113 protein-coding genes, 1 tRNA gene, 2 riboswitches and 2 other annotated features (1 of these 118 running past the window's edge) are annotated in these 115,343 nt (G+C 38.5%); of the genes, 32 read left to right on the top strand and 82 right to left on the bottom strand.

Annotation, left to right across the window (positions count from 1 at the left end):
- From AC4NPH_RS24045 to AC4NPH_RS24025, 5 genes are all read right to left on the bottom strand, one after another.
- Positions 1-481 carry the 5' portion of a metal-dependent hydrolase gene (locus tag AC4NPH_RS24045; RefSeq protein ID WP_013059461.1) on the bottom strand. 197 nt of this gene lie to the left of the window's left edge, so the window shows 481 of its 678 coding nt (coding positions 1-481); it begins with the start codon at positions 479-481; the stop codon falls past the left edge of the window.
- Positions 482-594: 113 nt separating this feature from the next.
- Positions 595-1,716 (bottom strand): alanine dehydrogenase, encoded by a 1,122-nt coding sequence (gene ald, locus AC4NPH_RS24040; protein ID WP_013059462.1) that lies wholly within the window; start codon positions 1,714-1,716, stop codon positions 595-597.
- Between the two features lie 150 nt (positions 1,717-1,866).
- Positions 1,867-2,034, bottom strand: coding sequence for a hypothetical protein (locus tag AC4NPH_RS24035; RefSeq protein ID WP_013059463.1), 168 nt, complete (start codon positions 2,032-2,034; stop codon positions 1,867-1,869).
- Between the two features lie 164 nt (positions 2,035-2,198).
- Complete coding sequence (gene argH, locus AC4NPH_RS24030; protein ID WP_491939026.1) at positions 2,199-3,587, bottom strand: argininosuccinate lyase; 1,389 nt, start codon at positions 3,585-3,587, stop codon at positions 2,199-2,201.
- The gene (locus tag AC4NPH_RS24025) at positions 3,584-4,792 is read right to left on the bottom strand and encodes an argininosuccinate synthase (protein ID WP_013059465.1); all 1,209 of its coding nucleotides are present in this window, start codon (positions 4,790-4,792) and stop codon (positions 3,584-3,586) included. Before AC4NPH_RS24025 ends, argH begins: the two co-directional genes overlap by 4 nt.
- Before the next feature lie 314 nt (positions 4,793-5,106).
- On the opposite strand from AC4NPH_RS24025, the gene AC4NPH_RS24020 reads away from it, so the two are divergent.
- Positions 5,107-5,421, top strand: a complete 315-nt coding sequence (locus tag AC4NPH_RS24020; RefSeq protein WP_098534664.1) for a hypothetical protein — start codon at positions 5,107-5,109, stop codon at positions 5,419-5,421.
- Positions 5,422-5,446: 25 nt separating this feature from the next.
- Here AC4NPH_RS24020 and AC4NPH_RS24015 read toward each other — a convergent pair whose 3' ends face one another.
- From AC4NPH_RS24015 to sppA, 8 genes are all read right to left on the bottom strand, one after another.
- Positions 5,447-6,292 carry an EcsC family protein gene (locus AC4NPH_RS24015; protein ID WP_234419918.1) on the bottom strand — a complete coding sequence of 282 codons (846 nt, stop codon included), beginning with the start codon at positions 6,290-6,292 and terminating at the stop codon, positions 5,447-5,449.
- Between the two features lie 228 nt (positions 6,293-6,520).
- On the bottom strand, positions 6,521-7,711 hold the full coding sequence (locus AC4NPH_RS24010; RefSeq protein WP_013059468.1) for an acetate kinase: 1,191 nt from the start codon (positions 7,709-7,711) through the stop codon (positions 6,521-6,523).
- A 196-nt stretch (positions 7,712-7,907) separates the two neighbouring features.
- Positions 7,908-8,900 carry a class I SAM-dependent methyltransferase gene (locus tag AC4NPH_RS24005; protein ID WP_029319991.1) on the bottom strand — a complete coding sequence of 331 codons (993 nt, stop codon included), beginning with the start codon at positions 8,898-8,900 and terminating at the stop codon, positions 7,908-7,910.
- A 147-nt stretch (positions 8,901-9,047) separates the two neighbouring features.
- Positions 9,048-9,581 (bottom strand): thiol peroxidase, encoded by a 534-nt coding sequence (tpx, locus tag AC4NPH_RS24000; RefSeq protein ID WP_042452765.1) that lies wholly within the window; start codon positions 9,579-9,581, stop codon positions 9,048-9,050.
- 137 nt (positions 9,582-9,718) lie between these two features.
- Positions 9,719-10,186 (bottom strand): GerW family sporulation protein, encoded by a 468-nt coding sequence (gene ytfJ / locus AC4NPH_RS23995; protein WP_013059471.1) that lies wholly within the window; start codon positions 10,184-10,186, stop codon positions 9,719-9,721.
- Between the two features lie 13 nt (positions 10,187-10,199).
- Positions 10,200-10,898: a DUF2953 domain-containing protein gene (locus AC4NPH_RS23990; protein WP_013059472.1), complete on the bottom strand. Its 699-nt coding sequence runs from the start codon at positions 10,896-10,898 to the stop codon at positions 10,200-10,202.
- A 328-nt stretch (positions 10,899-11,226) separates the two neighbouring features.
- Positions 11,227-11,730 (bottom strand): RDD family protein, encoded by a 504-nt coding sequence (locus AC4NPH_RS23985; protein WP_013059473.1) that lies wholly within the window; start codon positions 11,728-11,730, stop codon positions 11,227-11,229.
- 10 nt (positions 11,731-11,740) lie between these two features.
- A complete protein-coding gene (gene sppA, locus AC4NPH_RS23980) occupies positions 11,741-12,751 on the bottom strand; it encodes a signal peptide peptidase SppA (RefSeq protein ID WP_013059474.1) in 1,011 nt (336 codons plus the stop codon).
- A 149-nt stretch (positions 12,752-12,900) separates the two neighbouring features.
- Here sppA and AC4NPH_RS23975 point away from each other — a divergent pair, with 149 nt between their 5' ends.
- On the top strand, positions 12,901-13,701 hold the full coding sequence (locus AC4NPH_RS23975) for an NAD kinase (protein ID WP_013059475.1): 801 nt from the start codon (positions 12,901-12,903) through the stop codon (positions 13,699-13,701).
- Between the two features lie 23 nt (positions 13,702-13,724).
- Here AC4NPH_RS23975 and AC4NPH_RS23970 read toward each other — a convergent pair whose 3' ends face one another.
- The 5 genes from AC4NPH_RS23970 to ezrA all read right to left on the bottom strand — a co-directional run bounded on the left by AC4NPH_RS23970 (position 13,725) and on the right by ezrA (position 20,041).
- Positions 13,725-15,317 carry an amidohydrolase gene (locus AC4NPH_RS23970; RefSeq protein WP_063672769.1) on the bottom strand — a complete coding sequence of 531 codons (1,593 nt, stop codon included), beginning with the start codon at positions 15,315-15,317 and terminating at the stop codon, positions 13,725-13,727.
- Positions 15,318-15,440: 123 nt separating this feature from the next.
- Positions 15,441-15,629: an alpha/beta-type small acid-soluble spore protein gene (locus AC4NPH_RS23965; protein ID WP_013059477.1), complete on the bottom strand. Its 189-nt coding sequence runs from the start codon at positions 15,627-15,629 to the stop codon at positions 15,441-15,443.
- Positions 15,630-15,717: 88 nt separating this feature from the next.
- Positions 15,718-16,929: a tRNA uracil 4-sulfurtransferase ThiI gene (gene thiI / locus AC4NPH_RS23960; RefSeq protein ID WP_308334088.1), complete on the bottom strand. Its 1,212-nt coding sequence runs from the start codon at positions 16,927-16,929 to the stop codon at positions 15,718-15,720.
- 6 nt (positions 16,930-16,935) lie between these two features.
- Positions 16,936-18,078, bottom strand: coding sequence for a cysteine desulfurase family protein (locus tag AC4NPH_RS23955; RefSeq protein WP_029319982.1), 1,143 nt, complete (start codon positions 18,076-18,078; stop codon positions 16,936-16,938).
- Positions 18,079-18,349: 271 nt separating this feature from the next.
- Positions 18,350-20,041: a septation ring formation regulator EzrA gene (ezrA, locus tag AC4NPH_RS23950; protein WP_013059480.1), complete on the bottom strand. Its 1,692-nt coding sequence runs from the start codon at positions 20,039-20,041 to the stop codon at positions 18,350-18,352.
- A 213-nt stretch (positions 20,042-20,254) separates the two neighbouring features.
- On the opposite strand from ezrA, the gene hisJ reads away from it, so the two are divergent.
- Complete coding sequence (hisJ, locus tag AC4NPH_RS23945) at positions 20,255-21,049, top strand: histidinol-phosphatase HisJ (RefSeq protein WP_013059481.1); 795 nt, start codon at positions 20,255-20,257, stop codon at positions 21,047-21,049.
- On the opposite strand, the gene refZ is transcribed toward hisJ, so the two are convergent.
- Positions 21,041-21,688, bottom strand: a complete 648-nt coding sequence (gene refZ, locus AC4NPH_RS23940; protein WP_013059482.1) for a forespore capture DNA-binding protein RefZ — start codon at positions 21,686-21,688, stop codon at positions 21,041-21,043. The two genes, hisJ and refZ, sit on opposite strands and share 9 nt — an antisense overlap.
- 217 nt (positions 21,689-21,905) lie before the next feature.
- On the opposite strand from refZ, the gene AC4NPH_RS23935 reads away from it, so the two are divergent.
- A complete protein-coding gene (locus tag AC4NPH_RS23935; RefSeq protein WP_013059483.1) occupies positions 21,906-22,385 on the top strand; it encodes a GAF domain-containing protein in 480 nt (159 codons plus the stop codon).
- A gap of 416 nt (positions 22,386-22,801) precedes the next feature.
- Complete coding sequence (gene rpsD, locus AC4NPH_RS23930; protein WP_013059485.1) at positions 22,802-23,404, top strand: 30S ribosomal protein S4; 603 nt, start codon at positions 22,802-22,804, stop codon at positions 23,402-23,404.
- Between the two features lie 74 nt (positions 23,405-23,478).
- Here rpsD and tyrS read toward each other — a convergent pair whose 3' ends face one another.
- On the bottom strand, positions 23,479-24,738 hold the full coding sequence (tyrS, locus tag AC4NPH_RS23925) for a tyrosine--tRNA ligase (RefSeq protein WP_013059486.1): 1,260 nt from the start codon (positions 24,736-24,738) through the stop codon (positions 23,479-23,481).
- A gap of 75 nt (positions 24,739-24,813) precedes the next feature.
- Positions 24,814-25,024, bottom strand: a binding site (T-box leader).
- A 139-nt stretch (positions 25,025-25,163) separates the two neighbouring features.
- Positions 25,164-26,879 carry an acetate--CoA ligase gene (gene acsA, locus AC4NPH_RS23920; RefSeq protein WP_013059487.1) on the bottom strand — a complete coding sequence of 572 codons (1,716 nt, stop codon included), beginning with the start codon at positions 26,877-26,879 and terminating at the stop codon, positions 25,164-25,166.
- 284 nt (positions 26,880-27,163) lie between these two features.
- Between acsA and AC4NPH_RS23915 the strand changes: the two genes are divergently transcribed.
- The 3 genes from AC4NPH_RS23915 to AC4NPH_RS23905 are packed head-to-tail and all read left to right on the top strand — an operon-like array spanning position 27,164 to position 29,631.
- A complete protein-coding gene (locus AC4NPH_RS23915) occupies positions 27,164-27,796 on the top strand; it encodes a hypothetical protein (protein ID WP_013059488.1) in 633 nt (210 codons plus the stop codon).
- 30 nt (positions 27,797-27,826) lie between these two features.
- Positions 27,827-28,468 (top strand): acetoin utilization AcuB family protein, encoded by a 642-nt coding sequence (locus AC4NPH_RS23910; RefSeq protein WP_013059489.1) that lies wholly within the window; start codon positions 27,827-27,829, stop codon positions 28,466-28,468.
- A complete protein-coding gene (locus tag AC4NPH_RS23905; protein WP_098197312.1) occupies positions 28,468-29,631 on the top strand; it encodes an acetoin utilization protein AcuC in 1,164 nt (387 codons plus the stop codon). The genes AC4NPH_RS23910 and AC4NPH_RS23905 overlap by 1 nt, the downstream gene beginning before the upstream one ends.
- Positions 29,632-29,660: 29 nt before the next feature.
- On the opposite strand, the gene motS is transcribed toward AC4NPH_RS23905, so the two are convergent.
- From motS to AC4NPH_RS23870, 7 genes are all read right to left on the bottom strand, one after another.
- Positions 29,661-30,317: a flagellar motor protein MotS gene (gene motS / locus AC4NPH_RS23900; protein WP_029319972.1), complete on the bottom strand. Its 657-nt coding sequence runs from the start codon at positions 30,315-30,317 to the stop codon at positions 29,661-29,663.
- Entirely contained in the window at positions 30,307-31,110 is an 804-nt protein-coding gene (motP, locus tag AC4NPH_RS23895; protein ID WP_053487780.1) for a flagellar motor protein MotP, read from the bottom strand. The genes motS and motP overlap by 11 nt, the downstream gene beginning before the upstream one ends.
- Positions 31,111-31,150: 40 nt before the next feature.
- Positions 31,151-32,161 (bottom strand): catabolite control protein A, encoded by a 1,011-nt coding sequence (gene ccpA / locus AC4NPH_RS23890; protein ID WP_429582119.1) that lies wholly within the window; start codon positions 32,159-32,161, stop codon positions 31,151-31,153.
- Positions 32,162-32,719: 558 nt separating this feature from the next.
- Positions 32,720-33,796 carry a bifunctional 3-deoxy-7-phosphoheptulonate synthase/chorismate mutase gene (locus AC4NPH_RS23885; RefSeq protein WP_013059494.1) on the bottom strand — a complete coding sequence of 359 codons (1,077 nt, stop codon included), beginning with the start codon at positions 33,794-33,796 and terminating at the stop codon, positions 32,720-32,722.
- 478 nt (positions 33,797-34,274) lie between these two features.
- On the bottom strand, positions 34,275-34,598 hold the full coding sequence (gene ytxJ, locus AC4NPH_RS23880) for a bacillithiol system redox-active protein YtxJ (protein WP_013059495.1): 324 nt from the start codon (positions 34,596-34,598) through the stop codon (positions 34,275-34,277).
- Positions 34,599-34,811: 213 nt separating this feature from the next.
- Positions 34,812-35,267, bottom strand: coding sequence for a YtxH domain-containing protein (locus AC4NPH_RS23875; protein WP_013059496.1), 456 nt, complete (start codon positions 35,265-35,267; stop codon positions 34,812-34,814).
- Between the two features lie 27 nt (positions 35,268-35,294).
- Positions 35,295-35,780, bottom strand: a complete 486-nt coding sequence (locus AC4NPH_RS23870) for a DUF948 domain-containing protein (protein WP_013059497.1) — start codon at positions 35,778-35,780, stop codon at positions 35,295-35,297.
- Between the two features lie 282 nt (positions 35,781-36,062).
- Between AC4NPH_RS23870 and AC4NPH_RS23865 the strand changes: the two genes are divergently transcribed.
- Entirely contained in the window at positions 36,063-37,178 is a 1,116-nt protein-coding gene (locus AC4NPH_RS23865; protein ID WP_013085232.1) for an aminopeptidase, read from the top strand.
- 41 nt (positions 37,179-37,219) lie between these two features.
- Here AC4NPH_RS23865 and murC read toward each other — a convergent pair whose 3' ends face one another.
- The 8 genes from murC to AC4NPH_RS23825 form a co-directional block, all read right to left on the bottom strand.
- On the bottom strand, positions 37,220-38,521 hold the full coding sequence (murC, locus tag AC4NPH_RS23860; protein ID WP_013059499.1) for a UDP-N-acetylmuramate--L-alanine ligase: 1,302 nt from the start codon (positions 38,519-38,521) through the stop codon (positions 37,220-37,222).
- 185 nt (positions 38,522-38,706) lie between these two features.
- The gene (locus tag AC4NPH_RS23855) at positions 38,707-39,360 is read right to left on the bottom strand and encodes a hypothetical protein (protein WP_013059500.1); all 654 of its coding nucleotides are present in this window, start codon (positions 39,358-39,360) and stop codon (positions 38,707-38,709) included.
- Positions 39,361-39,699: 339 nt separating this feature from the next.
- Complete coding sequence (locus AC4NPH_RS23850; protein ID WP_098197314.1) at positions 39,700-42,810, bottom strand: DNA translocase FtsK; 3,111 nt, start codon at positions 42,808-42,810, stop codon at positions 39,700-39,702.
- 429 nt (positions 42,811-43,239) lie between these two features.
- Positions 43,240-43,845, bottom strand: coding sequence for a YtpR family tRNA-binding protein (gene ytpR / locus AC4NPH_RS23845; protein WP_013059502.1), 606 nt, complete (start codon positions 43,843-43,845; stop codon positions 43,240-43,242).
- 2 nt (positions 43,846-43,847) lie between these two features.
- Positions 43,848-44,651, bottom strand: a complete 804-nt coding sequence (locus tag AC4NPH_RS23840) for a DUF1444 domain-containing protein (RefSeq protein ID WP_013059503.1) — start codon at positions 44,649-44,651, stop codon at positions 43,848-43,850.
- 81 nt (positions 44,652-44,732) lie between these two features.
- Positions 44,733-45,050 carry a thioredoxin family protein gene (locus tag AC4NPH_RS23835; RefSeq protein WP_013059504.1) on the bottom strand — a complete coding sequence of 106 codons (318 nt, stop codon included), beginning with the start codon at positions 45,048-45,050 and terminating at the stop codon, positions 44,733-44,735.
- 152 nt (positions 45,051-45,202) lie between these two features.
- Positions 45,203-45,727: a DUF84 family protein gene (locus tag AC4NPH_RS23830; RefSeq protein WP_098197316.1), complete on the bottom strand. Its 525-nt coding sequence runs from the start codon at positions 45,725-45,727 to the stop codon at positions 45,203-45,205.
- 58 nt (positions 45,728-45,785) lie between these two features.
- Positions 45,786-46,859 (bottom strand): M42 family metallopeptidase, encoded by a 1,074-nt coding sequence (locus AC4NPH_RS23825; RefSeq protein WP_013059506.1) that lies wholly within the window; start codon positions 46,857-46,859, stop codon positions 45,786-45,788.
- Positions 46,860-47,011: 152 nt separating this feature from the next.
- Here AC4NPH_RS23825 and AC4NPH_RS23820 point away from each other — a divergent pair, with 152 nt between their 5' ends.
- A complete protein-coding gene (locus AC4NPH_RS23820) occupies positions 47,012-47,323 on the top strand; it encodes a PepSY domain-containing protein (RefSeq protein ID WP_013059507.1) in 312 nt (103 codons plus the stop codon).
- Here the strand turns inward: AC4NPH_RS23820 and AC4NPH_RS23815 are convergent.
- Both AC4NPH_RS23815 and trmB read right to left on the bottom strand, forming a co-directional pair.
- Positions 47,292-48,149 carry a YtnP family quorum-quenching lactonase gene (locus AC4NPH_RS23815; RefSeq protein WP_013059508.1) on the bottom strand — a complete coding sequence of 286 codons (858 nt, stop codon included), beginning with the start codon at positions 48,147-48,149 and terminating at the stop codon, positions 47,292-47,294. The genes AC4NPH_RS23820 and AC4NPH_RS23815 overlap by 32 nt on opposite strands.
- 75 nt (positions 48,150-48,224) lie before the next feature.
- The gene (gene trmB, locus AC4NPH_RS23810) at positions 48,225-48,875 is read right to left on the bottom strand and encodes a tRNA (guanosine(46)-N7)-methyltransferase TrmB (RefSeq protein ID WP_013059509.1); all 651 of its coding nucleotides are present in this window, start codon (positions 48,873-48,875) and stop codon (positions 48,225-48,227) included.
- 127 nt (positions 48,876-49,002) lie between these two features.
- Between trmB and AC4NPH_RS23805 the strand changes: the two genes are divergently transcribed.
- Complete coding sequence (locus tag AC4NPH_RS23805; RefSeq protein ID WP_013059510.1) at positions 49,003-49,281, top strand: YtzH-like family protein; 279 nt, start codon at positions 49,003-49,005, stop codon at positions 49,279-49,281.
- Between the two features lie 6 nt (positions 49,282-49,287).
- Here the strand turns inward: AC4NPH_RS23805 and AC4NPH_RS23800 are convergent, their stop codons facing one another.
- From AC4NPH_RS23800 to thpR, 4 genes are all read right to left on the bottom strand, one after another.
- Positions 49,288-50,112 (bottom strand): phosphotransferase family protein, encoded by an 825-nt coding sequence (locus AC4NPH_RS23800; RefSeq protein WP_223269002.1) that lies wholly within the window; start codon positions 50,110-50,112, stop codon positions 49,288-49,290.
- A 161-nt stretch (positions 50,113-50,273) separates the two neighbouring features.
- Positions 50,274-52,415, bottom strand: coding sequence for a type I pullulanase (gene pulA / locus AC4NPH_RS23795; protein ID WP_098197318.1), 2,142 nt, complete (start codon positions 52,413-52,415; stop codon positions 50,274-50,276).
- 92 nt (positions 52,416-52,507) lie between these two features.
- On the bottom strand, positions 52,508-53,434 hold the full coding sequence (locus tag AC4NPH_RS23790; protein WP_055992431.1) for a hypothetical protein: 927 nt from the start codon (positions 53,432-53,434) through the stop codon (positions 52,508-52,510).
- 135 nt (positions 53,435-53,569) lie between these two features.
- The gene (gene thpR / locus AC4NPH_RS23785) at positions 53,570-54,124 is read right to left on the bottom strand and encodes an RNA 2',3'-cyclic phosphodiesterase (protein WP_029319955.1); all 555 of its coding nucleotides are present in this window, start codon (positions 54,122-54,124) and stop codon (positions 53,570-53,572) included.
- A gap of 190 nt (positions 54,125-54,314) precedes the next feature.
- Between thpR and cysK the strand changes: the two genes are divergently transcribed.
- On the top strand, positions 54,315-55,247 hold the full coding sequence (cysK, locus tag AC4NPH_RS23780) for a cysteine synthase A (protein WP_013059515.1): 933 nt from the start codon (positions 54,315-54,317) through the stop codon (positions 55,245-55,247).
- Between the two features lie 32 nt (positions 55,248-55,279).
- Here cysK and pepV read toward each other — a convergent pair whose 3' ends face one another.
- Positions 55,280-56,683 (bottom strand): dipeptidase PepV, encoded by a 1,404-nt coding sequence (gene pepV, locus AC4NPH_RS23775; RefSeq protein WP_013059516.1) that lies wholly within the window; start codon positions 56,681-56,683, stop codon positions 55,280-55,282.
- 408 nt (positions 56,684-57,091) lie between these two features.
- Between pepV and AC4NPH_RS23770 the strand changes: the two genes are divergently transcribed.
- A complete protein-coding gene (locus AC4NPH_RS23770; protein ID WP_013059517.1) occupies positions 57,092-57,313 on the top strand; it encodes a DeoR family transcriptional regulator in 222 nt (73 codons plus the stop codon).
- Positions 57,314-57,535: 222 nt separating this feature from the next.
- On the opposite strand, the gene AC4NPH_RS23765 is transcribed toward AC4NPH_RS23770, so the two are convergent.
- A complete protein-coding gene (locus AC4NPH_RS23765; RefSeq protein ID WP_013059518.1) occupies positions 57,536-58,252 on the bottom strand; it encodes a pseudouridine synthase in 717 nt (238 codons plus the stop codon).
- 51 nt (positions 58,253-58,303) lie between these two features.
- The gene (locus AC4NPH_RS23760; protein WP_013059519.1) at positions 58,304-59,947 is read right to left on the bottom strand and encodes a putative polysaccharide biosynthesis protein; all 1,644 of its coding nucleotides are present in this window, start codon (positions 59,945-59,947) and stop codon (positions 58,304-58,306) included.
- Positions 59,948-60,157: 210 nt separating this feature from the next.
- On the opposite strand from AC4NPH_RS23760, the gene AC4NPH_RS23755 reads away from it, so the two are divergent.
- The gene (locus AC4NPH_RS23755) at positions 60,158-61,429 is read left to right on the top strand and encodes a BaiN/RdsA family NAD(P)/FAD-dependent oxidoreductase (RefSeq protein WP_013059520.1); all 1,272 of its coding nucleotides are present in this window, start codon (positions 60,158-60,160) and stop codon (positions 61,427-61,429) included.
- A gap of 4 nt (positions 61,430-61,433) precedes the next feature.
- Here the strand turns inward: AC4NPH_RS23755 and AC4NPH_RS23750 are convergent, their stop codons facing one another.
- The 8 genes from AC4NPH_RS23750 to AC4NPH_RS23715 form a co-directional block, all read right to left on the bottom strand.
- Positions 61,434-61,613 carry a sporulation protein Cse60 gene (locus tag AC4NPH_RS23750; protein ID WP_013059521.1) on the bottom strand — a complete coding sequence of 60 codons (180 nt, stop codon included), beginning with the start codon at positions 61,611-61,613 and terminating at the stop codon, positions 61,434-61,436.
- Between the two features lie 517 nt (positions 61,614-62,130).
- Positions 62,131-62,442, bottom strand: coding sequence for a rhodanese-like domain-containing protein (locus AC4NPH_RS23745; protein WP_013059522.1), 312 nt, complete (start codon positions 62,440-62,442; stop codon positions 62,131-62,133).
- 239 nt (positions 62,443-62,681) lie between these two features.
- On the bottom strand, positions 62,682-65,096 hold the full coding sequence (gene leuS / locus AC4NPH_RS23740) for a leucine--tRNA ligase (RefSeq protein ID WP_013059523.1): 2,415 nt from the start codon (positions 65,094-65,096) through the stop codon (positions 62,682-62,684).
- Between the two features lie 64 nt (positions 65,097-65,160).
- Positions 65,161-65,379: a binding site (T-box leader), on the bottom strand.
- 242 nt (positions 65,380-65,621) lie between these two features.
- Positions 65,622-65,813: a hypothetical protein gene (locus tag AC4NPH_RS23735; protein ID WP_491939028.1), complete on the bottom strand. Its 192-nt coding sequence runs from the start codon at positions 65,811-65,813 to the stop codon at positions 65,622-65,624.
- A gap of 64 nt (positions 65,814-65,877) precedes the next feature.
- Positions 65,878-67,200 (bottom strand): GntP family permease, encoded by a 1,323-nt coding sequence (locus AC4NPH_RS23730; protein WP_491939025.1) that lies wholly within the window; start codon positions 67,198-67,200, stop codon positions 65,878-65,880.
- Between the two features lie 157 nt (positions 67,201-67,357).
- On the bottom strand, positions 67,358-68,545 hold the full coding sequence (locus AC4NPH_RS23725; RefSeq protein ID WP_013059526.1) for an MDR family MFS transporter: 1,188 nt from the start codon (positions 68,543-68,545) through the stop codon (positions 67,358-67,360).
- 158 nt (positions 68,546-68,703) lie between these two features.
- On the bottom strand, positions 68,704-68,859 hold the full coding sequence (locus AC4NPH_RS23720) for a hypothetical protein (RefSeq protein ID WP_013059527.1): 156 nt from the start codon (positions 68,857-68,859) through the stop codon (positions 68,704-68,706).
- Between the two features lie 12 nt (positions 68,860-68,871).
- Entirely contained in the window at positions 68,872-69,135 is a 264-nt protein-coding gene (locus tag AC4NPH_RS23715; protein ID WP_013059528.1) for a YtzC family protein, read from the bottom strand.
- Between the two features lie 169 nt (positions 69,136-69,304).
- On the opposite strand from AC4NPH_RS23715, the gene mnmL reads away from it, so the two are divergent.
- A complete protein-coding gene (gene mnmL, locus AC4NPH_RS23710) occupies positions 69,305-70,267 on the top strand; it encodes a tRNA modification radical SAM protein MnmL/YtqA (protein WP_013059529.1) in 963 nt (320 codons plus the stop codon).
- The gene (gene mnmM / locus AC4NPH_RS23705) at positions 70,264-70,833 is read left to right on the top strand and encodes a tRNA 5-(aminomethyl)-2-thiouridylate-methyltransferase MnmM (protein ID WP_013059530.1); all 570 of its coding nucleotides are present in this window, start codon (positions 70,264-70,266) and stop codon (positions 70,831-70,833) included. Before mnmL ends, mnmM begins: the two co-directional genes overlap by 4 nt.
- Before the next feature lie 12 nt (positions 70,834-70,845).
- Here mnmM and AC4NPH_RS23700 read toward each other — a convergent pair whose 3' ends face one another.
- Together AC4NPH_RS23700 and AC4NPH_RS23695 are read right to left on the bottom strand one after the other, a co-directional pair.
- Complete coding sequence (locus tag AC4NPH_RS23700; protein ID WP_013059531.1) at positions 70,846-71,904, bottom strand: tetraprenyl-beta-curcumene synthase family protein; 1,059 nt, start codon at positions 71,902-71,904, stop codon at positions 70,846-70,848.
- A gap of 31 nt (positions 71,905-71,935) precedes the next feature.
- Positions 71,936-72,712: an alpha/beta fold hydrolase gene (locus AC4NPH_RS23695; RefSeq protein WP_013059532.1), complete on the bottom strand. Its 777-nt coding sequence runs from the start codon at positions 72,710-72,712 to the stop codon at positions 71,936-71,938.
- A 107-nt stretch (positions 72,713-72,819) separates the two neighbouring features.
- Between AC4NPH_RS23695 and AC4NPH_RS23690 the strand changes: the two genes are divergently transcribed.
- The 3 genes from AC4NPH_RS23690 to AC4NPH_RS23680 all read left to right on the top strand — a co-directional run bounded on the left by AC4NPH_RS23690 (position 72,820) and on the right by AC4NPH_RS23680 (position 75,227).
- On the top strand, positions 72,820-73,347 hold the full coding sequence (locus AC4NPH_RS23690; protein WP_013059533.1) for a gamma carbonic anhydrase: 528 nt from the start codon (positions 72,820-72,822) through the stop codon (positions 73,345-73,347).
- Positions 73,348-73,538: 191 nt separating this feature from the next.
- A complete protein-coding gene (locus AC4NPH_RS23685; RefSeq protein WP_025601494.1) occupies positions 73,539-74,063 on the top strand; it encodes a phosphatase PAP2 family protein in 525 nt (174 codons plus the stop codon).
- Positions 74,064-74,081: 18 nt separating this feature from the next.
- Positions 74,082-75,227, top strand: a complete 1,146-nt coding sequence (locus tag AC4NPH_RS23680) for a glycosyltransferase family 4 protein (protein WP_013059535.1) — start codon at positions 74,082-74,084, stop codon at positions 75,225-75,227.
- Between the two features lie 31 nt (positions 75,228-75,258).
- Here the strand turns inward: AC4NPH_RS23680 and metK are convergent, their stop codons facing one another.
- Positions 75,259-76,461 (bottom strand): methionine adenosyltransferase, encoded by a 1,203-nt coding sequence (gene metK / locus AC4NPH_RS23675; RefSeq protein ID WP_013059536.1) that lies wholly within the window; start codon positions 76,459-76,461, stop codon positions 75,259-75,261.
- A 132-nt stretch (positions 76,462-76,593) separates the two neighbouring features.
- A riboswitch (SAM riboswitch) is annotated at positions 76,594-76,711 on the bottom strand.
- A gap of 374 nt (positions 76,712-77,085) precedes the next feature.
- On the opposite strand from metK, the gene pckA reads away from it, so the two are divergent.
- On the top strand, positions 77,086-78,675 hold the full coding sequence (gene pckA / locus AC4NPH_RS23670) for a phosphoenolpyruvate carboxykinase (ATP) (RefSeq protein WP_063672782.1): 1,590 nt from the start codon (positions 77,086-77,088) through the stop codon (positions 78,673-78,675).
- 34 nt (positions 78,676-78,709) lie between these two features.
- Here the strand turns inward: pckA and AC4NPH_RS23665 are convergent, their stop codons facing one another.
- Both AC4NPH_RS23665 and AC4NPH_RS23660 read right to left on the bottom strand, forming a co-directional pair.
- A complete protein-coding gene (locus AC4NPH_RS23665; RefSeq protein ID WP_013059538.1) occupies positions 78,710-78,952 on the bottom strand; it encodes a DUF2584 domain-containing protein in 243 nt (80 codons plus the stop codon).
- Between the two features lie 54 nt (positions 78,953-79,006).
- Complete coding sequence (locus AC4NPH_RS23660) at positions 79,007-79,789, bottom strand: alpha/beta hydrolase family protein (RefSeq protein ID WP_013059539.1); 783 nt, start codon at positions 79,787-79,789, stop codon at positions 79,007-79,009.
- A 172-nt stretch (positions 79,790-79,961) separates the two neighbouring features.
- On the opposite strand from AC4NPH_RS23660, the gene AC4NPH_RS23655 reads away from it, so the two are divergent.
- The 3 genes from AC4NPH_RS23655 to AC4NPH_RS23645 are packed head-to-tail and all read left to right on the top strand — an operon-like array spanning position 79,962 to position 82,525.
- A complete protein-coding gene (locus AC4NPH_RS23655) occupies positions 79,962-80,960 on the top strand; it encodes an ABC transporter substrate-binding protein (RefSeq protein WP_053487788.1) in 999 nt (332 codons plus the stop codon).
- A gap of 1 nt (position 80,961) precedes the next feature.
- Positions 80,962-81,732 carry an ABC transporter ATP-binding protein gene (locus AC4NPH_RS23650; RefSeq protein WP_025601484.1) on the top strand — a complete coding sequence of 257 codons (771 nt, stop codon included), beginning with the start codon at positions 80,962-80,964 and terminating at the stop codon, positions 81,730-81,732.
- A complete protein-coding gene (locus tag AC4NPH_RS23645) occupies positions 81,719-82,525 on the top strand; it encodes an ABC transporter permease (RefSeq protein WP_053487789.1) in 807 nt (268 codons plus the stop codon). The genes AC4NPH_RS23650 and AC4NPH_RS23645 overlap by 14 nt, the downstream gene beginning before the upstream one ends.
- A gap of 46 nt (positions 82,526-82,571) precedes the next feature.
- Here the strand turns inward: AC4NPH_RS23645 and ytkD are convergent, their stop codons facing one another.
- The 5 genes from ytkD to AC4NPH_RS23620 all read right to left on the bottom strand — a co-directional run bounded on the left by ytkD (position 82,572) and on the right by AC4NPH_RS23620 (position 85,136).
- The gene (gene ytkD, locus AC4NPH_RS23640) at positions 82,572-83,042 is read right to left on the bottom strand and encodes an RNA deprotection pyrophosphohydrolase (protein ID WP_013059543.1); all 471 of its coding nucleotides are present in this window, start codon (positions 83,040-83,042) and stop codon (positions 82,572-82,574) included.
- Positions 83,043-83,146: 104 nt separating this feature from the next.
- Entirely contained in the window at positions 83,147-83,467 is a 321-nt protein-coding gene (locus tag AC4NPH_RS23635) for a hypothetical protein (protein WP_013059544.1), read from the bottom strand.
- Between the two features lie 74 nt (positions 83,468-83,541).
- Positions 83,542-83,967, bottom strand: a complete 426-nt coding sequence (locus AC4NPH_RS23630) for a phage holin family protein (RefSeq protein WP_013059545.1) — start codon at positions 83,965-83,967, stop codon at positions 83,542-83,544.
- A 91-nt stretch (positions 83,968-84,058) separates the two neighbouring features.
- Positions 84,059-84,499: a Dps family protein gene (locus AC4NPH_RS23625; RefSeq protein WP_013059546.1), complete on the bottom strand. Its 441-nt coding sequence runs from the start codon at positions 84,497-84,499 to the stop codon at positions 84,059-84,061.
- Between the two features lie 163 nt (positions 84,500-84,662).
- The gene (locus AC4NPH_RS23620; protein WP_013059547.1) at positions 84,663-85,136 is read right to left on the bottom strand and encodes an S-ribosylhomocysteine lyase; all 474 of its coding nucleotides are present in this window, start codon (positions 85,134-85,136) and stop codon (positions 84,663-84,665) included.
- 150 nt (positions 85,137-85,286) lie between these two features.
- On the opposite strand from AC4NPH_RS23620, the gene yidD reads away from it, so the two are divergent.
- Complete coding sequence (gene yidD, locus AC4NPH_RS23615; protein ID WP_013059548.1) at positions 85,287-85,514, top strand: membrane protein insertion efficiency factor YidD; 228 nt, start codon at positions 85,287-85,289, stop codon at positions 85,512-85,514.
- Between the two features lie 3 nt (positions 85,515-85,517).
- Here yidD and AC4NPH_RS23610 read toward each other — a convergent pair whose 3' ends face one another.
- Positions 85,518-86,090 (bottom strand): beta-class carbonic anhydrase, encoded by a 573-nt coding sequence (locus AC4NPH_RS23610; RefSeq protein WP_014457956.1) that lies wholly within the window; start codon positions 86,088-86,090, stop codon positions 85,518-85,520.
- Positions 86,091-86,209: 119 nt separating this feature from the next.
- On the opposite strand from AC4NPH_RS23610, the gene AC4NPH_RS23605 reads away from it, so the two are divergent.
- Entirely contained in the window at positions 86,210-87,397 is a 1,188-nt protein-coding gene (locus AC4NPH_RS23605) for a GTP-binding protein (RefSeq protein ID WP_025601462.1), read from the top strand.
- Between the two features lie 83 nt (positions 87,398-87,480).
- Complete coding sequence (locus tag AC4NPH_RS23600) at positions 87,481-88,440, top strand: metal ABC transporter substrate-binding protein (protein WP_013059551.1); 960 nt, start codon at positions 87,481-87,483, stop codon at positions 88,438-88,440.
- A 29-nt stretch (positions 88,441-88,469) separates the two neighbouring features.
- Here the strand turns inward: AC4NPH_RS23600 and AC4NPH_RS23595 are convergent, their stop codons facing one another.
- Positions 88,470-88,715, bottom strand: coding sequence for a type B 50S ribosomal protein L31 (locus tag AC4NPH_RS23595; protein ID WP_013059552.1), 246 nt, complete (start codon positions 88,713-88,715; stop codon positions 88,470-88,472).
- 152 nt (positions 88,716-88,867) lie between these two features.
- On the opposite strand from AC4NPH_RS23595, the gene AC4NPH_RS23590 reads away from it, so the two are divergent.
- Together AC4NPH_RS23590 and AC4NPH_RS23585 are read left to right on the top strand one after the other, a co-directional pair.
- Positions 88,868-90,202, top strand: coding sequence for a cytochrome ubiquinol oxidase subunit I (locus AC4NPH_RS23590; RefSeq protein ID WP_013059553.1), 1,335 nt, complete (start codon positions 88,868-88,870; stop codon positions 90,200-90,202).
- Positions 90,203-90,217: 15 nt separating this feature from the next.
- A complete protein-coding gene (locus AC4NPH_RS23585) occupies positions 90,218-91,255 on the top strand; it encodes a cytochrome d ubiquinol oxidase subunit II (RefSeq protein ID WP_013059554.1) in 1,038 nt (345 codons plus the stop codon).
- Between the two features lie 30 nt (positions 91,256-91,285).
- Here the strand turns inward: AC4NPH_RS23585 and AC4NPH_RS23580 are convergent, their stop codons facing one another.
- From AC4NPH_RS23580 to AC4NPH_RS23570, 3 genes are read right to left on the bottom strand one after another with little or no spacing between them, the layout of a single operon-like run.
- The gene (locus AC4NPH_RS23580) at positions 91,286-91,744 is read right to left on the bottom strand and encodes a flavodoxin (RefSeq protein ID WP_013059555.1); all 459 of its coding nucleotides are present in this window, start codon (positions 91,742-91,744) and stop codon (positions 91,286-91,288) included.
- Positions 91,745-91,759: 15 nt separating this feature from the next.
- The gene (locus AC4NPH_RS23575) at positions 91,760-92,515 is read right to left on the bottom strand and encodes a hypothetical protein (RefSeq protein WP_231101793.1); all 756 of its coding nucleotides are present in this window, start codon (positions 92,513-92,515) and stop codon (positions 91,760-91,762) included.
- A 54-nt stretch (positions 92,516-92,569) separates the two neighbouring features.
- Positions 92,570-92,851 (bottom strand): DUF2325 domain-containing protein, encoded by a 282-nt coding sequence (locus AC4NPH_RS23570; RefSeq protein ID WP_013059557.1) that lies wholly within the window; start codon positions 92,849-92,851, stop codon positions 92,570-92,572.
- A 207-nt stretch (positions 92,852-93,058) separates the two neighbouring features.
- On the opposite strand from AC4NPH_RS23570, the gene AC4NPH_RS23565 reads away from it, so the two are divergent.
- Together AC4NPH_RS23565 and AC4NPH_RS23560 are read left to right on the top strand one after the other, a co-directional pair.
- Positions 93,059-93,217, top strand: a complete 159-nt coding sequence (locus AC4NPH_RS23565) for a DUF1540 domain-containing protein (protein WP_013059558.1) — start codon at positions 93,059-93,061, stop codon at positions 93,215-93,217.
- A 66-nt stretch (positions 93,218-93,283) separates the two neighbouring features.
- Positions 93,284-93,487, top strand: coding sequence for a hypothetical protein (locus AC4NPH_RS23560; RefSeq protein ID WP_013059559.1), 204 nt, complete (start codon positions 93,284-93,286; stop codon positions 93,485-93,487).
- Positions 93,488-93,516: 29 nt separating this feature from the next.
- Here AC4NPH_RS23560 and AC4NPH_RS23555 read toward each other — a convergent pair whose 3' ends face one another.
- The 8 genes from AC4NPH_RS23555 to AC4NPH_RS23520 all read right to left on the bottom strand — a co-directional run bounded on the left by AC4NPH_RS23555 (position 93,517) and on the right by AC4NPH_RS23520 (position 104,883).
- A complete protein-coding gene (locus AC4NPH_RS23555) occupies positions 93,517-94,560 on the bottom strand; it encodes a ribonucleotide-diphosphate reductase subunit beta (RefSeq protein ID WP_013059560.1) in 1,044 nt (347 codons plus the stop codon).
- A gap of 16 nt (positions 94,561-94,576) precedes the next feature.
- Complete coding sequence (locus tag AC4NPH_RS23550; protein ID WP_013059561.1) at positions 94,577-96,820, bottom strand: ribonucleoside-diphosphate reductase subunit alpha; 2,244 nt, start codon at positions 96,818-96,820, stop codon at positions 94,577-94,579.
- A gap of 133 nt (positions 96,821-96,953) precedes the next feature.
- A riboswitch (cobalamin riboswitch) is annotated at positions 96,954-97,139 on the bottom strand.
- A 280-nt stretch (positions 97,140-97,419) separates the two neighbouring features.
- Positions 97,420-98,523 carry an o-succinylbenzoate synthase gene (menC, locus tag AC4NPH_RS23545; protein ID WP_013059562.1) on the bottom strand — a complete coding sequence of 368 codons (1,104 nt, stop codon included), beginning with the start codon at positions 98,521-98,523 and terminating at the stop codon, positions 97,420-97,422.
- A 3-nt stretch (positions 98,524-98,526) separates the two neighbouring features.
- Positions 98,527-99,990: an o-succinylbenzoate--CoA ligase gene (locus tag AC4NPH_RS23540; protein ID WP_053487792.1), complete on the bottom strand. Its 1,464-nt coding sequence runs from the start codon at positions 99,988-99,990 to the stop codon at positions 98,527-98,529.
- 82 nt (positions 99,991-100,072) lie between these two features.
- Positions 100,073-100,891, bottom strand: a complete 819-nt coding sequence (gene menB, locus AC4NPH_RS23535) for a 1,4-dihydroxy-2-naphthoyl-CoA synthase (protein WP_013059564.1) — start codon at positions 100,889-100,891, stop codon at positions 100,073-100,075.
- 16 nt (positions 100,892-100,907) lie between these two features.
- Positions 100,908-101,717, bottom strand: coding sequence for a 2-succinyl-6-hydroxy-2,4-cyclohexadiene-1-carboxylate synthase (menH, locus tag AC4NPH_RS23530; protein WP_013059565.1), 810 nt, complete (start codon positions 101,715-101,717; stop codon positions 100,908-100,910).
- A 3-nt stretch (positions 101,718-101,720) separates the two neighbouring features.
- Positions 101,721-103,475 carry a 2-succinyl-5-enolpyruvyl-6-hydroxy-3-cyclohexene-1-carboxylic-acid synthase gene (gene menD, locus AC4NPH_RS23525; protein WP_029319905.1) on the bottom strand — a complete coding sequence of 585 codons (1,755 nt, stop codon included), beginning with the start codon at positions 103,473-103,475 and terminating at the stop codon, positions 101,721-101,723.
- Positions 103,462-104,883: an isochorismate synthase gene (locus tag AC4NPH_RS23520; RefSeq protein WP_098793898.1), complete on the bottom strand. Its 1,422-nt coding sequence runs from the start codon at positions 104,881-104,883 to the stop codon at positions 103,462-103,464. Before AC4NPH_RS23520 ends, menD begins: the two co-directional genes overlap by 14 nt.
- Before the next feature lie 351 nt (positions 104,884-105,234).
- On the opposite strand from AC4NPH_RS23520, the gene AC4NPH_RS23515 reads away from it, so the two are divergent.
- The gene (locus AC4NPH_RS23515; RefSeq protein ID WP_013059568.1) at positions 105,235-105,987 is read left to right on the top strand and encodes a TraR/DksA C4-type zinc finger protein; all 753 of its coding nucleotides are present in this window, start codon (positions 105,235-105,237) and stop codon (positions 105,985-105,987) included.
- Positions 105,988-106,081: 94 nt separating this feature from the next.
- Positions 106,082-106,879: a TIGR00266 family protein gene (locus tag AC4NPH_RS23510; RefSeq protein ID WP_013059569.1), complete on the top strand. Its 798-nt coding sequence runs from the start codon at positions 106,082-106,084 to the stop codon at positions 106,877-106,879.
- A 38-nt stretch (positions 106,880-106,917) separates the two neighbouring features.
- Here AC4NPH_RS23510 and AC4NPH_RS23505 read toward each other — a convergent pair whose 3' ends face one another.
- The 6 genes from AC4NPH_RS23505 to AC4NPH_RS23480 all read right to left on the bottom strand — a co-directional run bounded on the left by AC4NPH_RS23505 (position 106,918) and on the right by AC4NPH_RS23480 (position 115,246).
- Positions 106,918-109,329, bottom strand: coding sequence for a glycogen/starch/alpha-glucan phosphorylase (locus AC4NPH_RS23505; RefSeq protein ID WP_491939024.1), 2,412 nt, complete (start codon positions 109,327-109,329; stop codon positions 106,918-106,920).
- A 13-nt stretch (positions 109,330-109,342) separates the two neighbouring features.
- Positions 109,343-110,773 carry a glycogen synthase GlgA gene (gene glgA / locus AC4NPH_RS23500; protein ID WP_013059571.1) on the bottom strand — a complete coding sequence of 477 codons (1,431 nt, stop codon included), beginning with the start codon at positions 110,771-110,773 and terminating at the stop codon, positions 109,343-109,345.
- On the bottom strand, positions 110,770-111,795 hold the full coding sequence (locus AC4NPH_RS23495) for a GlgC family sugar phosphate nucleotidyltransferase (protein WP_053487795.1): 1,026 nt from the start codon (positions 111,793-111,795) through the stop codon (positions 110,770-110,772). The genes glgA and AC4NPH_RS23495 overlap by 4 nt, the downstream gene beginning before the upstream one ends.
- A 22-nt stretch (positions 111,796-111,817) precedes the next feature.
- Complete coding sequence (locus tag AC4NPH_RS23490) at positions 111,818-112,969, bottom strand: glucose-1-phosphate adenylyltransferase (RefSeq protein WP_013059573.1); 1,152 nt, start codon at positions 112,967-112,969, stop codon at positions 111,818-111,820.
- The gene (gene glgB / locus AC4NPH_RS23485) at positions 112,920-114,881 is read right to left on the bottom strand and encodes a 1,4-alpha-glucan branching protein GlgB (RefSeq protein ID WP_035438693.1); all 1,962 of its coding nucleotides are present in this window, start codon (positions 114,879-114,881) and stop codon (positions 112,920-112,922) included. Before glgB ends, AC4NPH_RS23490 begins: the two co-directional genes overlap by 50 nt.
- Before the next feature lie 293 nt (positions 114,882-115,174).
- Positions 115,175-115,246 (bottom strand) — tRNA-Glu (locus tag AC4NPH_RS23480).
- Positions 115,247-115,343 lie beyond the last annotated feature (97 nt).

The raw sequence follows: 115,343 nt of genomic DNA, 5'->3' as shown, positions 1-115,343 counted from the left end.
ATGCTACGTCAGGCTCATGGCGACCAATTAACTTTAAATCAGAAAATAAAGCCGTATCTCCAGCATGATAAATTGTCTTTCCTTCAATCGTTAAAAGCAAACCAGCCGGCATTCCTGTATAAATAATTTTCTCATTATTTTCTGTATAACTTGAACCGTGGAAAGCTTGCGTCAATTTTACCGTGCCAAAATCAAATGTATAGGCTCCGCCTATGCTCATTGGATGTACGTTTAAGCCTTGCCAGCTAAGATATGTAGCTAATTCTGCTACTGCCACAACAAGTGCACCGCTGCGCTTAGCAATTTCAACCGTGTCGCCTACATGATCATTATGGCCATGAGTCAGTAAAATCACATCTGCTTTTACATCTTCAGCATTTAAATCTGTTAATTCATTTCCAGTGATAAACGGGTCAATTAAAATTGTTTTTCCTTTTGTTTCAATTTTAACAATAGAATGTCCATGGTAAGAAACGTGCATCATTTATTCTCTCCTTTTACACTAACCTTTTCTATATTCTACCCGTCCGTTTTGGTTACAAAACAAGTGAATACGCGGCTATCATATCACAAACTGCGCAAAAACATGCCTTATTATGCTTGCTCTAATAAAGTTGTTGCATCAGCGTAAGTGAGACCGTGTGCATCTGCTACAGCCGCGTAAGTGACAAACCCATTTAGGGTGTTGATGCCTTGAAGAAGGGAAGGGTTTTTTAAGCATGCTTTTTTATATCCCTGACTTGCTATTTGCAGAGCATAAGGCACCGTTACGTTGGTCAGTGCTAAGGTCGACGTGCGGGGAACAGCTCCTGGCATATTAGCAACAGCATAATGCAAGACCTCATGCTTCGAATAAGTCGGGTTATCGTGAGTGGTAATGCGATCAGTTGTTTCGAAAATCCCCCCTTGATCAATAGCAATATCAACTACAACGGACCCTTTTGACATCGTTTGAACCATTTCCTCGGTGACAAGCTTTGGCGCTTTAGCTCCCGGTATGAGAACCGCTCCTATCACTAAATCTGACTCTTTTACAGATTGTGCGATATTGTAGTGATTTGACATTAATGTCGTCACTTCTTTACCAAATAAATCATCAAGCTGGCGAAGGCGATCAGCGTTTAAATCAATTATTGTAACATCAGCCCCTAATCCGACCGCAATTTTAGCAGCATTGGTTCCTGCTACTCCTCCTCCAATAATTGTTACTTTTCCTCTTTGCACGCCTGGAACTCCACTTAATAAAATCCCTTTGCCACCTTTGGTTTTCTCCAAAAATTGAGCTCCAATCTGAGAAGACATTCTTCCTGCAACTTCGCTCATTGGCGTTAACAGAGGCAAGCTTTTGTTTGGAAGCTGTACAGTTTCATAAGCAATGCCTACCACCTTTTTATCAATCAATGCTTTCGTTAATGCTTCTTCAGCTGCCAAATGTAAATACGTAAACAAAATCAGTCCTTCACGAAAATATCCGTATTCTTCTGAAATCGGTTCTTTTACTTTCATAACCATTTCAGCATCCCATGCTTCTTTTGCAGTATTTACGATAGAAGCTCCTGCATTTGTGTAATCTTCATCATGGAATCCAGAGCCTTCTCCTGCCTGTGTTTCAATATATACATCATGCCCACCGTTAACTAAAGCTGTAACACCAGCTGGAGTAATAGCCACGCGATTTTCATTGTTTTTTACTTCTTTCGGCACTCCAATTTTCACCTTTATCCCTCTTTTCTTATATCAGTGATTAACTGAAAAAAGAACGCCACACCAAATCCTTTAGAAAACCGGATTTACTATGACGTTACCTTTCGATAGAACTCAGCATAATCCTGCTTTTCTTAGTCTATATACAGTATATGCATCTAGTTATTCATATAGTTCGTTATCACTCTGTGCTTCTGGATTTTCGACTACAGAAGCCATAGCATCGCCAATGACGCCGCTTGAATAAGAATCCATCAGCTGTCTTGATGTCTCTTTTTCTCCTTCAAAATCATATTCATATACATGCTGCGGATGTTTTTTGTCTTTCATATGTCACTTCTCCTTTTTCACTCTATTTTCTTTACGAATGTGAACTTCACTTCATAATCCCTTACATGATCTTTTCTATTTTCTTCTTAAATGCTCTAGTTATACCATTTATCTCACATCAAAAAACGCCCGCAGATTTTTCTGCGGACGTTTTGATAACTTTTTTATATCGATGTTTTTTCGTGCAATTCATCTTTAGCTAGCTGAATTGCTTTTTTTACTTGTTCAAATCCTGTTCCTCCCGCGCTATTACGGCGATTAACAGCTGTTTTTGGACTTAATACATGATAGATGTCTTCCTCGAATAAATCTGACGCTTCCTTATATTGCTCAAGCGGCAAATCCATTAGGTAGATATTTTTCTGAATACAAACGAGAACCAGTTTCCCAACCACTTCATGTGCTTCACGAAACGGCATACCTTTTGAAGCAAGATAGTCAGCTAACTCCGTTGCATTTGAAAAATCTTGTTTCGTAGCTTTTTCCATAACATTTGTTTTTACTGTCATTGTTTCGATCATGCCAGCAAAAATGGTCAAACATCCTTCAATCGTTGTAACCGTATCGAACATGCCTTCTTTATCTTCTTGCAAGTCTTTGTTGTATGTTAAAGGCGTGCCTTTTAACACAGTCAATAGACTAAATAAATGACCATATACTCGTCCTGTTTTACCACGAATTAACTCCGCCATATCAGGATTTTTCTTTTGAGGCATAATACTGCTGCCCGTTGCGTACGTATCATCCATTTCAATAAATTGAAATTCTTGACTAGACCATAAAATTAACTCTTCACAAAAACGAGATAAATGCATCATTAAAATAGAACTGTTGCTTAAAAACTCTAAAATAAAGTCACGATCGCTGACAGCATCCATACTGTTTTGATAAATCCCATTAAAGCCTAGAAGCTCAGCGCTATAATGACGATCAATTGGGAATGTTGTACCAGCTAAAGCTCCTGCTCCTAAAGGAGATAAATCAATACGCTTCAGCGATTCCGCATAACGTTCAGCATCGCGCTTGAACATTGAAACATATGCCATTAAATGATGAGCAAAAGAAACCGGCTGCGCGCGCTGCAAATGTGTGTAGCCTGGAAAAATGGTTTCAACATGCTGATCTGCTTTTGTAAGCAATACATCTTCTAGATTTTCAATCAGCCCTACAATTTGCTGAACATGCTTTTTTAAATATAAGTGCATATCTGTAGCAACTTGATCATTACGGCTTCGACCCGTATGAAGCTTTCCTCCAACCGGACCAATTTCATCAATTAATAACTTTTCTAAATTTAAATGAATATCTTCATATTGAGCAGAAAATGTTAATTCTTTCTTCTTAGCTTTTTCAAGCAGTGTTTGAAGGCCTTTTTTAATTTGTGACGCTTCATCTCCAGAAAGAATACTGCATTTCTCAAGCATTGTTATATGTGCTAAACTGCCTTCAATATCTTCTTCTACAAGATGCTGATCAAATGAAATCGACGCACCGAACTCGTCAATCCATTGTTCAGGGCGTTTCGTAAAACGCCCTCCCCAAAGTTTGGTCATACCGTTGTCACCTTCTTTTGATTTACCATGCTGCTCACTTGTGTTGGAAGTCCCCATAATGAGATAAAACCAACTGCTGCATTGTGATCAAATTCATCTTCTTTTGTATATGTTGCAAGTTTTTCATTGTATAAAGAATTAGGAGATTTACGTCCCTCTACGATAGCATGCCCTTTAAATAGTTTTACTCTCACTGTTCCATTCACATATTGCTGCGTATCTTTTAAGAATGCAAGCAGTGAATTTGTTAATGGAGAGAACCATAAACCTTCATAGATAACTTCTGTTAATTTTTTCTCAATCACTGGTTTAAAGTGCGCTACTTCTTTCACTAATGTTAAATCTTCAAGCTCTTTGTGTGCTTTAATTAATGTCATAGCAGCTGGACACTCATATACTTCACGTGATTTAATTCCCACAAGACGGTTTTCTACATGATCAATACGTCCGACTCCGTGCTTACCTGCAATTTCATTCAATTCTAGAATTAACTGAGCTAGCGTGTAAGATTGACCGTTTAATGATACTGGAACACCTTCCACGAATTCAATTTCTACTACATCCGCTGTGTCCGGAGTGTTTTCAAGAGAAGCCGTTAGGTCATATGCTTCTTCAGGTGGAGCTGCCCAAGGATCTTCAAGAACGCCACACTCGTTACTTCTTCCCCACAAGTTTTGGTCAATTGAAAATGGGCTGTCTAAGTTAATTGGAATTGGAATATTCTTTTCTTTTGCATACTCGATTTCTTCTTCACGAGACCATTTCCAGTCACGAACAGGAGCTAAAACTTCCAAGTGTGGATTTAATGCTTTAATTGATACTTCGAAACGCACTTGGTCATTTCCTTTTCCCGTACATCCATGTGCGACAGCTACTGCATTTTCTTGTTCTGCTACTTCTACAAGCTTTTTAGCGATTAGCGGTCTAGATAGTGCAGATACTAATGGATATTTCCCTTCATATAATGTGTGTGCTTGAAGTGCTGCTAACGCAAATGTATTGGCATATTCTTCTTTTGCATCAATCACATATGATGATACCGCTCCAACTGTTAAGGCTTTTTCTTTAACGAATTTCAAATCTTTTCCTTCGCCTACATCTAAACAGCAAGCTACTACATCGTACCCTTTTTCCTGTAACCATTTAATTGCAACTGATGTATCTAAACCTCCGGAATATGCTAAAACAACTTTTGGATTACTCATTATCTATTCCTCCCACAAATTATATATATATTAATACAACCGTTTTAATTTTTATTCATTTAATCTACTATTACTTTAACAACTTTTTAATCTATTTTCAATAGTTATTCAAAAAAAAGTATATAAATTCACATTTATTTTAATTTAATAGGGTAAAATCTCTTAAAATACTGTAAAAATAGACATGAATGAATATTTCTTTCTTACACACTGTGTATATTTATATGCATAAATCAAGTATAAATGATTTATTTTTCATTTACAGTAGCTGTGGCTTTTGTCATTGTATAAAATGGAAGGGAAGAGGTGAAAAAATGGAGCGCTTTTTTACTTATGACAACAGACTCGGTATAAAAATTCCTGCTCTTGAAAGAGAATGGACATTCTATTCTGAAAAAGTTCAGCAGGATATCCTCCTAACATGGGAATCCATTCGGGGACAGATTCCAGACAAAATTCAATCTTTAGAAAAGAGTATTAATCAAAAACAAACGGCGTTAGAAGATGAGACTAATTTTATCCGCTCTTGTGAATTAAATAGCGAGATAGGAGAACTTGCTTCTATTATTAATGATTTGTGGATTTGGTATCGAACAAATGAGGAAATATCAAAAAAAGTTCACGGATAGACAAAAAAACGAGTCTCATGAAAAATTAATGAGACTCGTTTTTCTTATCCAGCAAATAGCGGTATTGGTAAAAGCGCTTTGCATAATCTGTCACTTGTTTGGCCATTCGATAATTCATCCCTCCGCCAACCATCATACTCACAATTGGCAAACGATTATAAACTTTTCGCTTCGCAGCGAATATAGCTAGCGTTTTCCCGATTTGCACAACGATTTTTTGCAGCCACGTTTTATCTACAATTTGATCAACACCTTCATAAAAATACGGGTCAAATTCTTGGCTTAACTCACTCTTTAATTGATGCCACCCCTGAGCCTGAAGGTGTCTAGGTAACGTTGCTGCATGGAAAACTTTTAGCGTTAGCATAAGCTCTGAAGGAGTCTGGATATGATAGCCGTAGCTCATTGCTGCCTGTTGCACCGCTTGAATATTCATGCATAAAACAGCAGGTATATCAATACCGACTAGCAGCGATTGTCCGGTTCCTGAAAGTGCTCCTTGACTCAGCGCATACAATCGAAGCTTGGCCATTTGCTGTTCGCATATATAAGAAAGCTGATCTACTTGAAGGGAATTCATTTCTGACAGATCTGTGATATCCTCTTTGAATACACGGGCGGTTTCAATAATTCGTTTTGTCGCTTGAGTTTGCATTTCCGTACCTTGAATTAATGCAGTTAACTGAAAGAGTCCCTCATCAATTTTATGTAAATAGGTCTCACGAACAGAAGCTGGAATTAAGTTAAGCCCTTTTTCTAACCACTCTTCGTACAATAACTCCATCTCAGTTGCTTCTACACTCTGTAAGCTCTCTTCCCATTTATAGATTTCTTCTAAAAGCTGTTCTTCGCGATTCGTTAGTATCATCATGTCACCCTTTCAAGAAATAAGTAGTTTTATTTTTATTATAACAAATAATGCATCCGTTACATTTTGCTTCCTATATTATTTCTTTCTTCTATACGTTGTAAACCTTCTTTCAACCGTCGGCTACTTACGCTATATAAAAAAGCTGATTTCCTAACAAGGAAATCAGCTTTTCGTTAGTTTGCCTGACAATTTATGAGAATTCATGCATTGAAGAGGCAGTTTATGAACTTAAATATTCGCTAAACGAGTAACGTCACGTGCAATCATAACTTCTTCGTCTGTAGGAATAACCATAACTTTAACTGGAGAATGAGGGTAGCTAATAAATGCTTCTTCTCCTTGTACACTATTTAAAGCTGGATCCCAATAAACGCCCATAAACTCTAAACCGCGAAGAACGCGAGCACGTACAACATCACTGTTTTCTCCAATACCTGCTGTGAAGATGATTGCATCTACACCAGACATACGAGCAGCATAAGAACCGATATATTTATGAATACGGCTAGCAAATACTTCAAGTGCTGTTTCAGCGCGTTCATTGCCTTCAGCGCTTGCTTTGATTAGATCGCGTAGGTCACTAGAAATACCAGATACACCTAAAAGACCACTTTCTTTATTTAATACATTTAATACTTCGTCAGCAGTTTTTCCTGTTTTCTCCATAATAAATGGAATTAATGCAGGGTCAATGTTACCTGAACGAGTTCCCATTGCTACACCAGCTAATGGTGTGAAGCCCATTGATGTATCAATTGACTTGCCGCCTTCAATTGCAGCGATACTTGCACCGTTACCTAAGTGACAAGAAATTAAGCGTAATTGTTCGATTGGACGGCCAAGAAGCTCAGCTGCACGCTCAGAAACATATTTATGAGATGTGCCGTGGAAACCGTATTTACGAACGCCATACTTTTCATAGTACTCGTACGGTAAGCTGTACAAGAATGATTTTTCTGGCATTGTTTGATGGAATGCTGTATCGAAGACTGCTACAGCTGGAACATTTGGAAGAATATCTTGGAACGCTTTAATTCCCACAATGTTTGCTGGGTTGTGAAGCGGTGCTAAATCAGATAAAGCTTCAATTTCCGCTAGTGTTTCATCTGTGATTAAAACAGAATCAGCAAATTTCTCTCCGCCGTGTACTACACGGTGACCTACACCAGTGATTTCATCGTATGATTGAATGATGTTTTGAGAAAGTAACTTTTCAACTAAAATTTTAACTGCAACAGCATGGTCAGGGATTTCTGTAATATCCGTTTGTTTTTCACCATTTACCGAGATCGTGAAAACAGCGTTATCTAAACCAATTCGTTCTACTAAACCTTTTGTTAATACCGTCTCACTTGGCATTTCAAATAATTGAAACTTAAGTGAAGAACTGCCGGCGTTGATTGCCATGATTTTTGACATAAAAAAACAGCTCCTTCTTTATTATACGTGCATCATAAACATAACGAACAGAACATAAAAGTGTAATCTCTACAATATTCTATGCATTTCGACACGATTTCTATCCTTATTCATTTAATCATTCACGACAATAGATTTCAAGAGCTATACATCATGAAAACGCTACCGGAAAATATTCATTATTTTCGAAAAAGACTTACTTTTTATTAACGCTGAACCATTGGTCCATTTGAGCCATAATATCACTCATTGCTTCTCGATTACTGAACTTCGGCAAATTCACAAGCAGCGCTTGATCAGGCGCTGTTACCCCTTCTCCCTGCTTTTGAAGAATGATAATACTCTTAGCAGCCTGCTCTTGTTTGAACATTGAAAGCGGCAGCTGAACGATTCCTTGAACGATTGCTTCCTCTTTTAGCAACGGCTGTAATAAATGAGACTGTTCAGATTCGAACAAGTTATTTGGAATAAGGGCTACTACGTATCCTCCATCTTTTACATGACGCAAGCTTTGTTCAATAAATAAGTGATGAGCATAGGTGTGACCTTCTTCAGCTCTTACCTTATACTCTTTTGCCCCTTCGTCGTTTGGATAATAACCAACAGGAAGGTCACAGACAACTAAATCAACAGGATCAATAAAAAGCGGCTGTAAGCTGTCTTGGTTGAATAATTGAACGCCATGCTTCTGTAAATTTGCATTTACATATGTCAATTGAAGTAATAAATCATCCACGTCTACACCGTATACGTGTTCAATTGACGCAGCGTGTGTATTTAAAATTGTTGTTAATAAGTTCCCTGCTCCTACTGCTGGATCTAAAAGCGTATATTTATCTTTTCCTGCCATGAACTTTCCAACTAGGTAGCTGACAAATAGTCCTACAGCATCAGGCGTCATTTGATGGTTAGGCTGAACTGCTTCTTTCATGCCTTTTAAAATAGCCAGCTGATACGCTTTTCGAATCGTTTCTTTTTCAAAATGATCAAGCGTGATTGAATCGTACTCTTTTTTCAAACGTTTTTTAGTTACCTCATCTAGCTCTTCTTGTAAAATAGTTCCTTGAAACAAATTTTCTCCCGTTTCAGCTACTGCTTCTAAATATACGCAGTTTAGTTCTTTTCTTAAAATAATAGCTGTTTGATCAATTACACCAAATAGCTTTTCCATACTAGCTAACTGACTCATGTTCTGCCTCCTGTGTAATGAAATAATATCTATATAAATGAGTAAACGTCCTATTTGGAACAACATATTTTATCATAAAAACTTCTTAAAACACAAAGAAGGCGAAAAACATTGTTTTCCGCCTTCTGCCGAACGCCACTGACAATCTTACTTAGCTGTTTTAGCTGCTTCGATTGCTGCTTCGTAGTTCGGATGCTCAGTTACTTCTGGTAAGTACTCAACATACGTTACGTTGTCATTTGAGTCTACCACAAAGATTGAACGAGCTAATAAGCGTAATTCTTGAATAGCTACACCATATGCTTCTCCGAAAGATAAGTCGCGGTGGTCAGATAAAGTTTGAACATTATCAATGCCATTAGCACCACACCAGCGCTTTTGAGCAAACGGTAAATCTACGCTTACTGTTAATACTTTTACGTTATCTAATTTAGCTGCTTCTTCGTTGAAGCGGCGAGTTTGCGCATCACAAACTCCAGTATCAATAGAAGGAACTACACTGATTAGGCGAACAGAACCCTTTGTACTGTCAAGCGTTACTTCTGATAAATCATTTGCTAAAACGGTAAAGTTTGGAGCCTTGTCTCCAACCTTCACTTGATTTCCTAATAATGTTACATCGTTACCTTTAAATTTAGTCACGAATAATTCCTCCTTTAAATAAGTATGTACACTGTTCATATTAGCTTGTCTGTCTCTATATTGCAATTAAATGACATACAAAACATGGCACTCCAAGCTAGAAAACAAACCAAACAAAATAAGCTTTGCTTGCTTCTTTTACTATTCAAAGAAGCAAGCAAAGCTTTATTTTATACCTACAAATTAAAATCGTTTGCACTATCATGATGCTGATTTTGTTGATTATGATGATCCTGCTGATGATTGTTTCGTTTAAACATTTGCTGCACGCGTTCAATTGCTTGAGGGGCTGTATCTAAAATCTTTTCATATAAATGTGTACTTTCGTTAAGGTGAAGCATTTTAATTCCGCTTCCACTCACAATTAAAAAGGCAATTGGCGTAATTGATACACCGCCACCGCTACCTCCGCCAAATGGATGACCTGATTCTTGCTGATGCTGTCCAGGAGAAGATGATGCATGCCCTTCTACTCCAAACTCGCTTCCGCCCGCTGCAAAACCAAAACCGACTTTTGAGACAGTTAAAATAACACTTCCATCAGGTGTTTCTACAGGATCCCCAATGATTGTATTAACATCAATCATTTCCTTTAAATTTTCCATAGCTGTCGACATTAAACTTTTAATTGGATGTTCTGCCATTAAGATAACCTCCTTATGTTTTCACAGAGTGTGTCTTGTTCTTATTTGACGACTTCCATCTTTTGCGACGCTTTTTGGACGTATGCCGCCAGTATCTCAAGGTCCGTAAACCTACTAGAATAGCTTGACCAACTCGAAAAGAAATTATGCACTCAAATACCGTTTCTGACCAAAGATGTTGAAATACAGGAGTAACGCTCATTACAGGCATATCTTTTAGTTTCATATAACGGCTGATTATACCAACTATGCCCCCCTTTGCAGACCATACAGCCCCGGTAAGTACGCCTGTTAACGCAGCGTCACCTAAGCCGAAACGGCTGTGCCATCTAATATCACTTACCGTCACTTTCTGTAAGAAACGACGAAAAATTTTATGAAAACCGACTACCTGTTCAAGGAATTGCTTCGCATTTTCTAACATGCTTAGCCCGTCTTCTACAGAATAATCACTCCATGAATTCTCGTCTTCTTTTCCTTGATCACCCATTCCTTTCTTCTTTTCAACAAGCAAACGAGGAGAATCTTTTTTCACTTTCACTACCGGAATTTCGTATGTATAGCGAATAAGACCAAACCAAGCCCTGAGTCTCACTCTGTAATAATCGTTATCTCGGACATGGTGAAGATCTACAAACAGCGTGATTTTTGTCCATACAATAAGTACAATAACAATTAAAAGTGCTAGCAATATCCATAAAAGCCATAGCACATCCTTCACTCCTTCTTAGCTTCACATTATCTCCAAAACACAGAATATTAAACCTTATGGAAACAATACAAAGAGGTTGAGATATGATATAACGAAATGAATCCAATCTCAAGACGAACAAATGGGATACATGAGCTGAACCGCTTGTGACACCGCAGTTGATTGGAGGGGAAGGCGAAGTCTTGCACGGAAATCAACTGATAGAAGAATCTAAACAAATGAAACCTGCGTTTACCATAACAAAAAAAAACGAACCACTAATCAAAAGTCTTGATCAGTGGTTCGTTTTTCACTTCGTCTAAAATCCTTTTATTCCAGCCCCTTTTTATTATCTGCTGATTGTACCTTCGTGTATGACGGTTGTATCTGCGTAGTAATCGTGTGCTCCTTGCTTCTTAGGTAAAAACGCCACTAATAAATAGCCTAGTAAAAAAACCGTTTTAGAAATATAACGTCCAACTCCTTCACGAAACAGCACAACAGGCCAAGTTAACGTGGAGTCTTTCAGCGATACTACTTTAAGCCCAAACACCATCTTTCCAAGCGTTTGTCCAAAATACTTGGTCATTAAAACAAAATAACCATAAAAGATAATAACCGTTACAATCGTATAGGGAGAAAAAAATCCATCTCCTCGAGAAATACCTGCTAAATGGAAAATGGGCTTGATCAGCAGGGAGTTCAAGCTAGCTACCACAGCTAGATCTAAAAGATATGCCCAAAAGCGCATCCAAAAGCCTGCATAATGGAATTCACTACCTATTGGCGTACTTACCGCTGGCTCATGTTTTATATTGTCGTTTGATTCGGTTGAATGAGACTGATTTTCCATGTTCCCACCTCTATTCTGCATATAAATACATCAGACGCGGAGAGCTTGGCTGCGCAAATGTTTTTAACATTGCAGTGACTTGTTCATCTCCACCTATTACTTTTTGCATGCTCATTGAAAGCCAAGAAGGCAGTCCGAATCCTTGATTGTATTGAATTACTTGTGCACCTTTTAACTTATAATCTTTCTCCATTCCTGTTACCGCATCTTCAAAATAGCCTAGTTGATCGACCAGCTTCAGCTCTTTAGCCTGACGTCCATCGTACACTCGTCCATCTGCGATAGAGCGCACTTTTTCTTTAGACAAGTGACGTCCCTCAGAGATAACATTGACGAAACCATCGTACGAGTTGTCTACAAGTGTTTGCATAATTTCTTTTTCTTCTCCGGTCATTTCTCTTGTTGGAGACATAATATCTTTATGAGCCCCGCTTTTGATAACAACAGATTCTACTCCTAGTTTATCAGCCAGCTTGCCGTAGTTAACGCTTTGCATAATTACACCTAGTGAACCTGTTAAAGTATCCGGAATTGCATAGATTTTATTAGCAGCTGTTGAAATGTAATAGCCTCCTGAAGCAGCCATTGATCCCATTGAAATATACACTGGCTTTTTCGTTTCTTTCTTCAGCTCTTCAATTTTTTTATGTATTTCAGCACTTTCAACGACGCCGCCGCCCGGTGAATTCACCTTAATAATGACTCCTTTAACTGCCTTATCATTTTTTGCAGCCTCTAGCTGCTTTAAAAATGCTTGGTGGTTATAACCATTTTGGGACATAAGCGGAGAGGAACCACTTCCTGTATCTTGAATCGTTCCATTGACCTCTAGCACTGCAATTTTCTTAGCTGCATTCCCTTTTTCGATAACTGTTTCTGATAGTTCACTGTCGTCTCCTCCAAATATGCCTGCCAGACCGTCATCTTTTTCTTCTTTGACTGAAAAACCAATATTAACAATCGCAGAAAAAATGAATAAGCAGGCCGCAATTAAAAGAGCAATCCACCTTTTTTTGTTCATGAAAATCCTCCTTTTTAGGTGTCAGAATTAAAAGATTATTCTTTTAATTCCTAAAGCAATAATGCTATAATTATTGTAACAAACTTTTTTTAAAAAGTTTACTTTATCGCTAATATTTTACATATCAGACAAACAAGGGGGAACTATCTATGCCAAATCGTCGCAACGTTTATTTCTTTCATCCAAAAAACCAGGAAACAAAGGCGCTCGTAAGTCCACTTATTGAACTTGCAAAACAATATGACTTTCAAGTAGTAGACCATTTCGACAGCGCTAACATCATTGTAAGTATTGGCGGTGACGGAGCTTTCTTGCAGGCTGTCCGTCAATCTGGCTTTCGAGATGACTGCTTATATGCTGGTGTCACAACTTCAGATCAACTAAGCTTTTACTGCGATTTTCATATCGATGAAACGGATAAAATGATTGAAGCTATTACGACAGAAAATATAGAAGTACGTCGATTTCCCGTTTTACAAACTCAAATTGATCAAGGAACTTCTTTTTATTGCTTAAATGAATGTTCGATTCGATCAGGAGTTATAAAAACACTCAGTCTAGATGTTTTTATTAATGAAAATCACTTTGAAACATTCCGTGGGGATGGGATGATTATTTCAACACCAACAGGCAGTACGGCTTATAATAAATCGGTAAGTGGAGCCGTAGTTGATCCGTTAATTCCTTGTATGCAAGTCAGCGAATTGGCATCGTTAAATAATAATAACTATCGTACATTAGGATCTTCATTCATCCTAAGCGCTGAGCATACGCTCACTTTAAAACTATCCAATGACAACAACCACAGTCCAATTATTGGAATAGATAACGAAGCATTAAATGCACGTCAAGTTGATCAAGTTCAAATTCGTTTAAGCGACCGTCAAATTAAAACGGTTAAGCTGAAAGATAACTCTTTCTGGCAACGAGTTAAGCGTACATTTCTATAATAAAAAGCGCCTTTGGGCGCTTTTTATTTTTGATATACAATTTCTCCATTAATAGCAGTCATCTGCACCTGTACCCCTGGAATATCATCTGCAGGTATCTCAAACAGATCTCTTTCTAATATGGTAAAATCAGCTACATAGTCCTTTTGAATATATCCTTTTTTATGCTCTTGATGAATGGCCTGTGCGCTTCCTAATGTAAACAGCCGAACAGCTTCAAATACAGTGAGTCGCTCAGAAGGTATGTAAACGACCGAGCTGTTCGGAGAAGTTTTTCTAGAAACTGCTGCATGAATCGTTAACATGGGATTGATAGGTTCAATAGGCGCATCCGATCCGCCTGCACACATTACGCCCTCGTCCAATAACGTTTTCCACGCATAGCAATAGTCCAAATGCTCTTCTCCAATTTTTTCAATAACCCATGGAAAATCACTGGCTAAAAACCGAGGCTGGATATCCAGCACAACCGGGAGCTTTTTTACACGATGAACTAAATCTTTTCGTAGAATTTGCGCATGAATAATACGATCTCTTTGCCCTGCTTGAGGAGGATATTGTTCGATGCTTTCTACTACATATTGAAACGCTAAATCACCAATTGCATGAATTGCAACCGTCATGCCCAATTCTCTTGCTTTTCTCACTAGCTGTTTTAATTCATCTAGTGATTGAATAGCTACACCTCTTGTAGAAGGGTCGCTTTTGTATGGAAAGCTTAAAAGAGCAGATTGACTGCCGAGAGAACCATCAGCAAAAATCTTCATTGGTCCTATTTCAATAAAAGCGGATGTGTCTTTCTTTTCTTCAACGTATGTATACATATCATCTACAGCTTCATGATGAACAAGTAAATGAGCACGAAACAGCTGCTTTTCTTTATGAATAACGTCTTGAAATGCTTGATATGCACGTAAAAAGCCTCCATAATAATTTAAATCTTCCGTATGTCCACCCGTCAATCCGTGCTGAACACAATCTTTAATGGCTACTGAAAGAGCTTGTCGAATGTATGCTTCTGATACTTGAGGAATATGAGCCGTTACTAATTCTTGCGCTTGATCAGCCAAAAAACCGGTAGGATTTCCCGCTTCATCCCTCTGGATAATACCTCCTTCCGGGTCACGTGTTTCAGCTGTAATCCCGGCTATTTTAAGAGCAGTCCCGTTTACTACTAATCCGTGACGACAGACTCGCTTCAACATAATAGGATGTTCTGTTGAAAGTTGATCAAGATCTTGATACTGAATCAAAGAGGAATCTTCCCACTGATTTTCATCCCAACCTTCTCCAATTACCCATTCTCCTTTTGGTGTACTCTCTACTTTTTGCCGAACGCGCATCAGCACGTCTTCCCTAGAAGTAGCTTGAGACAAATCAAGCCTAAGGAGCTTTTCACCGTGACCAATTAAGTGAAGATGGCTATCTACAAAGCCCGGATACATTGGATATCCTTTGAGGTGTACTTCTTTGTTAATCTCAGCACCCCATTTGATTCTTAGATCTTCTTCTGCGCCTATATCTTCAATGAATCCTTTTTCAACATATACGCTTTCTACATGCTCACCTTCTTTTAGCATCGTATATATTTTGCCGCCGTAAAATAAAGTCCCCATCGCCAACATCTCCTTTACTTTATAAAGCTTGATCTTGTCTCTATTATACGTGACAAAACAAACAAGACAAAAGAGTGAGGTTTCCCCCACTCTTTTTAGCCATCATTATTTAGTTAATATGACTTATTTACCACCAAGTTGTTGCTCAGCCATTTGAACTAAGCGTTTAGTGATTTCTCCACCAACAGATCCGTTAGCGCGAGCTGTTGCTTCTGGTCCAAGATTTACACCGAATTCAGAAGCGATTTCGTATTTCATTTGGTCGATAGCAGCTGCTGAACCAGGAGCTACTAATTTGTTTGTGTTTGCCATGTGTTTTCACCTCCTTGTTGAATATAGATTGTGTCAAAACACATGGCATCATACATTATTTTTTTGGTAATTTTATGAAATTTACCTTTTAAAACAAATCTTCTACGCTGTCTGCGGTATTTGTAGCCGAAGAAGCTTTCATCTCAAGCGTTTCTACATTATTTACCGCTTCTTGAATTAATGTTTCAAAATCATAAAATTGTTCGTATCGATTTATTTTTTCACGCTTTGGCTTCGTTTTTGGTGAGCTTGGCGTAAAAATTGTACAGCAGTCTTCATACGGTCGATTCGAAATTTCATGTGTATCAATTTTGCGGGCAATTTCAACAATCTCCGTTTTATCCATTGTTACAAGCGGACGCAAAATTGGCGTATTAGTCACTTCATTAATCGCATACATGCTCTCAACCGTTTGACTAGCTACTTGCCCTAAGCTGTCGCCAGTTACGATAGCTAACGATTCATTTTTTTCACGAATAAGGTCCGTAATTCGAAGCATCATACGGCGTGTAGAGGTCATGGTATAATTCTCTGGAATTTGCTTTTGAATCGCTTGCTGTACAGCTGTAAACGGTACAATGTGAAGCTTTACTTTTTCGTGATAAGCCGTTAATTTTTGCGTTAAATCGATGACTTTTTGCTTAGAACGTTCACTTGTAAAAGGCGGACTGTAAAAATGAACCGCCTCTATTTCTAAACCGCGCTTCATGGCTAAGTATCCTGCAACCGGGCTGTCAATTCCTCCAGAAAGCATCAGCATCGCTTTTCCACTCGTACCAACTGGAAGACCTCCTGCTCCGCGATAATCAAAACATGTAATATACGTTGCTTCACTTCTCACTTCTACTCGTACATTTACGCTTGGTTCTTTTACGTTTACCTTTAGATGCTCTGTATTTCGTAGAATATGACTTCCTACTGCATAATTTAATTCGTTTGTATCAAGAGGAAATTGTTTATACGCTCTCCGAGTAGATACTTTGAATGTTTTTCCTTCTATATCAAATTCTTTCATTGCTTCTAACGCTGCTTCTTGAATCGCTTCAAGCTCATTTTCAACTTTTAATGCTAAACTAAAGCTCTGAATACCAAAGATTTGCTGAAGACGTTCGATGATAGGCTCGTGATTTTCACCGTTTAAGTGAATATACATGCGGTCTCTTGTGTATTTTACGTGAATATTTTGGAATGCACTAAGAGCCGTTACGATATTTTTTCTTAGCTGGGCAACAAATTTTTTTCTATTTTGTCCTTTGGTTGAGATTTCTCCGTACCGAATTAAAATATGGTTATATATCATAATCATTTACCTCATTACTTTCTTTAGATCTTCAATTACTGTGAAAATAGCATTTACAATGGGCGTTACTTCATTATAATCATTTAAGCCTGACAAGCTTAATCGAATGGATTGATCGGCTTCTTCGTAATTTTTACCGATAGCTAAAAGCGTTTTGCTTGGCTTTTTTCGCTTTGATGAGCAAGCAGATGTAGTGGATACAAACACTCCTTTTTCTTCAAGAGCGTGAACAAAAACCTCACCTTTAATACCTTGTGCTGTAAAATTTATAATATGAGGTGCCGAATGCTCATTCGGCGTATTAATCGTGATTCTTTCGTGAGCAGAAAGTTTGTCCATCAGTTCTGCTTTTATTTTCCGCATTTTTTGCTGATTTTGAGCAGCATGTTCAAGTGTTAAACGGAGTGCTTTAGCAAATGCTACGATTCCCGGCACATTTTCCGTGCCTGATCGATGCTGCATTTCCTGAGAGCCTCCGCTAAGCAGCGGATGAAGCTGAACTCCATTTCGTTTATATAAAATTCCCGTCCCTTTTAAACCGTGAATTTTGTGTCCTGATAATGTGCATAAATCAATTTTATGATCCGCTAAAGAAAGCGGAACTTTTCCAATCCCCTGCACATGATCGACGTGAAAAAGCACCTTGGAATAGTTCGTCAGCATCTGTCCAATTTCTTCAATTGGCTGAATGGTGCCAATCTCATTATTTACATGCATAACAGATACTAAAATGGTTTCATCCGTAATAGCTGATTCAATAGCCGCAGGTGATACAAAACCACTGGAATCTACCGGAACATACGTAACGTTAAATCCTAGGGATTCTAACTGCTTGAATGGTTCATGAACAGAATCATGTTCAATATTTGTCGTAATGATATGCTGACCTCGGCTTTTATATTGCATCGCTACGCCTTTAATAGCCAAATTATTCCCTTCCGTTCCTCCAGATGTAAAGATAATTTCATTTGACGATACGTGCAGCAATTCTGCTACTTGCTCACGCGAACGGCTCAACAAATTCTCTGCCTGTACGCCAAATTGATGGAGGGAGGATGGATTGCCATAATAAGTTGTAGCTACTTTGGTAAAAGATTGTATGACTTCATTATAGGGTTTTGTTGTAGCGCTATTATCTAAATAAATCAAGGATGCGCGCCCCCTTCTTCATTTTTTCGGAACAACGTATTATCATAACATACCTTGATACTTTTTTAAATTAGGTTTTGCCTTAGTAATCATAACAAGGATAGACGATCTTTTCAAAGCTATTTGCCACTTTATAAGCAAGGTCTCCCCTTGCTTATCCTAACAGTTGCTGCCGTATTTATAGACTATACCATTAGCATTGAAAGAGATACGAGATAGTATGTAAAGAAAAGCATCATAAAAAAGCTCGTGTCCTTTGGACACGAGCTTTTTAACTCTGTGAAGATACAATACGCTGTATACGATCCAGCGCACCAGGATCTACTTGCTCAATAGCTGCAGATGCCTGTTTTAATGCTTCTTTGTATTCATAATGACGAAATGCTTCTTCTGCTTCTTCTAAAGACTGTGCAATTGAGTGATGAGTACTTCTATAACGGTTACCGTATTGAATCACTCTTTCAACGAGTCGCGCTTCTTCTAACATTGCCTCTGTTTCATCAAATGTATCCTGAACAAAACCAACAGCATCTTCAAGTAAAGATTGAACAGCTTGAATATTAAGCGGTTTTTCTTTCAGCTTAGCGGTTACTTCATTTAAGATATGAACCGTTTTTTCAAGCTGCACTTTATATTCTTCAGGAACACCAGGAAGGTTGCTTTTTTGAATAAGGCGTCGTGCTTCAATCAACTGAGATTTCAGTTCTTCTATTTTGTCCTTAGCTGAGAGCTCATCTTTGCGAAGAGCTTGTAGCATATCGCTATAGGATTCCTGAGATTCTTTTAATTGGTTAAGCTGTTTGGAAACGTCTTCGAGTTCTTCTTGGATCACACTGTAGGCTAAATTGTGCTCCGCCACCTTGTCCGAAATATTATAGTACAAGTTAGTCAATCGTTTTAGTTCGCGGTCCATTTTATAATATACGTCTAAATCGCGCTCTTTAAAATGATAGCTTTGCTGTACAAATAGCGTTTCTTCACGAAGTTCACGGTTTCGTTCTTGAAGCATACGAAGGAAGTTAGATACCGTATGAGATTCACGGTTCATTTTATGATAGGAGAAAACCTCATGCTCAAGTGAGTCATATAACTGCTCTAAGCGTTCGTTCACATCATCTAGTTTTGTAATCGCTTCTTCCACATATAATTCTTCAATATCTGCAATAATTTCAGCAGTTTCTTGTTTTAAAAGCTCTACCGTTTCTTCTACTTGCAGATGATCTAACACATAGCCCTGCTCACTCATTTCGCGGAACCCGTCAAGCAGTTCATTGAACTGAACAGGAAGAGTGGTCTGACACTCAACTAACACTTTTGGAATTTGTTCTAAATACGAATCAATAGCTGTTAAATCAGTTTTTAATTGAAGAACAATCTCACGTGCTTGAAGATAATTTCCGTTAATCGTCTCTTCCTCGTATTTTTTAAACTGCTCTTTAGATGTATTAATTGCGTATTCTAACGTTTTTTCAGCATTTCCATAGGAATACCGATGTGCGAGCAATTTTTTCTTCACATGGCGGTGAAGCTGATTTAATTCCTCAATATCATATCGATTATCTTGTTCGCTACCAATTAAATTTTGAAGTTCAGTAAGTATGTTTTCAATATCTATCTTGGTTTGTTCTAAGGCTTGATCAATATGTATAGATAACTGCTTCGCTTTTTTAAATCGGTATTTATCCGCTGCTTCTTCCGTTTCAAACAGTTCTTTATCAATTTTCGGGAGATTAGTTGATATAATTTCATCCCACTGCTCACGCCAACGTTCAAATAGCTCTTCAGTTTGACCTGTCATGTTCAATTCTTTTACTTTTGAAATTTCCTCTGCAACTGGCGTATTTGCTAATTCGACTTTGATCGTTTCCAGGCGATCAATTTCTTGATAAATCTTTTTACGTGAAAACATTCCGTACACAACTAATCCGATAATAAGTATGATTAGTGCTATAATGAATTCCATACTAAGCCCCCTTACAGTGCGTTCTACATGACAAGTTTCTTATTTATAAAAAGGGTGAATTTAATCCTTTAAATTTTTTTGCGTCAATGTTTTTATGATACCATGTAAAGTCCAACTTTTGAGCAAAAAATTAAATTTTTTTATACAAAATATTGGCATGGAGTCACTTTGTGTCGTTACAATGGAAAAAGAAGAAAAAAGGAGGCATTTTTTATGAAAGTTGACAAACATATTCATACTCCATTTTGCCCACACGGTTCACCTGATTCATTGCAACAATATGTTGAACAGGCGATTTCCCTGAACTTTGGGGAGATTTCGTTTACAGAGCATGCTCCATTACCAAAAAGCTTCAGTGATCCGACGCCTGATCGCGACAGCGGAATGGATCCTGACAAACTTGATCGCTACATTCAAAACGTACAGCAAGTTAAAAAAGAATTTGAGCGCGATATTCGTATTAATATCGGATTGGAAGTTGACTTTATTGAAGGATTTGAACACGAAACAACAGATTTCTTAAACGAATATGGTCCTTATCTCGATGACAGCATACTTTCTGTCCACTTCTTAAAACATGAAGAAGGATATGACTGCCTAGATTTTAGCGCTGACGTATTTGCACATATTGTACAGAAGTTTGGCAGCGTAAGCAAAGTATATGATAAGTATTACAACACGGTATTACGCTCTGTACAGGCCAATTTAGGCGTTTATAAGCCTAAGCGCATTGGTCATATGACACTCGTACATAAATTTCAAACTCGCTTTCCATATGAAGACACACTTTCCCCTATTATTTTATCAATACTCGATGAAATAAAAATGAAAGATCTGGCTTTGGATTATAATGGTGCAGGGTTGTTTAAGCCTTTGTGCAAGGAAGCGTATCCAGCTCCCTTTGTCGTAAAAGCAGCCCAACAGAAAAAAATCCCTCTCGTATATGGGTCAGACGCCCACTGTGCGAAGGATTTAGGCCAAGGCTATGGAGAGCTCCATTTAGGATAATTGAACGCGCAGTTTGTTTGTCCGTTCATATGGCAAACATACCGTTGTGTGCACCCATTGCTCAAGCTCAATCGCATATTGCTGAACAAAATACGGTTCGTGAGGCAATATATGAAGAACTTCACTTAGGTACTGAGGATGAAGATAAGGCATAGACAGCATGCCCTTAAGCTCAATGATTGTAAAGGAAACGTGCAGCTTTCGAAATTCCTTTTCTTTCATCCCTCTTTCAAGGATTGTTTTTAAGTAGTATTTTTCTTTGGTTAAATACGTAGTCATAACTTCTCGAATTAAAATCGTGTCAAGAGAGATTTCTCTATATACGAGCCGGGCAATATGCCTATTTTCGTGCTGGTAATGTAAGATAGCTCGAATCATCACGATCATACTTTCTGTTGAAGACAGCTTTTTCATTTCTTGGAATGCTTGCTCCAGTACCCCAATATAACCTTCAAAATAAGAAATCACTAAACTTTCAAGCAATCCTTCTTTGCTATGAAAATAATATGAAATATTCGCTACGTTCACTTTCGCTTTTCCTGCAATCTCGCGCACCGACGTACCATCAAAACCTTTTACGTTAAAAAGAGAAACAGCCGCATCAATAATTTTCTCTTTCGTTTTTGACTGTACAGCCATCTATCTACACCTCATTTCGATTTATTTTTACAAAACACATATGATTGCAAAATTGTGTAGAAATCGTTACAGTATTTAAAAAGGATTTTAGTAGCCTCTCTACATAATTCGTGATAGGCTTTTTAGTTCCTGTAATCTTTTATCGACAAAGTAGCGTTAAAACTGACGTTTCCTGATAAAAACTCATTAAATCTTATGTTGAATGGAGGAGAATACATTGTTTAATGTCGAAAACTACAGCGGCTCAAAACAAAAGGATTATGAATTAGTAATTAAGCAATTACGCGCCTTATCAGAAGGAGAAAGCAATACAATTGCTAATCTAGCAAATGCTTCAGCTTTACTAAATCAATTTTTAAATGAAGTAAACTGGGTAGGCTTTTATTTAATGGAAGACGGCGAGTTAGTACTCGGCCCTTTTCAGGGGCTGCCGGCTTGTGTTCGCATTCCACTTGGAAAAGGCGTATGCGGTACAGCAGCTCAAAATCAAAGAACAGAGCGAATTGAAGATGTTCATGCATTCCCTGGCCACATTGCATGTGATGCTGCTTCTCAATCTGAAATCGTTGTACCAATGGTGAAAGATGGTAAACTTTTAGGTGTTCTTGATATTGACAGTCCAATCAAAAATCGCTTTGATGAGATCGATCAACAGTATCTTGAAGAATTCGTCAAAGAACTCACTTCCTTTCTTTGAATATGAATAAGCAAAAAAACCGCTGCAAATCAGCGGTTTTTGCTTATTAAACAAACGTTTGATTAGCCCATCACCACCGTTTTCTTACGTTCTTTCTTCTTCTTTCATACTTCAAAAGAATATATCCTTTCTTTTACATTCTTTTAATCTTCAATCTCCCTTGACTTTATACGAGGAAACACCTATAATACTCGTTGTGTGAAATATTGCAGCTTATACAATCTTCTTTATGTTTTTTCATTTTGTTCCTCATTAAAAGATTGTTTTACAGAAGTAGCAATTCTTTTAACAAGATGGTGTATCGTGTAACTCTCTGCTGCTAGAGCGATGGTACATGAAAACAAAATGAGCATATCGCTAGAATGTGTCTGTTTTTGTTTTGCATAAAATAAAAACACAAACAAGGAGGAGTCATCATGGCTCGTTATACAGGTCCAAGTTGGAAAATCTCTCGTCGCTTAGGTCTTTCTCTAAGTGGTACAGGTAAAGAATTAGAAAAACGCCCTTACGCTCCAGGTCCACACGGCCCAGGTCAACGTAAGAAAATTTCTGAGTACGGTTTACAATTACAAGAAAAGCAAAAATTACGCCACATGTATGGTGTAACTGAGCGTCAATTCCGTAACTTATTCGTTGCTGCTGGTAAATTAACTGGTAAGCACGGTGAGAACTTCATGATTCTTTTAGAAGCTCGTCTTGATAACTTAGTATACCGTATGGGTCTTGCACGCACTCGTCGTCAAGCTCGTCAATTAGTTAACCACGGTCACGTTTTAGTTGACGGTAAACGCGTTGACATCCCATCTTACCGTGTACAACCTGGTCAAGTGATCGGTGTTCGCGAAAAATCTCGCAACCTTTCAATCGTGAAAGAAGCGCTTGAAGTTAACAACTTCGTACCAGACTACTTAACAGTAGACGCTGAGAAATTAGAAGGTACATTCACTCGCTTACCAGAGCGTTCTGAATTATCTGCTGAAATCAACGAAGCACTAATCGTAGAGTTCTACTCTCGTTAATAGTAAAAAGCCGTTCCTTATGGAGCGGCTTTTTTGCTGTCTATATATAAAAAAAGGCCTTTCGGCCTTTTTTTTTATGCGTATTGAATAAGGGTATATTTTTTCTTGCCTCGACGAATCACTGTGAATTGACCTTCAATACGGTCTTCTGCACCTACTGTTTTTTGTAAATCTTGTTCACGCTCACCGTTTAAGTAAATCGCACCGTTTGAAATATCTTCACGTGCTTGACGTTTAGAAGGAGAAATTTTACTTTCTACAAGTAAATCAATTAAACCAATATTTTCACCTGTATGCGTGTAAGAAGGAACATCCTTGAATCCTTGCTTAATTTCTTCTGCTGTTAACTCTGAAATACTTCCGCTAAATAAAGCTTGCGAAATACGAATTGCTTGCTCAAGAGCTTCTTCACCGTGTACAAGCGTAGTCATCGCTGCCGCTAGTGCTTTTTGTGCTTCGCGTTTTTCAGGAGCTTCTTTTGCAGAAGCTGCTAATTCATTAATTTCTTCGTGTGATAAGAATGTAAAGTATTTTAAATATTTTATAACATCACGATCATCTGTATTAATCCAGAATTGGTAGAATTCATACGGACTTGTTTTTTCAGGGTCTAACCAAATTGCTCCGCCTTCTGTTTTACCGAACTTCGTCCCGTCCGCTTTTGTTACAAGCGGAACTGTTAATCCAAATGCTTTTGCATCTTCTTCTGATTTACGAATTAATTCTAAGCCAGCCGTAATATTTCCCCATTGGTCGCTGCCGCCAATTTGAAGCTTACAGTTATATGTTTGGTATAAATTCAAGAAATCGTATGACTGTAAAATCATGTAGCTAAATTCCGTAAATGAAATGCCTGATTCGATACGAGATTGAACAGAATCCTTTGCCATCATATAGTTAATACCAAAGTTTTTACCGATATCTCGTAGGAATGTAATAACATCTAATGAGCCAATCCAGTCATAGTTATTTGCAATAACTGCTGCATTTTCACCTTCTTCGAAATCTAAGAAGCGTGAAAGCTGACCTTTAATACGCTCACTAAACATGGCAACCGTTTCTTTTTCATTTAACGTACGCTCTGCTTTTTTACCGCTTGGATCTCCAATAAGACCCGTACCTCCACCAACTAATGCAATTGGTTGGTGTCCAGCTTGTTGAAAGCGACGTAAAATTAAAACAGGAAGCATGTGGCCGATGTGAAGGCTGTCGGCTGTCGGATCGAATCCGCAGTACAAACGAACAGACTCTTTACTCAAAAGTTCACTTAAACCTTTTTCATCCGTTTGTTGGTTAATGAGCCCTCGAAACTCAAGATCTTGTAAAATATCCATGTTATATATTCTCTCCTTTATCTAATTGCTCGTTACAATTTGTTGAACAACATAAAAAACGCCCCTTCTTAAAAAAGAAGGGACGAAAATATCGCGGTACCACCCTATTTGGAAATAAATTATTTCCCACTTAAATGATGTAACGGTCTACCCGTCTTTTGCTACTGTAAGTTCACAAAAGATGCTCAAGGACGTATTTCATATTTGTCTATGTACTGATTTTCAGCAACCATCAGCTCTCTTAAACAGGGAGACAAGTATTACTTCTTCCTATCACTGCAGTTTATTTTATTTAAAAGTTTACACCCCACAATTATGAATGATTTCATTTTAAAATTCAAGTCCAAAAAAAAGTTCAAACAGCTGGCTGTTTGAACTTTATAAAAATCACTTATTTTCCCTACAAAGATTGAAACATTTACTCCTTAGTCTTCCATCGTTGACAAATCGCCCGTTGGCAAATCTAATTCCCACGCTTTTAAAACGCGACGCATAATTTTACCACTTCGTGTTTTAGGTAGCTTATCTTTAAACTCGATTTCACGCGGGGCTGCATGAGCAGCTAACCCTTTTTTCACAAATTGACGAATATCTTCAATCAGTTCATCTGAAGATTCATACCCATCTCTAAGTGCGATAAATGCTTTAATAATTTCCCCGCGCACAGGGTCAGGCTTACCAATAACACCCGCTTCTGCTACAGCAGGGTGTTCAACAAGCTTACTTTCTACTTCAAATGGACCCACGCGTTCTCCTGCCGTCATAATAACATCATCGATTCGGCCTTGGAACCAAAAATAACCGTCTTCATCCATATACGCCGAATCACCTGATACGTACCAATCACCTGGCATAAAATATGACTCATACTTTTCTTTGTTGTTCCAAATCGTATGCATCATAGATGGCCAGCCTTTTTTAATTGCTAAGTTACCCATTCGATAAGGTGGAAGCTCTTGTCCTTGATCGTCAACGATTGCTGCTTGTATACCTGGAATTGGTTTCCCCATAGATCCTGGCTTAATTTTCATAGACGGATAATTACAAATCGTCTGACCGCCAGTTTCAGTCATCCACCACGTATCATGAATACGTTTTTGGAACACCTTCATTCCCCAGCGTACCACTTCAGGATTTAACGGTTCTCCCACACTTAATACATGTCTGAGATTGCTTAAATCATAGCGTTTAACTAAGTCATCACCAGCACCCATTAGCATTCGAAAAGCTGTAGGTGCACTGTACCAAACCGTTACGCCAAAATCTTCAAGTGCTTGATACCATGCATCTGGACTAAATCGTCCTCCTACAATCACATTGGTTGCTCCAGCAAGCCAAGGACCAAAAATCCCATAAGAAGTCCCCGTTACCCAACCGGGATCTGCTGTACACCAATACACATCGTCATCTTTTAAGTCGAGTACCCACTTTGCAGTTTGATAGTGCTGAAGCATTGCGTTGTGAACATGAAGTACGCCTTTTGGTTTGCCAGTTGAACCTGATGTATAATGAAGCAGCATACCATCTGTTCTATCTACCCACTCAATTTCCACCTCTTTATTCGCCGCTTCTAATCGCTTCAGAAAATCTAGTTGAATGCCTTCTTCTTCTACATTTTCCCCTACAAGGAGAATGTGTTTTAAAGCTGGCAAATCTTTCACCGGAACGCGGCTCAGCAATTCAGGCGTTGTAATTAACACTTTTGCATCACTGTCTTGCAAACGATCTTTTACTGCACCTTCCATGAACGCTTCAAATAAAGGCCCAACAATAGCGCCAAGCTTTACCGCGCCTAACAGCGCAAAATAAAGTTCCGGAGAGCGAGGCATAAAGATAAACACGCGATCTCCTTTTTCTACGTCTGTTTGTTTTAGCACGTTTGCGGCTTTGTTTGACCATTCTTTCATTTCTTTGAATGTATATTTTTCATTGCGCTGCGCATCTCGATAATAAAGCGCAACTTTATTTTTACGCGTAGAGTTTGCGTGCTTATCAATTGCTTCATAAGCTGCATTTAGTTTACCTGTTTCATGCCATGAAAATTCCTTCTCCACTTGTGACCAGTCAAAGGTTTGATACGTTTTATCATAGTCCTGTAAGTTGTATACCCCTTCAATTACAGGAAGCGCTTCCACCTTCATCACAAACTCCCCCTTATGTATAAAATTTACAAACCTATTATATAACAAAAATAGACTTTTCACAATTTTATAAAAATTATTTGTCGGAATTGGGATAATAGTCTCCCTTGTTATATGACAACCTTTGTTATAGAAGTGTCGAATTAACAAGAATCTCTTTTAATTTTCTATTCTATATATTTTAAAAAACTCCTTTTCTTTTATTTAATTTTTTGAAAACGCTTTAATATAAAGTTTTTTTTGTATTATAATACAGATAAGACTGCTTGAAGGTGGTGATTCATGTGAAACATTCCCAAACATACAATATGAAAGAACTAAAAACCGCTGTCGGAGCAATTGTTATTGAAGGACCTGTCTCCTCCAAGACCTTGCAACAACTTGATTTTCATGAGCAACTAACGGCCTTTCGTCCACCTGAACAGCAAAAAGAAGCATTGATCGAGATTGCCAACTTGCCTGAAGGTAGAATCATTATTGCTCGCCATCATCATACAATCATTGGTTATGTAACCTTTTTATATCCCGATCCTCTAGAACGATGGTCGGAAGGAAATATGGAGAATTTAATCGAATTAGGAGCTATAGAGGTAGCCGCTCCATTTCGCAGCTACGCTGTTGGTAAAAACTTGCTTATCGTATCTATGATGGATGATGCAATGGAAGATTATATTGTCATTACGACAGAATACTACTGGCATTGGGATTTAAAAGGAACAGGGCTAAATGTGTGGGATTACCGCAAAATTATGGAGAAAATGATGAATAAAGGCGGACTGACGTGGTTTGCCACAGATGATCCGGAGATTAGCTCCCACCCTGCTAATTGTTTGATGGTAAGAATCGGGAGCAGAGTACCTCAAGAAAGCATACAAGAATTTGATAGCCTGCGCTTTCGAAATCGCTTTATGTATTAAGCTGACCTTTAAGAAAAGGAGCTGTGTCTGATGATTGTTGAAGAGATGATGAAAACTGATCTCGTTACCTTAACCCCCGACCATACGATTGCTGAAGCTATGAAACTTTTAGATACACATAAGATTAGACATATTCCTATCGTTAATGACCTTCATCACGTAGTTGGCATCATTTCTGATCGAGACGTAAGAGATGCAAGTCCATCTATTTTAGATAATACTTATACATCTGCTCTTCTATCCGAACCCGTGCGGATGATTATGCAAAAAGAAGTCATTACAGCTCACCCTCTTGATTTTGTTGAAGAAATTGCAAGTATTTTTTATGAACATCAAATCGGTTGTATTCCCGTCACAAAAAACAAGCGGTTAGTAGGCGTTGTTACCGAAAGAGATCTATTACATACGTTTATTCAGCTTACCGGCACCAATAAGCCAGGTTCACAAATTGAAATAAAAGTAGAAAATAAGGCTGGCGTGCTCGCTGAAGTTACATCCCTTTTTGGTTCAAAGAAAACAAACATCTTAAGCGTACTCGTCTACCCTGATGTAGATGAACGATATAAAATCCTTGTGCTTCGCATTCAAGCTATTAATCCATTGATTAGTATAAATACATTAAAAGAAAACGGCTATGAGGTGTTGTGGCCTAAATTACCGGAGATGACGTAATGACTAGTAATGCTGTATTTATTTATTCAGATGATATTCTTTCGTACAAATTCAGCAATAATCATCCGTTTAACCAGCTTCGTGTTCAACTAACATATGAACTGTTACGGGAATTTGGCGCTTTAGGCAATCAAGATGTTGTATTACCGCGGATGGCATCTGATGAAGAACTTCAGCTTGTCCATGATACTAGCTATATTCAAGCGGTAAAATTAGCAGGAAGCGGCGAGCTTTCTGTTGAAAAAGCAGCAGATTTTGGTCTTGGAACAGAAGATACACCTATGTTTCCCAACATGCATGAAGCTAGTGCATTTTTAGTTGGGGGTACACTTACTGCTGTAGATTATGTGATGACTGGAAAAGCTAAGCATGCTCTAAATTTAGGAGGAGGATTGCACCACGGCTTTCGAGGAAAAGCTTCCGGCTTCTGTATTTATAACGATAGCGCGGTAGCCATCAAATATATGCAGCAAAAGTACAACGCGCGTGTTCTCTATGTCGATACAGATGCTCACCACGGTGACGGAGTGCAATGGACATTTTATGACGACCCTTCCGTTTGCACTCTTTCCATTCATGAAACGGGACGCTACTTGTTTCCAGGCACGGGAAACGTTAACGAACGCGGGCACGGTGAAGGCTATGGTTATTCATTTAATGTGCCTGTTGATGCTTATACGGAAGATGAGTCTTGGCTCGACGTTTATAAGACCTCTTTAAAAGAAGTAGCTGCTTTTTTTAAACCAGATGTTATCTTGACACAAAATGGAGCCGATTCTCATTATTACGATCCGCTCACTCATTTATGCGGCACCACGAAAATATACCGTGAAATTCCTAAAATTGCTCATGAAATTGCCCATGAATACTGTCAGGGAAGATGGATTGCGGTTGGCGGAGGAGGTTATGATATTTGGCGGGTTGTTCCTCGGGCTTGGTCATTTATTTGGCTTGAAATGATTGAACGAAAGGCAGAAGGCATGCTTCCTCTGTCATGGCTTGAAAAATGGACAAAAATATCGCCTCACCCCGTTTGCACAAAGTGGGATGATGAACCTAATATCTATCAGCCAATTCCAAGAAAACCAGAAATAACAGAAAAAAACGCTCAAACTCTTGAGCGCGCTCTTTATCCTATTCGTTCTCATACATCTCATTCTTAAAAAAAGGCTATACAAGTGTATGGCCTTTTTCACTGTGCTTCGGGATCTGAAATAATAATTTCGACGCGCCTATTTTTTTGTAGATTGCCATTAGACGTGTTCGGAACAAGCGGCTTTGTATCTCCGTATCCAAGTGCTTCAAAGCGGTTAGCAGAAAGAGAAAAATGGTTCGTTAAATAACGTATGACGCCGCTAGCACGCGCTGCCGATAGTTCCCAATTAGATGGATAACGATAGGTGTGAATGGGTCGATTGTCGGTATGACCTTCTACTTTAATATCATTTGGAATAGTACTGAATAACCTTCCTAATTCATCCAGAAAAGGGGTACCTTTTTTCAAAATGTCGGCTTGTCCTGTTTCAAACAGCACCTGTTCTTGTAAAATAAGCACAACCCCGCGTTCATCTCGCTTAGCAGTAATGACATTCTGAAGCTTATTTTCCTTCAGGTAGTCCTGCACTTTCGCTAAAATGCTATCCAGCTTTTGAGACTGCTGGCTCTTTTCTACAGAAGCTAATGATCCACCGCTTGTAAGCGAATTGACAACGGTCTGAAACTTTTGATTATCCACGCTAGACATTGAAAATAGTAAAATAAAAAAAACTAATATTAACGTCACCAAATCAGCAAATGTTACCATCCATTTTGGCGACTGTGCCGAATACCTTTTTCTTCTACGCTTCACGAACGTGTTCTCTCTTTTCTTCCAGCTTTCGTTTTTCAACAGGGGCAAATACTTTTAGCTTTGCTTGCACAAAGCGAGAATTTTGACCCGCCTGCAAGCCGATGACACCTTCAATAATCACTTCTTTAACAAAAAGCTCATGCTCCGTTTTACCAACTAATTTAGCTGCGATTGGCTGAAAAAACAAGTTTGAAAGCAGCGCCCCGTAGAAAGTCGTTAAAAGAGCAATTGCCATGTTAGGCCCAAGCGATGAAGGGGTATTAAGGCTTTTAAGCATTAGCACTAGCCCAACGAGCGTCCCAATCATTCCCCAAGCGGGGGCATAATCGCCTGCTTTTTCAAACATACTTCGACCTCTCGCATGTCTTTCTTCCAATGCAGCTATTTCAGCTTCAAGCAGCTCTCGAATCATTTCCGGTTCTACTCCATCAATGGCTAGCAAAATACCTTTTTTCACAAATAAATCATCGATTTGTTCAAGCTCTGCTTCTAACGATAGAAGTCCTTCTCGACGCGCTTTTTCCGATAAATGTACAAATGTTCCTACAATTTCTTCTACGTTTATTTCTTTAGATTGAAACGCTTGTTTCCCTACTTTTCCCATATTTTTCAATTGTTTTAAAGGAAAGCTCACGCACAGCGTACCAAAAACGCCTCCCAGTACAATTAAAATCGATGGTACATCAATAAAAGCTAAAAAACCGCTCATTCCTCCACTTGAAATAACCCCAAACACAACCATAGAGATACCAATTAGTATCCCTATAGGTGTGAGCATATCAATTTTTTTCATATTCTATCTCCCCGTGTCTGAACTTTGGATTCGTTCTTATTCATTCACAGGTATATTTTGTTGATTGTCTGAACTCGATGCGGTGAGGAAGCTGTACAATGCTGCTGTCTACCGTTTCTTTGTTCATGTATTTTGTTAAGAGACGCATCGCTACTGCACCAATATCATACATTGGCTGTACAACAGATGTTAACTGAGGACGAACCATTGTTGAAAGTCTTGTGTTATCAAAACCGATAACTTCTAGATCGTTTGGTACATTCAACCCGCGATCTTGTGCCCCGTGAATAACGCCTAATGCCATTTCATCCGTTCCAACGAAAATAGCAGTTGGCTTTTCATCTTCTTCTAATAGTTTTTCAACCGCTTCAATACCTGAATCGTACGTGTAGTCTCCTTCTACAATATAAGAATCACGTACAGGCAATCCGCTTTCAGTAAGAGCACGCTTGTACCCTTTTACTTTTTTCGCATGATTGATTGGTTCTTCTAACGTACCTGAAACGAATGCAATATTTTTATGACCGCTGTCAATTAGTGATTGCACTGCATCAAAAGCTGCTTGTTCATAATCAATAGTTACAGATGGGATTTGGTTAGTTGATTCGATTGATGCTGCAAGTACAACTGGAACCGGTGATTTTTTTAGCTCTTCTACGTGTTCTTCCGTTACATTCCCACTCATGAAGATGATTCCGTCTACTTGTTTACCAAGCATGTTATTTAAAAGGTGAAGTTCTTTATCTTGATTTTGATCGGAGTTACTTAAGATGATATTATATTTGTACATCGTTGCAATATCTTCGATTCCACGCGCTAATTCTGCATAGAAAATATTTGAAATATCAGGAATGATAACTCCTACTGTCGTTGTTTTTTTACTTGCTAATCCACGCGCTACTGCGTTCGGACGATAGCCTAGTCTTTCAATTGTTTCTAATACTTTTTTTCTAGTTGATGGTTTTACATTTGGATTTCCGTTTACCACACGAGAAACCGTTGCCATCGACACGCTTGCTTCCCTTGCTACATCATAAATTGTTACGTTCACAACAAACACTCCTTATCGAAAAACATTTCGTTTATTTTATCCTTATTTCATTTCTTGTATTTACGTATATAAATCCATCTTCCTTTATAGAATGGCTATTTCTAGCTCCTTCACTCTTACATACAGCTTAGATACCCTGTATGCATCTAAATCATTCCTGTTATGCCCTTATTATTACGTGGCAAAGACAATTTTACCAGTTTATATGTAACAATGTAAAAGACGGTGTATATTAAGTAAATAAAAAAAGTGAATCGCGAATTTATATCATATGCAATCACAGAATGATAGCGAATATCTGTAACTACTATACGATACTATGTGCTTCATCGCAACGTATTTACCGCCTTTTTCCGACAAGTTTCACGAGAATTTCATAAATTCTTGTTTTTTGGATTTGCACTTATTCTTTCCTATTTTGACAAAAGTTATCGACTGTTTTCAAAATACGTGATAATTTCGCTTATCTTTATTATAACGAAAGGCAAACAAGCTTGAAACCATTAAGTGCCTCAAACTTGTCATAAAAGTATACGAATTTTTCATTTTTACGTTTTTTTATAAATTTAAGTTACATATAGGTTTTAGCTGCTTCATAAATTCTGTAAATTGCGGGATATCCATTTGCTGAGCTGAATCAGAAAGTGCTACCGCAGGATCTGGATGAACTTCTGCCATAATTCCATCTGCCCCAATGGCAAGAGCTGCTTTAGCCGTTGGAACAAGTAAATCTCGTCTTCCCGTTGAATGCGTGACGTCGACTAAAACAGGTAAATGAGTTTCTTGTTTTAAAATGGGAACAGCTGAAATATCCAGCGTATTTCGCGTTGCTCGCTCATACGTACGAATTCCTCGTTCACACAAAATCAGCTGATCATTTCCTTTTGAAACAATGTATTCAGCAGCATTAATAAACTCATCAATCGTAGCGGCTAAGCCTCGCTTTAATAAGACAGGCTTCTTCACCGCACCCGCTTCTTTTAACAGCTCAAAATTTTGCATATTACGAGCACCAATTTGAATCACATCTACGTATTCTACAGCTGTTTCAATATCAGCCGGGTCGACAATTTCACTAATAACGGCTAAATCGTATTCGTCAGCTACTCTTTTTAAAATTTGCAATCCTTCTAAGCCAAGGCCTTGAAAATCATAAGGAGATGTTCTTGGCTTGTAGGCTCCGCCTCTAAGCATCCGCACGCCCTGCTGCTTTACGGCTTTTGCTACGGCTGCTACTTGCTCATAGCTTTCAACGGAACAAGGTCCTGCTACAAAACGCTGAAGTCCGTCACCAATTGTTTCTCCTTTTACCGTAACAATTGTATTTTCCCGCTTCTTTTTACGGGATACAAGAAGTGCTTTACGATGATCATCTTCTTGAAGCTCTAAATGAGCTTTAAAAATCTCTTTGAAAATATGTTGAAGCGTAGACGTTTGAAACGGTCCTTCATTCTTGCTTAAAATCGCATCAAGCATTGCTCGTTCACGAACGGGATCAAAACGTTTGGTTGACTGCATTCCTTTTAACTTTCCTATTTCTTGAACAAGCTCGCCTCGCTCATTAATAAGCTTTAACAGTTTCATATTTACTTCGTCAATTTGAGATCGCAAATGCTGAAGATCTGAATTCGTCATGTACGTCCACCCTTTCACTGATTTTAAAAAATCCGTTTAGCAGGGTTACTACATAAGATGATAGATGATGGAGGATATATGTAAGGGGCTTCTCTGCTTTTATGTGCTAAACTACATCTATTGTACGAAAAAGCGGATGAAACCGCAATCAGCTTATAAAAAAAAGAGGTTGAGGCATAGCTAAATCGCTCCAATCTAAAGGCGAACAAATGGGATAAACAATCTATTATGGATTGCGTGTCATACCGCTGTTGATTTCTGTGCAAGACTTCGCTTTTCGCGGGCGGCCGCTGAGCCTCCTCGTCGCTTACGCTCCTGTGGGGTCTCACCTGTTTCGCTTTTCCCGCAGGAGTCTTCGTCTTGCCCTCCAATCTACCGCTAGAAGCAGCTCCATACAGTAAACCTACGTTCACCCCGCCAATGAAAAAATCCGAACGATTAATGTTCGGATTTTTCTTTTACTAAAATACTTTTTCGATTAGTGAGCTACGTTTTTCGCTAATTCGTCTTCGTTAATGTTCCAGTGAGAAGCATGCCACTTTACTTTTCCATCTTCAAACAGAAGCGCTTGAGGTGATTCATGCTTCACTTCATACGTCTCAGCAATATAGTTAGATACATCACGTGAATCTTGGACATGAAGATAATAAGAAGGAATGTCTTCATGACTAGAAGCAAATGCTGAAAATGCCTCATGACCAGCTGCACTAATTGGACACGTTGTACTGTGTTTTAAAAATAAAAAGCGATTGTTTTCCTTTACAACTTGTTCGAACTCTTCAACTGTTGAAATTTTTTTCATTTTTTTCACCCTTTCTGTACTTACTCTTAAGTTTACATGGTTTGACCGTTTCCATACAAAAAGAGTGCTCAGCTTTATGTATGATGCTCATAAATTCATTTATAAGGTGGGGGGGTTTCCTGCAATGAAACGATTATTTACTTGTTGTTATCCAACCTAAATTACATACAAAAAAAGCGTTCACCCTGTAGGGTAAACGCTTTTGATTCTTTATTATGGTCGTGGCACTGTGCTTTCCACTTCATCTAGTGCTTTTTGAGCTTCTGTTAGCTTTTGCTGAACGTCTTCGTTGCTTTGAGACTCAACTTCATCAGCAAGCACTTCTAAGCTTGTTGGCGGTAATGCTTCGTGTTCAGGATCTACTTTACGGAAGTTTTTCACCTTGTCCACTACTTGTGAAGATTGCTCAGACAGTGTTTGTGATAGACCAGCCGTTTTTTCTTTAGCCGTTTGAGCAAACCCTTGTCCTTTTTCAACAGCGCTGTTTTTCGCTTGCTCTGTTTTTAAACGAACGTAAGCTGCCTGCTCATTTAAATCAGAACGGAACTCTTTACCTGATTTTGGAGCAAGTAGTAATGCCGTTGCAGCTCCTACAACTCCTCCAATCACTGTTCCTACTAAAAAGCCTTTATTTGAAGTGTTGTTTGGTTTATTTGGTTTGTTTGACATATGCGTCTCCTCCTTTAAAGTTCATCCTTATGAAAATGAGCGTGAGCGTTGAACCGCTTTTTCTTTTACTTCAACAGGTACAGGCTCTGCGTCAACTTTTTTCTGTTTTCTTAATTTTATACGTTCCCATACGTCTAATGCAACATTGCTCCATTGAACAACTTGAGCAACAGTTTCTTTATTTTCTTCTACTTTCTCTGAAACGCTTGATGATACGCTTTTAATAGACTTATTTAGGTCTTGGATTGAGTCACCTACGCCTTTAACAGAATCCACCACTGTGTTCAGCGCTTCGGATTTACGCTGAATATCTTCAGCTAACAGATTAGTCTTATGTAAAAGTGCAGTTGTTTCGGCTGTGATTCCTGTCATTTGCTTTTCTACACCGTCTAAAGTACCTGCCACTGAATTTAATGTGTGCTGAACGGATTTCAATGTTTTGGACACGGAAACCACCAGGTAAAAAATCGCAATGGCAACAATAGCAGCGCTTAAATAAAGAATAATAACCATCTGTGCAAGGCACCTCCTATTTTCTTCTCTCTTGTTATAACTACTTTCCCAATTTTATAAACAATTAAACCTTCTACTCCCTATAGACTCTTTAACTTTACCATATTCTCTCTGCCTTTATTCAGAAAAAGGGAAGATTGTTACATTATTTCGCGATATATGAGTTATTTCCCTTCCTAAAGAAAAAAAGGATTTTAAAGCATAAAAACAAACAAAATAAGCTCAGTGGGGTACAATAGAAAGTGAATCACCAATCATTGTTATTTTAAGGAGGCACTATTTATGAAAGACCCTAGAATTGCGACATTAGCTAAAAATTTAATTAATTATTCTGTTCGCCTTCAAAAAGGAGAAAAAGTATTAATCGAAAACTTTGGACTTCAGCGCGAACTTGTGACAGCACTTGTAGATGAAGCGTACAAGGCGGGTGGCTATCCATTTGTACTGCTAAAAGATCATTCGGTAGACCGCGCTCTTTTAAACGGTGCACAAGAAGAGCAGTTCAATATGATGGCAGACTTTGAAGCAAATGTGATGAAAGAAATGAATGCTTATATTGGCTTGCGTTCTGGTTCAAACATTTTTGAACAATCAGATGTTCCGGCAGATAAAATGAAAATCCAAGGAAATACGATCGGTAAAAAAGTACATAGAGAAATTCGCGTTCCAAAAACAAAATGGGTTGTTCTTCGCTATCCAAACGATTCAATGGCGCAGCTTGCTAAAATGAGTACAGAAGCATTTGAAGATTTTTATTTTGATGTATGTAACTTAGACTATGGCAAAATGAGCAAAGCGATGGATGCTCTAGTTGAGCTCATGAACCGTACGGACAAAGTGCGTTTAACAGGTGAGAATACAGACTTAACGTTCTCTATTAAAGATATTCCTGCAGTGAAGTGTGCCGGAGAAATGAATATTCCGGACGGTGAAGTATACACGGCTCCTGTACGTGATTCTGTAAACGGAACAATTTCTTACAACACTCCTTCTAACTATCAAGGCTTTACGTTTGAGAATGTATCCTTAACATTTAAAAACGGTAAGATTGTTGAAGCAACCGCTAATGATACAGAACGCATCAACGGCATTTTTGATACGGATGAAGGCGCACGTTTTGTTGGCGAATTTGCGATTGGCGTAAATCCATATATTCAACATCCAATGCAAGACATTTTATTTGATGAAAAAATTGACGGAAGTTTCCACTTCACTCCTGGCGAGTGCTACGAAGATGCGTATAATGGAAATAAGTCAAATATCCACTGGGATATGGTGATGATTCAGCGCCCAGAATACGGCGGCGGTGAGATTTATTTCGATGACGTGTTAATTCGTAAAGACGGGCTATTTGTCATTGAGGAATTAAAAGCGTTAAATCCTGAAAATTTAAAATGAGTTTTGAAATAAAAAAAGGCACTCTCCTGAGTGCCTTTTTTTTATGATACGGTTTGCTGATATAGTTTTTCAAACTTTTGAATGTCTCCAGCACCCATAAATACTAATACAGCTTCATTATGGTCTTTTAACGATTCAATTGTTTCTTCATTAATTAATTCAGCTCCGCTGATTTTGCTTCGTAAATCTTCAATTGATAATTTACCTTGATGCTCACGAGCTGATCCAAAAATGTCACATAGATATACTTTATCAGCGTGCTGTAAGCTTGCTGCAAAATCCTCTAAGAACGTTTGTGTACGCGTAAAAGTATGCGGTTGGAAAACAGCCACAACTTCACGGTTTGGATACTTTTGACGAGCAGCTGAAATCGTTGCATTAATTTCCGTTGGATGGTGTGCATAATCATCGATTAGCACTTGTTTGCCAACGTTCTTTTCACTGAAACGACGCTTTACACCTTGATATGTTTTAAAACGCTCTTGCAGCACAGCAACGTCAATTTCTTCATAATGACAAAGTGCAATAACAGAAAGTGCATTTAAGATGTTATGGTCGCCATACCCTGGAATTTCAAATGATGCGTGGAATGTATTACGAACGAACACATCAAATGTTGTGCCTGTTGTGCTTTTTACGATATTACGTGCTTGGAAATCATTTTCTTCGCCTAATCCGTAATAAAGAACAGGTACCTTCGCTTGAATTTGCTGCAGATGTTCATCGTCACCACAGGCAATAATTCCTTTTTTGACTTGAAGTGCCATCTCTTGGAACGCGCTGAATACATCGTCGATATTGGCAAAATAATCAGGGTGATCAAAATCAATATTCGTCATAATTGCATAGTCTGGCGTATAAGATAAGAAGTGGCGGCGATATTCACATGCCTCAAACGCAAAATACTTGCTGTCTTTTACACCTTTACCCGTACCGTCTCCGATTAAATATGAAGTAGGTTCAGCTCCTTGAATCACATGCGCTAACATACCCGTTGTGGATGTTTTTCCGTGTGCTCCTGTTACGGCTACACTCGTATACTGTTTCATAAAGTCACCTAAGAAACGGTGATAGCGTACAAGCTTGACTCCTTCTTTTGAAGCTGCTTCTGCAATTTCTTCATGCGTATCAGGAAAAGCATTTCCTGCGATTACAGTCATGCCGTCTTTAATATTATTTTTATCAAATGGTAAAACAGGAATTCCCTGCTGTTCTAGTGCTTTTTGCGTAAAAATTTCTTTTTCAATATCCGATCCTTGAACTTGAAAGCCCATATCGTTTAGGATTTGCGCAAGCGCACTCATTCCTGTTCCTTTAATACCTACAAAATGGTAAACTGTCATATAAAGAACCTCCAACATTCGTCTATCTGTAAGACAGTATATGACGGTTATCTAGAATTGCTCTTACAAACGTATATAAATGTCGTTTGATTACTGATTTCACGATAACATTCGTACATTATATCACTTCTTATAACATAACTCCATGACTCCATTTCTACTCTCTTGCCTTGCGAAACGGCCTTTTATTTTGGCTTCATCACATAGTATATAGCCTGCTGTTTTAAAAACGAGCGCCATGTCATTGCATTTTTTTTGTCATTATATTGCGTTACTAACTGTTCAATGCGTTGTTTATGTCCTAAAAAGAAAGAGTCAATTAACACGTCATATCCGATTGATTTTATTTTTCGAATCCAAATTACTTGTTGTTCCTCTAAATTTGCAAATCTTCCTCTTACATCTTTGATGATAACCTGCTCATTTGTCAATGGGGTATATCCTTTTAAGAAAAACGAATTAGGTACTTTAGACACAATAATTGGCTCTAGTACACTCGTCAAAAAAAAGGCTCCTTGAATCAAAAACGACTCTGTTTTCTGCTTCGCCTGATCAGCTAAAAAAAGCTGCAGCAGGGTTTTCCCCTGAATGGTTACATATTCAAATGCAAACCACTGAAAAAATAATTGTTCATGGGAATCAGACAGAGGCGCCTCATGAGGCAAGTTTACTAACTCTTTAAATAAATGTGAAGCCCGCACTTTTTCTCGTATATTCGTATAGCGGTTCACAAAAAAGAAATATTGATTGTAAAAGTCGCAAATAGCATTATCAGACTGAAGCTGCTTTTGTTCACGAATTTCATTAAAGTTAATCAGTTCATGATTTTCTTCTGTCATTACTCTTCACTCGTACTCTAATTATTTTAGTTTGTCCTCTTTATACGCCTTCAGCTCATATGTTTCTGCTGGTGAGAAATGATAGCAAACTATCACATGCTAAAAAAGCAAAACACACATTATCCTTACATATAGTAAATCATTTTACTAGTTCTGACAAACCTTTTCCTTTTTTTCTTGATGGATTTCTTCCAAAATCTCTACTCAAATTCTGTATAAACGAACTTAAAGCAGAAAAACAAGAGGCCACGGATACAGTGACAGAGCGTTAGCTCACACAATGCTGTATTCTGCTGATTTTGCATAGCCTCTTTTTTAACCTACATGTAGAAAAACAGCTTAAAATGTAGAAGTGGCTGTTTGACTTTCCATTTCCTGAAGCTCGTTTTCGGTAATGAGCACATCTCTCGGCTTGCTTCCTCTTGCTTCTGAAATAATTCCTTGCTGCTCCATCATATCAATTAGGCGCGCTGCGCGATTGTACCCCATTCTGAAGCGTCTTTGCAGACTGGAAGTAGATGCACCGCCTTGATCTAGCACAAACTCGCATGCTTCATAGAAAAGCTCATCTTCTTCATTTGAAGCAAAGCTTTGCTGCTTTTTCAACAAATCTTCTTGATCAAATAAGTATGTTGGCTTCATTTGTTTTTTGACATGATCTACAACGCGGTCAATTTCTTCATCTGAAACAAAGTTCCCTTGAATTCGAACGCTTTTAGAAGAGCCGTTTTCAAGAAGCAGCATATCACCTTTACCTAGTAGCTTCTCTGCTCCCCCTGTGTCGATAATTGTACGTGAATCAACTTGCGAAGAAACAGAAAATGCAATACGCGTTGGCACATTCGCTTTAATTAAGCCTGTAATCACATCTACGGAAGGACGCTGCGTTGCAAGCAATAAGTGAATGCCACATGCTCTTGCCTTTTGTGCAATACGGCAAATAGCTTCCTCTACTTCCCCAGGAGATACCATCATTAAGTCGGCAAGTTCATCAATAATAATAACTAGATATGGCAGCTCCCCGCTTTTTTCATTATGTTCTTTTACACGTTCGTTGTATTTTGTAATATCACGTACGCCCGCATGTGCAAACAATTCATAACGGCGCTCCATTTCCTCTACTGCCCATTTTAAAGCTGTAGTAGCTGCTTTAGCATCCGTGATAACCGGGCTGACTAAATGCGGAATACCGTTGTAAGGAGCTAGCTCAACCATTTTAGGGTCAATTAACATAAGCTTGACTTCGTGCGGCGCAGCTTTATAAAGCAAGCTGACGATAATAGTATTAATACACACGCTTTTACCAGACCCTGTCGCTCCGGCAATCAAACCGTGAGGCATTTTATTCAAGTCAGTCACAACCGGCGTTCCTGAAATATCTAACCCTAACGCCACCGTTAAAGGAGAGTTATCTTTTCTAAAAGAAGGATGCCTCAAAATTTCACGAATTAACACCGGCTTACTTTGACGATTTGGCACTTCAATTCCAATCGTATTTTTCCCTGGAATTGGCGCTTCAATTCGGATATCACGCGCGGCTAGGCTCAGTTTAATATCATCTGTTAAATTCGTAATTTTGTTCACTTTCACACCGGGTTCAGGATGTACTTCAAATCTGGTCACGGTAGGACCTTGCGTGACGTTTACGACCTTAGCTCGAACGTTAAAGTTTTTTAATGTCATATCCAAAAGCTCACGCTGCTCATCCGCCCATTGATTATCTTCTTCAATAGCAGCTGGAGGAATGTTAAGCAAGTTCATTCCAGGAAATGCATAAGGAGAAGAAGCCTTTACATTTACAGGTTCTTCAGCTTTTAACGAAGCCTGTGGAACCGCTTCTTTGGTTTTTTCACCGTGAACTTCTTCTTGCCTACTTACTTCCGTTTTTTTTTGCAGAGCTTCTGCCTCCTGCCTTTGGTATGAACCTTGAGACGGCTGACTTTTTTCTCGAGCGCTGTTATCCATCTTTGTGCGGTCTTTTTTCAGCATCATCACGTTAAAAGGCACTAATCGCTTACCGCGAGCTCGTTCAGCATTTCCTGGCTGTTCTGCAGGTACAAGAGGTTCTACAGCTGACTCTTGCTGTACTTGTTCTTGTAACTCTTGACTTTCCTGCATACTGCTCTCTTCCTCTTTTATCACCGAATTTTCAAGCTCTTGGTGAACAACAGCCGATGCCGCTTCTGGTTGCCATTCATCAGCTGCGGGTTGCGATGAATTTAAACTTTCAGAATTCAGCTCATGTTCTGCTTCCATATGAACACTGTTTGCTGGCTCTTCTAGAATGACGTCACTTTCTTTCTCAGCAGCTGGAGCTTCTTCTTTCTTTCTAGGCTTTAGTGCTTCTACTTCTACTTCTTCTGCTGCTTGTAAAAACACTGCGCTTCCGTCCATCAACGTTTCTGCTTCTACTTCTTCAGTCTCATTTCCTATCTCTTGTTGGAGAGAAACTGATGATTCAGACGGGCGCGGTTCCTCTGAAATTGTAACTTCTTCGGCCGCTGTCATACCTTTCGCTAAATCCCAGTCAAGAGTTCTCTCTTGTCCCACTAACGGTTCGACCGCGTGTGATTCTTCAAAAGTTGGCACCTCTTCCTGTTCTTTTACGGCTACTGAAGAACTTGGCTTTTCTTCAGGAAATGATAGCTTCTCTTTTTGATTTTCCTCATATTGCTTCCACTGAGCAAAACGCTGAGAAGACAGTTGCATCATTTCTTCTGTTTCTTGAATCGGTGCTTCTTCGGCTATAGGCTTAGAAACTGGTTTTCTTAACGGCTCTACAACAGCTGTATTCATCGCTCGTCGGTAAATTTCATCTTCAAACGCTGCTTTTGATAACTGTGTACTCGGAAGCTCATATTCTACTACTTCCTCACTTCCATTTTGTACAACATTAGAAGGCCGCTTATTAAACCCATAGACAGGTGAAGGAATTTCAGTCGGACGAAACGGACGTTTTCTTACTTGCGGAACCGCTTCTTTCTTTTCAGATACCGTTTTTAACGGCTGAGATACTGACTTAGGCTGTGTTAGCGCCGACTTGCGAGCAGGCTCTTGATAAAACGGAGCCGGTGCCTTTTTTGCTACAGGCCTTGGTTCATTTTTAGGAACTGCTGCCTTTTTTGCTTCTCCCGTATCATCAATTAAAGGAAAACGAAACGTTCCTTTTGGATATTGATAAGCTACTTTTGTATGAACATCTTGCTGCTCTTCACTGTAACTCCGCTTTTGCGTTCTGGCCGAGTGTGGAACAGAAGGTTTTGGCGCTACTTTCATCACTGGCTTTTGATGAACTGACTGCATTTGTTTAGGCTTAGGAGCCTTCTTTTTAGGAATTGTTTTTTCTCTATTTAAAGGGTATTCTTCCGTTGTATTTCCATGTTCGTCTACAACGATTTCTTTCACTTCGTATCCTAGTAAATAATCCATTACTTTTCGTACAAAACCCATTTTTATCACTCTTTCTATCAGACTATCTTACTTCGTTTAGCCTCTTATACCGCAGTGCTGCGATATCTACAAAAAGCTATCCATGCATCCTTTATTTACCTTTGGCCTCAAAGTATTCTCTGAGATGGATATATATACTATCTTTTCATTTATCATTCTATCACGTATGCTTGAACTCTTACTATAAAATCTACTATTTTGCTTCCCTTATTTATACAGTAAAATTCCTCTTTGCAAAAATATTTTTTCGCGTCTAGTTAGCACTCATAATTAAACGCGAAAAAAGCCACTAGTATATACTAGTGGCTTTTAATTTTATCAAACCTTTTTAAGAATTGACAATTGCTTTTCAGCAACTGTAACGCTTTGAAATATACGTGTAAAAAAACATCATGCTTTTGCCCTATAAATCAGTATGGCACTCTGCTTTTATGCTTGAAAAGGTTGACCTACTTCATATTTATCTTCAAGTACTAAAATCCCTTTTTCTTGAGGAGCGTTCGGAAGCGCCAGCTCTTTAGCAGAGCAAATCATACCTGAAGAAGGTACACCGCGCAGCTCTGCATCTTTAATGATCATACCACTTGGCATAACCGCTCCTACTTTTGCTACCACGACTTTTTGACCTGCGTCTACATTTGGTGCTCCACACACAATTTGAAGTGTTTCCGTGCCAACATCTACTTTACAGATGTTCAGCTTATCTGCATTTGGATGCTTTTCTTTTTCTTGAACATATCCCACTACAAATTTAGGAGATAAATCCACTTCAAGTTTACCTTCAAAACCGCTTTCGCTAAGTACATGATTTACTTCTTCCACCATTTCTTCTGTTAATTCAAGAGAACCATTTCCCTCTACTTTTAACTTAGAAGAAGCATGAAAGATGTTATAGCCAGCTGTTGTATTTGATTTTTGATCAAATATACGCACAACGTCGCCTTTTGTTTCAAACGTACGATTTTCAATTGCGATATCTTCTAGCTTGACGATTAACGTATCGCCGATACCTTCTTTATTATAAAAAAGATTCATAATTAGTCCCGTCCTTTACTTCGATTTTTTCCTAGAATAAAAATAGGTTCTAGCTCACCGTTTTCGTATAAAAATGAAAGAGCTGTGATGGGTACACGTCCACTTGCAAAAAAGCTCATGGTCATTTGCGCAAGAATATCATAACCCGTTTCGTTTTGGATATCAGCTAGAATCAGCACATCTTGATGAGGTACTGCTACAGCCATTGTGCCCGAAACACTAGAAGCAAAATCTTGCAAAAATGCCTCGTTAAGAATTCGGCTTGCATCGTATCCATCGTTCTGATTTACAAAATAAAAGTCATTGCCTGCTACCGTATCTTTTTTATGTGAAATCGGCAAAGAGCGAAGATTAAATTTAGCCATTTCCCGCACTGCGGATAGATCTAAATCTTCCTTACGAATTAGTTTCTCATCTAATAGACGATATGTATTGCCTAAATCAAGCGCATAATAAATGCGTGTTTCAGCTGTATGTTCATCATAAATCAACGGCACGTCTTCATTCGATTTATCTGGAAAAGACGTTGAGCGAATAACTGGATAAATGCGCTTTTCTTTTCCCGTTACCTGCTGTTCATCGTTCATAACACGAAGAGCTTCTTTTATATAATATACCATTTCATCTAGAGCCGCTTCCTTTTTTTCTTCCCATTTTGCAATTAGCCCAGGTAAAGAAATGGTTACACCTTTTTTCGTTTCCTGATGTTCAACGCGCAGCGTATCTTTTTCACGATCAAATAAAAATGACCAATCCGCACCCGTTAATCGCTCTTCTAGTAGTTTTCTCATCTTTTGACTATTCATTTTCGCCATATTTACGCCTCCTTTTCTCATTTTTATGTATGAAGACTGATAGCTGTAAATCGCTATCAGTCTTCACTTGATTTATGCATTTAAGCCGTTAATAAACTCTTCAATTTCTTCTTTTGTTTTACGATCTTTGCTGACAAAACGCCCTGTTTCTTCTCCGTTGCTGTAACCAACAAAGCTTGGAATTCCAAAGATGCTTAATTCTGCACAAAGATCAATAAAGTCGTCACGATCGACATAGTGAAATGTATACTCGCTATGATTGGCCTCAATTTCTGGAAGCACAGGCTCGATTACTCGGCAATCTGGGCACCAGTCTGCTGAAAACATCATGATATGTTTTCCTTCTTTAATGATTTCTTTGTATTGTTCAATTGTTTGCATTTTTTCCATTTTTCTTCCTCCACTTTTTCTTTGACTTTCGTATTTAAACGGCTAAAGCCCTATACATTATTTAATCCTTCTACATCAAAACATAGTATATGAGTTGTTGCAACTATCATACACTGATGCTTTTCTATTATAAAGGGTTACAAAGAAATTTCCTATTGAACAGCTTGATTTGTCCTAAAATCCAGCTGTCCTTTTAGCATTAAAACAACCTGATAAAACATAGCGGTCCGATCTAAATTTCCATTGGTGAAAATACCGATTGCTCCTTCTTTTTTTCGAATATTCTTTTGGTTTGTATACACTTCCATAGCTTCGGCTAATTCTTTTTTATCATGACGAAGCATACCGGCTACCGCTTCAGGAAGCCGAATACGAGCTCCTCCACCTAAAATCGGTTCAAGGTCCTTAGAGGTAACAAGACTTCCCCAATTGCAAAGGAATAAGCCATGAGGTGTTTCCTGCACCCCTCCTTCAAGCCCAATACCAATATCAGCACCTGCCTTTTTGACAGCAGCACGCGCGCGGTTAACCGCTCCTTGGATGGTTTCTTCGTCAGAAAAAGGCTGTGGCGACACCCCAGACTGCACGGCTACCTCTACATATGTAAAAGTATCTCCAAATACTTTTTTTACTGCATTTACTTTTGTTGGATTTTTCGTTCCGATTGCAATTTTCATTTTTTTCTCCTGTCATTATGAAACAAAGCAACCGCAAAAGCAGCTGCTTTGTTCTTTTTTATCCGTTTTGCTTAATCGTATCGAGCGTTGTTTGGTCTGTAGAACGTACAAGTTTGACTAGTAATTCTTTTGCGGCTGCATAGTCATCTACATGAATCATAGACGCATGAGTATGAATATAACGTGAACATACGCCGATTACCGCAGAAGGAACTCCATTATTAGAAGTATGAACGCGCCCTGCATCCGTACCTCCTGGAGAAACAAAGTATTGATAAGGGATGCTGTTTGTCTCAGCTGTATCTAAAATAAATTCTCTCATTCCTCTATGTGTGACCATCGTACGGTCAAAGATACGAAGTAATACGCCTTTTCCTAATTGTCCAAACGCATTTTTATCGCCTGATGTATCGTTAGCTGGACTAGCATCTAGTGCATAAAACAAATCCGGTTTAATCATATTCGCAGCTGATTGAGCACCGCGAAGCCCTACTTCTTCTTGCACAGTAGCTCCAGAATATAAGATATTTGGCAATTTTTCATTTTTTACTTCTTTTAATAATTCAATCGCAAGTCCGCACCCATAGCGGTTATCCCATGCTTTTGCCAGTATTTTCTTTTCATTTGCCATTGGCGTAAACGGACAAATCGGTACAATTTGATCGCCAGGACGAATGCCCATTTCTGCTACTTCCTGCTTGCTATCTGCGCCCACATCAATCATCATATTTTTAATGGCCATTGGCTTGTTGCGCTGTGATTCGTCTAATAAATGGGGAGGGATAGAAGCAATTACGCCGGTGATAGGACCTTTTTTAGTAACAACATGGACGCGTTGAGCTAGCAGTACTTGACTCCACCATCCTCCTAGAGTTTGAAAACGAAGCATTCCTTTATCTGTTACAGACGTAACCATAAATCCTACTTCGTCCATATGCCCTGCTACCATTACTTTAGGACCTTTTTCTTCATTATAGCGCACGCCGAATAAACTTCCTAACCCATCTTGAATGACTTCATCTACAAGGGGTTCAATTTGCGAGCGCATAAATGAACGTACTTGATGTTCGTTTCCAGCGGCACCTGGTAACTCCGTTAATGTTTTAAATAGAGATAGCGTTTCATTGTTCATATATACTCTCCTTTATGTATCATTTTCTTTATTGTATCGAAAACCGGAAATAGTTGCTAGTTCTGTCCTTCTCTTCTATAACTCAACTTAACAAAGCATTCGACAATTTGATATAATGATGAAAACATATCCTTAAAAAGCAGGTGAATAACGTGAAATGGACTCAACTAATAGCAGGAGCTGCAGTCGGATTTGCAAGCGCTTATATTCTTCAAAAAAGAAAGTCGTCAATTTCCTCATCGGAAGCCCTTACGATTGTTAAAAGCGCTTTTAAACAAAATGGGGCAATCGACGGCTCATGGATTGAAACAACGACTAAAGTCATTCAAAAACATGGTCTCTCTTTTTATGGTTATACAGGTGGAATTATCAGAACACGTGATGCAAAACAGGAACATTACGAGTTTTTCATTGATAAAAAAAGCGGTTCTATTATTGAATTGACGCTGAATGCATCCGTTTAATTTCGTCAACTATTTCTCCTTTATTATCCCATTTTACAGCTCGATAAAAAGCATCATGATAAAAACTTAGCCAAGCTTGATTCTCATAGGCATAAGCTAGCCACTGCTGCTTTTGTTCAATCGAAGTCATTGGATAATCATCATATGCCATTACCCATAAGACATTTTGATGTGCATGTGTTGGCAAAAGATCGCCCATATGCACTAAGATGTCATTGTTTCCTTTTAATACAACTACAGCATGACCATCGCTGTGACCGCCGGTATGATGAGCCGTTACTCCAGGCACAATTTCATCTTTGTCGCTAAATGTTATTACTTGATGCTGAATAAATTCCCAATTTTGTTTCCAATACGTATTTTTAGAACGTATATTAGGATTTCTCATTTCATTCCACTCGATTTCACTAACAAAGATTCTTGCATTTGGAAAAGCAGAGGAAAAATGTCCGTTGCTACATTTTGTTAAGCCTGACACATGATCAAAGTGAAGATGCGTCATAATGACGTGAGTAATATCTTCGCACGTAAACCCTAACTTTTGTAAATCTTCAGCAATAAATGATTCTTCTGTTACACCAAAATGACGCTTTTTTTTCTCATCCAACATACCATTCCCTATGCCTGCATCAATTAACATGAGGTGTTTTTCAGTTTGAACGAGCAAAGGATCCGTCCTCATTGGAATTCGATTTCCTTCTGAGATAGGATACTTTTTTGTCCAAAGCTCTTTTGGAACAACACCGAACATTGCTCCCCCGTCTAAATGATTATTCCCTCCACGAAGCCATGTCACTTTTAATTCGCCTATTGTTAACGTTTCCATTTTACACCTCCATTATATTCCTTTTTATTTTATCACTATCTCCTTCTCTTTTTGAACAAAAAAAGACTGAGGAACTCAGTCTTTTTCGTTCAGGTATTTTACTTCACAGCGGTAAATGCGGCTGCCTTTTTGTGAAAATTTCTCTTCATATTCCGTCATAACATTGCCTTCAAAATCGCTTTTATGCAAATCTAAGCTAATGTATTTGAGTAAAAGCCCATATTCTGAAAAGCTTGTCAATGAATATTCAAATAGCCCTTGATTATCTGTTTTAAAGTGAATTTCTCCACCATCAACCAGCAGGTTTTCATACATGCTTAAGAACGTTTTGTATGTTAAACGGCGTTTGGCATGTCTCTTTTTTGGCCATGGATCAGAGAAATTGAGATAAACGCGATCCACGTCATTTTTTGCAAAAAACTCACTAAGATGGTTAGCATCTACATTCAACAGCTTTAAATTTGGAAGCTCTTCTTCAATCAAACGTTCTAGAGCACTTAAGATGACACTTTCATACATTTCAATTCCAATATAGTTGATATGCGGATTTTGTTTAGCCATCCCTACTAAAAATTGGCCTTTTCCTGTTCCTACTTCAATATGAAGAGGATTTTCGTTCCCAAAAACCTCTTTCCAGTTCCCTTTATACTCTGCTGGGTTTGGAACCACGTATTGGGGATTTTCAGCAATTTTATCTTTTGCCCAAGGTTTGTTTCGTAATCTCATGTTGCACCTCTTTAATGTATTTTGACGCATTGAAAATGTCGGTTATTCGAAACAACCGACATTCTCATGCATAATTGTGTTTAGATAGAAAAAAATAAGAGCATCATACGAGAAAGGATGATGCTTAATGCCTTTAAATGCCGAACACCAAATGAATATATTAAAAGATATTTTATCTAATCATCAAAGTGATTGCTGCGGAACGGTTGCGGAATGTGAACAGGTTGAACGTTTAATTCAATCAATGTTAGCAAAAGGATACGCTAGCACAGACGTACAAGCAACACTACAAAACGTGTATAAATACACGCAAGATGCAAAAAGTGCTGCTCATTTAGACGAACATATTCAAACCAATCAACAAAATTTATCACAATGGGTCCAAGAACTATCTACCTTGTCATAATCTTTGCTACTGTGCTTGAATGTCGTTGACGAGCAACATCCGAAGATATTCAAGCCAGTAATTCATTTCAGAACGTTCATTTTTCGAACGATGCCATTCAATGAATAAAATGGTTTGACTTATCACATACCACTTCATTCTCTTTTTCAAGTTCTCGGTTAGTTCAACCCCATAATGCTCAAGCCATTCTTCCCACTGAGATGGATTGATGTACCAATAAAGCAATAAACCTAAATCAATAGCAGGATCTGCAATCATCGCTCCGTCCCAGTCGATTAAATATAGCTGCGTATTCTCCCCAAGCATCCAGTTATTGTGGTTCACATCACAGTGACACACAACATATTTATCTGTCTGAACGGACGGAAGCTCTGCTTGTAAATAACTGATTCCCTGCTCTACAATACTTTCTTTTTGAAGTCGCTCGTCCACATTCTCTACAATATCGGCTAGCACGTCTTCGGGAAGAAGCGGTGTTTTCCCCAACCTTTTCAACATATCTAATAACTCGTTTGAATGATGAATTTTACTAAGCAATTCTGTCACTCGACTCGAATTCATATCTTTTGGTTTTAATTCTCGACCATCTAGCCAGTGCTGAGCTGTGATCACATCTCCATTTTCCATTCGTCTTGTCCACACGAGCTTCGGTACAATTCCTTCAGCTGACAATACTGCTAAAAAAGGTGATGAATTACGCTTTAAAAAAAGCTTTCGGTCTTGAAATTTTGCAAAATAAGCTTCTCCTGTCGCTCCGCCAGCAGGAGTAATTTCCCATTCGCTTCCTAATATATCTTCCAACCAATTCACCTTCAATTTCAACACACACATTTCGTTTAAAAATTTCACTCAATAAAGCAATCTATTAAGACATCATGACGTTATTTTCTTAGTAAATAAAAAAGACGGCTATTGAGGATATGTATCAATAGCCATCCTTTATAAATATTATCTCCATCACACTTTTTTCGTCAAGTGGTTGAAGACAATAATTACGTTTGAAATAAAATAAGAACGCTAAGCTTTGAAACGTTTATAGCATTATCCTCTATAGTAGGATACCCATTTTTATATACTTTACAATGATCAAGTGCTATTTTCCATGGTCCTTCTGGCAAAACTACTTTTTCTTCCATTAGGCCTTGATTAAAAAACACAATAATATTCTTCCACGGACCGTAAGCCAATACGTTTGATAAGCAATAGCCAATAACGGATTGCGGCGTGTTTAGGAAAGAGACATGCTGCCTAATCGCTGAAGCATCTCCCAAGCGAAATGCACCGTGCTGTTTGCGAATACGAATCAGCTCTTGAACCCAATTCACATCAGGAGAAAATTTGATCCGTCGATTCCAATCAAGTGCATTAATATCATCGGGTGAATTATAGCTGTTCTCTACGCCTTGTTTAGTGCGGTAAAACTCTTGGCCACTATGAAGAAACGGTATGCCTTGCGAAAGAAGTACAATAGCAGTAGCAAGGCGGTGACGACTTCTACGATTGTCTTCGTCTTCTTCTCCGTTTGAATTCGTTAACTTATCCCACAGCGTATGATTATCATGTGATTCAACGTAATTAACTGATTGTGTTGGATTTATAAATAAAGCCCGGCTGTCTTCTTTATCCAGAATGCTCCCCGCTATCACAGATTGCACGGTCTCTTTTTGATGAATATTTCCGCTGATAAAACCTTTTTCATATACATCAAACGTGCTTCCTTTTACAGAATCTCGAAAGCGATCATTAAAATAGCCGATTTGAGGCGTTTGGCGGGCATTCGCCATAATTGCTTTTTGATTATAGGGGAGAGGAGTATTTAAATCCCAGCCTTCGCCAAACACCAAAATAGTAGAATCAATTTCATTTATTTTTTCCCGGATGATGTTCATCGTTTCTATATCTAAAATCCCCATGAGGTCAAAGCGAAACCCATCAACGTCGTACTCTTTTATCCAAAATAATACTGAATCGATAATAAACTTTTGCGCCATTTTCCGTTCAGAAGCAAAATCATTTCCTACTCCCGTACCGTTCGAAGGCATCCCAAACTCATCATGTCGAAAATAATAGCCCGGAACAATTTTTTCAAAAGATGATTCCTCTCGTACAAATACGTGATTATAAACTACATCTATAATAACACGGAATCCCTGTTGATGAAGTGTTGATATTAATTGTTTCACTTCAGCAATACGAGTGGCGGGATTTGAAGGGTCAGCGGAGTAGCTTCCTTCTGGTACATTAAACAACAATGGATTATACCCCCAATTATAAGAAGCATGAGGATTTAATTCATCTACTCCGCCAAAGTCGTTAATAGGAAGAAATTCAAGGTGGGTCACTCCTAGCTCTTTTAAATAATGAAGACCTGTTGTTTTGCCTGGCTGCCCGCTTGATTCAGTAACAGCTAGGTACGTACCTTTTTTTTCTATCCCGCTTGAAGGATGAATAGAAAAATCGCGAACGTGCATTTCGTAAATAACGGCATCCGTTTGCTGAAGGAAAGGTGGCTTTTCATGGAGATGAACATAGGCTGTATGAAGATTTATCAGAACTCCGTATTCACTATTTGCTGTAGCTGCAACAGCATAAGGATCCACCGCTTCATTTGTCCCGCCGTTTACATCTATTAAAAATCGATAATAATACCCTTCTTTATCTAAGGGAAGTTTCTTTTCCCATACGCCTTTTCTTTGACGAGCCATGACGTACAGTTCTTCTTTCCCGCTGTTTGCATGTATTAATTTTAAAACCACTGCTGATGCAGTCGGGGCCCAAATTTTTATCATAATATGATCTGAATAAAATGCTGCACCCAAATCATTTTGATTATAATAAAATCTCTCATCAAACTCTTTGGTTCGTATAACAGCTCCTACCTGCAGCGGAACTTTCTCCCCGTAATTATCACAGATAACGTACGACTGTCCAATTTCTATGCTACCTTCAACCTTGCCTTCATATTTGATAAAACCTTCTAATTCATGTACGTTTTCAATAGAGATGGTCTCATACATTTGTGTACTTTTAATCACAAAAAAATCAATTTGACCTTCATGATAAGAAGTTGGAACTAAAAGAGTAATACGATCTATTTGATCTAAATAAGCTTGAAACTTATTATCACCAGTCATCCTTTTCTCCTCCTTATGCCAATTACCTCTTTAGTAGCATTATATGTAGCAAACGCAAAAACGAAAGCACTTTCATAGCGTGAATGTTCGTATTATTCACCTGCTTCGAGTTCCCGGTCAAAATAAATACTCTGGCTGTGTTCGAGCAATACTTGAGCTGCTTTCATCTGCTTAAACTTTAAAGGTGCTTTAGATTTCCTAAGTTCATAAAACCACTCTTCGTACTTTCTAGCATCTACAAATTCAACCTGATAAGGCTCCGCAGCGTAATCAATGTATCCATTTCTGCTCAGCAATATTTTCTTTACGTTATGTTCAATATCGTGAGTACGATAGATGCTTCGGACAATTTGCTCCGTTCGATTTAACCCAATTAAAGGATTTAATATCTTTTTTTGATCTCTTCCTCTTAACTCTGCCCAAAAATTTTCTTTTGAATACTGAAAAACAGCGCTTTTATATGTTTCTATTAAACAAATACAGAGGGTTTCCGTTGGAGTAACAATAATGATATCTCCTTCTACCGGAGCTTTATTAATCATGAAAACAGGCTTGTACATCACGAGACACGTATCAGGAAAGCGCTGAATAAAATAACGGAGAGCTTCATCATGGTAATATTTACGATCTGCTTGTGAGAACTCAAATAAAGTGGATGTAGCCCATTTCATTTGAAGATCAAATACATTTTCTAAAAACAATATTTTCAAGTCTTCCGCTGTTTGTGGAAGAGTTGTAAACCTCAATAGCTCTTGATTTTCCACGCTATCGCTAGAGAACGCTTCTTCCACTTCACACGTTTCTTTTTTTCTTGTAAACCGCTCTTTTGCTTTTTGCAAAAATGAACGTTGAGCTTTTGTTTCTTCTTGTACAGGCGGTTCATGTAATAGCCCTTCTTCAAATAATTGCTTTACTTTCTTCCAATTATGCTTTTTTAAGTGATTAAACTGAGACGTGTAGTGATAAACGTCTTTTTCATAACGGGAAATATAATCTTGCACCTTAAGTAGCTGCGCCACGTTTACATCAATCCCCTAATTAAAATTCCTCTAAAACTTTGTTCGCCGATGATTTCTCTATTATCATCGGCGTTTTCTTTCCTTTGATAAGAGTGATATTTAAATAACCTCTCTCCATGCTTGTATGTTCATATGCTACTGTGACTGCAAGGAAAAAGATAGTATTTTTTTATATTTAGGTTTGCTAGCAGGATGAACTTCAAAAAGGGCAAACGAACTTACTTGAAACTGTTCTTCAATCGACGTTTGCTTTAACTGTTCTTCCAAAAGTCCGGCTTCCCCTCCCCACTTCTTTGCAATCGTAATATGAGGACGATAAGGACGTTTTTCGTATAAGGCGCTCAGTTCTTCCCATACGGCCTGTATATCCCTTTGCAGATTCATAAGCTTATCATTTGGCCTAAGGCTTACATAAAGTACTCTAGGCTTGTTATACGCACCGAACACATCGTACTGACCTGTCTGCAGCGAAAAACTTGAATGACGGGAGGCTACTTCTTTTAAGCGCGTAATCAGCTTTTCCTTTTTGTCATCTAAAAACCCTAAAAATTGTAGTGTTATATGATAATCGTCAGGGTATGTCCATTGTTTGAAAGGAAAAGGTATTAATTCCTTTGCCCAATTTTCTGCCTGATGTGCAATGGATACAGGCACGTTGATTCCAATAAAATAATGTTTATCGCCTTTCATCAAATCGCTCCTTTTCTTTTTATTATCTTTCCCCAATTGGTTATGTTCAAAAAGAGCTAGATCTATTTTAAAGGCCTTTTCGGATGAAATAGAGAGGTTTTTCTGAAAATTTGTCATGTGCTTAAAAAATAAGAATTTGTGTTATCATAGAAACAATACAGAGAATTTTTATAAGAAAAGGATGAGAAAAATGAAAGTTGTTAACAATATGGCTGATTTGATTGGCGAGACACCCCTTGTTAAGTTGAATCGTCTTCAACCTGCAGATGGAGCATCCGTTTACTTAAAACTAGAGTTTTTTAATCCAAGCCGTAGTGTAAAAGACCGTGCTGCTTTTAATATGATCGTGGAAGCTGAAAAAGCAGGCTTGCTCAATGAAAATTCTACTATTATTGAACCAACGAGCGGAAATACAGGTATTGGCTTAGCTATGAATGCAGCGGCAAGAGGTTATCGTTCTATTTTAGTCATGCCAGATACCATGACTCAAGAACGAATTAACTTGTTAAAAGCATATGGTGCTGAAGTTGTTCTAACACCGGGTGATGAGAAAATGCCTGGAGCAATCCGCAAAGCACAAGAACTTACAAAAGAAATTCCAAATGCATTTATGCCCATGCAGTTTGAAAATAATGCAAACCCTGACGCACATCGAAAAACGACTGCTAAAGAAATTATTGAGGCAATGAACGAGTTAGGCAAAGACCTATCTGCTTTTGTTGCTACTGCTGGAACAGGGGGAACGATTACAGGAACTGGTGAAGTCCTAAGAGAAAACTACCCAAATATGACCGTTCATGTTGTGGAACCAGCTGGGTCTCCTGTATTATCTGGAGGAAGACCTGGGAAGCACAAGCTTGTAGGAACAAGCCCTGGGTTTATTCCTGATACGCTTAATGTAGATGTTTACGATGAAATTTTAAAAATTAAAGATGAACAAGCCTACGATATTACGCGACGCTTGGCTTCTGAAGAAGGAATTTTAGTCGGTCCTTCATCTGGCGCTGCGTGCTATGCTGCTATCGAGGTAGCCAAAAAATTATCTCCTGATCAAGTGGTCGTATGTATTGCTTGCGATACAGGTGAACGTTACTTATCAAGCGACCTGTTCTCATTTGAATAATAAAAAAGCGAACGCAAAGGCGTTCGCTTTTTTTATTTAGCTAATTCGTAAATAGCCTGTGCATAAATAGCTGTTGCACGAAGTAAATCTTCAATTACCATGTACTCGTCTTTTTCGTGCGCTACTTCTTCACGGCCTGGGAAAAGAGGTCCAAATGCCACACCCGCTTCTAATGCTCTGGCATATGTTCCTCCTCCAATTGAAATAAGTGTAGGTTCTTCATTTGTTTGTTCTTGGTAAACCTTTTGAAGCGTTTGAATAAGCTCATGTTTTTGATCGACGTGATGCGGTTTAGAATCTGTAAAATGTTTGATGGTCATTTGATAAGATTCACTTTTTTCTTTAATCGTATCAATAATATCGTCAATATGAGCTGATACAGGATAGCGAATGTTTAAACCAAAGTGCCCCGCTTCTTCTTGATTGTAAGACATGATTCCAACATTTATCGTTAAATCACCCGTGACCTCATCTTTGCGATTTAAGCCCATTTTTTCTCCTAGTGCACCTTGGACTAAATACGCATTTGCATAACCTACAAACTGATTAGCTTGTTCATCAAGTTCTAATGTGTGTAAAAAGCGAAGAAGCGTAAGGCCAGCATTTTTCCCTTTATCAGGCACACTTCCATGTGCTGAAACGCCTTCTAAAGTAAGTGTGTATACACCGCTCTTGTCTGTTATTGAACCTTTTAAAGACTGATCCTTTAAAAATTGATCATATTTATTTTCAATATCCGTTTCACTATGGAATTCAAGAACAGCTGTTGCAAGATCAGGAACCATATTGTAGCGTCGCCCAGAGACAAATGATGTAAGCTGAACGCTTCCCTTTGTTCCTTCAATTGGCTGCTGGCGAATTTCTACGTCTGTAATGCCTTTTTCAGCAAAAATGATAGGAAAATCCGCATCCGGCGCAAATCCCATAGTTGGCATCTCTTCATGGTTGAAGTAGTGGTCCACACATCTCCAGTCACTTTCTTCATCCGTTCCAATAATTATTCGCACCCGTTTAGATAGAGGAAGCCCTAAATCTTTCACAATTTTCATCGCATAATAAGCAGCCATCGTCGGGCCTTTATCATCGATTGCTCCTCTAGCAAAAATTTTCCCGTCTTTTATTTCACCGCCGTATGGATCAACCGACCACCCGTCTCCTTCAGGAACAACGTCTACGTGACAAAGAATACCAAGAAGGTCTTTCCCTTCTCCTGCCTCAATATGACCAGCATATCCGTCTACGTTCTTGACGGAAAACCCGTCATTTTTTCCTTTATTTAAAAGAAAGTGAAGCGCTTGAGCAATTCCAGGTCCGAATGGCTCTTCTTGTTTTTCTGTGCTTGTCAAAACACTTTTAATTTGTAGAAAACGCTGCGTCTCAGCTAGAATTTCAGCTTCTCTTTTTTGAACTTCCTCTTTCCAATTAATTGCCGTCATCTGTTTGTCTCCTTTTCCTGCTTTTACAGATTGTATCTATCATTACTATTGGTAAATTTAACTTTATCATACCTTTATATAGAAAGAAATAATTGTCTCTTTCCTTTCATATCAAAGGTTTACAGAGTCAAAATTCCGGGAAATAATTTGTAGGCACAATCGATAAAAACGGATTCTATTTGTTTATTGTTTACATATACTATAAAAAATGTGCAAATAGAGGAAGGAGATGTTACGAAAGGATTACATATTTATATCATTTTTTGTAAATATTGTGTTAATTTGCGTTTTCTCTTTTATTTTTCTGTCGATTTTGTGTACAATAAGGATAAGGACTGAAATAGTGCTTGACATCTCAGAGTTATAAAGAAGTTGTGCCTTACGAAAAACGAATAAGGAAGTGGTTTTTTGAAACCTTCAACTAATCGAATGCTAACTCGTATCAAATCGGTCTATATGTTCATTTGTAAAAATGGAACAGTTACAACGCAAGAGCTCGTAGACGAATTTGGTATTACACCAAGAACCATTCAGCGTGACTTGAATGTGTTAGCATATAATGATTTAGTTCGCAGCCCAAGTCGCGGTACATGGACGACTACGCAAAAGAAGGTCAAGATGTCATCCTAGTAAGTTTATTTCAAGGGTAGTAAGTGATTTATATATAGAGATAAAATTCTACGCAGTAGAAAGTCCAGACTTGGACGAGTGCATAGTCCCCCGCTCCATTTGCACGTCAAGCAGAGTTGGTACTCGTTTAAGTGCTTTAACGTGAAATGTTTCACTTGTCTAACAAAGTGGACAAAAAAAGGAACCATTTTAGACTTAGGTTCCTTTTTCTTTCGCCTCTTCTTAGGCATTTGATTGTTGTAATAAAGCTAGTTCCTCTTCCGTCAACTCCCTATACTCTCCTAAATCTAACGACTCGTCTAATAGCAAAGCTCCCATAGATAAACGTTTTAAATACGTTACTTTTTTTCCTCTTGCTTCAAACATACGCTTCACTTGATGAAATTTCCCTTCAACGATCGTTAATTCAATTTCTGATTCCACACCGCTTGTTAGTATCTTTAACTCTGCTGATTTTGTTACATATCCATCATCAAGAGTGACACCTTGTCTAAATGCTTCAGCATCTTCTTCAGTCACCGGTGCATTAATTTTTGCAAAATATGTTTTAGGAACGTGTTTTTTAGGAGATAGCAGCTGATGTGCAAGCTGACCGTCATTCGTCAGCAGCAAGAGCCCTTCTGTATCTTTATCTAAACGCCCTACCGGAAATGGGTCATACACAGCATCGTCAAGTTCAAGTAAGTCCAAAACTGTTTCATGAAGAGAATCTTCTGTTGCTGATATGACGCCTTGCGGCTTATGAAGCATAAAGTAAACAAATTCTCGGTAAGAAACGGCTTCGCCATGCACAGTTATTTCTTGTTCATCTGGATTAACGTGGACCTTAGCATCTTTAACTGCTGTACCGTCTACCTTAACAGCTCCAGTCTTTAAAAGACCTTTAACTTCTTTTCGGCTTCCGTACCCAATGGTAGAAAGCAATTTATCCAAACGCATGTAATATCCTCCTCTTTTTTGAAAAGAAGATGACTCTAACGAGTCATCTTCTTAGGCACTGCGCTGTTTATTTCGGCGCAGTATCTTTCGTTCAATTGCACCTGTTACCCTCGCTCCCATTACTTTTTCAAGCAGGCTTGAACGATAGGTAATAATAAAGTAAATAATGCCGCCTACTGCTGCTCCTATAATCGTAATAACAGTGGCAGAGAATCGTCCTGGCGTTGTAAACAGACCAATCACTGTTGCGACAATTTTTACGCTGATTCCCATAATCGCAACAAAAATGAGAATAAGCACAGAGCGTTTTATAAACTCACTGTAGTTATATTTTGCGTGTTTTTGAATAAGCGCAAACATATAAACAAGAGATACGATATAGCCTAGTGCTGTCGCTAAAACTGAACCAATCTCGTGGAACATAAGAATAAATGGAACGTTCACGACAATTTTCACAATCAATCCAAATAATAGACTTAAAACAGCATATTTTTGTTTGTTGATTCCTTGTAAAATAGCTCCATTAACCGTAAAAAATGAGAACAATAAAGCTACCGGTGCATAGTAAAGCAAGACATTTCCACCCGCATCCGATGCATCTGTTCCAAAGAAAAACGTATAGGCTGGGCCAGCTAAAGCCATTAATCCTACAGATGCTGGCAGCACAAGAAACATAATCGTTTGATATGTTTGATCAATTTGCTTTTGCAGTACATTATAATCTTTATTCACAAAGGAACGTGTAATCGTTGGTACAAGAGTCAAACCGAACGCAGTAGCTAATGAAACGGGAATCATCACAAGCTTTGGAACATAAGACTGAACAATTCCGTTCATTGACTCTGCTATTTCTTTTTGTCCAGCCGCTACCATCGCACGGTTAAATGTGAATTGGTCCACATACTGATAAAGCGGAATAGCCAAGCTGACAAAGACATATGGCAATGAATACGTAAGCAGCTCTTTAAAAATGGATACGGTAGAAATACGCGTAGGCGTTACCGTCTGCTCGTTCACCATTTTATCAAGATAAGGCTTTCGTTTTTTCCAATACCAAATTAATACAGCCAGTCCAGCAAGAGCTCCTACAAAAGCCCCCATCGTAGCAAATCCAACGGCTAATGCAAGACTTCCATGGACAACTTTGATGACGATATAGGTAGATGCCAATAAAAAGACAACCCGCACAAGCTGTTCAACTACTTGTGAAACAGCTGTTGGTCCCATAGACTGGTGACCTTGGAAAAATCCTCGCATTAAACTCATCATCGGTACTACAATTAACGCAACACTAACCATTCGCATAACCATTACTACATCTTCTAAGGAGTTATTTAAATCAGAACCTCCCAGTGTAATTCTAGACATAACAGGAGCTAACGAATATAAAAGTAAAAATGCAAGTATTCCTGTGACAAGCATTAATTTCATGCCGGCCCGGTACATTCTTCTACTCGTATAGTAATCACCGAGTGCATTATATTTTGATACAAATTTCGATACGGCCATTGGCATACCGGCTGTAGCAATACTTAAATAAATAGCATATTGGTTATATCCGTAACCAAACAGTGCTCCCCCTACGGTTCCAACAAGGATCGCAAATGGAAATAAATAAATCATTCCCAAGATTCGGGATACATAGGTGCCAAGCGTTAGCACAAAGGTCCCTCTTAACAATTTTGAATCAGACATACGTTTGCCTCCGATACTTAATGTTACATAATGATAATAATGATAGAATTGAAAAGAAGCAAGTGACAGTATACACTAAGAAAGGTCTTATACTCACTCGCACTCGTCAACAAACTAAAAAACAAAGACTATAGCCCATTTTATCCAATGTTGAGAGATTTGTCAGTGAACAAACTAAAATTTTTTAAGAATAGACAGGTTGGTGAAAGTATGATATATGATGTAGTCGTAATCGGAGGAGGACCTTCTGGTTTGATGGCATCGATTGCAGCTGGTGAGTCAGGTGCAAACGTATTATTAATTGATAAAGGCAATAAACTTGGACGAAAGCTTGCCATTTCTGGAGGCGGACGCTGTAATGTGACAAACCGTCTTCCCATTGATGAACTTATTAAACACATTCCAGGAAACGGACGCTTTTTATACAGTGCGTTTTCTGTTTTTAATAACGAAGATATCATCTCTTATTTTGAAGGCCTTGGAATTAAATTAAAAGAAGAAGATCACGGTCGTATGTTTCCGGTCAGCAATAAAGCGCAATCTGTTGTTGACGCATTAATTAGCGAACTTCACCGTCTTCGTGTGACGATTCGCACAAACACAGCCGTTAAACGCGTAAACTATGAGAATAACACGGTAAAAGAAGTTGTGCTTCAAAACGGGGAAGCAATCCAAACGAAAAGCGTTGTGATTGCAGTAGGTGGAAAATCAGTACCTCATACAGGTTCGACAGGAGACGGTTATCAATGGGCAAAAGATGCGGGGCATAAAATTACTGAACTTTACCCAACAGAAGTTCCTATTACATCTAGCGAACACTTTATTAAAACCAAAACGCTTCAAGGTCTATCGCTTCGCAATGTAGGACTAAGCGTGCTTAATAAAAAAGGCAAACCTGTCATTACTCATCAAATGGATATGATTTTCACTCACTTTGGCATCTCTGGCCCTGCCGCTCTTCGCTGCAGCCAATATGTTGTTAAAGAGTTAAAGAAACAAAAAAGCAACACTGTTCAAATGTCTCTTGATTTATTTCCTAGCCAAAACGAAGAAGATATTTTCCAACAATTAGTCAGAACAACAAAAGAAGAGCCGAAAAAAGCAATTAAAAATGTCTTAAAAGGTTTTGTATCTGAACGCTATCTATTGTTTTTACTCGAGCAAGCAGGCATTGATAGCCAAGCGCTAGCAGGACAGCTTCAGCATGAGAAACTGAGAGAATTTGCAAGACTGTGCAAACGATTTGAATTTGCTGTAAACGGCACGCTTTCTTTAGAAAAAGCATTCGTAACAGGAGGCGGCGTATCCGTTAAAGAAATTCACCCAAAAGAAATGTCTTCGAAATTTATGCAAGGCCTTTACTTCTGCGGGGAAATTCTTGATATCCACGGATATACTGGAGGATACAATATCACTTCTGCTCTTGTAACAGGCCGTTTGGCTGGCAGTAATGCAGGAGAATTTGCAACAAGCCTAGCATAATATGCTAGGCTTTATACATAACCATGGCTGAAAAACAGTACACCTGCTCATCACGATCAACATCCACTGTCACTTGGTATTTAATATCAACGACGTCTTCATCCTCTAGTTTCCGTAAAAATCGATTCACCGCAAATTCTAAATCTTTTTCATGCTCTTTATCAAACATTTTTACTTGTATCACAGCTTCTACCACCTTGTCCTATCAAATTTGTTTCAATCAGAATGGACTGTTTCTCTTGATGATGGTTTTTGTACGGATTTTCAATCTCTTACTACCTCTATTTTTATGAGGGCTTTTATAGATTTAGTCATCATTTGTTTTCCTGCTATCATTTTAGTCGGATGGCAGAAGTTTCATTCAAAAAAGAGGTTGAGACATAACTAAATTAATTCAATCTAAAGACGAACAAATGGGATACATGAGCTGAACCGCTTGTAACACGGCAGTCGATTTCCTTGCAAGAATTCGCTTTCCGCGGGCGGCCGGTGAGCCTCCTCCTCGCTTGCGCTCCTGGGGGGCTCACCTGTTCCGCTTTTCTCGCAGGAGTCGTCGCCTTGCCTTCCAATCAACTGCTAGAAGAAACGAAACAAATAAAACCTATGTTCACCATAACAAAAAAAATGAACCACTAATCAAACATGTTGATCAATGGTTCATTTTTCACTTCAGCTAAGATACTTTTGTCTCAGCCTCTTTTTTATTTATTAACCGTTTTTCCTTCCCACTCTAACATACCGCCAGCCATATTTGTTACTTTATATCCTTGTTCTTGAAGGTAGTAACATACGTTTTCACTGCGGCGGCCCGAACGGCAAATGAAAATATATTCTTTGTCTTTATCGAAATAATCCACATTAGCTGGAATATCATTCATACGAATGTGTTTAGCAGTTGGAATCATTCCTTCTGCTACTTCTTCATCTTCGCGCACATCAACTAAATGAAGTTCTTCTCCATTTTCAACACGTTTTTGAAGTTCTTCAGGCGTAATTACTTTTACTTCTTCCATCTTCGTCATTCCTCTCTATTCTTTCATTCAGCTTGCTATCGCTATTGTAGCAAATTCAAATACCTTTATGCCACAAAATAAGAAAAGCTTAAGCAGCAAGCCTGCCTAAGCTTTTCCAATCGTAGTTAAAGATTTAACTAAGCGCCTGATGTTAACCCGAAAGGCGGACATCAGGCGCTTAGGTCTAGTACAGAACCCCTGACAGCTCTTTAGTCAGGAGTTCTGTTCTACATCAATACTTAATTAGCTACGATGTTTACTAATTTACCAGGCACAGCAATCACTTTGCGCACTGTCTTACCTTCAATGAACTCTTTAACATCTTCATTAGCCATTGCAATATCTTGAAGCTCTTCACGAGATGCCTCAGCAGGTACGTTTACTTTCGCACGTACTTTACCGTTAATTTGAACGACAATTTCCACTTCATCATCTACAAGTTTCGCTTCGTCAAACGCAGGCCAAGCCTCATACGAAATTGTATCTTCGTGACCTAGTTTGCTCCATAATTCCTCAGTCGTATGAGGACAAATTGGTGCTAATAGCTTCACAAATCCTTCTACGTATTGCTTTGGCAGCACGTCAACTTTGTATGCATCATTGATGAATACCATAAGCTGAGAGATACCTGTATTAAAACGGAGGCCTTCGTAATCTTCCGTTACTTTTTTCACCGTTTGGTGATACACGCGTTCAAGCGTAGTGTCATTGCTTTCTTGAACCTTGCTGCTTAATTCACCGTTATCGTCAACAAGTAAGCGCCATACACGATCTAAGAAACGGCGTGCACCATCAAGCCCTTTTGTTGACCAAGCGATTGATGCATCTAAAGGCCCCATGAACATTTCATAAAGGCGAAGCGTATCTGCTCCGTGGCTTTCTACGATCTCGTCTGGGTTTACAACGTTACCTTTTGACTTACTCATTTTTTCGTTGTTTTCTCCAAGAATCATACCTTGGTTAAACAGTTTTTGGAACGGCTCTTTTGTTGGAACTACGCCGATATCATATAAAAACTTATGCCAGAAACGAGCATATAATAAGTGAAGAACAGCGTGTTCAGCTCCACCGATATAAATATCAACCGGCAACCATTCTTTTAATTTATCTGCATCTGCTAACGCTTCACTGTTTGTCGGATCAATGTAGCGTAAGTAATACCAGCAGCTGCCTGCCCATTGAGGCATTGTATTTGTTTCGCGGCGCCCTTTTTTGCCTGTTTCCGGATCTACAACATTCACCCAGTCATCAATGTTTGCTAACGGAGATTCACCTGTGCCTGACGGTTTGATTTCAGTCGTTTTTGGTAACACAAGCGGAAGCTGATCTTCAGGAACTGCAGTCGTTGTGCCATCTTCCCAGTGGATAACAGGAATTGGTTCACCCCAGTAGCGCTGACGACTGAATAACCAGTCACGCAGACGGTATGTTACTTGTTTTTCACCTTTTTCATTTGCTTGAAGCCACTGAATCATATTTGAAATTGCTTCTTCTTTATCTAAACCATTTAAGAAGTCTGAATTAACGTGCTCGCCGTCGCCTGTATAAGCTTCTTTTGAAACGTCTCCGCCCGCTACTACTTCTTTAATAGGCAGTTCAAATTTAACAGCAAATTCATAATCACGCTCATCATGAGCCGGAACAGCCATAATTGCACCGGTGCCATAGCTCATTAGAACATAGTCAGCAATCCAAATTGGCATTCTCTCGCCGTTTACAGGGTTAATTGCATAAGCACCAGTGAATACGCCAGTTTTGTCTTTGGCTAAGTCTGTACGTTCTAAATCGCTTTTGCTTTTAATTTGATCTAAATACGCTTCTACTGCTTCTTTTTGTTCGGCTGTTGTAATTTTTTCCACAAACGGATGTTCAGGTGCTAAAACGGCATACGTTGCCCCAAATAGCGTGTCAGGACGCGTTGTGAACACAGTAAACGTGTCGTCGTATCCATCGATTGTGAAGTGCACGTGAGCTCCTTCAGAGCGGCCAATCCAGTTGCGCTGCATTTCTTTAATACTTTCTGGCCAATCAAGCTCATCTAAATCTTCTAGTAAACGATCTGCATAAGCTGTGATTTTAAGCATCCACTGCTTCATTGGACGACGCTCAACCGGATGTCCCCCACGCTCACTTTTGCCGTCAATCACTTCTTCGTTCGCAAGTACTGTTCCTAGAGCAGGACACCAGTTAACAGCTACTTCATCCACATAAGCTAAGCCCTTTTTATATAGCTGTAAGAAAATCCACTGCGTCCATTTGTAGTAGTTTGGATCAGTTGTATTAATTTCTCGCTCCCAATCGTAAGAGAAACCTAACGATTTGATTTGACGACGGAAATTATTAATGTTAAGTTCAGTGAATTCAGCCGGGTCGTTTCCTGTATCTAATGCATACTGTTCAGCAGGTAGTCCGAATGCATCCCATCCCATCGGATGAAGTACATTGTATCCTTGCATACGCTTCATACGAGATAAAATATCCGTTGCTGTATAACCTTCTGGATGCCCAACGTGTAAACCAGCGCCAGATGGATAAGGGAACATATCTAATGCGTAAAACTTACGCTTTCCTTCATCTTCTGTTGTTCTAAATGTTTTATTTTCTTCCCAAACTTTTTGCCATTTTTGTTCGATCTTTTCATGATTAAAAGCCATACATAATCCTCCTTGTACGCTCCAGCTGTATTTAATTAAACTAAAAAACCCCTCATCCCTCAAACAAAGGGACGAGAGGTTGAATAAACTTCCCGCGGTACCACCCAAATTAGCACAATTATGTACTCACTCATTTTCCTTAACGCGGATAGACGGCAAATGTTACTTTACTTCACATTTACAACTCCAAGGTGAGTTCATGAACGCTCGTTTGCTGACTCGCACCAACCGTCAACTCTCTTAGCTCGCTTCGTTCACTACTATTCCTTATCATAGTTTTTACATCATACTACCTTGTATTGTAAATAATATGTTCGTAAACTGCAAGTTGTTCAACGGATTTTGTAAAAGTTTCTGCACTGCAGCACTGCTTTGTTGCTAAATCCTCTCTTTCATTCTTATATATGAACAACTTCTCCCAAAAACATACATCCACGGCCAAACAAAAAAGGATTGAGACATAATTAAATCAATCCAATTTAAAGACGAACAAATGGGATAAATGCGCTAGTATGAATCTCTTGGTTACACCACTGTTGATTTCCGTGCAAGACTTCTCTTTCCGCGGGCAGCCGATGAGCCTCCTCGTTGCTTACACTCATGCGGGGTCTCACCTATTTCAGGAGTCTTTGTCTTTCCCTCCACTCCACAGCTAGAAGCACCTAAACAAATGAAACCTACGTGCACCATAAACATGAAAAAATCCGAACGATTCATCGTTCGGATCTTCCTTCAACTAAAATACTTTTATTCCTGTCCCTGCTTCCTTTAGCTGCTATTATTAAATGCCCAATCCAAAAGAAAACAGGATAATCGCAAGTACAAGACCAACAAGCGGCACAATCACCGTCATTGCTGCAACTGATCCATACGCATCTTTATGAGTTTCTCCGCAAATAGAATTAATTGTTGTTACGACATAACCATTATGAGGCAAGGAATCTAATACTCCAGAGGAAATAGCTACTACGCGATGGAGAGCTTCTGGATTTACACCAGCATCTAGATAGTGAGGCGCTAAAATTGGCAAAGCAATCGCCTGACCTCCTGAAGCCGAACCTGTCATCCCCGCGATAACACTCACGGCAATAGCTCCCCCAATCAACGGACTTCCTGGAATATGCGTCATGGCATCTACAGCCACTCCAAACGCGGGAACAGCCTTAGCAACTCCTCCAAAACCTACGACAGCGGCTGTATTCCCAATAGCAATTAACGCACCCAGCGTTCCTTCTGAAGCTGCATTCCAAAATCCTTTAAAATGCTTTCGGTTCACAATATAAGTGACAATGATCCCGCTTAAAAGTGCGACAATCAACGCAGATTGCTGAAGTGGCTTATGAAGTGCAAAAGAAATAATGAGCACGACCACAAGCGGAAGCAAACTTAATAAAGGATTAGGAAGAGACTGATTTTCCGTTACTACTGGATCTTTCTCGCGTGATATAAAACGCTCTCCATTTTTAACTGCTTTTGAAATCAAGCGCTTTAACCACCAGTAGCCGAATACAGCCATCACTACTGCTACAACTAAACTAACTTCCCATCCTGCATACGGACTAGTCTTCAAATATTCAATTGGAATCCAGTTTTGGATTTCAGGCGACCCAGCTGAGGTCATCGTAAACGTAACTGAACCGAATGCTAAAGCAGCAGGGATAAACCGCCTCGGCAAATCGCCTTGTTTGAATAAGCTTAAAGCCATTGGATAGACAGAGAATGCTACTACAAACAGACTGACTCCTCCGTATGTTAAGACCGCACAGGCAAGGACAATCGCCAACACTGCTCTTTTCATTCCTAGTTTACTAACAATCCAGCGAGAAACACTATCAGCAGCCCCGCTGTCTTCCATCACTTTTCCAAAGACGGCGCCCAATAGAAACATTAAATACCAAGAAGCAATAAATCCTGTGAAACCAGACATGTAATTTCCAACAAAATTTGCTTCTCCTTCTTTCACCAGCTGCGGAAATAAAGGCATTCCGCTTGTTAACGCAACAACTAAAGCACTGAGCGGACCTGCTATAAATAAATTCATGCCTCTCATCGTTAGTACAATGAGCAGCAATAACCCTCCAATTAATCCAATCATACTAAGCATGTTCTAGCCCCCCATGAAGTCATATAATTAGAAAACGCTTACATATTTACAGGTATATACTCCTTTCTTTGCTTGTCACAACCCTTACTATATTATTAAAGGAATACTGAAGACATTCCTACGTTTATTTAACAGTCAAAAATAAAACCACCTCTATTTATTTAGAGATGGTTAATGAACGCTGACGTTTTTCTTTTAATTTATAATCGTATATCCATGTTGTACACATGCTGAATAGCAATAGCCCAATTAATAAATAGCACAGCGTAGACATATTAAACGCATCGAAAATAACGCCTCCAAAGAGAGGACCAATCATTTTACCTGCAGTAGCCATGCTGTTAACTACGCCTTGATAAAATCCCTCTCTTCCAGATGGAGCCAACTGACTTGCAACAGCTGGAATGGCTGGCCAAACGAACATTTCTCCAATTGTTAACACAACCATTGCTGTTAAGAACTGCGGAAATGTTGTAGCATTCACCACGATAACAAAAGAAGCCACAAAAATAACCGTTCCAATTAGGACCTGTACTTTTAACGTTTTTGCTACTTTTTGAATGATGGGTACGATCAAAGGCTGACCGACTACAATTAAAATCCCGTTAATCGTCCAAAGCAAACTGTAGCTAGAAAGAGGTATATTCAGCTCACGCGTATGCGTAGCAATCGTTGTTTGCCACTGAACATACGCAACCCAGCATAAGACATACCCCGTACATAAAATAAGAAGAGCAGTCAGCTTCGTTTTATGCCCAATGCTCCCTGCTTCATTAAGGACATTCGTTTGTCCAACGGTAACCGAAATATGACGATATGAAAAAATAGCAATAAGCAGAAAAATAACGTATAAAATTGTATTAGCTAAGAAAATATACGTAAATGAATAAGACGCTACAATGCCCCCTACCGCGGCGCCAATAGCTACTCCTGCATTTTGAGCAACGTACATCGCATTAAATGCTTTTCTTCCGCCTTGTGGCCAAACGGACCCTGCCATTGCATACATAGATGGAAACACAATACCAGATCCAAACCCTACAACAACCAAGAGAACAACGTATGTAGGCCAACCATGGAAAAACACGAGTCCCACTAATGCAATAAGAGTAATAATAATTCCTGATAAAATGGATTTATATCCTCCGATTTTGTCAAAAAGAGTTCCTCCAAGCAAATTTCCTACTACGCTTGCAGCAGAATTCAGCATAAGAACAACTCCTGCGACGGATAACGACTTTCCTAAATGTTCATTTATATAAATGGTATTGAGAGGCCATAAAAATGAAGCTCCCGTTACGTTTACAAGCATACCAATAATCAAAAACCAAAGTGATTTGGGCATTGATCTCCCCCCTATCTATTCGAATGCCAACGTACATTCTAGTCTTTTCTTAAAGGGTTCGCAATGCTTTTACATATAGACAATTTATTTGAAATTCGCTGACTATTTAAAAAGGTGATTTCACATGACAATATCATGCAAAATCACCTTTTTACCGCTTACTTTTGCTTCGAACGAACCGGCTGTGCACGCTTGCTGTTTCGTGCCTTTAATTCTTTTACTGGATCAAAATCTTTTCCTAGCTCAATGTCATTGCTGTTGATCCCGTTTTTTGTTTTTTGTTCCGGATTATTTTGATTTGAACGCGTTGCCATAAAATCCTCTCCTTAATGCTGAGTTGTGATCAATTTATTTTGCAGCTGCTGAACTTGCAGGCGCATGCGATATAGCTGCTCTCTTTGCTGTGCATTTGCACTGTGAGAAAACTCTTCAATTTCTTTATAAGCATTTTCTAATTTTTCCTGTGCTTTTGTATATTCAGTGTCGTTATAATGTTCTTGCTTCATGCCTTCCTGCAACTGGCCTTGTCCAAAGCGAATAGCATCTTCACACTGTTGCATAAGTTGATCCACTGCTTGACGAGTTGTCATTCTCTATTCCTCCTATTCGTTCATTTCTGTCTTATTTTGCGCAACTTTACTTCCCTTTACGACAAGAAGAACCTGTTAAATATAAGCATCCTTAAATTTGTTTGGCACTTTTTCACGTTTTTGATACAATTTGTTGATGTATATTGCATGTAAAAAGGAGGTTGCTGATTTGAATCAGACAAACCCGTTTCCGTATAAATCTGAAAACAAACGTTATCATACCTGGAATTACCACTTACGTAACCACTTTGGCCATAAGGTATTTAAAGTAGCCTTAGATGGAGGATTTGATTGTCCAAACAGAGATGGCACAGTAGCTCACGGCGGCTGTACGTTTTGCAGTGCTGCCGGTTCGGGGGATTTTGCCGGAAACAGAGCGGATGACCTTGTGACACAATTTAATGAAATCCGTGAAAAAATGCATCATAAATGGAAAGACGGAAAATACGTTGCTTACTTTCAAGCATTTACTAATACTCATGCTCCTGTCGAGGAGCTTCGTGAAAAATATGAAGCCGTCTTAAAGCTTCCCGGAGTTGTTGGGCTTTCTATCGCCACGCGCCCTGACTGTCTCCCCGACGATGTGGTGGAATACTTGGCTGAATTAAATGAACGAACTTATCTATGGGTAGAACTTGGACTGCAAACTGTTCATGAACGAACTTCACTGCTTATCAACCGGGCACACGATCATCAATGCTATGTAGATGGCGTAGCAAAGCTCAGAAAACACGGTATTCGCGTTTGTTCTCACATCATTAATGGTTTGCCTTTAGAAACACCTGATATGATGATGGAAACGGTACGTGAAGTAGCAAAATTAGACGTTCAAGGAATTAAGATTCATCTGCTTCATTTACTAAAAGGAACTCCTATGGTCAAACAGTATGAAAAGGGCCTTGTTGAATTTCTTTCATTTGAAGAATATGTAAAGCTTGTATGCGATCAGCTCGAAGTAATCCCTCCTGAGATGATTGTTCATCGTATTACAGGCGATGGACCGATAGACCTCATGGTTGGACCGATGTGGAGCGTAAATAAGTGGAGCGTATTAAATGCCATTGATCAAGAGCTCGAACGTCGTCAAAGCTATCAAGGAAAATCTTATGAAAAAGAGTTGATGGAAAGATGAAAATAGAACGTATCCTGCCTTTTGCCCGCACATTGCTCACTAATGCTGTGGCTCAAGGAGATGTCGCGATTGATGCCACAGCAGGAAATGGACATGATACATTGTTCTTAGCTAACTTAGTCGGAGATACAGGTCATGTATATGGATTTGATATTCAACCTCAAGCCATTCAAGCAACTCAGCAGCGATTGACAGAACACCATGTAGAAAACAGAGTAACACTTATCCAAGAAAGCCATAGCAATATAAACATGCTTCCTCGTTCTATTAAAGGACGAGTCACGGGCGCTGTCTTTAATTTAGGTTATTTACCAGGTGGAGATAAAGACATTGTCACCACTTCTGAAACAACAATCTCTGCAATTGAGCAGTTACTTGATTTGTTAGCACCTGAAGGAGTGATTGTGCTCGTTATTTATCATGGACACGAACAAGGGAAACAAGAAAGAGACGATTTACTAACGTATGTCCAAAATCTTGATCAAAAAGACGTTCACGTTTTACAATATCGTTTCATGAATCAGCAAAACAACCCTCCCTTCATCATTGCTATTGAAAAAAGATAAGCCGCATATGGCTTATCTTTTTAACATTCGGTACAAGCGTCCGTTGATATAGAAAAAGTAGCTGAGGGCTCCCCCCGCTTTTATTAACCTACGTGCATTCACATGAACATGTTTTTGTGCCCGCACTTTTTGATCTGACAAATAAACGCCCAAGAGTCCTTTATAGATAAAGCAGTGAAAGTGATAATCCGGCAGTTTTTTAGCATATTCGTCCGCTTTTACGACAAAATGCAAAAAGCGATCCATCATTTGCTGATAATGAGGATAATAAAAACAAAAGTTCAAATCTCCTCCTGCTTTATCTTCTTCTTGGTCAATTAAATAATCGAGTAAAATATGTAAGCCTTGAATATAAGGAAAATATCCTGCTTTTATTTTCTGCGTCATTTCTTCGGTCATCTCTTCTTGAAAGCTATAAGCAACTAAACAAAAAATTCCTAACGTTGAACCAGAGCACGCTGAAAATTCATACCACTCCATTTCAGGAACACTGTGCCGGTGAGCATCGAACCAATTCTCTAATCGTGGAACTCTTTCCTTGATTTCAACATGCTTATGTATTTGCAAATCACAATAATAATTAGCTAGTTCTAATAAATGTGAAGAGACTATATGGTAATTACAAGCTTTTCGCAAGGACTGCTGACAAGTCTGGACAAGTCCGGCTAAGTATCCTCCGTCGTCTTTATCCGCTCGAAAACGATAGTAATCCCCAAGAGGTGCATGAGGAGTCAACGCATCTGGCATCGATTCATGTAAGGCGGCAAAATCTTTAGGGTCTAGCGAATTGCTGCGGTCACATAAGTTATCTAAGTAATCGCTGATTGTTTGGTAGGCAACAATAAATTTCACGCATTCAATCATGTTTTCTTTCGCTAAAATCGATAGGATACCGCCTCCTTCACAATGAAAAGTTTTTGTATCGATACTTGCCAATGCTTGAGTACGCAATTCTTTATTAGGAATCTCTTTTGCTCGTTCGCGCCAATGATTAAGCTCATGATGAACGACAGGAAACACTTCTCGATAGATTTTTCTCATTAATGAAATAGGATGAGACGGAATCTTCATTTATTTTCACCTCAATTTTTTACCGCACTTATTAAATGTGAAGATCGACAAAACTTTTCGCATATGTAAAAACGTATTCTCTTTCAGGCTCATTAAAGATTTCGTGATACAGCTGAGACCATTCTTTGTAGATTTTTTCACTTAGCTCTATTTCATCAAACCACTGCCTAACAATCAGCTTTTCAATAATTTTATCTTCTCCTGCCTGCATCACAAGAAGCGGGACATCAGGCAAACGATCGATATCTTTAAAAGCTAAGTTGACAGCTTGGATCAATTCCCGGTACCATCTTACAGAAACTTTTGTAACATACAGTGAGTCATTTTCATCTTCATCTCGAACTTCTTGGTTTCTTGTTGCTTTTTCAACAGTGAGACCTAAATCGAAAAGTTTGTTCGGCATGACTTTATTTAACCCTTTAGATAGCATATCTAAATAAGCCGGTACTTGCTCTTTTAATCCTAGACAAGGAGAGGAAAGAATCGCACCCCATATAGGGAGGTTTTTTGTCTGGAGCGTACGAATAACCGCCAGTCCTCCCATACTGTGACCTAACAGGAAAATAGGCAAATCATATTTTTGCGCTTCACGTACCCATTCTTCCACTTCATACACATATTCATCAAAGGATAGGATATGTCCTCTTCTTCTTGTTGTTAAGCCTTGGCCAGGAAGGTCTCCCATAATTACGTGCATTCCAACCGAACGCCACATCTCAATCAGCCAGCGATAGCGTCCGTGATGCTCCGCTGCTCCATGGACCATGACAATAACGCCTTTTGGATTTACTGCTTCCCATTTATGCATTTGAGTTACTCCTTCTTCCTTTTTTTGTTTACCTGCTTAAAAAACCTTTGTACACTTACATTAGAAGATTTACTACTTTTTTTCAACTAATAAAGGGAGATGATTTGATGATTTATCCGTATAAAGAAAAAATGCCTACCATTGCACCCAGCTGCTTCATCGCAGACTATGTCACGATTACTGGAGATGTCACCATTGGTGAAGAAAGCAGCATTTGGTTTAACACTGTTATTAGAGGAGATGTTTCACCTACGATTATTGGTAAACGAGTAAATATACAAGATCAATCAACACTCCATCAAAGCCCAAATGCTCCATTGCTTATTGAGGATGATGTGACAGTAGGACATCAAGTTATTTTACATAGCTCCATCATCCGCAAACGCGCGCTCATTGGCATGGGTTCTATTATTTTAGACGGTGCAGAAATTGGTGAAGGTGCTTTTGTCGGTGCTGGAAGCTTAGTGCCTCCCGGTAAAAAAATACCACCTAATACTCTCGCACTCGGCCGACCTGCTAAAGTGATCCGCACTCTGACAGAAGAGGATTTAAAAGATATGCAGCGCATTCGTACAGAATATGTAGAAAAAGGGCAGTATTATAAGTCTATTAAGAAATCTGATTCTTCATTATAAAGGAAACGTTCCCTCAGAAAGTCACACTGAGGGAATTTTTTTAGTATCTCCACAAACTCTCCAATCATGTTCTATTCTCTCCACAATTGTAAAGAAATTTCCATATTAATTTACATCGTTTTAGTACTGCCTCCACAATTAAAGATTAAACTGAATAATAAAGACGTATTTATTGAAAAGGGAGCGACTCTATGAAAGCCAAGTTAATTCAGTATGTATACGATGCCGAATGCCGATTATTCAAAAGCGTAAACCAACATTTTGATCGAAAGCACTTAAATAGATTTTTACGTTTACTAACTCACGCCGGAGGAGCCACTTTTACCATTGTGATAGCGTGCTTGCTGCTATTTCTGTATCCTTCATCCGTCGCTTACGCTTGTGCGTTTTCTCTAGCCGTTAGTCATATTCCAGTCGCCATTGCTAAAAAACTATATCCGAGAAAACGACCTTATATTCAATTAAAACATACAAAAGTGTTAGAAAATCCATTAAAAGATCATTCATTTCCATCTGGGCATACAACAGCTATTTTTTCGTTGGTTACCCCTCTTATGATTGTTTATCCAGCCTTCGCTGCTGTTCTTTTGCCTCTTGCAGTAATGGTAGGAATTTCAAGAATTTATCTTGGCCTGCACTATCCGACGGATGTCATGGTAGGTCTGATACTGGGCATCTTTTCGGGTGCTGTTTCACTGAACATATTTTTAACTTAATTGATAGGAGGAGTACTAATGAGAATTGCTTTATTTACGGATACATTTGCTCCAGAAGTTAACGGAGCTGCTAAAACACTTTATCAATTTACTCAGTACGTCAAATCAAAGCAAATTCCCATCCAGGTATTTGCTCCTGAATTTGCTCATGATCAGTCATTTTCAACGTATGTTCACCGTTCGCCCAGCATGCCGTTTTTCCTTTATCCAAACAGCCGCTTTTCATTGCCAAACGTTCTAAAAATTAAAAAGCAGCTGCAGGCATTCAATCCTTCTATTATTCATTTGGCCACTCCTTTTACAATGGGGCTTTGCGGCTCCTATTACGGGAAAAGATTAGGTGTTCCTCTTGTCGGCTCTTATCATACCAATTTTGATGATTATTTATCTCACTATGAACTTGAAAAAATGCGTGTACCACTGCAAAAATATATGAAATGGTTTTATAAACCTGTACAAAAAATATTCGCTCCCTCTGAAGTGACCAAACAGCAGCTAGAAGAACAAGGGTTTCACAACGTAGATATTTGGTCGCGAGGAGTAAATCATAAATTATTTCATCCCCACTATGACCGCTTTGATATTCGTATTAAATATAATATAAAAAAACCCTACATCTTAACGTATGTAGGAAGATTAGCTAAAGAAAAGAACGCTGATTTTTTAATAAAAATCGCACGATCTCTACCTGATCATATCCGCCATCAAATTCACTGGGTTATTGTGGGAGACGGCCCTTTAAAAGAACAAATGCAGCAGCAAGCATCTGAGCATATGACATTTACAGGCTTCCTTGAAGGTAAGCAACTTGCTCATATCTATTCATCATCTGATTTGTTTGTTTTTCCTTCAGAAACAGAAACCTTCGGAAATGTTGTACTGGAATCTCTTGCTTCTGGAACTCCTGTAGTGGCAGCAAATGCAGGAGGAGTTAAACAGATGGTTCAGCACGGGCGAAACGGCTACCTTTGCAAACCTCACTCCTTAGAAGAATTCAGTTCGGCTATTACAGATTTACTCGATGATTTGCATCAGCGTCTTCACTTTGGCCATGCAGCGAGACAATACGCTCTTACTCAATCATGGGACGCCATTTTTCAGCATTTGCTTTCAGAATATGAAAGTGTCGTAGAAAAATCTGCTGCAGGTATTCAATGGGCATAAAAAAATCTCCGTTTTCACGGAGATTTTTTTATTATTTAGCTAAAGCTTGAGTTTTTAATGCTTCCGCTTTGTCTGTGAACTCCCAAGGAAGCTCCACATCCGTACGACCAAAGTGGCCGTAAGCTGCTGTTTGCTTATAAATTGGGCGACGTAAATCAAGCATTTTAATGATGCCTGCTGGACGTAGGTCAAAGTTTTTGCGTACTACGTCTACTAGTACTTCTTCAGAAACTTTTCCTGTACCGAATGTATCAATTGAAATAGATACTGGTTGTGCAACACCAATTGCATATGCTAGTTGTACTTCACATTTATCAGCAAGATCAGCTGCTACAATGTTTTTCGCAACATAACGAGCTGCATAAGCTGCTGAACGGTCTACTTTTGTTGCGTCCTTACCAGAGAATGCACCGCCGCCGTGACGAGCATATCCGCCGTAAGTATCAACGATAATTTTACGACCAGTTAAACCAGCATCTCCTTGAGGACCGCCGATTACGAAACGTCCTGTTGGGTTAATGAAATACTTTGTATTTTCATCAATTAACTCGTTTGGAACAACTGGATTAATAACATATTCTTTTAAGTTACGTTGAATTTGCTCTAACGTTACTTCTGGGTGATGCTGGGTTGAAATAACAATTGTATCGATGCGAACAGGTTTGTTGTTTTCATCATATTCAACTGTTACTTGTGTTTTACCATCCGGGCGAAGGTAAGGAAGAATTTCTTCTTTACGTACTTCTGTTAGACGGCGAGCAAGTTTATGAGCTAATGAAATTGGAAGAGGCATTAATTCTTTTGTTTCGTTACATGCATAACCAAACATTAACCCTTGGTCTCCAGCTCCGATTGCTTCGATTTCTTCATCTGACATTTGACCTTCACGTGCTTCTAACGCTTGGTCTACACCAGCAGCGATATCAGCTGACTGCTCGTCGATAGATGTTAATACTGCACAAGTTTCAGCATCAAATCCGTATTTTGCACGAGTATAGCCAATTCCTTTAATTGTTTCACGAACTGTTTTAGGAATATCCACGTAAGTAGAAGTTGTAATTTCACCACTTACTAAAACTAAACCAGTTGTTACGCTTGTTTCACAAGCAACACGAGCATTTGGATCCTTTGCTAGGATAGCATCAAGAATTGAGTCAGAAATTTGGTCACAAATTTTATCGGGATGTCCCTCTGTAACAGATTCTGACGTGAACAGACGACGTTGTGTTGACATCAGTTTTCCTCCTTATAAATACGATACATTGTGATACGGTACTCATTCCCTTATTTTCACTACACGTTAAAAAATATAAAAAAACCTTTCCTTGTATCGAGGAAAGGTATCAAATTCTACATAAGCCTTTCACTCTTATCGATCAAGGTTGTGCCCTTGCATCAGGTTAGCACCTTATCGTCTACACAAAAAAATGACGATGGTTGCTGGGTTTCATAGGGCCTGTCCCTCCACCAGCTCGGGATAAGAGAGTATCCGTTCAAGGACATATAATACATGAAAAAGCGCTTCACTGTCAACAACATTCAAATGGAAATCATCTCTTTATGTTTGAATGTGTTTTAATGTAACATACTCAAATTCCGAAATAGTACATCTTATTAAGAATCATCACTAAGTTTAGTTAATAAGACAGATCAAAATGAGGCTTTCACTTAAAATAGCTTCACTTTTTTTGCTCCTATCACATATACATGTGTCTAAAATAGGTATAACGTACATTTTTTTATAATACACAAACATTTTTAGTTAAATAGTATAGAATAATTAAATAAATGTGTTATACTAATTATAAATTTCAAACATTAATGAATAAATAATAGCTAAAAAAGGAAGGTAGTGCACATGAGTACTGTTGATATGTCTATCGAATTAAATGGTTTGCTTCAATTAAAAACAACAAAACACCAATTATCTGTTCCACAACTTGTTGAAAAAATTCTAGCTCGACGCGAAGGAACGCTGACTTCTACAGGTGCTGTGTCAGTCGAAACCGGAAAATATACAGGTCGCTCTCCTTTAGATAAATTTATTGTAAGCGATGCTGTGTCTTCAAAAGCGGTTGAATGGGGACCTGTCAATCAGCCAATTTCTGCTCAGCGATTCGATGCGCTATACAAAAAAGTCTTAACCCACTTAAAGAAGCAGGATGAACTTTTTGTTTTTAATGGATATGCTGGAGCTGATAAAAAGTATCAGTTACCAATTCAAGTAGTTAATGAATTTGCATGGCATAACCTATTCGCTCAGCAGTTATTCATTCGCCCTTCAGCCGAACAAAAAACAAATGATGATGTGAAGCCGTTTACAATTGTAGCAGCTCCAACGTTCAAAGCTGATCCTGAAACAGACGGGACGAATTCTGAAACCTTCATTATTCTTTCGTTAGAGCGACGCATCGTGCTAATTGGAGGAACTGAATACGCTGGTGAAATGAAAAAATCTATTTTCTCAGTGATGAACTTCTTGCTTCCTCAAAACAATATTCTATCCATGCACTGTTCTGCTAACGTAGGAGAAGAAGGTGACGTTGCATTATTCTTTGGTTTATCTGGAACGGGTAAAACAACGCTTTCTGCTGATGCAAACCGTCGTTTAATCGGAGATGACGAGCACGGTTGGTCAAGCTCTGGTGTATTTAATATTGAAGGAGGATGCTACGCGAAGTGCATTCAGCTTTCCGAAGAAAAAGAACCGCAAATTTTCAATGCAATTCGCTTCGGCGCCGTACTGGAAAATGTAGTGTTAAATCAAAATACGAAAGTAGCAGATTACAATGATAATAGTTTAACAGAGAATACTCGTGCCGCTTATTCAATTGACTCTATTGATAATACGGTATTGCCAAGCGTTGCTGGGCACCCTACAGCTATTGTCTTTTTAACTGCTGATGCCTTCGGCGTCTTGCCTCCAATCAGCAAGCTTACAAAAGAACAAGCAATGTACCATTTTCTGAGCGGATACACTAGTAAGTTAGCTGGAACAGAGCGCGGCGTAACATCGCCACAGGCTACTTTCTCTACATGCTTTGGTGAGCCTTTCTTACCCCTTGCTCCAACAACTTATGCAGAAATGCTAGGAAAGAAAATCGATGAACATAATGTAAATGTATACCTTGTAAATACTGGATGGACCGGCGGTGAATACGGCGTGGGCGAACGAATGAAGTTAAGTTACACTCGAGCTATGGTTCAAGCAGCCCTTGAAGGAGAACTAGCTAATACCGAAACAGTAACAGATGCTATTTTTGGTTTATCGATTCCAACTCATGTTCCGGGAGTTCCTGATGAAGTGCTTCAGCCTTCTAAAGCATGGAACGATGCGACAGCTTATAACCAAAAGGCAACTGAGCTTGCTGCTAAATTCAAAGCTAATTTCAAGCGTTTTAATGATGTAGCATCTGACATTTCAACATTAGGCGGACCTAGAGTCTAATAAAAAACCGATCGTCTATAAGACGATCGGTTTTTTAGTTAGTCGAATGTAATTTTGTCAGTTCATATGTGACAATGGTTTTTTCCTGCTCCATTTCTACCTTACGCACAACAGCAGTTCCAATACATTCTCCATTTTTCGTTTTGTGAATGTTTAATGGAATATCTAACGGATACAAGCGATATCCTTTTTTCTCAATTTGAAAAATGTTATCCGTTACACGCTTTTCGTTGCCTTTTGTCACAATCATTGTATTTAATTCTAGCGGCATCCCCATTTTTTCTCACTCCTCACTGTTATTCTACTTGTTTTCTCTATCGTAGCATATCTTTTATTGCGCTTTCATCCACTTCGTTAACTTCTTCACCGTTTCTCGGTTTTCTTTTGGTGGAAAAGCATGTGGAAAGTTTTCGAAGTACCAGCTGGTAACTTTTTTATTGGACTTCTTTAGTTTAGATTCGAGCTGATAGGAATGATCAATCGACACGTTTTTATCTTCTAAACCATGAATAAGCAAGACCGGCGGCTCGACGAGATGAGCACGATGCAAAGGTGTCCTCCATTCGTATCTTTCAGGATATTTAGAAGGCGTTCCTCCAATCACCCGCTTCATCATTCTTCTTAAATCTTCTCTTTCTTCATATGTCAGCACCATATCCGTGACGCCTCCCCATAACACAAGAGAACGGCTGTCGTTTTTTTCAATGGCTGTGAGTAAAGCCATCACTCCCCCTCTTGAAAACCCAAAAATATGAATGCGGTCATGGTAGACGTTAGGGAGCTGTTTCAGTAAATCGTAAGCAGCAAAAGCATCGTAACGATCATCTCCCGCAAAATCTTCGTTTCCTTCGCCTCCTTGATTTCCCCTATAGAACGGAGCCATCACAATAAAACCTTGAGAAGCAAATTGAATGAGTCGAGCAGGACGAACCGTTCCTACGTTCTTAATACCTCCCCTTAAGTATAAAAAGCCGTCATACATTCCTTTTTCTTTTGGCTCTGCGAGCATTCCTTTAATCTTAAGCCCTTGACATGCATATGTAATCACCCACAGCGCCACGCGAGGGTTTGATGATGGGAAACGCTGTTTATGAAGAATTGTTCCATCTTTCATTTTTTTCCTCCATTCTTTATATAACTAGCCTGCTTTCTCCCGCTAAGGTGTACTTTCAATTGTTGACTAATACTTCTTTGATTTTACACATAGTTATATAGGCACTCACCTTCTTCCACTTCTTTACATACATTATCATAAAATATTTTATTATTTTAAGGAGGTTTGCTTTATGAAACCAATCAAATGGCTTTTTTCTTTGCTTGCTATTATGATTTTACTCATTCCACTAATTAGCTGCAGCAAAACAACATCTGTACAAACGGTTCGTGTTGGCGAAGTAACTCGCTCTATCTTTTATGCTCCCCAGTACGTCGCTATTTCAAAAGGCTTTTTTGAAGAAGAAGGACTAAAGGTAGATTTAAAAACAACGTGGGGCGGAGATAAGACAATGACGTCACTTTTATCTGACGGCATCGACGTCGCTCTAGTCGGCTCGGAAACTTCAATCTACGTATATGCACAGGGGTCTAGTGATCCCATCATCAACTTTGCACAACTAACCCAAACCGACGGAACATTTCTAGTAGCGCGTAAAAAAGTCAATCACTTCTCATGGGATCAGCTTAAAGGCAAAACGTTTCTTGGTCAACGCAAAGGCGGCATGCCGCAAATGGTAGGGGAATATGTGTTGAAACAGCATAATATTGATCCTAAAAAAGATGTAAAACTCGTTCAAAACATTGATTTTGCTAACGTTGCGAATGCTTTTGCTTCTGGCACTGGAGATTACGTTCAATTATTTGAGCCAACGGCTAGTATTTTAGAGCAACAAGGAAAAGGACATATCGTTGCTTCCTTCGGAAAAGAATCAGGAACAGTTCCTTATACAACATTTATGGCCAAAGAAAGCTATTTAAAAGATAACCCTGAAGCAGCGGCTAAATTTACTCGAGCTATTTACAAAGCACAAAAATGGGTGAATACACATAACACAGATGAAATTGCTGAAGTGGTTGCACCGTATTTTGAAGATACACCTAAAGAAACGCTGAAAACTGTTATTGACCGCTATAAATCCCAAAAATCCTTTGCAACTAACCCTTTATTAGATCAAAAAGAGTGGGATCATTTACAAAAAATCATGGACGAATCTGGAGAACTTCCAAGACACATCGATCACAGCAAGCTAGTCAACACAAAATTCGCAAAAGATGCAATGAGTGAGTAATATGACAAAACTTCACATTCAAGATGTTCAGCATATGTATCTTACGACAAAGTCTGCTACCACTGCACTTGAACATATTAATTTGTCTATTGAAGAAGGAGAATTTGTTTCCTTTCTCGGCCCAAGCGGATGTGGAAAAACGACGCTTCTATCGATTATTGCCGGCTTGATTGAACCATCGTCCGGCTCTGTCACAATAGACGGTGAAAATATCGGAACATCAGTCCCAAACATCGGTTATATGCTTCAACAAGATTATTTGTTTCCGTGGAAAACCATTAAAGAAAATATTTTACTTGGTCTTGAAATTCGCGGCCAGCTAACAGATGAAACAGAGAAGAAAGCTTTGTTACTTCTAAAAGAAATCGGTTTACAAGGCGTAGATAGCCTATATCCGCACCAGTTATCCGGAGGCATGAGACAACGCGTCGCTTTAGTTCGAACACTTGCTATTGACCCCGCTATTTTACTCTTAGACGAACCTTTTTCAGCACTCGATTTTCAAACAAAACTCAAGCTTGAAGAACTTGTCTCCAAAACGCTGATGACCTATCAAAAAACGGCCGTTTTGGTCACGCACGATATCGGCGAAGCCATTGCTATGAGCAGCCGAATCTTTTTATTCTCAGCCAAGCCGGGGAAAATCGCAAAAATATTTACGGTTCCTTCTATTTTACGAACCCTTTCTCCGTTTGAAGCACGCCAGCACCCTGTCTATAACGATTTATTTATGGACATATGGAAGGAGCTTGATCAACTTGAAACCCACTAGCTCCCTAAATACTCTTCACGAAAGCTACCTTCGCAAGGTTCGCGGCGAAAAACGATTAGTACTGAGCGTACAGATGGTCATTTTCTTAGCCTTTTTTAGCTTCTGGGAACTAGCTTCTCGTTTAAAGTTGATTGATCCTTTAATTTTCAGTTCCCCTACTAAAGTATGGCATTTATTTTTAATTAAACTTGCCGACGGCTCGCTAGCAGAACATATTGGTTTTACATTATTTGAAACGGTTCTTGGCTTCATTCTAGGCACATTGCTAGGTATTTTACTTGCAACGGCCCTTTGGTATTCAACTAGGCTTGCAAACATATTAGACCCTTACCTCGTTATTTTAAACGCCATGCCCAAAGTAGCGCTGGGCCCTATTTTAATAGTAGCGATCGGTCCAGGATTTTTCTCAATTTTAACGATGGGAGCGATTATATCCGTTATTATTACATCCATCGTCGTTTACACAGCCTTTAAAGAAGTTGATCCAAACTATATTAAATTACTAAAAAGCTTCGGTGCAACGAAAACCCGCTGTTTTAAAGAAGCAATTCTGCCAGCTTCCATGCCTGCCATTATTTCCACATTTAAAGTAAATGTCGGCTTATCTTGGGTAGGCGTCATCGTAGGAGAATTTTTAGTTTCTTCAAAAGGGCTTGGATATATGATTATTTATGGTTTCCAAGTTTTCAACTTTACTCTTGTTCTTCTCAGCTTATTATTAATTGCCATTTTCGCTACGATTATGTACCAAGGCGTTGCTTATTTAGAAAAGAAATTGATCCGACGCTCATAAAAAATCCCCCCGTACAAACGGGGGGATTTTTATTAATACGATGCTTTTACAAAAATGTTCGCTTTACATATTTCATTACATATTGTAAAACATTATCTTTCATGATGAAGCTGTATGCATCATCTTGTTGAATACCCGAAGGTAGTTCATCAATCATTACTGGACCATCTGTTTCCATGTAGTCTTCTTTTTTAATTACATTTCCAATAGTAGCAAAATAAATGTTTTTAATAATAGTCTTTCCTTTACTTACTACTTTGTACTGACCAATATAAGTTAAAGAAGAGACTTCTCCGCCTGTTTCTTCAAATACTTCTCGAACCGCTGCTTCTTCTGGTACTTCATTGCCTTCTAGTTTTCCTCCGGGAAATTCTAAACCTCGTTTTGAGTGATTCGTTAGCAACCATTGATTTTCATACCTGCATACGACCCAAACATGACGTGGAGTTTTCGAGAATGGATTTTTTTCAAATGATAAAAATACTTGATTATGATATGCATCCTTAAATGTGTACATGGTCGACTCAAACTCCATTTGATTTTTCCCTTATTTTATCATACATTACGGCCATACCTGATAAGAAAAGTATGCTCGTACTTTTTTTCTTTGCTTTTTACCCCTTATTCCATTCTATCTGAAGATAAAATATTCATCTGTTTGATATGTGATTTTGTTTCATTGTCTCCCAGCTGATAAAGCATGGTATATATTTCAACTGTCGTTTTATCGTACATATCATTTTGAGAATCATGATGATATTCCAGATATGGAATATGTGATCGCCAAAAGCTCGACCAATCGCTTGAAGCACGCTGATCTAAATACGTTCTCAGCTTCTCCACTTCTTCATCTGTTGCTTCAATTGCATAATTCCAATCTGAAGCAGTATTTGACTGATTGATTTCTCCTGAACTCAGAGATACATAATATTTTTTTGTCATGAAAGATATTCAGCTCCTTCTTTCTAGTGCCAACTTATCTTTCTTATTTGTATCTTATTCTTTTTTTATACACTCTACGATTTAAAGCGGTCTTTTAAAATCGCTATTGCTTTTTTTAACGGCTCTGGAATTGGAATTCCTACAATTCCTGCATTTTCTGTAATTGAAATCATTTCGTTTAAAATATAGAACAAAATAGCTCCATCTCGAATAATATGACCGTTTTCCCAGAATACAGAATCGATAAAGTTTGCTACAGCAATCATGGCAAAAATAAAAATCTTTTTGGCAATTCCTTTAAAACCTACTTTGCTAGATAAACGTTTATTTATAAAAGCTGCAATTGTACCCGTCAAGTAATCCATTGCCACTAATGCTACTAAAGCCATTAGTAAATAGTCCCACTCTCCAAATAAAAAAAAAGCCAGTGAACCTAAACTTGAGATTATCAAGACAGCAAGCTTCTGCATATCCACTTTTTTCACCCTTTCAGCAGTCATAAGCAGTCATATCCCTACAGTATATGCCAGTGAAAAAAAAGTGTTCGTCCATCTTATCATAAAAAAACCTGCGAGTACTCGCAGGTTTTAATTACTTGCCTAGGAATGATTTTAACATCCACGTATGCTTCTCTAAGCTTTGATGAATGGCTAACAGCATGTCTCCTGTTGTTTCGTCGCCCGCTTCACCGGCTGCGTCCATTCCTTCTTTTAATTCAGCAGTTAGCGTATCAAAATCGCTTACTAAAGAAGCAACCATATCTTTAGCCGTTTCGCTTCCATCCGCTTCTTTAATAGAAGAAAGTTCTAACGATTCTTTCATTGTTGCCACAGGTTTTCCTTCTAATGCTAAAAGGCGTTCTGCAAGGTCATCAATAATTGTAGCTGTTTCCGTATACAGCTCTTCAAACTTTTCATGAAGAGTGAAGAATTGTTCACCTTTTACGTACCAGTGAAAGTTATGAAGTTTTATGTACATTACACTAAAATTCGCTACTTGTTTATTAACGATTTCATTTACATTTGCTGCCATGTTTTTCGCTCCTTTGTGAACTCTTTATATAATATAGTTGTACCCTTTTTTAGTTGATTAAAACATTTTTTTCATAAAAAGAGACATTTCCCTTTCTTTAGACTCAGAGAAACTTCTTCATCTTTTTTCAAATAAAATAAGCAGCCCAGTGGACTGCTTATTTTTAGCCAAATACTTTTTCTAAATCTTCTTTGTCCTGTTCTAGCCAGAACTTCATCAAGCGTTTTGCTCCTTCTAAATCGTGAAGTTTCGCTTGACCGCACTGCTTTTCGTTTGCTGCTGGAATTTCAGTAATGTTAATTGCATCTTTTAACGTATCGTCTAACAAGTCAATAATTTCACGTACAGTCGGCTCGCCGCTCACTACTAAGTAGTACCCAGTTTGACATCCCATAGGCGAAATATCAATAATATCAAAGTGATCATATTTTTCTACATGAGTACGAATGTTAAAAGCTAATAAATGCTCTAACGTATGAATAACGTCGGGCTTCATTGCTTGTTTGTTTGGCTGGCAAAAACGAATATCAAATTTATTTACAACGCCGTCGCTTCCCACTTTGTGAACACCGCAGTGTCTTACGTAAGGTGCTTTAACCGCATTATGATCTAGCTCAAAACTTTCTACTGATGGCATAATACCACTCCTTTTTTCTTCTTTCACCTATCATAACATGCAATTCCGATATATTTCATCCATTTAATAACCTTTATTTCTTTTAGTTGCTTTTTATTCCTTCTATCCCTTATAGTATGAGCAAACACGAAAGAAAGAACGTGATAATAAATGATTGCAAAGCTTTTGCTTTTACTTATAAAAGGATATCAAAAAGGAATTTCACCTTTTCTTCCGGCAAGGTGCCGGTTTTACCCTACTTGCTCCCAGTACGGAGTTGAATCCATTAAACGCTTTGGTGCCGTAAAGGGATCTTATTTGACTGTAAAACGCATTTTAAAATGCCACCCGTTCCATCCGGGTGGCATCGATGAAGTACCTGAGAAAAAATCACACTAAGCTTTAGTTGTTTTCGATTGCTTCATACCCATTTACAACAACATCTAGCTTTCCTGTATTTGGATCAATAACTAGTCCATGTACAGGAGTATCTTTTGAAAATAGAGGATGATTACGGATTGTCTCTACACTATGCTGAACAGTCTCTTCTACTGAATCAAAACCCGTTAACCATTGTTTCAAGTCCATAGAATATTCAATGGTATTAATCACTTCATCTGAGATGCCTTTTGCTCTTACTTTCTCTAAAAAAGGTTCCGCCTGAAGTTTACCTGCTCCGCAGTCATGGTGACCAATTACACATACCTCATCAGCTTGTAGCTCGTACACAGCTACTAAAATGCTTCGCATAATACTTCCAAATGGATGTGAAACAAGCGCTCCTGCATTTTTAACGATTTTCACGTCTCCGTTGCGTAAATTTAAAGCGTGTGGAAGCAATTCTACCAATCTTGTGTCCATACACGATAAAATGACCATTTTTTTATCAGGGAATTTGCTTGTTTCGTAAAGTTCATACTTCTTTTCTTCTACAAATTTTTTGTTGAATTCTAAAACATCTTGTAATAAGCTCATTTGCTGTCTTCTCCTTCATAAAAAAAATTCTTTCTTGTATTATAATACTTTTTCCTATAAGATGAAAAGTGTTAAATCGTAATCATTATTATTTATAAACAAGAAAGTAGGTTATAACAGTGAAAAAAATTCCCGTTACCGTTTTAAGCGGATACCTTGGTTCAGGTAAAACAACTCTTTTGAACCATATTTTAAAAAATAAAGAAGGTTTAAAGGTCGCGGTTATTGTCAATGACATGAGCGAAGTAAATATTGATGCAGACTTAGTTAAACAAGGCGGATTTTCTCGAACAGAAGAAAAACTTGTTGAAATGCAAAATGGCTGTATTTGCTGTACGCTTCGAGACGATCTAATGAAAGAGGTAGAACGCCTAGCTGACAATGGTGATATTGATTATATTGTCATTGAATCTTCCGGAATCAGCGAACCTATACCTGTTGCTCAAACATTTACTTATATTGATGAAGAGCTTGGCATTGATTTAACTCAGAAATGTTCGTTAGATACGATGGTCACTGTAGTAGATGCCAATCGCTTTTGGGAAGACTTTTCATCCGGCGAAAGCTTATTAGACCGCAAAGAAGGAACAGATGAAAACGATACAAGAGAAGTGATTGATTTATTAATCGATCAAATTGAATTTGCAAACGTCATTTTGTTAAACAAAGTTGATTTGTTAACAAAAGATGATGCAGATGAGCTGCAGGCCGTTCTTCATAAATTAAACTCAGAAGCCACTGTTATCCAAACAATTAATAGTGAAGTAAGCCTTGAAGCCATACTTCATACCCACTTATTCGACTTTGAAAAAGCTAGTCAAGGAGCCGGATGGATTAAAGAATTAAATGAAGAACATCATACGCCTGAAACGGAAGAGTTCGGTATTTCTTCTTTTGTATACAGAAGGAATCGTCCCCTTCATCCTGAACGCTTTATGAAATGGTTAGAGAACTGGCCGGTTGATATTGTACGCGCAAAGGGATTTTTCTGGCTTGCTTCGCGTAATAATATGGCAGGACTTCTTTCTCAAGCGGGTACGTCCATTATGATTCAAGCAGCGGGTGAATGGATAGCAACTTACGCACCGGAAGAAAGAGAACAAACCTTAAAAGAAGAGCCTGAATTACGAGCAAAATGGGATGAACAATTTGGAGATCGTATTAACGAGCTCGTGTTCATTGGTATTGATATGAACACAGCTGAAATAATTGAAACTTTAGACCGCTGTTTGCTGACAAATGAGGAAATGAATCAAGATTGGGCTACTCTCAAAGATCCCCTTCCTAAGTTTACAGTAAGTGCGTAAATTTTTAGTTTTCAAATCGTAATAATTACGATATAATAACATAGGTCATAAATGGTTACGATACGAACGGAAGGAGCAACATAATGAAATTCAAACCACTTTTAATGGTGCTTGCATTAGGAATCGGAACAGCTCTTGCAGGGTGCAGTTCAAGCAGTGCAAATAACGCATCTGATAATAAAAACAAAAAATTAGAAGTTTATACAACAATCTACCCTTTACAAGACTTTACTGAAAAAATTGGTGGAAAATATGTAGAAGCTAAAAGCATTTTACCAACCGGTGTAGATGCCCATTCATTTGAGCCTACAACAAAAACAATGGTTAAAATCGCCAACGCGGACGCATTCGTTTACTCAGGAATTGGACTTGAAGGTTTTGCAGATAAAGCACAGTCTACACTTAAAAATGAAGATGTAGCTTTAGTAGAAGCTGCAAAAGGAATTAAATTAGCAAAGAGTTCTGAAGATGATCATGCTCACGAAGACGAACATGCCCATGAAGAAGAGCATAACCACGGAGATACAGACCCTCACGTTTGGCTTGATCCTGTTTTAGCTATTCAATTAGCAGAAAATATTAAAGATGAACTTATTGAATTAAAACCAGATAAAAAAGCAGAGTTTGAAAAGAACTTCCAAGCGTTAAAGACTCACCTTGAAGATGTGGACCAAGAGTTAAAAACAACGATTGGCGACGCACCTCATAAAGAAATTTTAGTATCACATGCAGCCTATGGCTACTGGGAAAAACGATACGGCTTAAAGCAAATTAGCGTAGCGGGTTTATCTCCTACAAATGAGCCGTCTCAAAAACAATTAGAAAACATCGTAAAACAGGCAAAAAAAGACCATATCAAATACTTTATCTTTGACCAAAATTTAAAGCCTAAAGTGTCTACGCTTGTAAAAAATGAAGTGGGAGCTCAAGCTTTAACACTTCATAACTTAGAGTCATTAACAAAAAACGATGTTAAAAATAAAGAAGATTATTTCTCCATTATGCAGCACAACATTGATACGTTGAAAAAAGCATTATATTAATAAAAAAACTAGCCTCCCGGCTAGTTTTTTTATTGTAACTTATATTTTTGCTTAAAGCGTTCTACACGGCCGCCTTTATCAGCAAATTTTTGTTTTCCTGTATAAAATGGATGTGTATCCGAACTGATTTCAACTTTTAAAAGCGGATATGTGTTGCCATCTTCCCATTGAACGGTCTCATTTGATTGTTTTGTAGATCCTGATAAAAATGATGTTCCGCTATTTGTATCCATAAATACAACTTTACGATAGTCTGGATGAATATTTGTTTTCATTAAATATCTCTCCTTTAAAACAATATACACTTATTATAATCGTAATGATTACTATTTTCAAGTTATATGTTTTACCAATTCTGATGCATAAAGCGTGGTAAAAAGTGGACAATAAGGTTTATCAATACTTTACTGGAAAGGTTGAAAAATGAATGGATCATTTAGTTACTGCACGTTCAATGTTTGGTTTGAACATGGGAGTACATATCATTTTTGCCACTCTTGGCGTCGGCATTCCTCTCATGATTTTATTGGCTGAAATTCTTTACTACAAAACAAAAGATAAAGATTATGAACTTATGGCACAGCGTTGGACAAAAGGAGCTGCTGTCCTGCTTGGAGTCGCCATTCCTACGGGAACGATTGCTGGTGTACAATTAGCGTTGCTTTGGCCGGGTTTTATGGAAATCGTAGGAAAAGTGATGGCTCTTCCTTTTCAAATTGAAATTTATGCTTTCTTTATTGAGGCTCTGTTTCTCTCTATTTACGTATACGCAGCGGACCGTATTTCTCGAAAAATGAGGATTATCAGTCTAATTTTAGTAGCAATAGGCGCTCTTGCCTCTGCCGTTTTAATTACAAACGTGCACGCATTTGAAGGAACACCTGCTGGCTTTCGAATTTTAAATGGCGAAATTGTAAGCGTAGATCCTTGGGCAGCTTTCTTTAATCCGAGTTTCTTTGTAACGTCCGGTCATGTAGCCGTTTCTGCTTATACAACCGGAGGCTTTGTCATTGCTTCAGTCGCTGCCTTTAAAATGCTTCGTGCGCGAAAACATAATCCAAGAGAATATAAATTTCATCATAAAGCATTGATGATGGGATTAGTAATCGGCGGGATTTTTTCTTTTGTAACAGCTTTGAATGGACATGAATCTATGCAAAAAGTATACGAATATCAACCCGAAAAACTTGCAGCAGCTGAAGGTCTATTTGAAACGCAAGATCATGCGCCATTAGCTTTAGGCGGATTTACAGATGAAAAAGAACAGCGAGTCAAGTATGGAATTGAGTTTCCATGGATGCTCAGCTTCTTGTCGGGTAATAGCTTTAATACAGTGATTACTGGACTCAATGACTTCCCTAGGGATTATTGGCCGCCGCTTTTTGTGCATACCTTGTTTAACGGTATGGTCATTATCGGATCGATTTTAATTTTAGTGGCGCTAGTGGGCGTTGTTTGGTACAAGTTTTTAAAGAAGAAAAGCTTCCCTAAAATTTTTATGTGGGCATTTGTCGCAACAGGCCCTCTCGCGATCATGGGCATTGAATTCGGATGGATTTTCGCATGTACAGGAAGACAGCCCTGGGTCATTTACCGCATCATGCGTACATCAGAAGCAGTTACCACTTCTGCTAATTTGCATATTTTATTTTTTTTATTTTTGCTTGTTTATATCGTACTTGTGGCCGCAGTCGCCCTTGTACTGGTGTTTTATTTCAGAAGAAATCCGCTTTCTAAAGAGCTTGCTGCGCAAGCAGATTAAAAAGGATGTGAGAATATGGGTGATTCATTACTAGCAATTACTGTAATATGGGGCTTCATTTTTATCTATGCCGTAATGGGAACGATGGACTTTGGAGCTGGCTTTTGGTCGATGGTATATATTAATCGTACGAAAACAAATGCTACAGATGTAGCAAACAGATATCTATCGCCTACTTGGGAAGTAACCAATGTATTTATCGTTGCGATTGTTGTTGCGCTGTTTAGTTTTTTTCCTCGAGCTACATTTACGCTTGGCACAGTGTTACTAATACCCGGAAGTATCATTTTACTTCTCTTATCTATTCGAAGCGGATTTTTAGTGTTTTCACACTATGCTAGCAGCTTCAAATATCGGAGAGCATTGGTTTATATATCCGGTATATCCGGCGTGTTAATTCCTGCTTTTTTAATCGCTGTACTGCCAGTAAGTCAAGGTGGATTTATTGATATAATTGATGGCACGCAGCGATTAAATTTAGCAAAAGTATTTTCAAGTCCGCACGTCTATTCATTTATCGGGTTTGCCATAAGCTCTTCGCTGTTTCTATCTTCTCTGTTATTAGCAGATTACTCGAAGTCATCTGACGAAATGGAAGCTTATGCGGTCTATCGGCGTGATGCGCTCATTACAGGACCTCTTTCCCTGCTAATGGCTATCTTTATTATGATTACAATGCAATCAGAAGCAAGCTGGTTATATGATAAAATGATGCAGTTTAAGCCCCTTCTTTACGGATCTGTAGGTCTATTTGTAGTAGCTGGCATTGCTCTGCTGCTACCTTCTCAAAAAGGAAAAGGCATGCCTCGTTTAGCTGTGGTATCCATTATCCTTCAATATTTCTTAGCAAGTTACGTATACGGACGAAGTCATTTACCTTATGTTGTCTATCCAAACGTAACGATTGAGAATGGATTTACACATCCCGATGCGTTTCATTCTTTATTTATTGTGTATATTGTTGGTTTTGCTATTTTATTTCCTGGATTCTTTTATTTCTGGCGTCTATTTATGAAAGATAATAAAGAATACAGCAAAAAGAAGCCATATTAAAAAACCCGGTCAGCACTTGACCGGGTTTTCTTATGAAGGAGCAGATTTTGCTACTACTTCAGCAAAACCTTTAGCAAATACCTTACATTTTTCTACATCTTCTCCAAAGGGAGAGAGCTCGATTTTCAAACCGGGAACGGCTATATTTCCGTTACGTCTCTTTATTTTTTCTTCAATTAAATCAACTGCTCCGCAAAAAACATCATATGATGAATCACCTGAGCCAAATACAGCCATCTGCTTTTGACTGAGATCTATATCATCCATTTCATCATAAAGATCTAAAAAATCATCTGGCAGCTCTCCATCTCCCCACGTATAAGCTCCAAAGATAATAGATTCTGCGGATACAAGGTCAGAAGCATCAATGTCATATACTTCTGCTCGTTTCACATGCAATCCATGCTTGACTAATTCTTCTTCGATCAAATCGGCTATCGCTTCTGTGTTACCTGACATACTCGCATAAGCTAGTAAGATTTCCTTCATGTAAATGACGCTCCTTTACACCAGCAGTGTTGGCCGCACATCTCCTTCTTCACAACATTCTCGCTTAAGAGGACAGTTTTCACACTCACTGGATGCATAATTCTTTTGAAAATGTTTTGGTTCCATTAACACACTTTTGACAATATGTAGTTGAAGTATGGCTTTTTGATAATCGTCTGGTGCAATATGATAAGTTGTTGTTTCTCCAGTTAATAATGAATAAAAACGAATTTGTTCAGGAACCTTTTTAAAAGCTTGTTTCGAAAAAACGATAATAAAGTCTTTCATGGCGTTTTTCACTTCTTCATGGTCATCTAGAATGAATTTTGTTACCGTATAAGACTTCTCTGTCCATGCAGCAAAATCAATGGTTAGAGAAAGGTTGCTTTGAATTTCTTCTACATACACGCTGTATTTCTCAAACACAAAAAGCGGTAGTTCCACATGTGCTTTCTCTCCTAAAAACCTTAGTAAATAATCGCTTACTTTAGCTAACACATCGTAATAGTGAACGGGTGATGAAAACATATTTGGCTTTAGGCGCCAATATTTTTCAATAAGCTGTAAAACATAGAGGTTCGAGCGATACTCAACGGGCTTGCTATAGTATGTTTTAATGATTTGATGGACAGTTACTTGAACAAGCTGTTTCCAATCTATAGATGTTTTTTTCAAAAGAAGCTGCTGCTGATAAAATTTGTACGGACATCGAATAAATTGTTCGATGTGGTCGTTAGAGAGTGTCTTTATATGCACTTTTATCGGTTCCACCTATGTCTCACCACCCTAATTGAAATTCATTCTCAATAATAAGTAAAAATTAAATCATGAAATTTGCTCAATCACTTTACGAATAGCACTCCATGAATGTTTGACGAAATAAATCGGTTTTTTTTGTTTTTTTGCTTTCTCTTTAATGACTTTTGCCATATTGTGATTAATAAAATCCGTAATAACTAATACAAACCCAATATGTTCGGGTATTTCTCGCTTCACCATATTGCTTTTACGGCCATCTAAATGAATTACTTCATTAAATCCTTCTCCCGCTAAACGATCTGTAATATGCTTTAACCTGTCTCCTCCTACAACCATAACTGATGACATGTTTGTTCCCTCCCAATTAATTATTCATTTAATGATTTGACAACAACTTGTATTCTTTACTATATACACAGTTTAATTGAGAATGATTCTCTTTGTCAATGTTTAATTGATAAAAATTCTCAATTAAAATGAAAGTCTACCACCTTTCTTATAAGTTAGTTGAATTTTGACCATACTATAGCTATCACATACAAAGGAGGGTTAACGTTGGAACAAAACATTCTTTGTGAAGTAAATAACTGTCACTTTTGGAAAAATGGAAATCACTGCAGCGCAGAAGAAATTTACGTGGTAAGTCATAGCGGAAAACATGCAGCAAGCAGTTATGAAACAGACTGTAAAACGTTCAAGCCAACTGAAGCGTAACCCGCAAAAGGACAGCCTCTGGGTTGTCTTTTTTCTCTCTTCAAGATCATAAAAAAGGAGACTAATATGAAAACTGAACAACTGATTCATTTTTTTAAAGAAGAAGCAATAAAAGCAAATGAACAAACCTTTCCAATCTATGTACAATCGTTTACTCATTTATGGACATATAAATGGGGAACACTTGAAAACATTCCAGAAGAAATTGATGACTTAATTACCACACGTGCATTAGAACTTGGACTTATTCACTTAAAAAAAGCTGACTAATCAATAAGGAAATTAGTCAGCTTTTGTATTTATAGATCATCAAATCCATTCGCATCTGATGCTTTTGTATATTGTCTTGATTTCTGTTCAAAGAAATCCGTTTTCCCTAAATCTACCTCTTGATAAGCAATAATCCAACGAAGAGGATTTTCAATCGGTGCTTCTGGGAAAGCAGCTCGACCGAAGCCTAACTGATTACAGCGTTTATTAGCCATGTATTCAATATACTGCTGCAGTTCTTTCATCGTGATGCCGTCGAATTTTTCTCCGATAACAGATTCCGCCCATTCAATTTCAAGACGAGCTGCCTCTTGGAACGTTTCAACTACAAACGTTTCTAGCTCCTCCGTACGATAAGCTGGATTTTCATTTAGTACTTCCTTGAAAATCTTTTCAAATAACCCAACGTGAAGCTGTTCATCACGATTGATATAGTTAATCATCGTAGATGTCGCCACCATCTTTTGATTTCTCGCAAGATTATAGAAGAAAGCAAATCCGCTATAGAAGAAAAGGCCTTCTAAAATAACATCATATACCATAGACTTCAAAAAGTTTTCAACCGTTGCTTCTTCGCTAAATGCTTTATATCCGTTTGTAATAAAGTCATTTCGAGCGCGAAGCTTTTCGTCTGTGCGCCAGTATTCAAATACTTCATCTTGTTTTCCTTTTGGTACAAGACTTGATAAAACATATGAATACGAATGATTATGAACCACTTCTTGCTGCGCTAAAATAATCATTAGAGCATTAATCGAAGAATCGGTTACATAGTCAGCTACTTTGCTAGCATAATCTGATTGAATACTGTCCAGTAGCGCCAGCAAGCCAATAATTTTTAAAAAGCTCTCTTGTTCGTCAGCCGTTAACTGAGGGAACTGCTTAATATCTTGACCCATATTAATTTCAAACGGCGTCCAGAAGTTAGCTAGCATACGTTTGTATTTAGGGAACGCCCATGAAAATCGGACGTCATCCCAGTTTAGAATATTTGAGCTCTTGCCGTTAATGATTCCTGTCGAACGGTTCGGAGCTGTTTCGTTCATTAATTCTCGTTTTAACATGCTTGTCATCAATTATTCACTCCTTTTAACTATGACAGCTTTCACATTCTTCAATGACTTCACTTGATGTTGAACGTACGTAGTAGGTCGTTTTTAACTTTTCTTTCCATGCCGTCATATGAAGATCCAGCAGCTCTTTTGCTCGGATATCATTTTGCACATATAAGTTGAATGAAATGGATTGATCAATATGGCGCTGTCGCTTGGCGTTTTGCTTAATGCTCCAGTGCTGATCAATTAAATAAACGGACTTATAATACCAGTTTGTTGCTGGTGATAAATCTGGTGCCGTCACCGGGATTTTATAGTTTTTCTTTTCCTCTGAATAAAACTTACGGAAAATCGGATCAATACTTGCAGTAGAACCCGCGATAATAGATGTTGATGAATTAGGTGCTACAGCCATTAAGTAGCCATTTCTTATCCCATTGCTTTGAACTTCGTTACGCAGTTCACTCCACGCTTCGCTTGTGTATTTACGTGTTTCAAAATAAGCGCCTGACTCAAAATCTGAGCCTTTAAATAATGGATATGCACCTTTTTCTTTAGCTAAGTTCATGCTTGCCTGTACGGTTAAGTAAGCAATTTGCTCATATAATTCATCGCAATATGCTACCGCTTCATCTGTTTCCCATGCTATTTTCTTTAAGGCAAGCAAATGGTTCCAACCAAATGTGCCAAGCCCTACTGCGCGGTACTTTTGGTTTGTTAGTTTTGCTTGAAGTACCGGCAAATCATTTAACTCAATAACGTTATCAAGCATGCGTACTTGAATTGGAATTAAACGTTCAAGCACATCTTCAGTTACGGCTCTCGCTAAGTTGATAGAAGAAAGATTACATACAACAAAATCGCCCGGATTCTTTGTAATAATAATTTTTCCGTCTTCCGTAATTTCCTCTGTTACGACCGTTGTGCTTTGGTTTTGCGTAATTTCTGTACATAAGTTGCTGCAGTAGATTATGCCCTCGTGGCGGTTTTGATTAGCTCGGTTAACCGTATCACGATAGAACATATAAGGCGTTCCGGTTTCAAGCTGCGAAAGCATAATGCGCTTGAAGATTTCAATAGCAGGTACTGTTTCTCTTGAAAGCTGTTCATTATTTACACACTCAGCGTAACGAGTGCGGAACGAACCGCTGCCTTCTTCTTCATCATAAAAATCTTCTAACGAGTAGCCCATCAGCGTACGAACTTCGTGAGGATCGAATAAGTGCCAGTCTTCACGTGCCTCTACTTTTTCCATAAACAAATCTGGCAAACATACGCCAGTGAATAAATCATGCGTGCGCTGACGTTCGTCACCATTGTTCAAACGCGCGTCTAAGAATGAAAAGATGTCTTTGTGCCATACGTCTAAATATACGGCAATAGCTCCTTGTCGTTGACCTAGCTGATCGACACTTACAGCCGTATTATTTAGCTGTTTCATCCATGGAATTGTTCCTGATGATACGCCTTTAAAACCTTTTATATCACTTCCTCGGCTTCTAATATGACCGAGGTAGACACCAATTCCGCCTCCATTTTTACTAAGCGTGGCCAAATCTGTATTGCTATCATAAATACCGCGTAAGCTGTCATCAATCGTATCAATAAAGCAGCTAGATAGCTGTCCGTAGCTCTTTCCTGCGTTTGAAAGTGTTGGTGTGGCAACCGTCATATATAGACTAGAAAGCGCCCAGTACGCTTCTTTTACTAATGCTGTTCGATTTTCTTTCTTTTCTTGAGACATCAGCGTCATAGCAATGATAAGAAAACGTTCTTGCGGTAATTCGTATACGCGCTTATCATGTGATGTCGCTAAATAGCGATCTGCTAATGTCAACAATCCAATGTATGTAAATAAACGATCGCGTTCAGGAATAATGACTGAAGCAATTTCATTAATTTCTTCTTCTGTATATGTTTTTAATAGCTGCTTATTATAAATGCCGATTTTTGTTAGTTTTTGAATAAGCTGATAAAACGAACCGTACTTCTCTTTTTTATCGTAACCTCGGTTGTCCGCTGCTTTTCGATATAGTTCGTTTAAGTAGACGTCTGCCGCTACGTACGTCCAATCGGGTTCTTCCATTGAAATACGCTCTAAGGCTGCCAAAATTAGTACGTTTGCAACCTTTTCGTCCGTCATATTTTCCTTTACTGTAACAGTTTGAATAACCTTTTCCTCATACAAAGAAAAATCAAGCTGCGTAAATTCTTTTTTTAAACGTTCAATATATGCAGTTAATTCATGTAGAATTGTAGGCTTTAATGTATTCACCATAAATATGGCTCCTCTCTTCACTTCAAAATAAAAAATCGCTCACCGTACCTCGGTGAGCGAATAGAACGAAGATAGAAGAAGACACTAAGTCTTTTCTCAATCCTCGCTCTACCCTCTCACCTCCCGAAGAAGATAAAACGACATAAAAAAGGCAGGTCTCCTGACTTATGCTTCTTTTTACTTTAAGGCCTTCCCATGATGTTTACTCACAGTGGATCTCCTTATTTCATCAGCATTCACAGTTGCGGGGACAGCTTTGGACTTTCACCAAATTCCCTTTTAAGTCTTTTTATCAGACACCTTTTTCACTGGAAAACACAAAATATAGTATTTTATTATGGATTTCAAAACAACATATTGTGTTATGTTATAAACACATTATATAGGACAACTTAGAAAACTATCAACCTATTTTCAAAAATAATTTTGTTTTTTACGATAAAACTCTTCGACCTTTTTCATCAAACTATTCCATCATAACATGTTTTGACACGCTTGATGGAACAATGTGCTCTTTTTAAAAAATTTGTCCTATTTTTCTACTAAACATTGACAACCTCAATAAAAAAAACCGTTTTTCATAAAAAAACGGTTTTTAATTATTTGTATTCTTTTTCAAATGCTGTGATTGTTTTGATAAACTTTTTATCAATATCGTATCCTATCCCCGGTTTTCCCTTCACCTTTATTACTCCGGCTTCTACCTCTACTTCGGGCTTAATAATATCTTTTTCCCAATAGCGAGACGACGCAGAAATATCACCTGGTATCGTGAAAGAAGGCAGTGTGGCAAGGGCGATATTATGAGCTCGTGAAATCCCTGCTTCTAACATTCCTCCAACCCAAAGTCTTACACCATGCTGGACGCATAAATCATGAATTTGCTTTGCTACGGACATTCCGCCAACTCGACCGATTTTCACATTGATAATCTTACAGCTTTCTTGTTCAATTGCATGACGTGCATCTTCATAGCTCACAATACTTTCATCTAAGCAAATCGGCGTCTTCATTTGCTTTTGTAACAATCGATGATCAAGGATATCATCAGAACTTAACGGCTGTTCGATCATCATTAAATTCAATTCATCTAGTTTCTTCAATGAATCACTATCGCTTAACGTATAGGCTGAATTGGCATCAGCCATAAGAGGAATGCTTGGAAATTCATCTCGAATTTGTTTCAGTAGCTCATAGTCAGCACCCGGCTTAATTTTCACTTTAAAGCGCTTATAGCCATCTTTCATGTAAGTCTTTATTTGTTCTTTCATTACGGAAATGTCATTTAAGCCAACTACCACTCCAGCTTCTACAGCAGGCCTTACTCCGCCAATTACTTCAGATAACGGCTTATTTTGCCGCTTTGCATACAAATCCCATACAGCACAGTCCAAAGCTGCTTTAGCCATGTTATTTCGCTTTAGAGGTTTGAATAGCTTTTGAACATCCTCTGGTTTTTGAAGCTGCTGATGAAGAAGCGAAGGAATTAAAAAATCGTCTAACATATGAAAACACGTCTGAATCGTTTCTTCCGTATACCAAGGAGATGAAAAAGCAACGACCTCTCCCCACCCTGTAAAACCTTTTTCATCTTCTACTTCCAGCAAAATCAATTCTCGATCCTGCACCGTACCATAGCTTGTTGAAAAAGGAGAAAGAAGCTTCATGTCAATTTTATAAAGATGTACTTTTTTTATAATCATCGATTAACTACCTTTCTGTATGAACGATGATAGCTTCCGGCGTATGATTTTATTAGAAGCCGTTCGCGGCAGCTCCTCTACTCGAACGAAATACTTTGGAAGTTTGTACTTCGCTAAAAATTGTTGCATGTGTAAAGATAATTCTTCATCTGAAACGTCTTCTTTTATAACGATGCATGCTGCCGGAACTTGTCCCCATTTTTCATCGGCTACTCCCGTTACACCAGCCTCTTTAACAGCAGGGTGCTTCAATAAAATATTTTCAATTTCAGCTGGATATACATTTTCTCCACCTGAAATAATGAGGTCCGAACGTCTGTCTAATACATATAGGAAGCCTTCTTCATCCACTTTCCCGATATCTCCTGTATAGAACCAGCCTTGTTGAAGGGCTTTTTCAGTAGCTTCAGGTTTATTTAAATATCCTTTTGTAACATTTGGACCTTTAACAATGATTTCTCCTGCTTCGCTTGTTTCATTTCCTTTTTCATCTACAATTTTCATTGCACATGGAAATAATGGTTTACCTGCTGATCCCAGTTTTCGCAAACTGTCTTCAGGTGAAAGGGTAACGAACTGTGAAGATGTTTCTGTCATTCCATACGTTTGATAAACAGGAATTTCTTTATTCACACAAGCCTCTAAAATAGTAAGCGGTGCAGGTCCTCCTCCTAAAAGCATGCAGCGAAACGTATGCGGATATTTCCGTTCCCCTAACTCATCGAGCATATTGGATAGCATGGAAGTGACAACCGAAATAATCGTTACCCCTTTGTTTTCAATCGCTTCATTTACTGCTCTTGCTTCAAACCGTTCTTCTAAAATGATTTTCATTCCGTAAAAGACGCTCCGCATTAAAATAGATAAGCCGCTAATATGAAACAAAGGAACCGCTATAAGCCAGCAGTCTTTTTCATTTAATCCTAAATTAAGCGCTGAGCCAACGGAACTCCACCAGTGATTTCCATATGTCTGCAGCACTCCTTTTGGATGACCTGTTGTTCCAGACGTATACATAATGGTGAATGTCTCCTCGAGATTCCACGTTTTTTGAAAACCTGTTTCTGCTTCTGGAGAACTTTTTAAAGCAGGTAAAGTAAGCTGAGTAATGGAACTTTGGAATTCTCTCATTAAAAATGTTTCATCCGCAATAAGCAACGACACGTTTGCATCTGTTAGCTGATAATTAATTTCTTCGTTTGTCAAACGCGTGTTGACGAGCAGCAACCGGGCGCCAATATAAGAAACCGCATGTAAAATCTCAATAAACTCCACTCTATTTTTCATGTATAAAGCAATGGTATCGTCTTGCTTTACACCGTTAAACGAAAGCTGCTGTGCTACTTTTTGAACACGTTTATGAAGCTCTTGAAACGTAAGAGACGTTTGCGGTGTTTCTACCGCCACTCGATTTGGCGTCAAATATGCTCTTTGCATAAGCCCATTGGGAATCGTTTGGCTACTCATGAATTTCTCTCCTTTTTATACTGATTAACTAAATTAAATTGAAAAAACAGCCTGATGATAATCACCAAGCTGTTTCAGCTGTTTAAGGGAAACGTGGGAACTGTTGGAAGTCTGGATTGCGTTTTTCCTTAAATGCATCGCGACCTTCTTTTGCCTCATCGGTTGTGTAATAAAGAAGCGTTGCGTCACCCGCAAATTGCTGGATACCAGCTAAGCCATCCGTATCAGCATTAAATGCTGCTTTTAAGAAACGAAGAGCGGTTGGACTTTTTTCTAACATCTCTTCACACCATTGAATTGTTTCAGCTTCAAGCTGTTCTAATGGAACGACCGTGTTTACTAATCCCATGTCTAGTGCTTCTTGAGCGTTGTACTGACGGCATAAGAACCAGATCTCACGCGCTTTCTTATGACCTACGATGCGAGCTAAGTAACCAGAGCCATATCCTGCATCGAAGCTTCCAACTTTAGGACCTGTTTGTCCAAAGACTGCGTTATCCGCTGCAATTGTTAAGTCACATACAACGTGAAGAACGTGGCCTCCACCAATTGCATAGCCTGATACCATCGCAACAACCGGCTTTGGAATTACACGAATTAAACGCTGTAAATCTAGAACGTTTAGACGTGGAATTTCATCTTCTCCTACATAGCCGCCGTGGCCGCGAACTTTTTGGTCTCCGCCTGAGCAAAATGCTTTATCTCCAGCACCTGCTAATACAATTACTCCAATACTTGCATCGTCACGAGCATAAGCAAATGCATCGATCAATTCCATTACTGTTTTTGGACGGAATGCATTGTGCACTTCCGGACGGTTAATCGTAATTTTAGCGATTCCGTTATATGTTTCGTATAAAATGTCTTCATACTGACGTGCTGATGTCCATTCAACTGTCATCTTTATTTCCTCCTAATTATGTAGTAGCTAAGAACTCACTTACTATTCTACCAAAAATCTCGGGTTGTTCCACGTGAATTGCATGGCCTGTCCCTAAAATAATTCTAGAAGTAGCATTTGGTATTAATGTTTGCATTTCTTTGGAAATTAAACAAAACTTTTGATCTACTTCTCCTGTAATAAGCAAAACCGGCATCAACAGATTGTCCAGCTTCTCCCAAAGTGATGGCTGGACTCCTGTTCCCATTCCTTTCAAACTGTTGGAAAGGCCGGTTTCTGTATGCGAAAGTCTTTCTTTACGCACCGCTTCTTGAACATGGCTAGGCAATTGCTTTTGAGAACTAAAAAGAGGGATTTTCTCCCAAAAGTTCACAAATTCTTCAATCCCATTTTTCATAATGCGGCTCGCCAGCTGTTCATCTTTTTCTTTTCTTAGCTTTTGTTCTTCTCGCGTTTTTAAACCAGGCGATGCGCTTTCTAATACCAACTTTTTCACAAGGTGTGGATATCGCTGAGCAAATGAAAGAGCAAGCCTTCCTCCCATCGAATATCCAATTACATTCACCTGTGATAGAGATAGCTGTTGAAGAAGCTCATGCAGTGCTTCAACGACTGCTTCCATTGAATATGGTTTGATTTCTTTCGGAGCTGCTGATTGGCCATGACCAATAATATCAACAGCAATCACCTGATAGTCTTTAACGAATTTCTTCATAAAGGTACGCCAAGTTTGAGAAGAACCGGTAAAGCCGTGAAGCAAAAGCAGCGGCTCTCCTTTTCCCTCGGTGTGCACATAGTAAGATACACCATTTAATTGATACATCATTGCTTATTCCTCACCGTTTGACAAATTTATTTCCCCGGAAACAAGTTTCCACAAACTGCGATGAGTCTCTACATTTTCTGTACGAGTTGTACGAATCTCTACAACATGCAACCCGCCTTTTACGAAAGCATGGTTCATTGCATGTCGAAATTCTTCCCAGCTGCTTGCTGAAGAAAATGTGCCATCATACAAACGCGTGGCATGCTCAAAATTTAATCCAGTTGGCGTACCAAATAAAAATTCAAAGTGCTTTTCTTGTTTTGACTGCGGTAAAAATGAAAAAATTCCTCCGCCGTCATTGTTAACTAGCACAACGGTTAAATTTAAATTATGCATTTTAGCTGCCAGCAGACCATTTAAATCGTGATAAAACGATAGGTCACCAATAAATAAAACGGTGTGATCGTAAGCCGTGCTTACGCCTAGAGCAGACGAAACTACACCATCAATTCCATTTGCTCCCCGATTTACAAAGAGTGGAATATCTTTTTCCGTATTTAAGAAGAAAGAATCAATATCTCGAACAGGCATTGAATTTCCAGCAAACAAAGCCGTGCCTTCAGGTACTACATCAACAATTTCTTGAACTACTTGTCCTTCGAACCATTCCTGGCCAGAAGTTAATGTTCTCAAAGCCTGTGCAGTTTGAGCATTAATCTTTTTCCACAGCCTCAGCCATGAAGTAGACTCCTCTTGATTCGCTGAAAGACGCTTGATCAGTTCTTCACAAAATAATGTATCATCGGCTTCAATCATCACTGTTGAACGCAAAGTAGGATCTCTCCAGCCTTTACCTTGGTCAACTACAAACATTTCTGTCGGCTCGTGTGCTTTCAAAAATTGCAATAGCGGTTTCGATACCGGCATCGCGCCAAAACGAATGACAACTTCCGGGTGAAAACGCTCATCAACCTTATCACTTTTTAAAAATGTATCATATGTCTCTATTACATTTTCTTTTGAATGCTTGCCGCTTCTTAATTGTGATAACGGATCTGCAAGGACCGGAAAGCTTAAAGATTCAGCTAAACGGCATACGCTGTCTACTGCTTTTAAAGACATTTGGTCTCCGCATATAATAAGTCCTTTTGTTGTTCCCTTTAAGCGCTTCGCAATTTCTTCGAATCCTTTTTCAGATAGAGATGCTTCTCCATGAATAGCAGCCACATATGATTTACCGCGTTTCCCTTGACTCCATAAATGTTCAATAGACAAATCTGGTACAATCGGTTCACGTAAAGGTACGTTAATGTGTACAGGACCGCTCGGTATAGCTTGAGCTGTATGAACAGCCCTTGAAGCTACTGTTCGAATATAACGATTCATATCTGCACTTTCTTCTGGTAAAGCTGTATCTACAAACCACTTCGCATATTGACCGAAAAGATGATTCTGATTAATGGCCTGCGGGGCACCTATATCCCTTAACTCATGCGGCCGATCCGCTGTGATAACTACTAAAGGAATGCGTGAGTAGTGAGCTTCAATTACTGCAGGATAATAATTCGCTGCAGCTGTTCCAGATGTACATACAAGCACCACTGGTTTTTTCTTTGCTTTTGCTATTCCTAGAGCAAAAAAGCCGGCGGAACGTTCATCAATATTTAAGTGCACATGAATATCAGGGTGTTCAGCCATGAGCATCGCAATAGGCGTTGAACGTGACCCTGGACTGACCACTACTTCTTCAACATTTGCTTCTACTAATTCATCCACGAATGACGCAATATACGTTGTTAATGATTTAATGTGTTCCACGCATAATCCCTCCTAAAGCTGAAAGCATCGGGTTGAATTTAATTCTTGTTTCTTCATATTCACTTTCAGGCGTAGAATCTGCTACAATTCCACAGCCCGCAAATAAAACGGCTTCTTTCTGCTGAATAACAGCGGAGCGGATTCCTACTATAAATTCACCGTTTCCGTTGATATCCATCCACCCTAAAGGAGCTGCATACCACCCTCGGTCAAAGGATTCTAGCTGTCGAATAATAGGCAAGGCCTCCTGTTGAGGATATCCTCCTAGCGCTGGTGTTGGATGGAGCTTTTGAATAAATGAAAATAGCGTTACATCTTCCTTTATACGCCCTTTAACAGGTGTATACAAATGTTGAATATGCTTTGTTTTATATAAACTTGGCGTACTTGGAATTTCTACTTCATAACAATAAGAATTCATCGCTTCTTTAATCATATGAACAACAACATCGTGTTCAATTAAGTTCTTGGGATCTTGAAGCAATTCCTCACCTAGTTCGTGATCTTCCTGCCTTGTCTTTCCTCTTGGAATCGAACCCGCTAAACAAGTGGAAAACACATAATCTCCTTGTTTTTGCACTAGCCTTTCTGGGGAAGCACCGATAAAATGCTGATGCTCTCCCTCTAAAATATATGTGTAGCTAGTTGGCTGTTCCTTTAACAGACGCTGAAGCACGTATTCAGTAGAAATATCTTCATTAAATTTTACTTTTAATTGACGAGCAAGAACCACTTTCTCTATAGCCTGTTGCTTAATTAAAGTAGTAGCTCTTTCAACATTTCCTTTAAATTTCTCTACCCCAATTTCCTCTTTTTCCAACAGCAAAGGTGAAATATGAGATTCCCCGTCGTACTCTTCACAAAGAACAAGCTTTTGGACCTCTTCGAAATAATTGATGTGCTTTTTAACAGAATCTTGTCCTTTAACCATCATATTAACGGTAAGGTATCCTTCTTTGTCTACCTGAGTATATAACACAGTTGGAATCATAAATTTTGAACTCGGGAAATCACTCCAATAGTTTTCTCGATACTGATTTGGGTCAAATGAAAATCCTCCAAATAAAAGAGGACCTGTCCCATCCGGGAAAATTTGGTTATTTTTATAAAGGTCTTCTTTTATAAAGCGCTTCCATTCATTTTCAATGTGGAAATAACGTTCTTTTGCCGCATTGGTGCAAATAGTATGCGCATATCCTAATCCAACAAATGTATAATAACTGTTGGGATCTTTCCAAAAAAAGCGTTCTTTATAAAACTGGTCATGTCCGTTCGCATAAAAAATAAGGGGGTCAATAGGTCTTACTTTTTTCACTAAACTGACCAATTTTGGCTGATTTTCATTTTTTGCACACTCAATCGCATCTTTAATGTATTCTTGTACTAACTGTTCGGTCGTTGCAATCACACTACGTCCCCCCGTTCATCTTTTTTCTTAAGTCTGTAACTAACTTATTATAAACTTTCAGTTCAAAAAAATCTAGCATCGCGATTCGCCAGAAAAAATTAATTTCGCTTGTCTAAATTATGCGTTTTTATTAAATGAATCAAAAATCTTTATGATCTATTTAGTACTCCTTAAACCTCGAGAACGTTATTTTTATCATACCCTTTTCTATAACCTTTAACTTTCTTTAATTTTCCACTCCTTTTCTCTCTTAGCTTCATGAATACCCCAAATACTCCTAATATGAATCGTGTTTTTTTGAATTTTTAACACATACTACAAAAGCACAATAAATTTTTAAGGGGGAGCTTCATGACACTTTCAAAACAAGAAATCAGTCAGTTAAAACAAAATTTACAGCAGCAGCAGGCTGATATTCAATCGCACTTTGACCAAAATGATCATTTTGGTCTAACTCGAAGCGACGCTCACGATGCTGTAGGAGAACTTTCAAGCTACGATAACCACCCTGGTGACACAGCCACGGAAACATACGAGCGTGAAAAAGACCTTGCACTAAATGAACATGCAAAACAAGAGCTACATGAAATAGAAGAAGCACTTCAGGCAATCGCTCACAGCACGTATGGAACATGCAAAGTATGTGGAGCAGATATCTCGTTTGAAAGACTTCAGGCTGTACCGACTACTTTATACTGTAGAGAACATAGCCCATCACAGGATATTCCAAAGCACAGACCTGTAGAAGAAAATGTTCTCCATCACCCATTTGGTCAATACGACTATGACGATACCGAAACGACAGGATATGACGCAGAAGATTCTTGGCAAGACGTTGCGCGTTACGGGACGTCTGAATCTCCTTCTGATTTTATAGAAGATACGTCTAACTATAGTGAAACCTATATTGAGGCAGATGAAGCCATCGGGTACGTTGAAGATTATGAAAACTTTGCCGCTACCGATTTATATGGACAGCCTCTTCCTATTTACCCTTCAAAAGAGCATGAGCGATACGAAAATGCACTGGATGAAGAAGGTACGATGACCATATTTGGAGATTTACCGGCCTATGAGAAAGATCCATACACTGAAAAGGAGTAGTTCTTCATACTACTCTTTTTTCTATTTTTAGTAGGAGCAATGGGAGATGATATCGAATGAATAGGAGATTAGAATTAATAATGAGGTGAAAATGATGAATGCACATGAAATTGATTATAAATTGTATGGAGATGACATGCAGTTTGTTGAAATTGAATTAGATCCTTCAGAAAGTGTTATAGCAGAAGCTGGAGGAATGATGATGATGGAAGATGATATTGAGATGGAAACCATTTTTGGTGACGGTTCTTCCTCCAACAGCAGCGGGCTTTTTAATAAACTAAAAGGAGCTGGGAAACGCGTATTAACTGGTGAAAGTTTATTTATGACGGTATATACAAATAACGGATATCACAAACGAAAAGTATCTTTTGCTTCACCATTTCCAGGTAAGATTATTCCTGTCGATTTAGAGCAGCTCGATCATAAAATCATTTGTCAAAAAAGCTCCTTTTTATGCGCTGCCAAAGGCGTATCCGTTGGTATTGATTTTCAAAAAAAACTAGGAACGGGCTTCTTTGGCGGTGAAGGTTTTATTATGCAAAAATTAGAAGGTAATGGCTTGGCATTTTTGCATGCAGGCGGCACCATTCATAAAAGACAGCTGCAGCCGGGTGAACGCCTTCGTGTGGATACTGGATGTTTAGTGGCCATGACCCGTGATGTAAACTACAACATCGAATATGTAGGGAAAATTAAAACAGCTCTGTTTGGAGGAGAAGGCATGTTTTTTGCTACTCTGTCAGGACCGGGAACAGTTTGGATTCAATCTCTTCCTTTTAGCCGACTAGCCGATCGCGTTTTATCAAGTGCAGTTTCGCCAACGGGAGGTAAAGGTGAAGGCAGTATCCTTGGTTCTTTAGGTGATTTCTTAAACGGTGACAACAGATAAAATAAAAAAGGTGTAGTCTTTGACTACACCTTTTTTATTTATTGATTTAATAAATTTTTAGTGGAGTGAATTCCCCAAATATCAGATGCATATTCCTCAATCGTTCGATCACTCGAAAAAAAGCCGGAATGTGCAATGTTCGTCGCACTCATTTGAAGCCATTTATTTTCATTTCTATAAGCTTCGTTTACTTTTTGCTGTGCCGTAACGTATGAGTCAAAGTCACGGAGCACATAGTATTCATCATTTTGCATTAATAATGAATCATATATAGGCTCGAATAAGTCATATGTGTCAGGCAGGAAGCCGTTTGTAAGCCGCTCGAGCACTTGTCGAATCCGCTTATCATGATGGTAATAATCATAGGCACGGTATCCTCCATTTTGCTGATAGCTCAACACTTCTTCGGCTTTTAATCCAAAAATAAAGACATTATCTTTTCCTACTGCCTCGCTAATTTCGACGTTCGCTCCGTCCATGGTGCCAAGAGTTAACGCTCCGTTCATCATGAATTTCATATTTCCCGTTCCCGAAGCTTCTTTGCTGGCGGTTGAAATCTGTTCACTGACATCCGCTGCAGGAAAGATATACTCAGCAAGTGACACTCGATAGTTTTCTAAAAAAACGACTTTTAAGAACGGTGATGTTTGTGGATCATGATTGACAACATCAGCTACAGAATTAATTAGCTTGATGACTTTTTTTGCATAATAATAGCCGGGAGAAGCTTTTGCACCAAAAATAAATGTACGAGGAACGATTTGAAAATTAGGGTCTTCTTTTAATCGATTGTACAAATACATAATGTGCAGCACATTTAAAAGCTGTCTTTTATAAGCATGAAGCCTTTTAACCTGTACATCAAAAATAGAATTAGAATCTATTTTAATTCCCGTTTGCTCTTGAATAATATCCGCAAGCAGCTTTTTACGCTGTTGTTTTACTGTTTTTAGTCCTTGTAAAAAGCTTGGATCTTTCACATACTCTTGGAGCTTTATAAGAGAATGCGGCTGTTTAATCCATTTATCTCCTATCACCTCGGTAATAAGGGAGGAAAGCTGCGGGTTAGCTTTTAACAACCAGCGCCGGTGGGTAATTCCATTCGTTTTATTGTTAAATTTAGCAGGATAAAACTGATAAAAATCTTTCATTTCTCGTTCTTTTAAAATATCAGTATGAATCTTTGCCACGCCGTTTATTTTATAACTTCCCACAATTGCTAAATGAGCCATCTTTACTAACCCGTGCGCTAAAATAGCCATATTTTCAATTCGCTGCCAGTCACCTGGATATGATTCCCATAATTCTTTACAAAAACGCTCATTAATTTCTTCAATAATCATATACACGCGTGGAAGCAAGGGTTGAAATAAATCAATCGGCCATTTCTCAAGGGCTTCAGAAAGGGTCGTATGATTTGTGTATGATATGGTATTGGACGTAATATGCCATGCATCTTCCCATTCCATTTTTTCTTCATCCAGTAAAATTCTCATTAGCTCAGGAATCGCAAGTACAGGATGCGTATCGTTAATATGAATGGCTACTTTTTCGTGAAAGTTTGTAAGTGTTTGATAGGTATTTCGATGTGCTCTGATAATACTTTGTAAGCTAGCTGACACAAGAAAATATTGCTGTTTCAATCTTAATATTTTACCATCTTCATGTGTATCATCCGGATATAAAAATTCTGATACAGCCTCTGTTTGACGCTTATACTCCATCACATCTTTATGTACTGGAAATGATGAAGGCTCCGCATTCCAAAGGCGAAGTGTATTCACAGTATCTGTTTTATACCCGATAACCGGGATGTCATAAGGAACAGCAGAGACGGGTTCTCCTTTTACATGACGAAAAGAGAATTTTCCGTCTTCCTGTACCATTTCAACTTCGCCCCAAAAGTTCACTTCTATGGCTTGATCTAATTTGCGTACTTCCCATGAATTCCCATGCCTTAACCACTGTTCTGGGAGCTCAATTTGAAAGCCGTTTACAATCTTTTGATCAAACAAACCGTGTTTATAGCGAATTCCATAACCGTGGCCTGGAAGATTAAGTGAAGCAAGAGAATCTAAAAAACAAGCAGCAAGCCTGCCTAATCCACCGTTCCCTAATCCTGCGTCTACTTCTATTTCCTCAATATTTTCAAGTGAAATATTCAGATCACTTAATCCTTCTTTTACAACTTCCCGAATTCCTAAGTTCAACAGATTTTGACCCAATAGTCTGCCTAATAAAAATTCGATAGAAAGATAATACACTTGCTTTGTATGTGAAGACCTATGAATTTCATTGGTTGAAATCCAATCGCTGCTAATATACTCTCGCACCATATTGCCTAATGTATGATAGTGATCTTGAACAGTAGATTCTTTAAAGCTCTTTCCATATGTCATTTCCAGCTTTTTTAAAAAAGCCTCTTGAAAGCTTTTTTTATCAGAGAACAATCTGCTCACCCTTTCACGATGGAGTAGATGTCAAATTTGAATACAATTGATTATATTTAAATGCCGATTGTCCCCAGCTATAATCCTGACTCATAGCATCCATCATTAATTTTTTCCATACATCTTTCTGGTGATAAAATGAAACAGCTCTTTCTAACGTATGAAGCATGTCGTGAGCATTATAATTCTTAAAAGAGAAGCCATTTCCCTCTCCCCTATATTCATTATAAGCTTTGACCGTGTCATTCAGGCCGCCCGTTTCACGCACGACTGGAATGGTTCCATATTTTAAGGCTATTAATTGTCCGAGTCCGCAAGGCTCAAAACGGGAAGGCATTAAAAACAAATCCGTACCGGCATAAACTTTATGAGCAAGTTCCTCATTAAAACCAATAATGGCTTTTACTTGTTGGGGGTACGTATCTTCCATCTCACGGAAAAACTGCTCAAACTCGTGTTCTCCAGTTCCTAAAATAACAATTTGGGCTCCTAAGTTAACCGTCTCATGGAAAACGTGCTTAACTAAATCCAGCCCCTTCTGCTGAGTTAACCTTGTAACCATCGAAATAATTGGAACATCCTTATTTTCTTCTAATTCAAGATAGCGCTGGAGCTCTTTTTTATTTTTATATTTTCCTTCAATCTCTTCTACCGAATAAGGATAAGATATAAGCTGATCTGCGTCTGGGCTATAAGCTTCTTCATCGATTCCATTTACAATCCCAATTAAATCTTGATTTCGCTGACGCAATAATCCATCTAAACTTTCTCCGTAATATGGCATTTGAATTTCATCTCGATATGTAGGACTTACCGTGGTAATTTTATCAGCTGATACAAGCGCAGCTTTCATAAAATTAATATTCCCATAAAACTCGAGCTGGCTTGTAGTAAAATAATAATCATTTAAATTTAATAACTCATATAAATTGCTCTTAGGGAAAATTCCTTGGAATTGCAAGTTATGAATCGTAAAGACCGTCTGAATATGATCATACATATCATAATTAGCACGAAGTAAAAATGGAATCATAGCCGTATGCCAGTCGTGACAATGAATAATATCAGGCTCATTCTCTAAAAATGGGATAGCTTCAAGCACGGCTCTGCTGAAAAAAGCAAATCGTTCAGCGTCATCGTAGTGCCCATATAAGCTATCTCTTTTAAAATAATATTCATTATCAATGAAAATATATTTAACGCCATCCATCGTTAACGATTCAATTCCGCAGTACTGTCTTCTCCACCCAACCTGCACATGAATAACTTTTTCAAGCACCATTTCATCTTGATAATGTTGAGGAATCGTTCCGTACTTTGGCATGACTACACATACGTTCGTTCCTAACTTTTTTAATTCTTTAGGCAGGGCACCAGCTACGTCTGCTAATCCTCCTGTTTTAATAAAAGGTACACATTCTGATACAGCAAATAATACATTCACGACTTCATCAACGCTCCTTGAGTTGTTCCTTTAGCAATGACTCTAGGTAGACCTGACTCACCTAGCAACGTTTCATTACTTCCTATTTTCACATCTTTGTCTAAAACAACATTTTCTAATACACTATTTTCTAAAATAACGCCTTTTTGCATCACAATGCTATTCTTAACGACCGTACCTTTTCCAATTTTAACACCTCGGAAGATAATACTATTTTCCACATGCCCTTCAATCACGCACCCGTTTGCGATCATTGAGTTTTTCACAACCGCTTTTTTTGCGTAACGAGTAGGCGGTTCATCTTTTACTTTAGTGAAAACAGGACGTTCGTTGATAAATAGCTGCTTCCAAACATCTGGAGATAAAATTTCCATACTTGTTTTATAGTAGGCATCTAAGCTAGAAATCTCAGCCGTATATCCATGGTGCTCATACTTTTCTACAAGATGAGATTGTGCCATATATCGAACCATTTCTTTAATCGTATAAAAATCATGGGATTCATTTTGCAAAATATTAACTAGAATAGATTTATTAATAATATACATATTAAGCGATTTATCACTCTGCTTCATTTCAGTAATATCTGCATTTGAAGCAATATGACGTTGCAGCACGTGCTCAAAGTCAACTGTACATATCGTATAACTATTCGCAATTAATACGTATTCCTGCTTACTTCTTAAGAAATAATCAATATGATAACGGAACTGCGTGAATAGTGATGGACTTTCTAAGTGTAAATCACTTGTCATAGGAGGGAAGATAAACAATCCATCTCGCTTCCGATCCAAATCCCACTCTTTTCCTGAACCTATATGATCCATCAATGCGCGATAGCGATCACGAGGAAAAATGGCAACGCTCGAAATTCCAGAGTTCACCATATTAGAAAGCGTAAAATCGATTAATCGATAGCGTCCTGCAAAAGGAATGGCAGCAATCGATCTATAAAAGGTTAAAGGCTGCAGCGCTGTTGTGTTTGTACAAGCATCAATAATACCAAGCATTTGATTATTCAATGTCGTTCATCCTCTCTGTTCGTTAAATGCATTTAGCAACTGATTCAATCAATTCTTGAGTAACAAGAATTACTTCTTCGCTTCCTTTGGTCGGTCGAATAATAGTACCGTCTGGAACTTCAATGTCCGATGGAACAATTGCGTTTTCAATATATACGTTAGAACCTATCTTTGCAGTAGGCATGACAACCGTTTTCTTGATCTCAGAACCTGAGCCGATTTGTACACCTGGAAATAACACGGACTGCTCTACGTTTCCTTCAACAACGCACCCTTCATTTACTAATGACTCCACCACGCAGGCGTTTGGCGCGATATATTGAGGAGGCTGATTAGGGTTAACAGAGTATACTTTCCATGAAGAGTCAAATAAATTAAGCTCGTCTTTATCACATAACAAATCCATATTCGCTTCCCACAAGCTTTTTACAGTTCCCACATCTTTCCAATAACCTTGGAATGGGTATGCAATTAGCTTTTTCTTTTCATCTAGTAAAAGCGGAATAACATCTTTACCAAAATCATGGCTTGAATATGGATTGCGTGCATCCATTTCTAAATATTCTTTTAAAATACTCCATTTAAAAATATAAATCCCCATGGAAGCTAGATTGTTTTTAGGACGCTGAGGCTTTTCATCGAACTCCATTACGTCTAGGTCACTATTTGTATTTAAAATACCAAAACGGCTCGCTTCCTCCCAAGGTACTTCAATAACAGAAATCGTTACGTCTGCTTCTTTGTTTATATGATAATCAAGCATATTTTCATAGTTCATTTTATAAATGTGATCACCTGATAGAATCAGTACGTACTCAGGATCATATTGTGTTAAATAGTTTAAATTTTCATAAATAGCACTAGCCGTCCCTTTATACCACTTTACTCCATCTGACTCCGCGTATGGAGGCAATACCGTGACGCCACCATTCCGTCGGTCCAAATCCCAAGCGCTTCCAATTCCAATGTATGAATTGAGAACTAGCGGTTGGTATTGTGTTAACACACCTACTGTTTCAATACCTGAATTTGTACAATTACTTAAAGCAAAATCAATAATTCGATACTTACCACCAAATGGTACAGCTGGCTTTGCTAGATTTTTTGTAAGTGAACTTAGCCGACTACCTTTTCCTCCTGCCAATAACATCGCTACGCATTTCTTTTTTAACATGTTGTTTTCTCTCCCCTCGTTTTCTCTTTGCTCGTAGTATACTAATGCCAAACGGCGGAATATTCATTTCAATGCAAAAAGGTTGGCCGTGAAACGATTCACCCACTGATTTTAATGCCTTTTTATTTACAATGCCTGAACCGCCGTACACTTCGTCATCACTGTTAATAACTTCAATGTACTCTGTCTCAACTGGAACTCCAACTTTGTAAGAATGATATGGATGCTCAGAAAAATTGCTAACAACTATAAAAATCTCCTGATTTTCTTTCGACTTACGAATAAAAGAGAAAATTTGTTGATGATGGTTGTTAACATCAATCCATTCAAATCCATCTGGATTATGGTCTAATTCATATAAAGGCTTGCTTCTCTTATAAATCTTGATGAGATCTTTCATATATCCGTTAAGATTGCGATGCATGTCAAAGTCATAAAGCATCCAATCCAACTCCTCTAAATCTTTCCACTCATCAAATTGCCCAAACTCTCCGCCCATAAATAAAAGCTTTTTCCCAGGGTGTGCAAAGAAATATCCATATAGCAGTCGAAGCTGTGCAAACTTGCGCCAGTAATCACCTGGCATTTTATTAAGTAATGATTTTTTCCCATGTACGACTTCATCATGAGAAAGCGGCAAAATAAAGTTTTCGTTAAACGCATACATTAGTGAAAAGGTCATTTTATCGTGAAGATAGGGACGTCTTTCCACGCCAGCTTCCATGTATGTTAAAACGTCATTCATCCATCCCATGTTCCACTTATAATTAAAGCCTAAACCGCCCTCATACGTAGGTGCTGTAACAAGCGGCCAGTCCGTTGAATCTTCTGCCATCATTAATATCGTTTCATCAGATTCAAAAACAGCTTCATTCAACTTTTTCAAGAAGCTGACAGCTCCATCATTCACTGCTTTTCCAGAAGAATTTTGCCAATAAAGCATATTAGCTACAGCATCTACTCGAAATCCATCTATATGGAAGTACTCCAACCAAAACAAAGCGTTCGAAATCAGAAAACTTTGTACTTCAGGCTTTCCTAAATCGAAATTAGCTGTTCCCCAAACGTAGTTTTCACGATCGGGTTCTTGTTTGTATTCATAAGTAGGTTCTCCATCGAACATATACAGACCATGTTCATCCTTACAAAAATGCCCGGGTACCCAGTCTAAAAGAACCCCTATATTGTTTTGATGACACTCATCTATAAAGTTCATCAACTCTTTAGGTGTACCGTATCGACTGGTAGCAGAATAGTATCCAATTCCTTGATATCCCCAGGATCGGTCGAGCGGATGCTCAATGACTGGTAATAACTCAATATGTGTAAAACCTTGTTCAGCAATATAAGGAATAAGCTCCTGTGCTAATTCACTGTATGTATAAAGGCTGCCATCTTCATGAGTCCTCCAAGACCCTGCATGCAGCTCGTAAATACACAGTGGTCTTTCATATATATTTTGCTGTTTTTTCTTTCTACGCCAATATTGGTCGTTCCATTTGTAGCCATCCAATGAGTAAACAATAGACGCAGTGTTTGGACGCACTTCACTGAAGAAAGCGTATGGATCTGCTTTTAATTTTTTTTGATTGCTTTGTGTGATGATTTCATATTTATAAATAGTCCCTTGTTCTAATTCAGGGATAAATGTCATCCAGATACCTTCTTCATTAACTTTAACCATTGAATGTTGAAAACCGTTCCATTTATTAAAATCACCTACAACGCTTACACCCTTTGCATGAGGTGCCCACACGCAAAATCGTACGCCTTCAATTCCTTCTACCGTTACCTGATGCGCACCGAAAATAGAGTAACTGCGAAATAAGTTTCCTTCGTGATACAAATGAACATCAAATTCAGTAGGCTGAACCGCTAGATTCACTTTTGCCACCCCTTTAACTTCAAACATAATATACGCATATAATATACGCTTCTTACCACTCATTCCCTTTTACAGTAAAAACATAAACCTTTTCTACAAATATAATAGAATAAATGTTCTTTTAAATTACTCTTTATCCCATACTCTTCATACTTTATTACTTTATGAATAATTCCATATGATATAGGGAAAATCCTGCTTAAAACTTACTTTTTATTCTGAAAATTCATGGTAATTATTCCTAACTATTATTTCTGTTTACTTAATCTTTAAAAAAGCGCAAATAAAAAAGGTTTGCATATATGCAAACCTTTTTGAGATGACCCGTACGGGATTCGAACCCGTGTTACCGCCGTGAAAGGGCGGTGTCTTAACCGCTTGACCAACGGGCCATATTTAAATTTAAAACGACTGGCGGAGAAGGAGGGATTTGAACCCTCGCGCCGCTTACACGACCTACACCCTTAGCAGGGGCGCCTCTTCAGCCAC

The organism is Priestia sp. MDV22-iso46 (assembly GCF_058629175.1).
Note: the sequence above shows the minus strand (reverse complement) of the source record. Positions and strands in the feature narration are given on the sequence as shown.

What these genes read in the sequence shown, in the direction of transcription:
- AC4NPH_RS23620 (WP_013059547.1), bottom strand. Translation starts at nt 85,136, where the DNA reads ATGCCATCAGTAGAAAGTTTTGAGCTAGATCATAATGCGGTTAAAGCA.
- AC4NPH_RS23680 (WP_013059535.1), top strand. Translation starts at nt 74,082, where the DNA reads ATGAGAATTGCTTTATTTACGGATACATTTGCTCCAGAAGTTAACGGA.
- AC4NPH_RS23685 (WP_025601494.1), top strand. Translation starts at nt 73,539, where the DNA reads ATGAAAGCCAAGTTAATTCAGTATGTATACGATGCCGAATGCCGATTA.
- AC4NPH_RS23600 (WP_013059551.1), top strand. Translation starts at nt 87,481, where the DNA reads ATGAAATTCAAACCACTTTTAATGGTGCTTGCATTAGGAATCGGAACA.
- AC4NPH_RS23655 (WP_053487788.1), top strand. Translation starts at nt 79,962, where the DNA reads ATGAAACCAATCAAATGGCTTTTTTCTTTGCTTGCTATTATGATTTTA.
- refZ (WP_013059482.1), bottom strand. Translation starts at nt 21,688, where the DNA reads ATGGCTGTACAGTCAAAAACGAAAGAGAAAATTATTGATGCGGCTGTT.
- pckA (WP_063672782.1), top strand. Translation starts at nt 77,086, where the DNA reads ATGAGTACTGTTGATATGTCTATCGAATTAAATGGTTTGCTTCAATTA.
- AC4NPH_RS23970 (WP_063672769.1), bottom strand. Translation starts at nt 15,317, where the DNA reads ATGGGGACTTTATTTTACGGCGGCAAAATATATACGATGCTAAAAGAA.
- thiI (WP_308334088.1), bottom strand. Translation starts at nt 16,929, where the DNA reads ATGATATATAACCATATTTTAATTCGGTACGGAGAAATCTCAACCAAA.
- AC4NPH_RS23965 (WP_013059477.1), bottom strand. Translation starts at nt 15,629, where the DNA reads ATGGCAAACACAAACAAATTAGTAGCTCCTGGTTCAGCAGCTGCTATC.
- AC4NPH_RS23725 (WP_013059526.1), bottom strand. Translation starts at nt 68,545, where the DNA reads ATGCCCAAATCACTTTGGTTTTTGATTATTGGTATGCTTGTAAACGTA.
- AC4NPH_RS23715 (WP_013059528.1), bottom strand. Translation starts at nt 69,135, where the DNA reads ATGACAACTCGTCAAGCAGTGGATCAACTTATGCAACAGTGTGAAGAT.
- AC4NPH_RS23830 (WP_098197316.1), bottom strand. Translation starts at nt 45,727, where the DNA reads ATGAAAATTGCAATCGGAACGAAAAATCCAACAAAAGTAAATGCAGTA.
- AC4NPH_RS23515 (WP_013059568.1), top strand. Translation starts at nt 105,235, where the DNA reads ATGACACTTTCAAAACAAGAAATCAGTCAGTTAAAACAAAATTTACAG.
- mnmM (WP_013059530.1), top strand. Translation starts at nt 70,264, where the DNA reads ATGAAAATAGAACGTATCCTGCCTTTTGCCCGCACATTGCTCACTAAT.
- rpsD (WP_013059485.1), top strand. Translation starts at nt 22,802, where the DNA reads ATGGCTCGTTATACAGGTCCAAGTTGGAAAATCTCTCGTCGCTTAGGT.
- tyrS (WP_013059486.1), bottom strand. Translation starts at nt 24,738, where the DNA reads ATGGATATTTTACAAGATCTTGAGTTTCGAGGGCTCATTAACCAACAA.
- AC4NPH_RS23625 (WP_013059546.1), bottom strand. Translation starts at nt 84,499, where the DNA reads ATGGCAGCAAATGTAAATGAAATCGTTAATAAACAAGTAGCGAATTTT.
- AC4NPH_RS23695 (WP_013059532.1), bottom strand. Translation starts at nt 72,712, where the DNA reads ATGCATAAATGGGAAGCAGTAAATCCAAAAGGCGTTATTGTCATGGTC.
- ytkD (WP_013059543.1), bottom strand. Translation starts at nt 83,042, where the DNA reads ATGTACACATTTAAGGATGCATATCATAATCAAGTATTTTTATCATTT.
- AC4NPH_RS23730 (WP_491939025.1), bottom strand. Translation starts at nt 67,200, where the DNA reads ATGCTTAGTATGATTGGATTAATTGGAGGGTTATTGCTGCTCATTGTA.
- AC4NPH_RS23540 (WP_053487792.1), bottom strand. Translation starts at nt 99,990, where the DNA reads ATGAGTAGCCAAACGATTCCCAATGGGCTTATGCAAAGAGCATATTTG.
- AC4NPH_RS23635 (WP_013059544.1), bottom strand. Translation starts at nt 83,467, where the DNA reads ATGACAAAAAAATATTATGTATCTCTGAGTTCAGGAGAAATCAATCAG.
- AC4NPH_RS23910 (WP_013059489.1), top strand. Translation starts at nt 27,827, where the DNA reads ATGATTGTTGAAGAGATGATGAAAACTGATCTCGTTACCTTAACCCCC.
- hisJ (WP_013059481.1), top strand. Translation starts at nt 20,255, where the DNA reads ATGAAAGTTGACAAACATATTCATACTCCATTTTGCCCACACGGTTCA.
- AC4NPH_RS23735 (WP_491939028.1), bottom strand. Translation starts at nt 65,813, where the DNA reads ATGAATCGTTCGGATTTTTTCATGTTTATGGTGCACGTAGGTTTCATT.
- AC4NPH_RS23825 (WP_013059506.1), bottom strand. Translation starts at nt 46,859, where the DNA reads ATGAACAATGAAACGCTATCTCTATTTAAAACATTAACGGAGTTACCA.
- AC4NPH_RS23690 (WP_013059533.1), top strand. Translation starts at nt 72,820, where the DNA reads ATGATTTATCCGTATAAAGAAAAAATGCCTACCATTGCACCCAGCTGC.
- menH (WP_013059565.1), bottom strand. Translation starts at nt 101,717, where the DNA reads ATGATGTATCAATTAAATGGTGTATCTTACTATGTGCACACCGAGGGA.
- trmB (WP_013059509.1), bottom strand. Translation starts at nt 48,875, where the DNA reads ATGAGATTACGAAACAAACCTTGGGCAAAAGATAAAATTGCTGAAAAT.
- menB (WP_013059564.1), bottom strand. Translation starts at nt 100,891, where the DNA reads ATGACAGTTGAATGGACATCAGCACGTCAGTATGAAGACATTTTATAC.
- AC4NPH_RS23850 (WP_098197314.1), bottom strand. Translation starts at nt 42,810, where the DNA reads ATGGGTTTTGTACGAAAAGTAATGGATTATTTACTAGGATACGAAGTG.
- sppA (WP_013059474.1), bottom strand. Translation starts at nt 12,751, where the DNA reads ATGAACAAAAAAAGGTGGATTGCTCTTTTAATTGCGGCCTGCTTATTC.
- AC4NPH_RS24025 (WP_013059465.1), bottom strand. Translation starts at nt 4,792, where the DNA reads ATGAGTAATCCAAAAGTTGTTTTAGCATATTCCGGAGGTTTAGATACA.
- thpR (WP_029319955.1), bottom strand. Translation starts at nt 54,124, where the DNA reads ATGAAAGGCGATAAACATTATTTTATTGGAATCAACGTGCCTGTATCC.
- AC4NPH_RS23660 (WP_013059539.1), bottom strand. Translation starts at nt 79,789, where the DNA reads ATGAAAGATGGAACAATTCTTCATAAACAGCGTTTCCCATCATCAAAC.
- AC4NPH_RS24015 (WP_234419918.1), bottom strand. Translation starts at nt 6,292, where the DNA reads ATGATGATACTAACGAATCGCGAAGAACAGCTTTTAGAAGAAATCTAT.
- AC4NPH_RS23835 (WP_013059504.1), bottom strand. Translation starts at nt 45,050, where the DNA reads ATGGAAAAAATGCAAACAATTGAACAATACAAAGAAATCATTAAAGAA.
- AC4NPH_RS23875 (WP_013059496.1), bottom strand. Translation starts at nt 35,267, where the DNA reads ATGTCAAACAAACCAAATAAACCAAACAACACTTCAAATAAAGGCTTT.
- AC4NPH_RS23610 (WP_014457956.1), bottom strand. Translation starts at nt 86,090, where the DNA reads ATGAGCTTATTACAAGATGTTTTAGAATTCAACAAAAAATTTGTAGAA.
- AC4NPH_RS23510 (WP_013059569.1), top strand. Translation starts at nt 106,082, where the DNA reads ATGAATGCACATGAAATTGATTATAAATTGTATGGAGATGACATGCAG.
- AC4NPH_RS23765 (WP_013059518.1), bottom strand. Translation starts at nt 58,252, where the DNA reads ATGCGTTTGGATAAATTGCTTTCTACCATTGGGTACGGAAGCCGAAAA.
- metK (WP_013059536.1), bottom strand. Translation starts at nt 76,461, where the DNA reads ATGTCAACACAACGTCGTCTGTTCACGTCAGAATCTGTTACAGAGGGA.
- AC4NPH_RS23855 (WP_013059500.1), bottom strand. Translation starts at nt 39,360, where the DNA reads ATGACAGAAGAAAATCATGAACTGATTAACTTTAATGAAATTCGTGAA.
- motP (WP_053487780.1), bottom strand. Translation starts at nt 31,110, where the DNA reads ATGAAAAAAATTGATATGCTCACACCTATAGGGATACTAATTGGTATC.
- AC4NPH_RS23745 (WP_013059522.1), bottom strand. Translation starts at nt 62,442, where the DNA reads ATGGAAGAAGTAAAAGTAATTACGCCTGAAGAACTTCAAAAACGTGTT.
- AC4NPH_RS23885 (WP_013059494.1), bottom strand. Translation starts at nt 33,796, where the DNA reads ATGACGAATTCAGATCTTCAGCATTTGCGATCTCAAATTGACGAAGTA.
- AC4NPH_RS23755 (WP_013059520.1), top strand. Translation starts at nt 60,158, where the DNA reads ATGATATATGATGTAGTCGTAATCGGAGGAGGACCTTCTGGTTTGATG.
- AC4NPH_RS24035 (WP_013059463.1), bottom strand. Translation starts at nt 2,034, where the DNA reads ATGAAAGACAAAAAACATCCGCAGCATGTATATGAATATGATTTTGAA.
- AC4NPH_RS23665 (WP_013059538.1), bottom strand. Translation starts at nt 78,952, where the DNA reads ATGGGGATGCCGCTAGAATTAAATACAATGATTGTGACAAAAGGCAAC.
- tpx (WP_042452765.1), bottom strand. Translation starts at nt 9,581, where the DNA reads ATGAACAGTGTACATACTTATTTAAAGGAGGAATTATTCGTGACTAAA.
- murC (WP_013059499.1), bottom strand. Translation starts at nt 38,521, where the DNA reads ATGACAGTTTACCATTTTGTAGGTATTAAAGGAACAGGAATGAGTGCG.
- AC4NPH_RS23865 (WP_013085232.1), top strand. Translation starts at nt 36,063, where the DNA reads ATGAAAGACCCTAGAATTGCGACATTAGCTAAAAATTTAATTAATTAT.
- AC4NPH_RS23650 (WP_025601484.1), top strand. Translation starts at nt 80,962, where the DNA reads ATGACAAAACTTCACATTCAAGATGTTCAGCATATGTATCTTACGACA.
- AC4NPH_RS23630 (WP_013059545.1), bottom strand. Translation starts at nt 83,967, where the DNA reads ATGACTGCTGAAAGGGTGAAAAAAGTGGATATGCAGAAGCTTGCTGTC.
- AC4NPH_RS23700 (WP_013059531.1), bottom strand. Translation starts at nt 71,904, where the DNA reads ATGAAGATTCCGTCTCATCCTATTTCATTAATGAGAAAAATCTATCGA.
- AC4NPH_RS23800 (WP_223269002.1), bottom strand. Translation starts at nt 50,112, where the DNA reads ATGTGTGTGTTGAAATTGAAGGTGAATTGGTTGGAAGATATATTAGGA.
- AC4NPH_RS23555 (WP_013059560.1), bottom strand. Translation starts at nt 94,560, where the DNA reads ATGACAAGCATGTTAAAACGAGAATTAATGAACGAAACAGCTCCGAAC.
- yidD (WP_013059548.1), top strand. Translation starts at nt 85,287, where the DNA reads ATGATTGCAAAGCTTTTGCTTTTACTTATAAAAGGATATCAAAAAGGA.
- acsA (WP_013059487.1), bottom strand. Translation starts at nt 26,879, where the DNA reads ATGAAGGTGGAAGCGCTTCCTGTAATTGAAGGGGTATACAACTTACAG.
- AC4NPH_RS23570 (WP_013059557.1), bottom strand. Translation starts at nt 92,851, where the DNA reads ATGTCATCAGTTATGGTTGTAGGAGGAGACAGGTTAAAGCATATTACA.
- AC4NPH_RS23595 (WP_013059552.1), bottom strand. Translation starts at nt 88,715, where the DNA reads ATGAAAACAAATATTCATCCAGACTATCGTAAAGTTGTATTTATGGAT.
- cysK (WP_013059515.1), top strand. Translation starts at nt 54,315, where the DNA reads ATGAAAGTTGTTAACAATATGGCTGATTTGATTGGCGAGACACCCCTT.
- AC4NPH_RS24010 (WP_013059468.1), bottom strand. Translation starts at nt 7,711, where the DNA reads ATGTCAAAAATCATGGCAATCAACGCCGGCAGTTCTTCACTTAAGTTT.
- pepV (WP_013059516.1), bottom strand. Translation starts at nt 56,683, where the DNA reads ATGACGGCAATTAATTGGAAAGAGGAAGTTCAAAAAAGAGAAGCTGAA.
- AC4NPH_RS23580 (WP_013059555.1), bottom strand. Translation starts at nt 91,744, where the DNA reads ATGAAGGAAATCTTACTAGCTTATGCGAGTATGTCAGGTAACACAGAA.
- ytxJ (WP_013059495.1), bottom strand. Translation starts at nt 34,598, where the DNA reads ATGAAAAAAATTTCAACAGTTGAAGAGTTCGAACAAGTTGTAAAGGAA.
- ytfJ (WP_013059471.1), bottom strand. Translation starts at nt 10,186, where the DNA reads ATGGCAGAACATCCAATTAAAAGTTTAATGTCGACAGCTATGGAAAAT.
- AC4NPH_RS23840 (WP_013059503.1), bottom strand. Translation starts at nt 44,651, where the DNA reads ATGAATAGTCAAAAGATGAGAAAACTACTAGAAGAGCGATTAACGGGT.
- ezrA (WP_013059480.1), bottom strand. Translation starts at nt 20,041, where the DNA reads ATGGAATTCATTATAGCACTAATCATACTTATTATCGGATTAGTTGTG.
- AC4NPH_RS23550 (WP_013059561.1), bottom strand. Translation starts at nt 96,820, where the DNA reads ATGGTGAATACATTAAAGCCTACAATTCTACATGAATTAACTGCATAT.
- AC4NPH_RS23985 (WP_013059473.1), bottom strand. Translation starts at nt 11,730, where the DNA reads ATGGAAAATCAGTCTCATTCAACCGAATCAAACGACAATATAAAACAT.
- AC4NPH_RS23560 (WP_013059559.1), top strand. Translation starts at nt 93,284, where the DNA reads ATGAAAACTGAACAACTGATTCATTTTTTTAAAGAAGAAGCAATAAAA.
- AC4NPH_RS24005 (WP_029319991.1), bottom strand. Translation starts at nt 8,900, where the DNA reads ATGAGTCAGTTAGCTAGTATGGAAAAGCTATTTGGTGTAATTGATCAA.
- AC4NPH_RS23975 (WP_013059475.1), top strand. Translation starts at nt 12,901, where the DNA reads ATGCCAAATCGTCGCAACGTTTATTTCTTTCATCCAAAAAACCAGGAA.
- AC4NPH_RS23805 (WP_013059510.1), top strand. Translation starts at nt 49,003, where the DNA reads ATGCCTTTAAATGCCGAACACCAAATGAATATATTAAAAGATATTTTA.
- AC4NPH_RS23760 (WP_013059519.1), bottom strand. Translation starts at nt 59,947, where the DNA reads ATGTCTGATTCAAAATTGTTAAGAGGGACCTTTGTGCTAACGCTTGGC.
- glgB (WP_035438693.1), bottom strand. Translation starts at nt 114,881, where the DNA reads ATGTTTGAAGTTAAAGGGGTGGCAAAAGTGAATCTAGCGGTTCAGCCT.
- leuS (WP_013059523.1), bottom strand. Translation starts at nt 65,096, where the DNA reads ATGGCTTTTAATCATGAAAAGATCGAACAAAAATGGCAAAAAGTTTGG.
- pulA (WP_098197318.1), bottom strand. Translation starts at nt 52,415, where the DNA reads ATGACTGGTGATAATAAGTTTCAAGCTTATTTAGATCAAATAGATCGT.
- AC4NPH_RS23590 (WP_013059553.1), top strand. Translation starts at nt 88,868, where the DNA reads ATGGATCATTTAGTTACTGCACGTTCAATGTTTGGTTTGAACATGGGA.
- AC4NPH_RS24020 (WP_098534664.1), top strand. Translation starts at nt 5,107, where the DNA reads ATGGAGCGCTTTTTTACTTATGACAACAGACTCGGTATAAAAATTCCT.
- menC (WP_013059562.1), bottom strand. Translation starts at nt 98,523, where the DNA reads ATGATTATAAAAAAAGTACATCTTTATAAAATTGACATGAAGCTTCTT.
- ytpR (WP_013059502.1), bottom strand. Translation starts at nt 43,845, where the DNA reads ATGAATCTTTTTTATAATAAAGAAGGTATCGGCGATACGTTAATCGTC.
- AC4NPH_RS23815 (WP_013059508.1), bottom strand. Translation starts at nt 48,149, where the DNA reads ATGGAAACGTTAACAATAGGCGAATTAAAAGTGACATGGCTTCGTGGA.
- AC4NPH_RS23870 (WP_013059497.1), bottom strand. Translation starts at nt 35,780, where the DNA reads ATGGTTATTATTCTTTATTTAAGCGCTGCTATTGTTGCCATTGCGATT.
- AC4NPH_RS23585 (WP_013059554.1), top strand. Translation starts at nt 90,218, where the DNA reads ATGGGTGATTCATTACTAGCAATTACTGTAATATGGGGCTTCATTTTT.
- argH (WP_491939026.1), bottom strand. Translation starts at nt 3,587, where the DNA reads ATGACCAAACTTTGGGGAGGGCGTTTTACGAAACGCCCTGAACAATGG.
- AC4NPH_RS23905 (WP_098197312.1), top strand. Translation starts at nt 28,468, where the DNA reads ATGACTAGTAATGCTGTATTTATTTATTCAGATGATATTCTTTCGTAC.
- AC4NPH_RS23720 (WP_013059527.1), bottom strand. Translation starts at nt 68,859, where the DNA reads ATGGCAACGCGTTCAAATCAAAATAATCCGGAACAAAAAACAAAAAAC.
- AC4NPH_RS23490 (WP_013059573.1), bottom strand. Translation starts at nt 112,969, where the DNA reads ATGTTAAAAAAGAAATGCGTAGCGATGTTATTGGCAGGAGGAAAAGGT.